Source organism: Parabacteroides sp. Marseille-P3160, from assembly GCF_900162725.1.
GTDB lineage: Bacteria > Bacteroidota > Bacteroidia > Bacteroidales > Tannerellaceae > Marseille-P3160.
This window is the reverse complement of sequence record NZ_LT799418.1, coordinates 1,852,497-1,954,998: the sequence shown is the minus strand read 5'-3', so window position 1 is coordinate 1,954,998 and position 102,502 is coordinate 1,852,497. Positions and strand designations below refer to the sequence as shown.

Genomic DNA, 102,502 nt, shown 5'->3' with positions numbered 1-102,502 from the left:
GCTGACCATGTTTATCAGCAATCCGGCTACCGCCGTACTGGTAGCTCCAATCGCCATGCAGGCGGCGCTATCGATAAATGTCAGTCCCTATGCCTTCCTGATGGCGGTTGCCGTAGGAGCCAGCATGTGTTTTGCTTCTCCTTTCTCCACGCCGCCCAACGCCTTGGTGATGGCGGCCGGTAAATACACATTCATGGATTACATAAAAGTCGGATTGCCGCTACAAATCATTATGGGTGTGATTATGGTCTTACTATTACCCTTTTTGTTTCCTTTTTGAACAAAAGAAGACGAAATTTAGTTTTATAGGTGCATGAACCCAATAATAAAAGAGAAATATTTTTATGTTATCATTTAAACCGATCGAAGTAAAGGACAGGGACATCATTACGTCTTTTACGATCCCGAGCGAATATAAAAACTGTGACTTTTCTTTTGCGAATATGTGTAGCTGGCGTTTCTTTTATGATAGCGAATACGCTATTGTAGACGGATTTCTGGTGATCCGGTTTTGGATAGAAGATAAAGGACGCATCGCTTACATGTTTCCGGTAGGAAACGGCAACCTATCCAAAGTGATCGACCTGATGGAAGCGGACTCTTATGCTAACGGGCATCCGCTCTGCATCCTGGGTGTTACACCGGACTCTAAGCAAACATTGGAAAAGTATCTTCCCGGAGATTTCATTTATATACCGGAACGCGATTATTTTGATTATATCTATCTGCGGGAGGACCTGGCCTTCCTTAAAGGTAAAAAGTTCCAGTCCAAACGAAACCATATCAATAAATTTAAGAACCGTTATCCCTACGAATATATTCCGCTGACCGAAGAGATTATCCCCCAGTGCCTGGAGTTGGAAAGCAAATGGTACCACGCCAACCGGACGAAGGAAGATGTGGAAGATCTGCAACACGAAAACCGGTCGCTCGTTTTTGCCTTGCAACACTTCAAGGAGTTAGGCATTCTGGGCGGAGCAATTGCCATAGAGGGACAGATCGCGGCCTTTACATTCGGTTCTCCCATTAATCATAATACTTTCGGCGTACATGTGGAAAAAGCGGATATCAATTATGACGGAGTCTTCAGCCTCATCAACCAGGAATTTGCATCCCGTATCCCCGAACAATACATCTATGTCAACCGGGAAGAAGATTTAGGCCTTCCGGGCTTGCGGCAGGCCAAACTATCCTATAACCCGGCAATCTTACTGGAGAAAAGCGCCGTAGTCAAACGCCGGGATAATGAATTAAAGGAGACAGCAGATGAGAAAGCAACAGATCATCAACCTATGGCAAAATGTGTTCAATGATCCGCCGGAATTCGTCCGGCTTTTTTTCGATCGTGTATACAAAGAGGAAAACGCCTTAACCCTCCAAAAAGAAGGCCGGATCGTTTCGGCGCTGCAGATGCTTCCTTATCCGATGACATTCGAAAGAGAAGTGATTCCCGTTTCTTATATCTACGGGGCCTGCACAATAGAACCGGAAAGAGGAAAAGGGCACATGGCGGAACTTCTGGAAAGATCATTCGAGACGATGAAAACCCGCGGCATTGCCCTGACCGTGATAATCCCCGCCGAGTCCTGGCTGTTCAACTACTATGACCGGTTCGGATATGCTACTTGTTTCGATTTTTCCATAGAGAGTTTCGACAGAGAGACCCTTCCCTCCCATTCCCTGATTCAGGTAACGATCGAGGGGCCGGAAGAGACGGAGGAAGTAGACTTTTACCTGGACCGGAAACAACGCCAGCGGCCTTGTTATGTTTTGCATACGAAAGAAGATTGGAAAGTCAACCGGATCGATTTACGGGCAAGCGACGGACGGCTACTGGTCGCCCGTCTCGGCGGAAAGATCTGCGGCGCCGCTTTTGCGCTTCCTTCAATCGAAGGCGAAGTCTTTGTACAGGAGATCTTCTATGACGGGGAAGAAGCAAAGGAGGCCTTGTTGCATAAAGCATCGATCCTTTTTCATGCGGAAAAGGCGATTTGCCGCGTCCCGCCCAAGGCGGAAGAATCCACTCCCTTCGGAATGGCCCGGATCATCGACCGCGAGCGGATGATCCGTTTATGGACGGCACGGCATCCGCTGGATGATCCCGCACAGCTACATCAGATGGATACCCCTTCCCTCACCCAGTATTTATTGCAATATCCGCAAAAGAAAGCTTATATGAGCTTGATGATGGACTAATCGAAAAAAACAAACCACAAGCCATCACTACAGGCCGTCCCTTCCGCCGACTTTTGCTTATATAGAGAAAATAGGTAATCTTTTTTGTATTGTGTACTGTAATGTAGGATTTTCATTCCTCACAGGATCTGATAAAAGCAAACCGTGGAAGTCTATTTATTAATTCTTTGCATGCAACATTCCGACCTCTTTTTGCATCTCTATTTTATAAATGCAATCTTATCCGATATCGGCTTTACCTATGGCTTACCGGAGATGGTATGCAAGCAAGGAATAATAAACAACTTTAAAACGGAATATTATGAAATTAATGAATTTATTTTGGGTTTTATGTTTGGCCGTCATTGCGACCGGTTGCGACGATGATAATGACAATGAAGAGAATGTGAATCTTCTGAGAGGGACGACTTGGGAGTGTGTGAAAATAATGGATATCGAAGCGGATACGATTATTCCATTTGCACCCATAAAAGCGGCGGATTCCTATATTCTGAAGTTTGTTGCAGACAGCAGTCAATTTTTCACAAAGGGTGCGGCAAACACTATTGCCGGCAAATACGAATTGGATAAAGAAAATATCCGGCTATCTATTAATACTTTCATGACAACGATAGGAATAATCGGAGGAGATCCTTTTGAGGAGGGGTTCCGGGCTGTTGATTCATACGCCTTAAAAGACGACGGGTTGCAATTGTTTTTCAATAATAAAAAAGGCTGTTTGTACTTTGAGAAGCACTGATTCGTAATACTGCCGTCTATATTACCCGCAAAAAATGGCTTCTCAGAAACATTATGTTTGGGTCGATTACGCTAAGTTTTTAAGTATATTCTTAGTCGTATACTTCCATGCTGCACCCCGGTTGGAGGGATTAGGCGGAGCCTCCTTGCATTTACTAAGGATGCCCTGCTTCTTTTTCCTTGCAGGTTTGCTGTTCCGAGCCGATAAATATCCGACTTTCAGACAATACGTTACCCACCGAAGCAAACAAATTATCCTTCCCTATTTCTGCTTTTTTATCTTATTCTATGCGTGCTGGCTGGTCATCGGCAAAACAATGGGAACACCCGAGTACTTGGCCGTTCCCTTTTATCAACCGGTATTGGAATATCTCAGGGGCGTTCCCCGGTTGATTTGCCTCCCTTTGTGGTTTATCCCTTGCCTATTTGCCATACAATGCACTTTTTATCTGGTTTTTAGGCGGATGAAGCGCCTGCCGGCTACTTTTATTTTACTATTGTTCCCCTTCGTCAACCTGTTTGTCGATTTAGTCGATACCCCTTGTTCGTTGGACATGCTATGTAAGGATATGCCGTTTTACGGGATTGCTTCTTTATACAGAAAAGAAATTTTCCAATTTATGGAGAAAGGGAATCACTTGTTTATCGGCCTGGTCTCTTTAGGCGTTCACCTTCTCCTTTCTTACGTTTTCATCGGCCAACCGACTCACCTCCAGGCGGTATTGGTCGAATTGTTCGGCAGTTTCCTCATTTTACTTCCTGTGTTTATTCTGGTAAAATGGATATCGGATTTCTTCGGGAAGGTAAACATTATTGAGTATATGGCGAATAATACAATTGTGATACTGGCTTTCCATACTTACAGCATTGCAATTATTATGAGAGTGATTATGTGGCATTACAATGTATCAGCCGATTTCTTTGAAGGGAAATACCTATTGAAACTGATCGTCGGCGCCATCGCTATGGCCAGCATGATTATTCCCATCTGGTTTATTAATAAATATACGCCGTTTGTCTTAGGGAAAAAACGTGCATAAGAAGAAAAGAACAGAAGAACTGCAGAAAAACCTCCTTCGACTTCATTAAAGTCATGTAAATAAATTGCTTATGTGTAATTTATATTCCCACTGGAATCATTCGGCGAATTCAATTCTGTATTTTCACGTACTCAATGTATTATTTTATCATGGTGGGCCTGGTGGCTCACCGTGATGGGCCACCAGGCTCACCTTGGTGTGTCTGCAGGCCCACCATGGTAAAATAAAAAAACGAGTACGATGAAAGGGAAAACGCATTATAATATTAAAATAAATTAAAGGCGTATTAAAAGCCCTTCGTTTATTGTTTTCCATTGATTCTAAAAGGCTTACATTTATACGTCAAAAGACAGATTGTCTGTAATAAAAAAAACAGTTTACAATGGCAAATAAAATTCCCCCATTTCTTTTATCCAGGATCGAAACTTTTCTTCAAAACCTTCCGGGGATAATGACGAAAAAAAAACGATCATTAAATTAATTGAAATCAGTTGTTCATTGCTGGCCTTCTAAACGTTCGTTTGTTATAAACCAGCTTTCCATTCAAAACATAAAACGGAATCCTTTTTTACGAAAGCGATCATACTTTTCTATCTCTAAGGATAAAGACTTCTTTAGCTGCATAGACATAAAATCAAGAAAAGGAATGTTATTTCCCTCTTCTTGTGCTTGTTGTAAAGAAAGAATATACTCAGCTCTATCTTCCTTAAAAATCTTGGCTGGAAATAAACCCTGATAGAATTGCAGATAATTCATCAGCAGACGGGAAACTCTGCCATTACCATCTACCCATGGATGGATAGTAACAAGATTAAGATGTGCATTAAAACTTAACTCATACTGTTCATGAAATGAGGCAACCGATTTTAATCTCTCACGGATGATAGAACAGAGTTCTTCTGTTTTAGCCGGAATCTTCAGGTAGTTCATATAAGAATAACCTCCTGTCCCCGCTGTTACGCCGCATAAGCGGTATTCACCTTTTGAAGAATCGAACGACCCCGCCATCGTATGATGTACAGATCCTGTGCTCCTCATAAGCATAGCATTCAGTTCTTGCAAAAACTGTGGCGTAATAGGCACTTTCTTTTTCGCTTCTTCCATTGCAAAATCGTACGTTTTTTTTAAGTCCTCATTCATCAAATGATGAATGAGCGGCTTGTCTTTAGCCGTTACGCCTTCATCAAAAAGAAGTTGAGTCTCCATCTCAGTCAAAGTAGAGCCTTCGATAGCCGTGGAATGGGCAATAAGCGAGTAGAGGTAGTACTTTTCATAGTCTACCGATTGATCAATACCAAGCTTATTAAATTCCCGGTTTAGTTTTTCTATTTCTTTCCATATCCCTTTTTCCATAACTAATAAGCTAAGGCTGATTCCTATTATTACTGTTTACTACAAATGTAATGCTTTTATTTTATGACTGTTTATCTGATTATCAATTCTCCCTTTTCTTTTTTGTTCTATACATAGTATTACTATGTATTTTTTATTATGATTTGCATCATGAATGAAGATTTTTTAAATAAGTGGAAATCTCAAGTAAAAAAAGGTACTTTGGCCTTAATCCTTTTGACTCTACTAAAGGAGCGGGAGAAGTATGGGTATGAATTAATGGAAGAAATCTCTTTTTAGAATATCTGTAGTACGAAAAAATATTTTTGTGTAATACGGATTTTCATAAACATCAGTCCCAATTATTATATTTATTATTTTATCCAATTGTAATGGACTTATATTTGCTGCTCCTATAAAATTGATTTCAGAAGATTGATCTGGCATTATTAGTTTGCCCTGGTACGGTGAAAAACGGATTTCAATACGGTGTAAAACAATTTTCACACCGCCGGCCTTTTATATTCAGCATCTTAGAGATTTAAAGGATCAGAATTGGAAGTAGATGAAGGGCTGGACTCCCGCGCTTTTCATCTGGACGACAATAAATATAACGACTACCAGGTAAAGTGCCTGCATGACTAAAGGCGAACGGATCACTGCATTCTGCACGCCCGCTTCCAGGCGCTTAGGAGTATAATGGAGCAGGTATCCGACCAGCATCAGGATCGTCACGCCTTTATAACCGGTTATAAACTGCACGAATACTTCAGGATGAAAGTTCGTAAAGATTTGTGTCAGCACCTCGCCCGCCGCCTGCATCGTATCCGCACGGAAAAAGATCCAACCGAAACAAACGACATGGAATGTGATAAAGATCCCGAAAAAACGGCGGAAAGGCGTCATCTCGCTTCCCATTTTCTTAAAACCGGAAAAACGTTCCATCACGAATTTATGGATGGCCAGCGAAACGCCGTGGATGGCGCCCCACAGGATAAAACTAATCGAAGCTCCATGCCACAGGCCTCCCAACAGCATGGTAAGGATCAAATTAACGTAAGTACGTACGCGTCCTTTCCGGTTTCCTCCCAGGGATATGTATAAATAGTCTTTCAACCAGGAAGAAAGTGAAATATGCCAACGCCTCCAGAATTCGGTAATGGTCGCCGACTGGTAGGGCGAATCGAAATTGATATGAAAACGGATACCCAGCAGCAAAGCGATTCCGATCGCCATATCCGAATATCCGGAAAAGTCGCAATAAATTTGCAAGGCGTATCCGTAGACGCCCAACAGGTTTTCCAAACCGGTGTAAAGCAAGGGTGCATCGAACACGCGGTCTACAAAATTGAGGCTAATATAATCCGATATGACACATTTCTTGAATAAGCCGCAAATAATCAGGAATAGCCCTTCCCCCAGTTGGGCGCGGGTCAGTACCGGATGGCGATGCATCTGGGGAATAAAGTCGCGGGCGCGTACAATCGGCCCGGCCACCAGCCCGGGAAAGAAGGAAACATAAAACAGATAGTCCACCCAACGGTTCAGCGGTTCTATCTTTTTACGGTAAACATCCACAATATAGCTGATGGATTGAAATGTAAAGAACGAAATGCCGACCGGAAGGAAAATATCCAGTTTCTCATAGTTTAGGCCGGACAGAGCCGGGTTGCCAAATAACTCGCCGAACCCCTGGGCAATCTGGACGATCGATTGGTACAGGAAATTGGTATATTTGAAATAAGCCAGCATTCCCAGATTGATGCACAGGCTCAGGAAAACCAGCCCCCGCCGTTTCCAACGGACATCGGATAAAAAGATGCCGCGGGCAATGAAGAAGTCCAGTGTCCCGACGATGATCAGAAGCACCAACCAAAGTCCGCTGCTTTTATAATAAAAGAAAAGGGAAAAGAGAATGACATAGATAAAACGGGCCAGCGTATGCTTACGCAGAGGAATGTAAATCATCAGAAATGCAATAAACAGGAAAAAGAACAGGCCGCTGCTGAATAACATCGGAGCAGCCGGTTGATAATGCAACAATTCCCACAAGTTATCCAGGGAAAACTGTGTGGAAAGAGATTCAAATAGATTCCTGAAAAATGTAATCATACAGGTATTTAATTAGTTATGGCGTCCTCCTTTTTTTCCTCTTTTTTTAAACGAACAAGCGCTTTATACAACAATTTCCCCTGTTCCTTATATCCTTCCTGCGTAAAATGGATATGATCCGCACGGAAAAGGCCTGCATTCAGCCAAAGTTTGCAGGATTGTTTCCCTCCGGTGGCGGCAAACAAATCCCAGCAGGCGATTCCTTCCGATTGGGCATACCGGGCTATCGCGCCGGCCATCCTCGCCATTGATTCGTTACGCACATACCGGCGGCGCTTTTTGATCCTTATCCGCTTGTAACATTCTGCGGGAGTCGTCAGGAGAAAGACCGTGTTCGGCATTTCTTTCCTCGCCAGGCGAAGAAAAGCATCTATCTGCCCGGTAAATTCCTCCTCGGTAAAGTTGCGCCCGAAAGCCTCATTCGTTCCCAAGGAAATAATCAGCAAAGCCGGCTTCAGGACGGCTAACTGTTTCACATAAGTTTCACTCGTATAGTTCACGTACATGGCTCCGTTCACGCCAATCGTATGGTACAGGAGCCCCGGTTTTCCATTGCTTAGGGAAAAACCGTAATAGCGGTTTGTGAACAACTCGGCCGGAAGCAAGCTGTCGGTGCCCTGTTTGCGGCGGGTGCTTTCCAGGGAGAGGGAAGCCGTGAGGGAAGAAAGGCGGAACGTATCGGCGAGAATATCAGGCGCACAAAGTGTGTCGGCGCGAAAAACCCGGACGGAATCTTTATCGGTACCGTACGGCACCATCGGCATCGATTTTTCCGCCCGGTAAAGTATAGCTTCCTTAAAATCGTAGCCTGCGCCTTTTTCCGGCGTAACTCCGAAGGTGAAGGTTGCCGACGGGGACATGGTTTCGATGCCGATCCCTCCGATGCCCCATGGGCAGGCGGGACTGTTCTGGATGCAGCGCCCGGCTTTCCATTCCTTCACAACGGATCGGATGAAATAGTCCTCAGGCTCATTGCTCCGGGATAACTTAAAGGGAGCGATCCAGCCGCGCCCGGCATTACCGAATTGTTCTTGCAACAACCGCATGGCCTCCCCACTGTAATATCCGGCCTGCAAATGGGAATCTCCCAGATGGACAATCCGGACAACGGTATCCTTCCCGGCCAAAAGCGAATCCAGTTGTGCAAGGAAAGGATCCAGCGTATGCTTCTCGTCCTGAATGTAACAGAGCGAATCGATCGCAAAAGGAAGATGCGTCTTTATCGAATCCATTTTCCGCCAGGAATGGAGAAGAGCGTCGGTTTCCACCTTATCATTGCTTCTTTCCGATGCCAACAGGTTCAATCCCAATAAAAAGACCATCAGCAGGGGCATGGCAGGCATGAGGTATTTATCAATCGGTTGTTTTTTCCATTTCATCTATGATCTCCTTTTCGTGTAAGATTGCTTTAACTAATTTATTTGCAATTTCCCGGCCTCCGCGGAAACTCAAATGGGTATAATCCTTACTCGCCCAATTATTATTTACATAATGGACCATGGAGTTTTCGCCACCCATCGCCCCGAACACATTCCAGAACGGCACTCCGCTTTGTTTGGCCAATTGTCTCTGCGCATGCAAGAGGGAAAGTACCGCCGGCATGGTTTTAAATTCGCCGTCCGCCTGCCAACTCCGGTCGGAAACGCCCAACAGCAGTATATCCGCATTCGGAAAGCACTCTTGTACATGTTGGATCACTTTGAGCATCTTCTGGCGATACCAGTTATAGGACAGCGTTTCTTCATTCACGACATTCAAGCCATATTGCAGGATAATCAAGTCATACGGCCGGACCTTGGCAAAATCATGGCTTGCCTTCACATCCAAGCTTCCGAGTATGGCGCCGGAATTTCCCCGAAGTGAAAAGTTGTCGACCACAACTCCCCGGTTGTCTTCCAATACGAATCCCATGGCCTGAAAGCCTTCCGTGTGGGTAAACGTAAAGCTGCCGCTTGTAAAGGAGCCGTTCATTTGATATTGCATAACCGTTTCTGCCGGGGGAAGCGTCTCGCGGATCGTATCTGCGCCTCCGTTTACAACGAGCGACATCACGGTCGCCTGGTTTTTCGTATAAATAAATTTCAGTTGGGAGGCCTTCGCCAGGCCGGAATATCGCTTAACCGTTTTGAATGAGACCGTCGCCCCCTCCTCCACGGGTTCAAACAGAAGGCAGGGAAGCGTATAAGCGTGGGAATGGTCGGTCAACTTCGACCAGGTTTTCCAACCGTTTGCCTTTTGCTCGATCGTCGGGCGGAACTTAGCCACTTCCGAGGTGACCGGGACGAATCCGATCCCCTCCCCTCCAAACCGGCTTTGTAGCTGCGAACGAAAGTCCGCTACCACAATATCGCCTTCGATAAAAGAATCCCCGAGAAAAGCTACGCGGACCGGACGGTTCAGCGTATTGATCTTATTTAATGCAGCATAAAAACGTTTCAAGCCGGTGTGCCCGGGAGAGAAATCCTCTATACACGTTCCGGCGGAATCCGCCTTACTATCCGAGGCTAATAACGCATAGAGGGAATCGCGCATGGCCAAGCCGGTAGAATCGATCCCTTTTGCCATCATTAATGAATCCCGGATAGCCGCGGAATCCACCTGCAGGGAATCCACTTCATCCAATTGTTTCCGTAACGAATCCAGCGACAAAGCATCGGGCTTCACCCGTAAATCAGACAGGAAATCAACCTTTTTAATCCTAAATCCTCCTACCTCATCAGGCAAATAATAAAGGCCCAGGCAAATGGCTAAAGCGATCAGTAAGATGGCGCGTAAACGGCCAAAATTATTCTTTGCGTCCATTGAACTTTTTCATCCAGGCGACAAAGATAGAGATAATATTCGAATCACTCCAATAATCGGATCATCTCGTTCCAATAAGAAGTATAGACTTTACGGGGAAAGCAATTCCTTTTTATACAGATAGAAGCAGCCATACCAACCACCTCGCCCATCATGCCGGTGCAATGTTGTACGCGTACCGTACCTAAGGCAATATGGGTAACGCTGATATTACGTCCCGCCATAAACAAATTATCGATATTCCGGGAGTATAGGCAGCGGTAGGGAAAGGTATAGACATCATTTAATTTGTCAGGATGAACGGCATAGGCCACAAATTCTTGTTTGGGAAACCTTTTCGAGTTCTCCGGATCGGGATAATGCAAATCAATCCCCCAGGTTGTTGTTATAACGGCATCAGGATATTCCTTTTTCCCGACAACATCCTGCTGAGATAAAATAAGATCCCCCAAGATGCGGTTTGATTCCCGTTTCCCGGCATTATGGGCCAGGTAATCCAACTTGTAGGTTCCATATTGTTCCGGTTTATGAGTTTTTAAATAGGCCCAGTTCCCATAGATTGCCCTGAAATTATGATCTCTGATCTCTTCCGCATGGCGAATGGTATGAAAATTTCCAAATCCCGTTTCCCAATTCCACTCGGAATGGGTTATATCAAAGTGATAATCATCCGTAAATGGCAGCATCCAATCCTCTATCGGAAAAGAACTGAATTCGTTTATATTTGTCGCATACCATTGATTGGAAGTTCCCATCGTTAAAGAATCCGGTTTTTCAGGAGCGTCCGCTTCACCGGTTTCCGCTTTACTTTCACGTCCATAACGATAATCCGCACCCGCCAAGACACCCACCATTCCATCCCCGGTACAATCTGAAAACAAACGGGCGGAAAAAGAGTGTTCTTCCAATGTGTTTAGATTAAGTGCAATAACGGATTTTATCCGGGTTCCTTCACAAATGACCCGGTTAACATGCATATTACTGAAAAGACTTATATTTTTTTCTTTTAATACTAATTCCAATTTCTGTTGATCCCCGTATTCTTTTTCATTCCGGCCCCCTAATCCGGCGATAGAATTATCTAACAAACGAACGATCTGCCCTAATTTCGGATACTTGTTTTGAGTCATATCGCCTACTGTCCCGACTCTGATTTCCGAGCTGCTGTTTCCTCCCAATACAGGACGATTATTGATCAATGCCACCCTGACGCCTAACCGGGCCGCTTGTATAGCAGCGCAGATCCCCGCAACTCCTCCACCGACAACAACCAAATCATAAGTCCCTTCGTTACGGGGAGTTTGGGAAAGAGACAAGGCCGTTTTCCGGAATTTATCCAAATTGCAGTCATCCGGTAATGTCACATCCGGATCTTTACTGAAATAAATGGCATCGCAACGCCCTTCAAAGCCGGTTAAATCATGCAGTCGGATTTCAATCTCTCTCTTCGAAACATGAATCGTTCCTCCTTCGTACCAACGCCAGCCTTTTTCTCCGTTAGCTCCGAAAACAGGCTTAAGCGGTTTCCCATCGATAATTACTTTGAATTTTCCGGGACCAACAGGAAACGGAGCCCAATCTTTTGTGCGCACCCAAACCTTATAATGTCCTTTCTCAGGAAAAATGACTTGCGTTACCGCATCGTCCACCGGTTCACCCAAGCCATGTGCAAGTAAATAAGGGGAACCCATTTGATCGACAAACTGGGCGTCGACCAACCATCCGCCTTTTTCTTGAAACTGCTCTGTCTCGATTAACAGGCCCTGACCTTTCGAGCCTAGCGCAACACCAATCAAAAATAGGACAAATAAGATTATCTTTCCTTTCATAGTTTATCTAATTCTATTCAACTTAACAAAACAAAGGACTGTCCAAAATGATTTTGGACAGCCTTTGCATAAAATATTCAATAATGGTCCAGCCTGTTATTTTTTAATAATTAGGATTTTGAACTAAAGCTTTATTTGTTTCCATCTCAATCCGGGGAATAGGATATAAATAATCCCGTGCGGGATCAAATAACCGGTTTTCTATAACCCGCATCTCAGATTTATTAGAAACATTACGATAATCAGGAGTTCCCCATTGATCTATTGCCGGAGCATTGGAAAGAAGTCCTTTCGGGATACGTCCTAATAATTCGCCCGGCATAACCTTCTCTGCAATCTTCCAACGGCGTATATCAAATAATCGATGCCCTTCCAGTGCCAATTCATATTTACGTTCTTTCCGAACGGCACTCCGTAATTCCGCCTGGCTTAATCCTTGCTTTAAAGCGGGCATTTGCGCACGGGTCCGCACCTGATTTATAGCGTCGTAAACACTATTATCAATTTGATTAGCCTCTATCTTTGATTCTGCATACATCAAAAGGACTTCCGCATAACGAAGCATAATAAAACTAACCGTACTTCGGTTCAAGGCGTCTGCATCTTCCATATAAGTATACTTTTTCCAAATATATCCGGTGAAAGAAGCATACGCATTCAAAGCATCTTGGTTATCCACCCGCGTCGCCGGATTCGTATTATAATTCCAACATTTTATACTATCCCGATGCGTTTCAAACTGATATCCGCCATAGACTTCTCCCGGGACCAGGATCGTTACTTTTAAGCGGGAATCCCTATTGTCAAATGGTTTTAAAGGATCATATAAAGGAGATTTATCAATGGATAACCCATCCGTACATTCATATGAATCAACCATCGCCTGTGTAGGTACTTTGCTGCTATATCCTCTGGTCATCCGGGAATTACAGCCCAAAGCAATATTATGATACCAAACGGTTTTATCTAATTGAAGAGAAAAGATTATTTCTTTGGAGGCAGCTTGTCCCGGATTTGTAAATAAATCCTCATAGTTCTTGTCCAACTGATAAACACCTAACTTCATACATTTTTCAGCCGCATCCGCTGCGACCTCCCATCGTTCGTTATACAAGGCAATCTTAGCCTTGAGGGCTAAAACGGCCCCCTTGGAGATCCTCCCTTTGACCGAAACTTCCGCAGGTAAAATCTCAGACTCGGTTAAATCCTGAAGCATTTGATCCACGACCTGAGATTTAGGAGTGCGGGCAACTTCGGCTTCAGTTAAAGTTTGGGGTTCCAGAATTAAAGGAACATCTCCGTATAATTCGGTTAATAGCATATACCAATAAGCTCTAAGAAACCTTGCTTCCGCCGCAATACGATTATAAACATCCGGATTTGTCACGTCTTTCGCACGAGACATATTTGTTAATAGGAAATTCGATCGTCCGATCGCTTTATAAGCTTGAGTCCATATGGCTAAACTCTGCGTATTATCCGGATCGGCTATTCCTGATCCAAGCTGTTGGACACTCGCTACTGCCCTCTCCCAGGCAATATCGGTATATACATCCATAATAGGATAAAGAGTTATATTATAAGCTGCTTCCGTCCCAAAATAAAGTTGATTGTAACATCCGGTAAGAGCCATTTCCAATTCGTTCTCCGTCGCTAAAAATGTTTGATCGGAGGGTGCATCCAATGGATATCGATCCAAACTACAAGAAAATACACCTACAATAGTCAAACAGATACTTATATATTTTATTATCGTTTTCATTGCCTTTCGTATTTAAAATTTAATATCCACTCCGATTGTATATAATTTAACTTGAGGATAGAAACTTCCACGCCCTATAGGAGCCTCCACATCATATCCATCCCAGAAATGGTCAAAAGTCAAAAGATTCTGTCCGCTTACATAAAATCGCAAATACTTCAAATGCATCTTCTTTATAATAGAAACAGGTAATGTATATCCGATTTGCATATTCTTTAAACGCAAATAAGAAGCATCTTTCAACCAAAAGGTGGAATTCTGTTCATTATTCGTCTGGTTAAAAGCAAAACGGGGAAAAGCGGCATTCTGATTTGTCGGAGTCCAATGATCTTTATGCATTTCCATAGCGGTACCTCCCCAATAAAAAGGCATAGTAGCCTGTTGATTCAGATATCCATCCGCCTTGCCAACTCCTTGCCAAAACATCGACAGATCAAAACCTTTATATTCCATTCCGAGATTAACGCCATACGTGTATCGCGGAATTGTACTTCCTATGATTTCCTGATCTTCCGCATTAATCACATTATCCCCATTAAGATTTAAATATTTTATATCTCCTGGAGCTATTTTCCCGAACTGCGCCGGTCCTGTATAGGTTCCATTAGCGTCAAAGTCATCTTCAGTAATATATCCTATCGCCCTGTAACCATATAACGAATTGATGGAATATCCCTCATTGTTCACTGTAAGACCCGTCTTCTTCACGCCTTTCATGTCCAATATTTTATTTTTCACATCGGACAAGGTGAATCCGACATTATATCTAAAATCAGCAATATGATCCTGAAACGAAGCACTCAGTTCCCATCCTTTGTTTTCTACTTCGCCGGCATTCTGTACTGGAGCAACCAATCCTACCGTTTTGGGGATATCTAATGTCATCAAAATATCAGACGTTTTTTTAATATAGTAATCAGCCGTTACATTCAATCTATTCTGAAGAAAAGTCAGATCCAACCCCAGATCAAAAGTGCGTGTCGTTTCCCAGGAAATAAGAGAATTTCCCATATTATCAATAGCCGCTCCCGATGTAGCAACACCACCTAATGCATATGTATTGTAACTTACAAAAGAAGCAAAAGGATAATTACCAATCAAATTGAACTGATTGCCCAGTTCTCCCCAAGATGCTCTCACTTTCAAGTTCTGTACGGATTCACGTAAATTATCCCAAAAAGCCTCTTCTGAGATCCTCCATCCGGCTGAAAAAGAGGGGAAAATTCCCCATCGATGTCCTTTCGCAAAACGGGAAGATCCATCGTAACGAACATTTGCTTCAAAAAGATACTTAGAAGCAAAATCATAATTAACACGTCCAAAATAGGATTGCAATATCCATTGCGTTCCGGATCCGGATGCTTTTTGATTCTCCTTAGATCCGGCATTCAACACCGTATATTGAGGAAAAGTAAAGTTATCTCTATAGCCTGATATCGCATCATCTCCATAATCTTCCTGGGAGAAACCGGCTAAAGCGACTAAATTATGCCTGCCCCATGTCTTATTAAAGTTCAAAAGTAATTTAAGGTCCTTATTCAACGTAGAAGTTCTCGTTTCCGTCAAGGAAGCAATATTCGGTTTTTCATAAGCCAACGTCGAATTCGGGTAATAAGTCTTTATAATAGGATTAAAAACGGAATTCAGTATTTGGACATAATGCAGAGAATAATTGACATCAAAATTTAAAAAATCAGTGATTTTAAAATTCAATCCGCCTGTTGCGGCCACAGAAGGCTTTTGTTCCTTCCGAAAACCTCCCTCTTCAGCCATTGCCGACGGATTGTCGCCATCCCAGCCAATACCTCTTAAGCCTGTACTCAATCTGTTTGGTTGTGTCGCCGGCATACGATTTGCCCAATAAATAATTTCGTCAATTCCGGCACCCGGTTCCTTCGTCTCCATATGTCGCAAATAGATATCAAACTTCATAGACAGTCGATCCGAAAGAGTCATATCCGTATTGAATCGTGCAGTATAACGCTTATAGTCCGTATTTTCGATCAAGCCATCCTGGCTATAATAACCTAAACCGGCCAATACTCTCATCTTCTGTGTACCTCCATTGATTGTCAAAAAATGATTATTTTGAAAGCCACTTCCCGTATACAGTTCATCCTGCCAATTCAAATTAGGATAATTATCCGGATCAGTCACCATATTCTGTTTATACGTTTCAATATATTCTTCACTGTATAAAGGTTGAGAACCCACATTCGTATAAGCTTCGTTTAACATCGTCATATGTTCGATGGCATTTACCGGTTTACGTACATTCGTCCGCTCTTGCCAACCGGCATAACTATTGAGAGAGACAGAGAACTCTCCTTCTTTTGCACGTTTGGTCGTTACCAGAACAACTCCATTGGCTGCTCTGGATCCATAGATGGCAGAAGAAGCCGCATCTTTCAGCACGGAAATAGATTCAATCAAATTCGGATCGACATTGTCAATACTCATTTCGACTCCATCCACTAAGATCAATGGATTGGCGTTGTTCAATGTTCCTACGCCACGGACGCGGATGCTTCCTCCGTCTTTTCCCGGCTGCCCGGACGATTGAGTGACCGTCACCCCTGGTGCAATCCCTTGCAACAACATAGAAGATTGTCCGACTTGGCGTTTGATAAGATCTTGGGAACTAATAGAAGAAACCGAACCTGTTAAATTCACTTTCTTCTGAACTCCATATCCGACAACCACTACATCATCCAAAACCTGAGTGTCTTCTTTTAATGTAATCTCAAAATTCCATTTTTGAGATAATACAAACTGTTGTGATAAATAACCGACGAAAGAAACAATCATTATATCTCCTTCCGAGGCATCTAAAGAAAATTTTCCATCCAAGCCGGTAATTGTCCCTTGTGTCGTTCCTTTTATCTGGACATTAGCGCCAAGAACCGGTTCTCCGAACGCATCCACTACAACTCCGGTTACTTTCCTTTTGCTCTGTTCGATACCAGAAATTACCGCTCTTTCCGGCGAAACTTTTTCTCTCATTTGGCCTGACAAAATGATATGCCGATCTTTAATCGTATACTTTAATCCGGTATCATCGGATATTTCATTCAATATTTCTTCAATCGAACAATTATGTTTGTTTATTGAGATCTGCCGATGATTATCAACATCATCCAAACCGTAAAAGAAAAGAAATTCCGACTGGTCTTCAATCTGCTTAATAACATTTTCTAATGTTCCGTTTTTAACATGAACATTCAGCATCGTTTTTTGTGCATAAGTTGAAGCAACAATTTGAGAAAAGCTGATAATCAGCAATAGCGTAGCTATTTTCATAATTTTTATAGTTCTTTTTAGGTCATCAAAAGCAACTATATGATATTTTTCCATATATTTGATAAGTTTAAGATTAAACATTGTTCCTCTATCAGGAAGTTTAATTGAAGCAACTTCAGAAGAGAAAATCGGGGCGGATTTTCTCTTCTTTTTTTTCTAACTTGTGTTTTTCTTCATAGGCTTTTTCGTTTAAAGTACATGACAATAGACTTATCGTTTTTCATTGATAGTAATCTTTTGTTCTTCTATTTTATAATTTATTGGAATTGACACGTTAATTATTTCCAGAATTTCATGAATGGTTTGTCCCCGATAAAAAGTGCCGGTAAACAAACGATCCGCCAATCGATTTGACTGAAAAGAAAATGAGACATCGTACATTTGCCCTATCCTTTTTAATATTTTCCCCAAACTCTCTCCTGAAAAACTATAGTATCCCTGTGTCCAAGAGGTTACCATAGCCGTATTGACTTGATCACTTATTACCATGGACCTTTCATCCGTCTTATAGGACAATTGTTGCCCGGGAGACAAGACCGGCTTTGTTTCTACCCCGTCGAGCGTAAGGCGTATGCTTCCCTCTAATAAGGTGGTTTCGTTTACATTCTCTTGTGAATAGGCCAATACATTAAACCGTGTGCCTAATGCTTCGATCTCCTGTCCTTTCACCTTGACAATAAAAGGTTTTTCTTTCTGTTTGGCTACTTCAAAATAAGCTTCTCCATCCAAAGAAACAATGCGTTTCTTCTTTCCGTAATCGGAATTGTAGGAAAGGCTCGTCTGATAACCCAATTTGACGCTTGTTCCGTCTGGTAATATCAAAGAGTTCACCATCCGCTCATTTCCCGAAACAAAACAAACGGATTGGGAATTGTCTTCTTTATCCATAAAAAGTAAAAAACAGGTAGAGGTAACCAATACAGCAAAAATCGCCACCCCTGCATAGCGCAAGAACCTATAATACAAATTAATAGGATGAACAGAAAGCTGTCGGCGTTTACAAAGCAATCGCTCCCAACCGGAATGCATATCCGTTACCGGTAAAGGAAGGCAAGCTTCATATATGGCTTTGATCTCAAAAAACAATTCTTTATTGGCTTCGTCTGCATCCACCCATTCAAGAAATGCCTCTCTCTCTTCGAGAGATAAACTTCCTTGCAAATAACCGATAATTCTATTTTCTTCTTTTTCTTGCATTAACAAAGTATAATAAACAGCATAACATTTACGCTTGTTATTATTATAACGAATGAGAATAAAAAGCTACTCACTCGAATCAGAAAAAAAATAAAAGAAAAAAAGGAGAACAATTTTTTCGAAGATATTGGAGAGCCCGATAAAGTAAATTTTCCACCGTACGGACGGAAATAGCCAATTTTTCCGCAATTTCGGCCGTCTTTAGTTCTTCCAAATAAAATAATTTAAAAACCTCTTGTGTCCGTGGAGGAAGTTCCTCTATCTTCCCTATTAAAACAGCCAATAAGTCATTGCGCATAAAAACTTCATCCGAGGCTTCAAAGTAGTCTAATTCATCTAATTTCAGTTGAAGAACCCGTTTATCTATCAATTCCTGTTCCAATGATAACCGCCGAAGATAATCAATGCAAGCATTACGTGTCGCCGTATATAAAATCCGTTTCAAATCTACCTCAGCCAGTTTAAAGAGTTGTTTGTCCCAAAGTTTAAGAAAAACATCATGTACAATATCTTCCGCATGATAAGAGGAAACAAACTTAGCTGCAAAACGAAGAAGCATGGGTGCATATTCCTCATATATATGCTGATACTGTTTTGTTTCGATATGGAATGATTCTCTCATTAGTTAAAAACGGGCAATCTTTTACGTACAAATTAAAGCTTTTTCCTTGAATGATGATGATTAACTTCAGATGAATTTGATTTTTCCAATAAAGAATCCGTCCTTGATATAAAGGAAAGCCGGATTAAATAACTGTTTAAAATAAAATCACCTTTCCACAAAATAATGTAGAAAGGTGATCCACATTTAATATCTCTTTTGAAAGAATCCGATCACAAGATCAAAAAACTTCCGATCGGATTAAGAGCTTGTCTTACTTTTACAAATAAATTATCGAGCCAAATCAAAACGGTCAAGATTCATCACTTTATTCCATGCTGCAACAAAATCCTTGACAAACTTCTCATGGGCATCTGCACTTCCGTAAACTTCTGCAACAGCCCTAAGTTCAGAATCTGCTCCAAAGACAAGATCTACGCGGGTACCCGTCCATTTCAGTTCGCCGGTCTTACGGTCATGACCCTCAAATAAGTCCTTAGAATCCGAAACCGGTTTCCATTCCGTACGCATATCAAGCAAATTGACAAAGAAATCATTGGTAAGAACACCGGGACGATCCGTGAATACGCCATGCTTGGAGTGATCGAAATTAGTTTCCAAGACACGCAGACCTCCAATGAGGACGGTTAATTCAGGAATTGTTAGCGTCAGCAGTTGGGCTTTATCAATCAACAGAGTCTCCGGCAATACACTGTATTTGCCTTTCACATAGTTGCGGAAACCGTCGGCAATCGGCTCAAGCACTTTGAAAGAATTTACATCCGTTTGTTCCTGCAAGGCATCTACACGACCCGGAGCGAAAGGAACGGCGATGTCGTAACCGGCCTCTCCCACTGCCTTTTCCACAGCGACATTACCAGCCAAGACAATAAGATCGGCAAGGGAAACTTTTTTACCATTGAACTGAGCATTGTCGAATTCTTGTCGGATACCTTCAAGGGTTTTCAAAACCTTCGCCAATTGTTCGGGATTGTTAACTTCCCAGTCCTTTTGAGGAAGCAGGCGGATCCGTGCTCCATTGGCGCCGCCACGTTTGTCGGAACCACGGAATGTGGAAGCAGAAGACCAAGCCGTATATATCAATTCGGAAACCGATAACCCGGATCCTGCAATTTTCGCCTTCAATGCGGCAATATCTTTCTCATCAATCAATTCATAATCGGCCGCCGGAAGCGGATCTTGCCAGATTAAATCTTCATTAGGAACTTCAGGACCCACATAGCGGGACTTCGGACCCATATCCCGATGGGTCAACTTAAACCATGCACGGGAAAAAGCCTCTGCAAAGATATCCGGATTTTCATAAAAACGCCGGGAGATCTTTTCGTAAACAGGATCGAAACGCAGGGCGAGGTCGGTAGTGAACATGGCCGGTGCATGACGTTTGGATGGATCATGAGCATCCGGAATAGAGCCGGCACCCGCATTATGTTTCGGCCTCCACTGATGTGCGCCGCCCGGGCTCTTTGTCAGTTCCCAATCATAGCCGAACAGGTTCCAAAAGAAGTTACTACTCCATTTCGTCGGAGTACTGGACCATGTTATTTCCAAACCACTCGTAATCGCATCGCCACCTTTACCTGTACCGAAGTCACTTTTCCAGCCGAGACCTTGATTCTCCAGGCCGGCAGCTTCCGGTTCAGCTCCCAGATGAGTTTGGGGAGCCGCGCCATGGGTCTTACCAAAGGTATGACCGCCGGCAATCAATGCAACCGTTTCTTCGTCATTCATACCCATACGGCCGAAAGTTTCACGTATGTCCCTCGCTGCTAAAAGAGGGTTGGGATTGCCTCCGGGGCCTTCCGGATTGACATAAATCAGTCCCAGTTCGGTAGCGCCGAATGGCTCTTCAAGGCTTCCCTCTTCATCCCGTCTGTCACCTAACCAAACCTTCGCGGTTCCCCAGTTGACATCCTCGTCCGGTTCCCAGACATCCTTACGTCCTCCGGAAAAACCAAAGGTCTTGAAGCCCATCGATTCCAAGGCCACATTTCCTGCCAGGATCATGAGATCGGCCCATGAGATCTTCCGGCCATATTTCTGCTTAACCGGCCAAAGCAATCTGCGGGCTTTGTCGAGGTTGATGTTGTCAGGCCAGCTGTTAAGAGGCGCAAAACGTTGCTGGCCGGAACCGGCTCCGCCGCGACCATCGAAGATACGATAGGTTCCGGCACTATGCCAGGCCATACGGATAATGAGAGGTCCGTAATGTCCGAAATCCGCCGGCCACCAGTCTTGCGAGTCGGTCATCAATTTCCTAAGATCCTCTTTCAGTCCTTCATAATCAATTGTCTTAAATTCTTCCACGTAGTTATAGTCTTTATCCTGAGGATCGGATAAAGAAGAATGTTGCCGAAGGATGTTCAAATGTAACCGATTTGGCCACCAGTCGTTGTTTTTTGATCCACCGCCACCGACAGCAACTTTTTTTGCACCCCCGTGAAACGGGCATTTGCTAATGTTGTCAGATTCTGTTTCCATTTTAATTCGCTTAATGTGTTATACTAATTATATCAGGTAAAAATTAAATCATAATAATATTCTGTTTACAGAAACCTTAACTTCGTAGAGTCGCGCAGTCTTTCCATTTAAAGATCAGCAAATTCACCCTATGGCTCCATAATATCAATAAAAACAGCTTTGATTTCCGAAAACAGGTAAATTCTTTTTCAGAGAATCATTTCCCACAAACCTAATTAATAAAAGCGGGATAAAAAACTCCGAATCATAAAAAAAACTGATAAGAATAAAGAATTTCACTATAATGGAACAAGGAAACAACGGTAGCTGCAAACAAGGAAACGGAAATAGGTTGTCAGTTGAAAGAAGCTACAAATAGAGATGGTAAGAAGAGAATAAATTACTATTTTTGTTCACTCATATTGGAAGCGCAGATCAGTACAAATAGCTAATGAATTAAGGAGAAAATGCAACAAAGAAAAAAATCCGCCCTGAAACACGTATGCCTATGGGCAGTAACCGCAACCCTGTTTGTCGCCGGGAACCATCAGGTTCAAGCGTCTTGCCTGACTTTACAGAGAGACAACACAACCATTGCGGCGGCTAATTACAACAAGACCAACCGTCCGCTTAAAGGGGAACGCCTCTTCACTTCAAAGGCGGTCGAAAAAGAGATCGCGCGCATAAAAAAGATGTTGAAGAATCCCAAATTGGCCTGGATGTTCGAGAACTGTTTCCCGAACACATTGGACACGACCGTCCATTACCGTAAGGTAGACGGCAAAGATGATACGTTCATCTATACCGGAGACATCCATGCCATGTGGCTGAGGGACTCGGCCGGACAAGTCTTCCCTTACGTGCAATTCGCCAACGGCGATCCCGAACTGAAAGCGATGATCAAAGGGGTACTGAGCAATTATGTCAAGCTGATCCGTATCGACCCCTATGCCAACGCCTTCAACGACGGGCCGGGCAAAAGCGAGTGGATGTCTGACATTACGGATATGAAGCCGGAACTGCATGAACGCAAGTGGGAAATCGATTCGCTCTGCTATCCGATCCGCCTGGCTTATGAGTATTGGAAGGTAACGGGCGACGCCAGTGCCTTCAACGAAGACTTTGCCGATATGATCGAGATCATTGTGAAGACTTTTAAGGAGCAACAAAGAAAAGAAGGCAAGGGGCCTTACCACTTTTTACGCAAGACAGACCGCCAACTGGATACGGTAAACAATGACGGATATGGGAATCCGGTAAAACCCGTCGGCCTGATCGTTTCCACTTTCCGTCCTTCGGACGACGCTACCACCTTCCAGTTTTTGATTCCGTCGAACTTCTTTGCCGTAACGTCTTTGCGTGAAGCGGCCGAAATATTAACGAAAGTGAACCGCAACGTCAGCCTGGCGCAGGATTGTACCGACCTGGCACAGGAAGTGGAAGAGGCGCTGAAGAAATATGCAATCTACGATCATCCGAAATACGGTAAAATTTACGCCTATGAGGTAGATGGATTTGGCAATCAATACCTGATGGACGATGCCAACATGCCGAGTCTGCTTTCTCTGCCCTTCATGAGAGCCATGGGGGCAAACGATCCCATTTATCAAAACACCCGCCGTTTTGTCTGGAGCCAAGACAACCCGTACTTTTTCAAGGGAAAAGCCGGCGAAGGGATCGGCGGCCCGCATATCGGCTATGATATGCCTTGGCCGATGAGTATCCTCTCCAAGGCATTCACCAGCCAGGATGATGAGGAAATCAAAGCCTGCGTTAAGATGCTGATGGATACCGACGCTGATACCGGCTTTATCCACGAATCGTTCCACAAGGACGATCCGGCTAAATTCACCCGCGCCTGGTTTGCCTGGCAAAATTCCCTTTTCGGCCAACTGATCGTCGAGCTGGTCAATGAAGGCAAAGTCGACTTGCTCAATAGCATTGAATGATTGATTCTCCATATTGTTTGGAAAAAAGAAATAAATGAGTGAGAATTTAAGGAAAAAACTTACCATTGAACTAAAGAACCTGTCCATCGGATATATTTCCGGAAATAAAAGAAAGGTTGTGTCGGAAGGAATTACGTCGGGAATCTACCAGGGGGAACTGACCTGCCTGCTGGGAGCAAATGGTACCGGCAAGTCGACTTTACTCCGCACCTTGTCCGCTTTCCAACCTAAACTCTCCGGGACGATTTGCATTCTGGGCAGGGACAATTCATCATATTCCGAAAAAGAATTGGCGAAATTGATCAGTGTGGTATTGACAGAGAAGTTAGATATAAAAAATATGGAAGTCCGGGAAGTCGTGGGATTGGGAAGAAGTCCCTATACCGGCTTCTGGGGAAAACTGGAACAAAAGGACGAGCAGGTAGTAGACAGAGCCATTGCTCTGGTGAAGATCGAATCGCTGGGCAAGCGCATGATCGATACACTAAGTGATGGGGAACGGCAGAAAGTCATGATTGCTAAAGCGCTTGCCCAGGAAACTCCGATCGTATTGCTGGATGAACCGACAGCCTTTCTCGATTTCCCCAGCAAAGTGGAGATCATGCAGTTGCTGCATCAATTGTCACGGCAGACGGACAAAACGATCTTCCTCTCCACACATGATCTGGAACTGGCCCTACAGATAGCAGACAAAATCTGGTTGATGGATTCACAGGCAGGCTTGCGGATCGGAACGCCGGAGGATTTGTCGCTGGATGGCAGCCTGAGCAATTTTTTTACACGGAAAGGCATTTCTTTCGACCAGGAAACAGGCCTCTTCAAAATCGAAAACCAATACGACCGACAAATCAAATTGTCCGGACATGGCCAACGTTATCTGATGGCACGAAAGGCCCTGCTCAGAAATGGCATCAACGCGTCCCGGCAAGCCGACTCACCTCTCTCGATTAAAGCCGTAGACAATGGTTTTCTCATCTCCCAAGAAGACAAAGTCTTAGCGACCGCTGTTACGATTGAAGAACTTTTAGCTGAAATTGTTACCCGGTAAACGCTTCCGGGAAGAGGCTACAGCAAAGAAAAACAATATCCCTATAACATATCCTCCCGGTCTGCCGGGAAGACGACACCTAACTGACGGCGCACCTCATCGAGGATCTCCAACGTGATGAGGGAATTTTGCAGGCTGTTGACCGCCGACTCCTTGCGACCGGATAAGATCAGATCGATAAACTCGGCCACTTCGTAATAATATTCGTTCAGGGAATGTCCCGGCGTCAGGTCTTCTTCCCCGCCCCCAAGGCGCGGCGTCCAGGTAATGCGGCTGATGATATTGATACGATCCAAAGTCAGGTTTCCTTCTTCCCCTTGGATTTCGGTCGGCAAGGCCGAGTTGGCGATCTTGCTGTAGAGGACCGTAGCATTCATAGATTCGTATTCAAAATTGACGCCTCCCTGACCGTCAACTCCTGTATACAGGCGGATGCCGGAGGCATGGATCGCTTTCGGCCGGCCGAAAAGGACGACCATCGGATAGATGGTATAGACCCCGATATCCATGATGGCGCCATTGCTTAGTTCGGGCTTAAAGGCATTCAGCACAATTCCTTCTTTCAGCTTGTCATACCGGGAAGAATACTGGCAATAAGAAGAGAAATAACGGCGTATCGCGCCGAGGCGGGACAAATTCTCCTGAACGGCGCGGAAACCGGGAGTCAGGGTCGGTTTCATTGCTTCCATCAGAACGACCCCGTTGGCTTGGGCGGCTTCAATCATCCGCCGGGCTTCGCGTGCATTCGAGGCAAGAGGTTTCTCACACAGGACATGCTTGCCATGCTCCATCATCAGGATGCTTTGCCTGGCATGAAGGAAGTTCGGCGAAGCGATATAGGCCGCGTCGATTAACGAGCTTTCGGCCATTGCTTCCAAAGAAGTAAAGGTATGCGGAATACGATGCTTTGCAGCAAAGGCCCGGGCCGTTTCTTCCGTGCGGGAATACACGGCTGCCAATTCGAACCGGGCGTCTTCCCGTCCACCCGCAATCACCCAGTCGGTGATAAAATTGGTTCCGATCACTCCGAATCGTATTTTATCTGTCTTATTCATTTCTTATGTAAAATCAGCGTTTCGCTTTCGATTGCCAACTCCGGGACGACTGGAGCAAGATTAAGGGTCAGGCAGTACGGCACGCTGTCGGCCAGGCCGTTCCTGCGCAACCGTTCAATATGCTCGGTACGTCCGATATAGGCAAGTAAATCCGCCCGGTTCTGCCGCCACATGTCCAAGGCAATCACGGCGCTGTCTCCGCCCAAACGATAGCCTTTCGACAATAGAGCCTCCGCCAAGGCTCCGCCGAAAAGGGTATCTTCGATATTCACCTTATCTTCCCAACCGGAACAGACGACTACCACATCCCGCTGCGCACGGAGACAATAATCAGCCACCGCCTCCAAGTTGGTAAACGCCCCGGTTATCACGCGGTAGGCTCCGCGCGCTACCGTAATCGTCTTCGTTCCGTTCGTTGTCGTGAAGACGAGATCCTCGCCCGCCACCTTTTCCTGCGTATAGTCAAAAGGGGAATTGCCGAAGTCGGCAAAGTCACATTTCCGTACATTTCGCTCCGCACCGACCAACCAGCCCTGTTCTTTATAAGCCATCGCTTCTTCCAACGTGGCAACCGGACGGATCGTACGCGCTCCGTTCCGAAAAGCCGCCGCCATGGTGGTGGTCGCCCGGAACACATCGACAACAACGGCTATCGCCTCCGGCCGATGATAGACAGGATATAATACCGGTGAAAAACAAACATCTACAATCATTCCGTCTCTCCCGTTTTTACAATCGTAATTGTGATTTTCAATCCTTTTTCCAAGCTCTCCCCCAGGAGGGTTTTCAACGTGGTTGCCAGAAGCTCGTTCTTCGCCTTGAGCAACTCCAGCATGGCTTTGATTTCCAACGAGGAGATATTCCGCACCAAGGTCATCTCTTGCGAAGAGTAAGACGGGACATCGAAAGCATTCACCGGCAGCCCTCCGATCTCCTCGATCGTAAAGGCAAGTTGTTCCCCGTTGAAATTGTAGCGGGTTTCTTTTTCCAATGCCCCCTCGGCGGTAGGTACGGAAACCTTCGCCTTGAATTCCGGATTAAACTGAATTATCGTTCCCGGAAGATTCACTCCGGCCTGCGACAGGATAACGGGCAGGAGTCCGTTTAAATTGTCATTATCCGTCATAAAAGCGCTGACCTTCCAGCTTCCGAGTATTTCGTCGTTTTTACTTGATTCCTTCTCGTCTTCGCAGGATGCGAGCAAAATAGCCGAACACAAGATTGCCGCAAGCGCACTTAACAAATACTTTATTTTTTTCATTTTTACCTAAAATAAAACCTGTTATAATTCCCGGCCGCCATACATCTGCTCATAGTAATGCATATAGCCGCCGCTAGTAATTTCATCCACCCAATCTTGATGTTCCAGATACCAGCGTACGGTCTTGACAATTCCCGTTTCAAAGTCCGTCTCCGGTCGCCAGCCCAACTCGCGGGTGATTTTAGCCGGATCGATGGCATAACGTTGATCGTGCCCCAGGCGATCCTTGACAAAAGTAATTAAATCCTCATTAATCCAATCGATCGACCAGAGACCATCGGAGCCGGGCACTTTCTTTTTCAGTGCCTGACGGTACGCCGGTTCTTCGGTCATCAACCGGCGCATCGTTGTAATCACCGTCCGGACAATCTCTATGTTCTTCCGTTCGTTATGTCCCCCGACATTATAGACCTCACCGGAACGTCCGTGGTGTATCACCTTATCGATCGCCTTGCAATGGTCTTCCACGTAGAGCCAGTCCCGTATATTGCTCCCGTCTCCATAGACCGGCAATGACTTACCTTCCAATATATTTTTAATAATCAGGGGGATCAATTTCTCCGGAAAATGATACGGCCCGTAATTGTTTGAGCAACGGGTGATGCTGACCGGCATCTTGTAGGTCTCATGGTAAGCCTTGACAAACAGGTCGGCGCTGGTCTTGGAAGCGCTGTACGGACTGCGCGGATCCAACGGAGTCTCTTCCGTAAAATACCCTTCGGCACCGAGGCTACCGTACACTTCATCGGTGGAAACCTGATGAAAGCGAACGCCTTCCTTCCAGGTGGGATATCCATTGGCATCCTTGCCGGTAGTCCAGGCGCTGCGGGCGGCATCCAACAGGTTTTGCGTTCCCAGAATATTCGTAACAAGAAAGAGTTGCGGATTTTCGATGCTACGGTCCACATGGCTTTCCGCCGCAAAATTCACAACACAATCGATTGCATATTGTGCGAATAGGGAATCCGCCAGTACACGGTTGCCGATATCTCCCTTCACGAAAGTACAGCGATTGTCTTCCATATCCTTCTCGATAGTCTTCAGATTACCGGCATACGTCAACAAGTCCAATGCGATCACCCGGCAATCGGGATAGGTAGCCAAAAGATACTTCAGGAAATTAGCTCCGATAAAGCCGGCTGCTCCGGTCACTAAATAATTCTTCATAACATACTATTTAGAATAGGTAAAATTATTTTCCGCCTCTCTGAAAAGCGGCGCTTCTCTGTCTTTCCCGGAAAGAATGATTCCGGAAGGATCGGCAATCCGCCAGTCGATACCCAGTTCGGGATCATCGAAACGGATCCCCCGCTCATGCGACGGCGTATAAGGGTTATCCACTTTGTAAATAAAGACCGCCTCGTCGCTCAGTACCTGAAAGCCGTGTGCAAAGCCTTGCGGCATGTATAACTGCCGTTTATTCGTTTCAGACAACTCGACGCTGATATATTTCCCATAGGTAGGAGAACCGACACGCATATCGACCGCCACGTCCAGCACGCAGCCTTTGATCACCCGTACTAATTTTGCTTGTGAGAAAGGGGCCAGTTGATAGTGCAACCCTCGAAGGACTCCTTTAGTAGAGCAAGACTCATTATCCTGAATAAAGGCCACCTTACCGATGGCTCCGTCAAATTCGGCTTGCTTGAAGGCCTCCATAAAATAGCCTCGTGCATCACTGAATACTTTCGGCTCAATAATCCATACTCCCGGAAGCTTTGTTTCGATATATTCCATTGTTCTTAAATTATTCGCAAAAGAATACCGGGCGATCCATCCGCCCGCTGCATCCTTCCTCTGCTTTAAGTTAGCGCAAAGCTATAAATTTAATTGCTTACGGCCTATTTTAAGGTTACCGTTTTTCGATATTTCTCGGCCTTCGCCCGGCAACCGGAAAAGAAAAAGGTCACCTGCGCAAGAAAATTCTTTTCCGCAGGTGACCTTCGGGCGATTTTCAGAATAAATCACTATTCCTCAATCGCTGCTTGTGCGGCCGCAATCCGGGCAATAGGTACCCGGAATGGCGAACAAGAAACATAGTTCAGCCCGACTCTATGGCAGAACTTCACGGAAGAAGGCTCCCCGCCATGTTCTCCACAAATACCGCACTTCAGATTCGGCCGGATGGCACGACCCTTTTCGGTCGCCATTTGAATCAACTGCCCGACCCCTTTCTGATCTAATACCTGGAAAGGATCGACTTTCAAAATTTTCTTTTCCAAATAGATCGGAAGGAAAGAAGCGATGTCGTCCCTTGAATATCCGAATGTCATTTGCGTCAGATCATTGGTTCCAAACGAAAAGAATTCGGCTGAAGAAGCGATCCGATCGGCTGTCAGGGCAGCCCGAGGCACTTCGATCATCGTGCCTACACTGTAATCGATCCGGTCGTTCATTTCCTTAAACAATTGCTCTGCCGTCTCCCTAATCACCTTTTCCTGTTCCAGAAACTCATAAAGGATACCGATCAGCGGAACCATAATTTCCGGGAAGACATGGATCCCCTCTTTCTTCAATTCGAGAGCCGCCCCCAGGATTGCCCGGGTTTGCATTTCCGTAATTTCGGGATAAGTATTCCCCAAACGGCATCCCCGGTGCCCCAGCATCGGATTTTGTTCGCTGAGGGCTTCCACCCTTTCGTGGATATATTCCACCGAGACCCCCATCGCATTTGCCATCTCTTCCTGCCCCTTGAGGTCATGGGGAACGAACTCATGCAAGGGAGGATCGAGCAAGCGGACTGTCACCGGCAGATCGTGCATCGCCCGGAAAATGCCCTTAAAATCGGCCAGTTGATAGGGAAGTATCTTGGCCAGCGCCTTTTTCCGTCCTTCCTGCGTTTCCGAAAGGATCATCTCACGCATCGCCTTTATCTTATCCCCTTCGAAAAACATGTGTTCGGTACGGCAAAGCCCGATTCCCACAGCGCCGAAAGCGCGTGCTACCTCGGCATCGTGCGGAGTATCCGCATTGGTGCGCACCTGTAGTTTTGTATATTTATCCGCCAGCTTCATCAAGTCGGAAAAATCGCCGGACAATTCCGCTGCACTGGTCGCCACTTTCCCTTCATACACTTCTCCGGTCGTTCCGTTGAGAGAAATGAAGTCGCCCTCATGAAGCGTTGTCGAACCTACCTGTAGCGTCTTTTTCTTATAATCTATCTTCAACTCTCCGGCCCCGGAGACGCAACATTTCCCCATTCCCCGGGCGACAACCGCCGCATGGGAGGTCATTCCGCCGCGCGCCGTCAGGATTCCTTCGGCCACAGCCATCCCGGCCAAATCCTCCGGAGAAGTTTCTATCCGTACCAAAACGACCTTTTTTCCATCGTTATACCATCCTGCCGCATCCTCGGCCAGGAAAACGATCTGCCCTGTCGCCGCTCCGGGAGATGCAGGCAAGCCTTTCGCCAGGACTTTGGTCTTGGCCAGCGCCTTCTTGTCAAAAACCGGATGGAGCAACTCGTCCAGCTTATTGGGATCGATCCGCGACAAAACCGTCTTTTCATCAATGACTCCCTGCCTCAGCAGGTCCATGGCGATCTTGACCATCGCCGCACCGGTACGTTTCCCGTTACGGGTTTGCAGGAACCAGAGTTTTCCTTCCTGAACGGTAAATTCCATATCCTGCATATCCCGGTAATGATCCTCCAACTTGGTCTGTATGGCGTCCAACTCTTTATAAATCTCCGGCATGGCTTCTTCCATGGACGGATAATTCTGCCGACGGACGTCCTCCGGAATTCCGGCTAACTGCGCCCATCGTTGGGAACCTATTTTGGTGATTTGCTGTGGAGTCCGTATGCCGGCCACCACATCTTCCCCCTGCGCATTGATGAGGTATTCGCCGTTGAACAAGTCTTCGCCGTTGCCCGCATCGCGGGAGAAGCAAACGCCGGTAGCCGACGTATCGCCCATATTACCGAATACCATTGCCTGCACAGTTACCGCCGTTCCCCATTCCGCCGGAATGCCTTCCATCTTGCGATACAGGATGGCGCGTTCGTTCATCCAGGAATCAAAGACGGCGCAAATGGCGCCCCATAACTGTTCGTAGGAAGAGTTAGGAAAGTCGGAACCGGTCTGTCTTTTCACCGCTTCCTTAAACCGGGCGACCATCTTTTTCAGATCGTCGACATCCAATTCATTATCTAATGCTACGCCTTTAGCGGCCTTGATTTCTTCTATAATCGCCTCGAACGGGTCGATCTCGTCTTTGCCCGTATGTTTCACACCCATTACGACATCCCCGTACATCTGAATAAACCTGCGGTAAGAATCCCATGCAAAGCGTTGGTTTCCCGTCTTCTTCGCCAATCCCTCCACTACATCGTCATTCAATCCGAGATTAAGGATCGTGTCCATCATTCCCGGCATTGAAGCGCGCGCTCCGGAACGGACCGAAACCAACAAAGGGTTCGCCACATCCCCAAACTTAGCGCTCATCAACCCTTCGATTCTGGCGATAGCCTTTTCAACCTCGGTTTTCAACAATTCAATTACCTTTTCTTTCCCCAAGGTATAGTACTCCGAACAAACTTCTGTTGTAATAGTAAATCCCGGGGGCACCGGGATTCCGATCAAATTCATCTCCGCTAGATTCGCTCCTTTTCCTCCCAACAGGTTTTTCATATCGGCCCGACCTTCAGCCTGTCCATTTCCAAAAGTGTAAACTCTTTTATGACTCATAATAATATATTGTAATTTAGGTTTTAGACAATTCTAACGGCACAAAGTTAAATTTTCCGTACATATAAAAAAGCACTTTCCATATGTTTTACAACCAATACGATAAAATAATCTTTAGAAGAAAAATATGGAGAATTTAATAACTGTTTAAAACAGGCTCCGAGGCCTGGCAGATAAAAACAGGAGAAATTTTATAGGGTATCGGGGCGTTGAACGATCTTATTAATAAAGGCATCTGATATGAACCTATTAATATAAATTCTTATGAAAACGACAGTAAATTCAATCATCCGCCTACTACTGATCATTACATTGGTAGCAAGCGTAGGTCCTTCCCTTTCCGCTCAAAAGGAAAACGGCAATGGAAACGGATTTTTCATCATCAGCGGGGTGGTAAAAGACACAAAGAATAAGAAGAAACTGAGCTATGCCAGCATCTCCATCCCCGGCAGCCATGTGGGAACGATTACCAACGAGGACGGCGAATTCACATTAAAGCTACAGGAATGGCCTCCATCGAAAAGAATCGAAGTTTCCCATCTGGGATATTACAACCTGCTCTATCCCATCCAGGAAAATAATCCTGAAAAACAAACGATTCTTCTGACCCCCAATGACAATGTTCTGGAGGAAATCTTAGTCTTGGGCGGGAATGCCCAGGAACTGGTCAACCAGGCCATCGGGAAAATCGCGACAAATTATAGCGGACAGGATAACCTGTTGACCGGCTTTTACCGGGAAACAATCAAGAAAAGGCGTACCTATATTAATGTAGCGGAAGCCGTGATCCAAGTCTATAAGACTTCCTACGAAAAGGGAATCGAAAAGGATCGCGTGCAGGTATTGAAAGGACGCCAGTTGCTAAGCCAAAAGCCTAAAGATACGCTGATCGTCAAACTGCAGGGCGGGCCGAACCTTTCCGTCTTCACGGACGTGGTAAAGAACAGGGATATGCTTTTCGATCCGCTGACGCTCCCCTACTATTCTTTCACATTCAACGAAATCACGATGATCGACGACCGCCTGAATTATGTCATCGACTTCAAATCACAGGCGATCCTACCTTTCGCGCCTTACTACGGCAAGCTATATATCGATAAAGAGAATCTGACCTTTGCACGGGCGGAGATATTCCTCAGCATGAACGACCGCAACAAGGCAACGCAGGCGATTCTCCGGAAGAAGCCGTTCGGCCTGCGCTTCAAACCCGAAGTCGTTTCTTTTATCATCACCTACAAGCAAAGGGACGGAAAATCCTACCTGAACTACGTCCGCAACGAGGTAGAATTCAAATGCGACTGGAAACGCCGGCTGTTCGCTACCGGTTATACCATCCTGGCGGAGATGGTGGTCACAGACCTGGCTGGCCGCCCGGCCACCGAAATTCCAAGGCAAGATGCTTTCAAACCGACGCTCTCGCTTTCGGATCGGGTCAGTAATTTTGCAGACGCAGACTTTTGGGAGAACTACAATATTATCGAGCCGACGGAATCTCTGGAGAATGCAGTAAATAAATTGAAAAAGCAATACCGGTAATTGTTCTCTTTCGTATCTTTGGATAGTACCTGTAAGAGATAATCTTATGCTAATGCTAACAGATGTGACGGTTCTACACAAGATAAAAGAAGGAGACATCCGAACGTTCGAACAAGTCTTCCGTCNCAAAGTTAAATTTTCCGTACATATAAAAAAGCACTTTCCATATGTTTTACAACCAATACGATAAAATAATCTTTAGAAGAAAAATATGGAGAATTTAATAACTGTTTAAAACAGGCTCCGAGGCCTGGCAGATAAAAACAGGAGAAATTTTATAGGGTATCGGGGCGTTGAACGATCTTATTAATAAAGGCATCTGATATGAACCTATTAATATAAATTCTTATGAAAACGACAGTAAATTCAATCATCCGCCTACTACTGATCATTACATTGGTAGCAAGCGTAGGTCCTTCCCTTTCCGCTCAAAAGGAAAACGGCAATGGAAACGGATTTTTCATCATCAGCGGGGTGGTAAAAGACACAAAGAATAAGAAGAAACTGAGCTATGCCAGCATCTCCATCCCCGGCAGCCATGTGGGAACGATTACCAACGAGGACGGCGAATTCACATTAAAGCTACAGGAATGGCCTCCATCGAAAAGAATCGAAGTTTCCCATCTGGGATATTACAACCTGCTCTATCCCATCCAGGAAAATAATCCTGAAAAACAAACGATTCTTCTGACCCCCAATGACAATGTTCTGGAGGAAATCTTAGTCTTGGGCGGGAATGCCCAGGAACTGGTCAACCAGGCCATCGGGAAAATCGCGACAAATTATAGCGGACAGGATAACCTGTTGACCGGCTTTTACCGGGAAACAATCAAGAAAAGGCGTACCTATATTAATGTAGCGGAAGCCGTGATCCAAGTCTATAAGACTTCCTACGAAAAGGGAATCGAAAAGGATCGCGTGCAGGTATTGAAAGGACGCCAGTTGCTAAGCCAAAAGCCTAAAGATACGCTGATCGTCAAACTGCAGGGCGGGCCGAACCTTTCCGTCTTCACGGACGTGGTAAAGAACAGGGATATGCTTTTCGATCCGCTGACGCTCCCCTACTATTCTTTCACATTCAACGAAATCACGATGATCGACGACCGCCTGAATTATGTCATCGACTTCAAATCACAGGCGATCCTACCTTTCGCGCCTTACTACGGCAAGCTATATATCGATAAAGAGAATCTGACCTTTGCACGGGCGGAGATATTCCTCAGCATGAACGACCGCAACAAGGCAACGCAGGCGATTCTCCGGAAGAAGCCGTTCGGCCTGCGCTTCAAACCCGAAGTCGTTTCTTTTATCATCACCTACAAGCAAAGGGACGGAAAATCCTACCTGAACTACGTCCGCAACGAGGTAGAATTCAAATGCGACTGGAAACGCCGGCTGTTCGCTACCGGTTATACCATCCTGGCGGAGATGGTGGTCACAGACCTGGCTGGCCGCCCGGCCACCGAAATTCCAAGGCAAGATGCTTTCAAACCGACGCTCTCGCTTTCGGATCGGGTCAGTAATTTTGCAGACGCAGACTTTTGGGAGAACTACAATATTATCGAGCCGACGGAATCTCTGGAGAATGCAGTAAATAAATTGAAAAAGCAATACCGGTAATTGTTCTCTTTCGTATCTTTGGATAGTACCTGTAAGAGATAATCTTATGCTAATGCTAACAGATGTGACGGTTCTACACAAGATAAAAGAAGGAGACATCCGAACGTTCGAACAAGTCTTCCGTCTTTACTATTCCCCGCTCTGCCTTTATGCGGCCGGCATCACCGGTCGCATGGCTGTTGCGGAAGAGGTGGTACAAGAGGTATTCTATTGTTTATGGCGGGATCGGCAAACGATACAAATTTTCCATTCGATCAAATCTTATCTCTATGTTGCCGTGAGGAACGGTTCCCTGCAATACGTCGAACATTGCGAGGTACGCGAGCGCCATCAGGACGCAATTGCCGCCAAAGAACAGGAACAGGCCTTGTCCACGCCGGAGGAGGTATTGGAATATAAGGAACTGGAGTCGGTGATCTGCCGCGCAATGACCAAGCTGCCCGAACGCCGCCAACGCATCTTCCGAATGCACCGCGATGAAGGACGCAAATATAATGAGATCGCCACCTTGTTGTCCATTTCCATCAAGACCGTAGAAGCGGAAATGAGCAAGGCTTTACAGACATTGAGAAAAGAAATAGACGAATATATTTATATCTTATGATAACAAACAAAAAGACAGATCAGGCATGGGGAACGCTATTTGCCCGTTTGGAAGCGGACGGTCTGCTGGAAACAAAAAAGGAAAGCCGGAGCCGGACATTCAATCGCGTAGGATTGCGGGTAGCCGTTGCCGTCGTTCTTCTTTGCCTCTGCGGTGGAATCGCTTTCCTATATAACCGGAAAGCGGCTAAGGGAACGGACACCTTGTTGGTTCTGTCGAATGAAAATAAGGAAGCGACACTGGTATCTACATTGGAAGACGGCTCCACAATCTATTTGTCGGAAGCGGCTTCCCTCCGGTATCCGAAGCATTTTCCAAAGGAAAAACGGGAGGTCTTTCTGGAAGGGGATGCGTTTTTTGACATTCATCAAAACCGGCAATCGCCGTTCTTCATCGAAACGGAGGACGTGCGGGTCGAAGTCCTGGGTACGGCTTTCAGTATCCGGAACCTCAAAGACAAACCGTTCCGTATCGCCGTCGAACGGGGTACCGTATGCATTACTCGCAAAAAAGACGCTAGGAGCATGCAGGTAGAGGCCGGGCAGACCGTGATCGTCGATCCGGACCGTATCCGGAAACAAGCGAACGAAGCACATATCTTCTTTCGCTATAAAGACCGGCTTTATTTCAAAGACGAAAAGCTGCCCGATCTGATCCGGGTGATCAACCAATATGCCGACGGCCCGGAAATATGCTTGGGGAAAGGGTTGGAGGAACGCCGCCTGAACTATGCCTACGTCGACGATTCTTCGATGGAAGTGACAAAAGTGATTTGCCTCGCACTGGACCTCCGCTATGAACGGAAAGGGGATGAAATATGGATTTTACCGCAGTAACCGAAAGTATTTGCCATGAAACGCTCGATCTATCCTCTATTGACTGTTTGCCTGCTCGGAATCCTGTTGGGCTTCCCGGCAGTGCAGAGGGGATATGCGCAGGAACAGGATCCGCTGAATCAAAAGATCGGGCTGAAGAAGACAAAAGGCTCTGTATACGAACTATTAAAGCAAATCAGCGATCAAACCGGCTATCTGTTTGTCTATGACAGCCGGATCGTGGAAAACGACAAATCCGCCCGGATTCCGAAGGGCGTCTATACGCTTCAGGAAGCCATCCTGACGATTGCCGGAAAAGACATCGCTATCCATATCGAAGGCAAACACATTCTATTATCACACAGCGGGAAGAAGGAACCTGCTCCCGAAAAAACGCTTCTTCCCGAAGAACTCGCCCCCCAAATGCCGGTGGAAGGAAAGCTGATAGACCGGCATACCGATGAGCCGATTGCCTATGCTTCGGTTAGTGTCGATTCGACCTCCATAGGGACAATCACTAACCAGAATGGAGAGTTCCGGCTCCTGCTTCCGGATTCGGTACAGGCGAAACCGACCCTCCTTTTTTCCCATTTGGGTTATATCAGCCGGCGAATCAGCCTTTCTGTCCTGACGGGGCAAAAGACAGTCGTTCCTTTGGACCAAATGGTCATTCCGATACAGGAAGTCGTGATACGGTTCGTCAATCCGTTGCAATTGCTGCATCAGATGATCGAAAAAAGAGAAAAAAACTACGCACACGCACCGGTTTATTTCACCTCCTTCTACAGGGAAGGCATAGAACACAGCCAACGTTTCGTACAACTGACCGAAGCGGTTTTCCAAATTTACAAATCCGATTTCAATTCCAATAGGAAAGATCAGGTCAAGATCCTAAAGATGCGGAAAATAACCAATGAACGGGAAAAGGATACGCTTGTCGCCAAGATGAAGTCCGGCGTCAGCTCCTGCCTGCTGCTGGATTTGATGAAGAACCTTCCGGATTTTATCCAGCCGGCGTTTGAGGCGAACTATAACTACCAGAATACGGACATGACGGAAATAGACAACCGCCTGGTCAACGTCCTCTCTTTCGAGCAGAAAGAGAGCCTTACCGAACCTTTATACCGGGGAAGCCTGTATATAGATGCAACAAACCAAGCGCTTCTGAAAGCCGTTTTCGAAATCCATCCGAAATATATTAAAGAGGCAGCGCAGATGTTGATTGAAAAAAGAAACCGGAATCTTACGATTACGCCGTACAAAGTATCCTATATCATTAGTTATAAGGAATGGAACGGAACTTACTATGTGAATCATATTCGAGGAGACCTGATTTTTAAAATAAAGAAAAAACATTTTCTCTCTTTTCCGTCCACCCTGCATACCTGGTTCGAAATGGCAACCTGTAAAATTGATACGATGGATGTCAACCGCTTCCCACGCAACGAGCAATTGCGTACCAATACGATTTTCTCCGATATTAATTTCACCTATGACGACCGGTTCTGGGGAGATTTCAATATCATCCGGCCGGAAGAGCAACTGAATGATCTTCTCGAAAAAGTCTCTGCTAAAATCGAAGAAATAAGTTATTAATAAGTTGAATTACAATTAATAACAAGGTAAGCATACGAAATATAAAGACGGCCTTTTCACAAAGGCCGTCTTTATAGGTTTTAATAGGTATTAGTCTTTAAGGCAAAAAGATTGTTTAGGTTATCTGATGCAAATATGATGCATTTCTTGATCTCTAACAAAAAAAAATAGATATTATAAAACATATTTGTATGGATTTATACACTTTTTTCGAGAAAAGCCCCTTTTATCTTTTTTTTGTTTATTTTTAATTAAAAGCAACAGAAAAGCAAGCAAAATAAGAGCAGATCATTACCGGAGATAAGTGACTTCCATTCCATGATGACCTTCTGTTATTATCCTGTTCCGGTAAACAGGGAATCCGTTAACAAAAGTCGTTTCGACGGTATGATGGAAAAGCTGTCCTTCAAACGGAGACCAGCCACATTTATAGAACAGATTGTCTTTGCTTACCACCCATTCTTTATGCGGATCGACCAGCACCAAGTCTGCATAATAGCCCGGACGGATATATCCCCGTTCCTTGATCTTAAAAAGTTCGGCCGGCTGATGCGCCATTTTCTGTACGACCTTCTCCGGAGTAAATTCACCCTGCCGCACCAATTCCAGCATGGCAACCAAGGAATGTTGTACAAGCGGTCCGCCGGAGGCGGCTTTCAGGCAGCTTCCCTCCTTTTCGGCCGGCAGATGGGGCGCATGGTCGGTCGCAATGATATCGATCAGATTCAAACGGACGGCCTCGCGCAAGGCATCCCGGTCGGCTTGTGTCTTGACGGCGGGATTCCATTTGATCAGGTTTCCGAAAGCGGCATAATCCCGGTCGTCAAACCAAAGATGGTGAATGCACGCCTCCGCCGTGATCTTTTTTTCGCTCAGCGGGCGCTTGTTATCAAGCAAAGATAATTCCTTGGCCGTCGATAAGTGCAAGATATGCAAATGTGTACCTAAGCGCGTAGCCAGTTCCACTGCCTCGGAAGAGGAGGCGTAGCAGGCTTCCTCACTCCGTATCTTGGGATGGAAGGTAATATCCAGATCCTCTCCGTAAAGACCGACGTAGTAGGCTTTATTCCGCCGGATGATTTCTTCTTTTTCGGCATGGATGGCAATCAACAAGTCCGGTATACCGAAAAAGAGAGACAACGTCTCCGGATTATCCACCAGCATATTGCCGGTAGAAGAGCCGAGAAAGAGTTTCAGTCCGGGGATACGTTTCAAATCCAACTTCCCGATCTCCTCGAAATTCGTATTCGTTCCTCCGAAGAAAAAGGAATAGTTTGCCGCCGAAGTTTCGGCTGCCCGTTGCAGTTTCCATTCCAGATCAGGTAGTGTCGTTGTTTGTGGTTTCGTATTCGGCATATCCATAAAAGTGGTAACTCCTCCGGCCACAGCGGCACGGCTTTCGCTTCCGATGTCTCCCTTCTGCGTCAGTCCGGGTTCACGAAAATGCACCTGATCATCGATACAGCCGGGAAGCAGCCATTTTCCGGTGGCATCCACCACTTCCGCCCGGGTGGCTTCCCCATCGGGAAGTTCTCCCCGCCAAACTTGTTCAATCCGTTCCCCGTTGATAAGGACGGAGCCGGAAAAAGATTCTCCTTCATTAATAATCCGTGCATTGCGGATGATTATTCTGCTCATGCTCTTTGTTTCTTTTGAGGATATTTACGAAAAAAGCTATTCCATTTCAACTCCAATACGCCAAACAAAGCTTCTCCGAAGATGGAAGAGTTCATTTTGGAAACTCCCAGCACACGGTTAATAAAGATAATCGGTACTTCCACAATCCGGAAGCCGCATTTATATGCAGTAAACTTCATTTCGATCTGAAAGGCATAGCCTTTGAAATGAATCTTATCCAATTCAATCGTTTCCAATACTTCCCGCCGGTAACACTTGAATCCCGCTGTTGTATCATGGATATTCATTCCGGTTACCAGCCGCACGTACATGGAGGCATAATATGACATCAGCACACGCCCCAAAGGCCAGTTCACCACATTAACGCCGTTGCAGTACCGGGAGCCGACGGCTACATCCGCTCCTCCGGCGGTACAAGCTTCATACAAACGCGGCAGATCGTTCGGGTTATGGCTAAAGTCGGCATCCATCTCAAAAATGAAGTCATACCGATGTTCTATCGACCAAGAGAAGCCCTTCAGGTAGGCTGTTCCCAAGCCCTGTTTACCGGCTCTTTCGATCAGAAAAAGGCGTTCGGGAAATTCATTCTGTAATGTTTTGACGATACCGGCTGTTCCGTCGGGCGAACCGTCATCGATGATTAGAACGTGGAACTCTTTTTCAAGGGCGAAAACCGCCCGGATAATGTTTTCCACATTCTCCTTTTCATTGTAAGTCGGGATAATTACGATACTATCTGGCATATAAGTGTTAATTTGAAGCGAATGTACAGATTTTTTGCAAATCTCCTTTCCCCGGCCCCACTTCTTTTGCATATTAACCGGAAAGAAAAAGAAATCTCCTGTTTTTGTCCGGTAAATAAATGTTTGCTATCGTTGAAACATTGCAATTAAAATGATCGGGAATGTTAAATAAAAGAGAGCGAAAAGTTTAGTACGAAAAACATCAACCGCTATGAAAACTTATAAATACGAAGCAAGTTGCTTCATATATGCGGCCACAGCTTCTTCATTCCCCGGTTCCGGGCTCCAGGGAGCGAAGTTTTCAGGCAAAAGCGGAGCAAAAGGCCCATTTTTCACCTCATAGATAACCGATCCGGATTCCAGCACCAGTAAGCCATGCCAGATACCGGCCTCGATTTCTCCCCCATATTCCCCCTGATCCGGATCAAGAATCACCGATTCAAGTACTTTCCCCTCGTCATCGAAGATAAAAAGGGCGACTCGTCCGCGCAGCAAAAGGAAGATTTCATTTTTATCGGGATTGCAATGCCGATGCGGACGGATATATGTCCCCGGCTCCATTGCATTCAGCAGGCGATTGACAGGATCATCCAACTTCTCATGAAAGTTGTAGTTCATTCGAAGGCGAGGGGAAACTTTTGCCCTCGCTGTCGTTTCATCCAAAAGAGTGCGATCGATATGTTTCATTTTCAAAAGATTTTGTTTTTAATTCATGGTTTATAACGGGATTTAGCGAGGATATCCTGCGCATCCGCGTTTGCCATCAACGCAGACGGCGCCGCCCCGGTCCGCTCCATGTACAGCGAAACGATCCTCCAACCGAGCCATCGCCCCAGATTGCCCGGCGCATCCTCCGAAAGGAAACGGGCCGGCGCTTCTTCAAAATACTTTGCCGTCGTCAGCAAATCAGGAGTATAGAGCTGCTTTCGCTCGAGGATCGTCCTCCAGAGCGCCCGTTCGTTCTTCGTACACCATTCGCTTTCCGCCGGAGCATAGCCGAAAAGCACATCGGGAGAAGTTTCAGGCAACGCCTGTTGAAGCAGATAAATTATTTTTCCTTCGTATATCATCCGTTCCAGCAATACCGTTTCCTTTCCCTCGAAGGGAAACTCCGAAAGAAGCCATGCCCTCAGATAATCGGGAGCAACATAATCCGGTTTCATTTTACGAAGTTGGTAGTCATAAAAGAATTCCTGATACAAAGGATAAGCCGAGCCGAGATATTTATCAATGGAAAGCGAAAGCAGGCTGTCACCCACCAATACATTCTGATTCAGTCCCGAAACATGCATATAAACGGCTGGGACCTGCAAGGCGGGCCATTCGGCTTTTAGATAGGCAAAAGCGGCGCCCAGCGCCTTTTCAATCGAAGATACATCGGCAAATTTCTCCACAGCCTCCCGGTATAATCCATGAAGATGCGGCTCCGAATAGTAGGAAGCCAACCGGGCATAAGAACCTGCCGAATCGCGTCCGCCCGCCTTAAAGAGGGATTGCTCCAACAGTTGCAGAAGCAAGGAATATTGTCCGGCGAAAGAAGAGTCCTTCGCTATCGAGTCTCCCTGTTCCAGTCGTTGCAACAGTTCCTTGTCAAAACGATGGATCACTACCGGTCCGGCGGAAGCATAGCGGTTCGCATTATTCTCCTGCCCCCGGCAGCCAAACAGACTGAAAAGCAGGAGTGAAACCGTTGCCATCAGCGAAACGCCGGCTTTCAGGATAAAACTTTCCCTTCCCATTTCTTTCCTTTTCAATTGCATATTCTTATCGCTTCAATAAAACTGTCATTCGCAAAGAAAGGTCGAAAAAAACCATCTTCGCATTTACATTCTGCGTAATATGGCGTTCGGCAACCGCCAGCTCGTCCATCAGGTCAAATACATTCCGTTCGTTCACAAAAGGAGAAAATTTCACCGAAAAACCGGCTTCTTCCCTGTTCATATAATTCAGCTCCGGCGCCTGGAAACGGTAGACGAAATTCTCCCGGACCAGCCGCTGGCAATAGGACAGGAAATTCTTCTGGCGCTCCCGCCCGATACTGGCCAGCGTATCCGCCATAGCCTTCATTGCCTTGACATTCCTTGTCCAGGAATTCCGCATCATGCCGATGAACTGCTCCAGGAAAAAGGCATTCTCTTCTCCCGTGCTGATGGCCTCAACGGCTTTCAGGTAATTCCCTTCGGAGAGATGGGCAACTTGCATGGCATCCTCTTTCGTCAGATGAAACCGTTCCTGCATGGCTGCAGCCATCTCCGGAGCAGGAACCGGACGTATATTCAGGCGTTGCGCCCTTGAAAGGATCGTTCCCAGGATGGCGTCCGGCTCGCAGGAAACCATCAGGATTACGGTATGCTCCGGCGGTTCCTCTATAATTTTCAATAACTTATTGGCACATACCTGATGCATTTTTTCCGGCAACCAGATCAGGAGAATGCGATACTCGGCCTCATAGATGCGAAGGCTGACTTTTTTCAGTATCTGGTCGCTTTCCTTCGCATAGATCAACGCCTGCGAATTGCCCGCATCCATGGCGTTCAACCAGTCATCGAGATTGAAGTAGATATGTTGTTGCAGGAATTCACGCCATTCGGGCAGGTAATCATCGCAGACCTCCTTCTTCTTTTCCTTCTTGGCAACAATCGGAAAAACAAAATGCAAATCGGGATGCGCCATCACGTCAAACATCTTGCAGGACGGACATTGGCCGCATGCATCGGTATCCGAACGATGGGCGCAGTTCAGGTAGCGGGCATAGGCAAAGGCCAACGGAAAGGCCCCCGCCCCTTCCTTTTCACAGAAAAGCTGTGCGTGAGGCACGATCCCGCTCTGCGCCGATTCGATCAAACGGCGTTTTATCTCTTCCTGTCCGATGCAATCTTTAAAGTACATACCGGATCAATAAATTTGCCTGGCTATCCGATAGACGCTTTCGGAAGCAAGCAGTGTATAGAAGTGCAAGCTGGGAACGCCATGCGCTATCAGGTCCTTGCATTGCTGGATCCCCCACTCGATCCCTACGTTTTTGGCCTCTTCGTCCGTTTTGCATTTGCGCAATTCGGCTGCCAGCGGCTCCGGAATCTCCGAACGGAATATTTTAGGAAGGACGGTCAGTTGATTTTGCAGGACAATCGGCTTAATACCCGGAATGATCGGCACCGTAATCCCTTCCGCCCGGCAACGCTCCACAAAAGCGTAATATTTGGAGTTATCGAAGAACATCTGCGTGACCAGGTAGCCGGCTCCGTTTTTCACCTTCTCTTTTGCATAATAAATGTCGGATTCCAGAGTGGGCGCCTCCTCGTGTTTTTCCGGATAGCAGGCCATCCCATAGGAAAAAGGCGTCTCGTTCGCTTCGAATAGGGAACTGTCCAAAGCGATACCCTTGTTGAAATTATTCACCTGCTGCTGCAGATCGGTTGCATGGGCATGGAAGAGGGAAGGATCCTGTGAAGAATCGAGATTCTTGGTGTCACCTCTCAACAGCAACAGGTTATAGACCCGGAGAAAATTCAGGTCGATCAAAGCATATTCGGTTTCTTCTTTGGTAAAGCCTTTGCAGATGATGTGCGGCACGGCCAGTATTTTATATTTATTCTGGATAGCGGAAGCAATAGCGACCGAACCGGGGCGCTTGCGAACCTTTACCAATTGCTGTGTTCCGTCGGGCAAGGTCTTATAAGAAGGTTCGCTATGATGCGACGTGATATTAATATATTTCGGGTCGAATTCGATCAACCGGTCGATCACATCATACACCCGCTGGATATTATTTCCTTTCAGCGGAGGAAGGATTTCGAAAGAGAACGCCGTGCGTTTGCTGTTTTTTATCAATTCTGCTACTGTCATAGGGTTTATTCATTCTTTTTTATCAAACGGCCTATTCCTGTCGGAAATTTTGCCGGATAGATCCTCCTGCAAAGATAAAGAAATATCATTGCGTTTTAAAATCGGTGCAAAGACAGTAAGAATATAATTGCTCCCTTTATGGAGGCCAACCCTTTCCCCGCACTCACTATTTATTACATGGGGCTGTCTCCAAAAGTCGCGAATTATACGGAAAAAAGGAGTATACTCGATTTTATCAATGAGTATACTCGATTTTATCAATGAGTCCCTATGTTTGTCAAGTGAATAGCGAAGCTTGTTAAAAAAAGCATAAGCCAAGAGTATTATTATATTTGAGAAATCAAACAACAAACAATAAATACTCAAAGCTTATGCAAGAACAAAGAAAAGAATTAAGTTTTAAAGGAGAAAGCATTTACGTTGGAATAGATGTCCATTTGAAGAGTTGGTCAGTAACAATTTTAACGGAGCATAGTCACCATAAGACATTCAGTCAACCAGCGGAAGCAGCAAAGCTGTGGTCGTATCTGAAAACGTTTTTCCCGGGAGCTACCTATTATTCAGCCTATGAGGCTGGCTTTAGCGGTTGGTGGACCCATTATCAATTAGAGTCTTTGGGGTTGAAAAACCAGGTGATCAATGCAGCCGATGTTCCGACGACGGGAAAGGATCGTTTACAGAAAACAGACTCTGTGGATTCTCGAAAGATAGCCCGTTCGCTCAGGGCAAAAGAATTAAAAGGCATCCATGTACCTTCTCCCGTGACATTGAAGGATCGTTCGGTGGTACGTATGCGCGACTCGGTTGTCAAAGCTCAAAGCCGTTTGAAGCAACAGATAAAGATGATGTTACATTTTTATGGAGTTAAAATACCGTCCTCATTCTCAAAGAATACCAACCTAACCAAACGTTATCTCCACTGGTTACGCACCGAAGCCTCACGGGCAGAAGGGATGAGTACCCAAGCGTTCCTTTTTCTTTTAGATGAATATGAGTCCAAGCGAAAATCATTACTTAGCATTACACGAGTCATCAAGCAATTAAGCAAAGAGGAGCGATATGGTAAAAATATGGAATTGATTCGCAGCGTACCGGGTATCGGCTTGATAACAGGCATCACTTTCCTGGTTGAAATAGAGGATATAGCCCGTTTCAGCAGTAATGACAAATTTGCGGGATTTATAGGCATTATTCCCAGTTGTCATTCCAGTGGAGAAAATGAGAACAAAGGAGAAATGACTCCCCGCAGACAGGCTAGTCTAAGAGCTAATTTAATAGAAAGTTCCTGGGTTGCCGTTCGTAGGGATCCGGCCCTGGCCCTGGCATTTAAACGCTATTGCAGAAGGATGGAAACAAATAAAGCCATAGTAAGAATTGCCAGACGGTTGGCCAATAGAATATATTTTGTACTTTTGAAACAAACGAAATATGCTTATGGTGTATTACAGTAAGGGTAAAGATAAAGATATGAATCTCTGTAAAGACTGCCTCTATGAAAAAAGCGATCACTATAGTATACCTGCGGCTTTTGTCCGCTTATTGAGTCTGTGACGCTTATATCCTGAGAACTGAAAGAGGAAAATGCAGCGAAGATCATTTGTCTGCTGATAGAAGGTTGTTTTTACAGGATTCACATCACTGCCAAGTTGACCCAGCGTGAGTTTTCTTTGCCATAAAGCGATATCTGTAACAAAGAAAGAGGATAACCGAAGTCATCCTCCCAACAAAGTGTTACAGCGTAACGCGGGAAGTTTATTGCTGACAAGTTGCTCCACGGAAGAGCCTGTTTTCTTTTCAACTTCCTGTAAATAAACTACTCAATATAGATTGAGAAAAAAAATAATACTCGAAAAATTTGGATTACAACATAGAAGTATACTCGATATCAAAAAGGAATATACTCAATGAATTGATTGAGTACACTCGATTTTCAGGGCGGCGCAATGCTCTTTTTAGACTCGCAAAATATTTATTAAATACGCAAAAAATAGAATTGAATCCGCCGAATATTCCAAAGAATAGGAAAACTTACGGATTTGTAAATCATATTTTTTGTTTATTTGTATTAAAGTTACGCATATGATAAAAAAAAGTCATAATCATTCTGCACAAACACATCTCATTCCATATTAATAAAGCAATGGAAAAAGAAGACAAAAAAGTGAATCAAAGGAACTGGACGATTGTATTTGTCCTTGTCGCTTTCGCCTTTTTCTACGCATGCACCGGTTCATACAGCCATAAAGAGGCATTGCACCGTATTTTGATGTTAAAGGACGAAGATCCTTTAAGGGCATTGGAACTGATTGATTCGACGCTGGCTGCAGGTTCGCTGCCGGAAGAAGATTTTGCCGGATATTGCATGGCGGGTTGCCTTCTTCGGGATTCCTTAGGACAAACGATCTACCCGGACAGCCTATTAAAGAAAGCAGAGTCCTATTTCAAGAAAACTTCCCAAAAAGGAAAAGAAGCGGAGATCCGGTATTATCAGGGCCGGTATTACGCCGATCAGGGAGAAAATGAAGCAGCGATCAAGCAGTATCTGGAAGCCTTGCCTTTGGCAGACGAAGTAAAGAAATACAATCTCGGCGGCTATATCAGCAGTTATCTAGCAGACCTGTACCAAACGGAACTTGCGACCGAACCGGCGCGTAATTATTACGTCCAGGCGGAAAACTACTTTAACAAGGCTGGCAATCGCCGTAGCCGACTGATCACCATCCGTGACCAGGGGGATACCTATACACTCGAACGGAACTACCAGAAGGCTATAGAATTCTATATGCGCGTGGACTCCATGTTGGATAGCGCCCCGGACGACTCGATCCTCAAGTCATCTGTTGCCAACCATATCGGCATCGTATATCAAGAAATGAAAGACTTCACCCGTGCCCGGAATTATTTTAAAAAAGCCATCCGGTATGATCCTTCTAACAGTTCCGCCTATTTTTCCCTGGCCCATATCAGCCTAGAAATAAAAGATCGGGATGAAGCGAAAAGAGAATTAGCGGTGGCACTCGACAGCCTTCCACTTCCGGAGGATCAGGAAATACTTTACAACCGGATCTATGAGGTGGAAAAAGAGGCGGGAAATTACCAATCGGCATTGCATTACCTGGAACAATCGAGACTTCTATTCGATTCCCTTGCTTCAAACAAACATGCCCATCAACTATATGAAATCGAACAGAAATATAACCAGGAGCAAATGGCAAATGCCAATATGCGTCTGAGTTTACAAAGAAACCAGATCCTGCTGTTTGCCTGCATCTTATTATTCCTGCTACTCCTTTCGTTTGTTTTCTATCAGATGGAAATCAACAAACGAAAAAGGAAAAATCTCGAACTACTCAGAATCTCCGAAGCGCAGGGCGCCATTATCCGGGAAAAGCAGTTGATCAACGAACGAAACGAGATAGAGCTAAAAGCGAAGGAACAGAAAATAACACAAGTCCGTCGTTTTGCGGAACTCATCAAAGCGTCGTTATTTAGAAATTCAGTATTATACCGGAAGATCGAATTAATTTCCAATCTTCCGCTGCAAGAGAGGAAAAAGCAAAGCGAATACAAAAGCGCCATCGAAAAGATATTCGGCGGTCCTTTTCTCTCGGAGGAAGATAAAGTAAACCTGAAAGGAATAGCCGATGAACTATACCCCTCTTTTACCGATAAACTTCAAGAGGCTATACCTCACCTTTCGGAAGAAGAGATACTGTTTTGTTGCCTGCTGATGTTCGATCTTTCCATCAGCGATCTTGCCATCATCCTCAACAAGACAGTCAACACGATTAAATCCAAACGCCACCGGATCATGAAAAAAGTCGGCATGACCAACCAAAACCTGAAAATAGAAGATTATTTAAAACACCTTACAGGTCCGGAATCACCCCAACCGGAAGACTGAACGGTTACCTGCATACCATATTTTACAACTGCTGAAATAGTATTTATTTGTTTTACAAGCAAATATATCATATTTCCCTTGTCCGGTCTGCATACCGGAATTCGGTGAGAAAATGTGGTGAGAAAGGAAAACAGGTTCTATTTTTATCCTATGTTTAACTCTTTAAATAATGACATCATGGATAAATTATTCTACTACTTTTTATTATGCGGGGCATTACTTTCCCTGTTTCCCTTTTCTGTTTTTTCAAACAATAAAAAGGCGGCTATACAAGTATTAACCCTGCTCCAGAAGGAACGCAAGTTGAAATCAAGTTTGGTCATACCCTACGAGGTATACGTCCAGAACGAGACGACTCTTCTCTTTTACAACAATGACATAGAGCCCCGGGAAGTTCTGATTCAGATTTCCGACGGCCAAGGAAACCTGCTCTTTGAGATGTATGCTACCTTGACGGAAGAGGAACCGGTAAGCCTTCCACTTCCGGACGGCTATACGGATTTTGTCATTACTTTAGGTGATGATACCCATCTGTTCGAAGCTTATTATTCCAAATAAACATTTTATCCAACGACATGAAACTATTTTTTACATTCATCATCCTAACGATCCCCTTTTTATCTGTCTGGGGGCAAAGCAAGGTGAAGTATTCGTACGACAATGCCGGCAATCGCATTAAAAGGAAAATTATCGTCAGTACGAAATCGGCACCCGAATCCTCTACGGAGCCGGAATATTACTCCGAGATCCTTTCGGAAAAAGAGTTCCGTATCTATCCGAATCCGACCACAGGCTACCTGAAGGTCGAGGTAAACGGATGGGAAGAAACGGATAAAGGTACGATCACTCTATATACTCTCTCCGGACAACAGATTTTACGAGGCCTATAGTTATGCCAACGGAACTTTAACGGAGATAGACGGGAGTGCCTCCGTCTTCTTCGGTGAGCTTGAAGACGGAGGCGGGCGCCCAACGAAAATCTGGACGGGATTTATTCACCGATACTATGATTATAATAGTTACGGCTTGCCGACGGGCAGGAGAGCCATGAATCCGTCGGACGATTTTATAAACTTCCGTTATGTCTTTGATGCGGCGACTTCCAACCTGAGCAGCCGCACCGACGTAAGGCATTCGAAAACGGAGAATTTCGGTTATGACAACCTGAACCACCTGACCTCCTACGCCGGGAAGACGGTGATATTCGACCCGAAAGGGAACCTGACGAGCCGTAGCGACGCGGGAACATTTACCTATGGAGGCAACTCGAAACCGTATGCTTTAACGGAAGCGACGATCATCGGCGGCAGCATTCCTGTTCGTTTACAGGATATTGATTACACTTCCTTCCGGCGTCCGGCGGCAATTGTAGAAAACGGGATTACAGCCTCTTTCGTTTATAACGGAGAGTATATGACCGTGTAAAGATGAGTATAACCAAAGGAGGCGCGAATCAATTGACGCGTTACTACCTGGGAGGTTGCTACGAGATCGACGAGACACCCTCGGGAACGAAGGAAAAGTTATATCTGGGAGGCGATTATTATTCCGCACCGGCAGTTTTAGTCAAAGAAAATGCAAGTGACTGGGATCTTTATTATATTTACAGGGATTACCAGGGCAGCATTACGCATATTGCGAATAGGCCGAGGGAGTAACCGAAGAGTTGAGTTACGATGCTTGGGGCCGTTTGCGTAATCTGTCCACATAGGAGGTATATGCTCCCGGAAGCGAGCCCACCTTGTTTTTAGGCAGGGGCTATACGGGGCATGAACACCTGCCATGGTTTGGCAATATGAATGCCCGGCTGTACGACCCGGCAGTAGGGCGCTTCCTGGCTCCCGACCCGTATGTACAGTTGATCGATTTCAGCCAGAATTACAACCGGTATTCTTACTGTTTGAATAATCCGTTGCGTTATACGGATGAAACGGGTGAATACTTACTGATCGATGATCTGATAGCCGGTTTGATTGGTGGAACCATTAACCTGACGATAAATATTGTCCAAGGGAATGTGACCAGTTTCGGGCATGGAGCGGCTCTGTTCGAGAGCGGATTTGCCGGAGGAGTTCTCACGATCTATGTAGGGCCGGTAGGAGGAGCGGCCGTCACGTCTTTTGCCAACAGCGCGCTGAACCAAGGTTTCACGAATGGTTGGAGCAATATAGATTGGGGACAATAGGCGATGGACGGAATAATGGGCGGTGCGAGCGCTTTCCTCGGAGGCCAGTTGGGTAACCTGTTGGCCAAGCCGATAAGCAGTTTAACATCCGATATAGCCAGCCCGGTTTTACGTGAAGCCCTTAGGCAAGGGGCACTCAATGCGACCACGAGTTTCGGTTTAACGACAGGTATGGCCAAACTGAACGGCGCAAGCTGGAAAGATGCCTTATCTGCAGGAGGAAAAGCCGCGCTTATGAATGGCGGCATCGGAATGATGACCGGAGCCGCTACCGGAATAAAGTCTGCAAGGGAGAATAACCAGAATCCTTGGACAGGGGAAAACAAAATCGATGTAACGGCTAAGGATTTAGGTTTATCCGGAACAATGGAAAGAATTGGGAATGGGGAATCATATCCTCATAGGAATGACGGTAGTGTGTTCGATAATAATAAAAACATACTTCCTGTTCACAAGGGAGGTTATTATAAAGAATATGTACATCCAACTCCTGGAATAAAGGGAGTAGGCCCTCAAAGGATCGTAACAGGGGGAAAAGGAGAATTTTACTATACCCCAGATCACTATAAAACATTCATTAGATTTAAGTATTAAATAAATAAGAATGAAAAAGGGAAGGTTTTATTTTATTGATAATTTTGATAAAAAAAAGAATGATCATTTTTTCTTAGTAATAATAGAAGATGAAAATTTTTCCGAGGAAGAAATATTAAATGAATATTATAGAAAATTGAAACTCCCAGACTATTTTGGATTTAACTGGGATGCCTTGCAGGACTGTCTGCGCGATTTAGATTGGATAGAACAAAGAGATGTTGTTATTTATCATCAACAATTGCCTCGGTTAAATGAAAAGGATCTAAAGATTTATTTAAGAATTCTGGATGATATAGTTGGACATTGGGATAAATTTGAAGAACATAACTTTTATGTTTATTTTAATATAAGCGACTATGATACAATTTGTAAATATATAGGTAATTTCTGATGTTCATTGATTTTAATTGAAATTGTAGAGGGTGTGTCATAAGTTATCGCATATCGACTTAAGAAATTGATCGCTATGAATGAATCCAGTCACAACTATGAATGAACGCGATCATAACTATGAATGTGCGCAGTCATAATTACCAATTTTTACGGGATTCCCTTTTAGCACATCCTCCTTAAAAAGAGAAAGGAGGACAGAAATGAAATAAAAAAATAGCATAAACAGCGAAGATCAGCCCAACCGTTAACATCATTCAGGGGAATATAGCCTTTTTTTGCTCAGGGAGCGGCCGCTACATCTTTTGCCAACAGCGCGTTGAACCAAGGTTTCACGAATGGTTGGAGCAATATAGACTGCAACTCGTTACAAAGCTTTTCAGAGAGGAAGTTCTTTCAGTATCCGGTCGGTCGCCCCGCTGTTTTGCAGAACATAGGAACCAGCCGCTTCGCCGACTGCTTTCCGTATGGAAGGGTTTGTTATCAATTCATCCATTTTCGCAATAAAAGTTTTTTCATCGGCCAGCGAGAAGGCCCCTCCGGTTTCGATCAACGCTTTGGCTTCTTTAAACTTATGGTATTTGGGGCCGAATAAAACCGGAATTCCGTAGACGGCCGCTTCCAAGGTATTATGAATACCTTTGCCGAATCCTCCCCCTATATAGGCGATATTTCCGTACCGATAGATGGAGGAAAGCATCCCGAAACTATCGATAATCAGGCAGTCTTTGTTCTGAACATTGTAATCGTTCGTTTCCGATAAACGGATGAAAGGGCGCCTCAAAAGCGATTCGATATACATCAGATGATCCCGGTGGATCTCATGAGGCGCTATGATCAGTTTTATTTCAGGATGTTCGTTGAAGTAATGAAAGATAAATTCCTCATCTGAGGGCCAACTGCTTCCAACCACAAAGGTGATGCTACTGTCATCCGACTTTCTTCCTACCATCTTCTCTATAACGGGAAATAAACGTGCCTGTTTTTGTACTTCTATCACCCGGTCAAAACGAGTATCTCCGGCAACCGTGACATTGTTAATCCCGAATTCCGCCAATAGTTCCCTGGAACTCTCATCTTGTACGAATAAACGGTCATAGCAATACAAGATTTTCCTGTAAAAGCCCCCGTACCATTTAAAAAAGGTCTGGTCCTTACGAAAAATAGCCGAAATAATATAAACCGGGATGTTCCGGCTTTTTAACTCGCTGATGTAGTTCATCCAAAATTCATACTTGATGAAGATGGCCATTGCAGGGTTCGCCAAATTAATAAATTTATGGACTTTAAAAGGCGTATCAAAAGGCAGGTAGCAGATTACATCCGCACCGCTATAACTTTTCCGCACTTCATAACCGGAAGGCGAAAAGAAAGTGAGTAGTATTTTATATTCGGGATATTCCGCTTTAATCTTTTCCATCATCGGCCGGCCTTGCTCGAATTCTCCTAACGAAGCGGCATGAAACCAGATATATTTCGCATTCCGGTCGATCTTCTCCCGTAATATCCCGTTCGTTTTCCATTGCCCAAAGCGAGTCATACGCGCTTTGCGATGGAATGGAGACAAGAGTTCCACCATCAAAGCATAGAGATGTATCCCTAAAGAGTATAGAGCCCTCATATTTTATTTCAACAAATCAATCGCCCGCTGGATCCGGCGGATCGTCTCTTCCTTACCGATGGCTTCGGTAATGTCGAAGATATGCGGTCCTTTTCCTTCTCCTACCAATGCGAGGCGAACTGCATTCATAATATTTCCCAAATGATATCCATTTTGTTCAATCCAAGCCTTCACTTCAGCTTCCGTACCTTCCAGGTCAAACGGCGTACGAGAGCGAAGGACCTCTATCAATTCGCCCAACTGGGCAGCGCTATCCTCTTTCCAGCGTTTCTTCCGTGTCTTTTCATCGTATTCGGCAGGCGCCACGAAAAAGAAAGAACATTGTTCCCAAAGCTCCCCGACAAAGCTGACGCGTTCCTTTATCATGCCGACCACTTTCTCCACGTATGCGGGATCGGCCTTTATGCCGTGGCTTTCCAGGATGGGAATAAACAAGGAGGCAATTTCCGCATTGCTCTTCAATTGAATATATTGGTGATTAAACCATTTTCCTTTCTCAAAATCAAACTTGGCGCCGCTCTTGCTGCAACGGGACAAATCAAACCGTTCGACCAGTTCTTTCATACTCATGATCTCCTGATTATCGCCCGGATTCCAACCCAAGAGGGCCAAAAAGTTGACAACCGCTTCGGGCAGATAGCCGCTTTCCCGGTAACCGGAAGAGACCTCCCCGCTTTTCGGATCTTTCCACTCCAGCGGAAAAACCGGAAATCCCAAACGATCCCCGTCCCGCTTGCTTAGCTTGCCACCGCCTTCAGGCTTCAGCAACAACGGCAGATGGGCAAACTGCGGCATGGTATCCTCCCATCCGAAAGCGCGGTATAGCAGGACATGCAGCGGAGCGCTGGGCAGCCATTCTTCTCCCCGGATCACATGGGTGATCTCCATCAGATGGTCGTCTACGATGTTTGCCAGATGATAAGTCGGCAATTCATCGGCCGATTTATACAGCACCTTATCGTCAAGGACGGAAGAATTGATCACCACATCCCCGCGTATCAAGTCGTGCACGTGCACTTCCTCATTTGGTTCGATCCTGATACGCACGACATAATGAGTTCCGGCATCGATCAACCGCCGCACCTCATCCACCGGCAGCGTCAACGAATTACGCATCTGCATCCGTGTAGAAGCGTCGTATTGGAAATTGGCGGTCTCTTTTCTTTTGGCGTCCAGCTCGGCCGGCGTATCGAAGGCAATATAGGCCGCCCCCTTATCCAATAACAGCCGGACATATTCTTTATATATCTCCTTTCGTTCGCTCTGGCGGTAAGGGCCGAAAGGACCTCCTATGCCGACGCCTTCGTCAAACGGGATATTCAACCATTTGAACGCTTCAATAATATATTCCTCCGCGCCCGGTACGAAACGTTGGGAATCGGTATCCTCAATACGGAGTATCAATTTACCGCCTGATTGCTTTGCAAAAAGATAATTATATAAAGCCGTGCGCACCCCGCCGATATGTAAGGGTCCGGTAGGACTTGGAGCGAAACGAACACGTATTTGATGACAATTCATAGGTTCTATTTATGATCGTGCCGCAAAAGTAGAGCTTTTTTTTCTGATAGTAAACTTTTTTATGTACATTTCGCCTGCAAATGAAAGAAGGGATGAAGTTTAAAAAACTAAATATTAGGGTTGAAACCCTTATCTATTTTATAATAACGGCTTTTCTGATCGGATGGTTCTTCCCCCGAGACGGAAAATTCCGGTATGTGTTCTACGAAGGAAAGCCTTGGCGGTACGGCTTGCTTACTGCCCCGAGCGACTTTCCCATCTATAAAACGGAAGGTGAAATCAAGACGGAGAAGGACAGTGTGACCCGCTTCTTCGAACCTTATTACCGCATCAACCCGGAGATAAAAACCAATGCCATAAAGAAACTGCGGGAAAACTACAAGGCAAATTTAAGCCAGAAGGTTCCTCCTGCCTACCTGCAATACATCGAAAGGCGGCTGGCCGAAGTATACGAAAAGGGTATTCTTTTGGCTATAGACCAGGACAAGCTGTTGAGGGAACAGCATACCCGCATCAATCTCCTGGAAGAAAACATCTCCCAGCCCAAGGAAATACAGGGTTTCTATACGGTAAAGACAGCCTATGAATTTATTATCGACAAAATACCTTCCTATCTGGACAAAACAATCCTGCAATCGTGCGATATCAACCTATACCTGAAGGAAAATATTTCCTACGACAAAGAGATGTCGGAAAAAGTCCTGGCTGATAAAATACAAAACATACCGCAGTCGACCGGAATGGTACAGGCAGGTGAAAGGATCGTAGACCGTGGGGAAATCATAGATATGCATACCTACAATATCCTGCGGTCGTTGAAGATCGTCTATGAATCCAAAGCCGGCGGTTCGCAACGGCAGGGAATCGTGCTATTGGGACAATTCATTCTGGTATTCGGAATTATGTTTTGTTTCTGGCAGTACCTTTCCTCCTTTAATCCACGGATATTAACAAATAGGAGAAACTCCATTTTTGTATTGCTGTGCATCCTCGTTTCGTGTATCCTTACGGAAATTGCCGTCCGGTTCGAGCTATCCAACATTTATATCCTGCCTTATGCGATCGTTCCGATTGTGACCCGAACCTTTTTCAGCTCGCATACCGCCTTGTTTACGCATCTGACGACCGTACTTCTCTGTTCGTTGATGGCCCCGTTCCCGCACGAGTTTTTACTGATGCAGACGATTATCGGTTTGATTGTCCTGGTTAACCTGAAAGACTTATCGCAACGATCCCAGTTGATCAGTTGCGCCTTCTTCATCTTCCTGGCGTATGTGATCACCTATCTGAGCATCACCCTCTACCAGGGAGGGGACTACAACAAGATACGCTGGATCATGCTTCTCTACTTCGGTATCAATTTTATCCTGTTGATGTTCTCTTACATCCTGATTTATATGATGGAGAAAACGTTCGGCTATGTGTCCCCGATTACTTTGGTAGAACTCTCGAACATCAATAATCCGATACTTAAACGGCTGTCTGAAACCTGTCCGGGAACATTCCAACACTCCCTGCAAGTATCCATACTGGCTTCGGAGGCTGCTTCGCGAATCGGAGCCGATACGCAGTTAATTCGGACCGGCGCCCTCTATCATGACATAGGGAAGATGGTCAACCCGGTTTTCTTTACGGAAAACCAGAAAGGGGTCAACCCTCACAACCAACTGAGTTTCGAGGAAAGTGCGCAAATTATCATCAGCCACGTCCCCGAAGGCGTCAAGATGGCAGAGAAAGCGCAACTGCCCCAGGCAGTCATCGACTTCATCCGTACGCATCATGGATGCGGCAAGACAAAGTACTTTTATAATTCCTTTAAGAATAAATATCCTGACAAAGAAATCGATGAGGAATTATTCACTTATCCGGGGCCAAACCCGTTCACCAAGGAAACGGCGATCCTGATGATGGCCGACTCCGTGGAGGCCGCTTCACGCAGTTTGAAAGAATACACGGACGAAAGCATTATGGAACTGATAAATAGAATCATCGACAGCCAGATCGAGGACGGCTTATTGAAAGACGCCCCCGTCACTTTCCGTGATGTGGAGACGATTAAAAAAGTATTTATGGAGAAACTGAAAACGATGTATCACACACGGATCAGCTATCCCGAGTTGAAGAAATAATAAGTAAACCCACCGCCCCTCCGTATTGTAACCGGGGAGGCCGGAGTCAGAGCGGATCCACATCATAATGAACCAGCAATTGCCTGAAGCCGGGCGTGTCCTGCATCTCCCGGTAAATCCGCCCCAGGATTTCGCGGACCGATGCGACATTGGCCGTGATCTCTATCTTCAGAAATAACTTACGCACAAAGAACGTCTGAACCCGATTCACGACCGGAGTAACCGGTCCTAAGACGCGATCGCCGAATGGCGTCCTCAGTTTTTCGCCATACAACCGGGACATTTCCTGGAGAAGCGTCTCGTCCCTGCTCCGCATCACGATAACGATCAGCCGGTAGTAAGGGGGATAGCGGAAAAGTTTACGCTCCGCCAACTGGCCTTCAGCCATCCTTTTATAATCAAAACTACGGATCATTTGCAGCAGCGGATGATCCGGCTGCGAGGTCTGTATGACCACCTTACCCCGTTTGTCCCTTCGCCCGGCGCGGCCGCTTACCTGCACCATCAGTTGGAAAGCCCGTTCATGCGCCCGGAAATCGGGAAAATTCATTAAGGCATCCGCATTCAAGACGCCAACTACACCAACCCGGCTGAAATCCAATCCCTTCGAAAGCATCTGCGTTCCTATCAGGATACGGCTTTTGCCGGCCTCAAAATCAGAGAGGATGCGCTCGTACGCCCGCTTTGTACGCGCCGTGTCCATATCCATCCGTTCTGCCTTTACAGAAGGAAACAAAGAAGCAACCTCCTCTTCCACTTTTTCCGTACCGAAACCCATCATGCGAAGTTCCGGTTGGTGGCATTCCGGGCATTTCCCAGGCATTGGAATCGAATAGCCGCAATAGTGGCAAACCAACCGGTTTTGATATTTATGATATGTCAGGCTCACATCGCAATTGACGCAATGCGGCACCCAACCGCAAGCCTTGCATTCGACAACCGGCGCAAAGCCCCGCCGGTTCTGAAACAGGATTACCTGATCCCCCTCTGCCAGCACTTCCTCGATCGACTGCTTCAACAAAGGGGAAAAGAGAGTATCCTTCATTATTTTTTTCCGGCGTAACTCTTTTATATCCACTAGTTGCACCTCCGGAGGTTCTCCCCCGCCGTAGCGGGTTGCCAGTTCTACATGCCCGTATTTCCCCGTGAGCGCATTATAATAGGTATCGATCGATGGCGTCGCCGAACCTAACAAGGTTTTTGCCCCGTGCATCCGGGCCAGGACAATCGCCGCATTCCGCGCATGATAACGGGGCGCCGTATCTTGTTGTTTATAAGACGTCTCCTGCTCTTCATCCACGATAATCAAACCCAGATCACGGAAAGGAAGGAAAAGGGAAGAACGGACACCCAGGATCACGCCCGCGTCTTTCGACTGTAAAAGGCGGTTCCAGACCTCAACACGCTCGTTATCGGAAAAGCCGGAATGATAGACCAGCAATTTTTCTCCGAAATAATTCGCCAACCGTTCCGTAATCTGCGTCGTGATGGCAATCTCCGGCAATAAATATAAGACCTGCCGCCCCAGGCTCAACGCATCTTCGATCAGATGGATATAAATTTCGGTTTTCCCGCTTGAAGCGACTCCCTGCAGGAGGCAAACTTCTTTTTCCTTAAATGAATCGTGGATGCCGTCATAGGCCTGTTGCTGTTCCGAAGTCAAGCGCTCCGGAGGGCGCAGGCGGCAAACCGGCACTTGCAGGCGGCTAGTCTCCCGGTCATAATATTCCAGGATGCCCCGCTCTACGAGACTGTCCAATGACCGGACGGAGATGCCGGTCGACTCCCGGATTTCTTTCTTGGAAATTTCCTTCGCATAATGTTCATTCAAAGCATGGCTCCGGTCTAAAAACGCAAGAAGCAGCTTTTCCTGCAACTTAGCCCTCTTCAACGAAGCAAAGGCCTCCGACAAATGCGATTCATCCCGGTAAGCGGGAGCAAGGCGGACAAATGTGACGGTTTTCGGGGCAAATCCCGGTTTAATTACTTCATGAATCCAGACGGCTCCCATATTCAATAAGGAAGTAAGGGCGGGAATCACGTTCCGAATGCCGGCTTTGCGTTCCAGTTCGGCAACAGTCAGCTTTCCACCCGGAGGGAAAGCATCCAAAATGGCCTGCTCCGTAGCTTTCAAAGGTACCTTTCCCTCAAAGCCCGGCACACAGGTCACCGTCGTCTCGCTCTCCAACTTCAAACCCGCGGGCAGCGCCGCCTTATAAACTTCACCTAATTTGCAGAGATAATAAGAGGTAATCCACTGCCAAAAGCGTAGTTGCGGGCGGCGAAGCACCGGGAAAGGATCCAGAAGGGCAAAAATCTCCTTTATCTCATAATTCACATGCGGAGGTTCGTGGTCGTATACCGTCATCACAAGTCCCGTGTAATACTTCCTTTTCCCAAAATGGACAATCACCCGGCAACCGGGCTTCACCTTACCGTTAAAATCCGGAGGAATGCGATATAAATAACTATCTTCTAATGGTAAAGGAAGTATTACATCAACATATTCCATATGAAATCAGAACAAAATAGCGGCAGTAATGGACCAGGTGCGGCTTTTGCCCTTGCCATTCAGGACGTCCCCCAGATTTCCTTTCGATACCGAATAGTTATCCGTTAATCCCCAGCTATGTGTCAATCCGACGCGCAAATGGTTCAGCAGTTCCACACCACCCCCGACATTGACGCCGGCGGCAAAATTTTTGGAGCGGATCTGATCCGTTATGCCACCATACGTAACCTCCCAATCCTGATCCCCTCCGATACGGAAACTGACATAAGGCCCGGCAGCCAGATAAGGCTTTACGACGGGTAAATCCAGCTTCCATTTCAAATTGAAAGGAACTTCCAAAAAATCATTTACAATCCCCTCGTCCCTATGCTCAAATCCTTTCTGCGAATATAACAGAGCTAAATCAAATCCCACTCCGGTGAAAGGGAACATGACTTCCAGTACGGGGCCGATTTGGAAGCCGGTTACATTGTCTGCATCCAATATCTCCTTATCGAAAGAAGCGGTTGCAATATTGACTCCTCCCTGTATTCCCAAACCGACCTGTCCGTTTGCGGGAGAGAGCATTAAACTGAATAGGGCGACAAAAGCCCAAATTATTTTCTTCATTTTCAAGATATCTTCCGATTAATAAATTCGTTACGATATTAAAACAAGAAGCAGAACTAAATTCTGATGTACCACACCACAAATATAGTTTTTTTATTTTATATCAAAGTTTCGCAAATAAAAAAATCAGGCAAGGCGTTAAACTGTTATTTATTTGATAATCAATGCATAGATGCACTTTTCGCTGACTATTGACCGATCTCGGTAGATTTTATGCGCCGCTTCTTCTATCATCCGTCAAAAGCTGCGTCGGATCTAAACGAGGGTGCGCCAAAAGTCATTGCTTATTAACTGAAAAAATGATAGTAGTGAATAAGTGCAGTCATAACTATGAACGAGCGGATTCATAGTTATGAATGCGCGCATTGACAGTTATGAATTTTTTACAGGATTTTCTCTTGACACAGCCCCCATATCCATCTTTTTAATGTGTACGTGATTTAAATGAGAGGTTGTATTTATATTAATGTATAACGCCAGTCCCCCCAAAAAACAGTCTTATTAATCAGAATTTTTTCAATAAAACGGAAGGGTTAAAGCGAAGATAGGCTCCAAAAGAGAAGCTACCTTCGGGTGAATCTCCCGAAGGTTGTCCGTCGGTGGTATAGAGGTCGCCGGAAAAATGATTCAGGAATTCCACGTCTGCACCGAAGGAACAGCCTTTCCCCAACGAACGTGCATACTCAATTCCAAAAATCAGCGTTTTGGGGTTATCCATAAGCAAGTCGGGCGATTTATAGGTGGACACACCATAGAGAGGACTGCCGAGGATGGGGAAAAAGTCATGGGCTTGCCAGTAAGCGGCCCTGAAACGGAAATTGGACAGATCGGCCGAAAGGTTGGCATATAGGCCGTATCCCCGGTCCTTCGGCCAGAGATTTCCCGACTCCTGATAGTAGCCTGTATAATTAACGGAGGCGTTGACCTTACGCAAAGCTCCATGCCGGACGTTCCACACGGCGCCGAGGCCAATCGCCCCATTCAACTCCGTCTGCACAGAATTGACCGTAATCGTGTCGATTTCACCTCCGTGATGTTGTGCCAGCACTTGGATAGGCGCATAGAAATGTAGCGGAGCTTCCGGATCATTCAATTTCCAACGGGAAGCAAGGCCGACGGTAAAGGCTTCCTGATGGGTATCCGTCTGGAAAATGAAGCTCTGCCAATTCACCCAAAGGTCAGCCGTCCAATGCTCCGAATCAAAAAGAAGCTGCAAGCCGGTTTCGGGATCGGCCGTCATCACCAGTTCTGGATTATAAAGCGGTGTTATCAAACCGTGGTTCGTCCCTCCGTAAAGATGGCCGAAGACGAGATCGAAATGTTCGTTGAGCGAAAGATGAGCGCGCAAAAGAGGAAGCCAATGGACTTTCCCGGAATGCCCTTTGCCCTGCCACGTAGGAAGACTCTGAAAGGTTGCCTCCGGATAGCGTACCGCTCCCCAATACCAAAGATTATGCAAACCGCCTTCTATCTTCAGATTCGGCAGGGGATAGTAGACCGCCTTAGCCTGTAGCCAGAAGCCGGGCAGGGTGTATCCCCGCAACATCTTCGTCGAATATTCGTTATCCCGGAAAAAATTCAGGTTATCCAATTCGAGGAAAAGTTGTTTCTCCTTTCCAGGTTCGATTTTATAACCGGCTAAACCGGAATAAACCTTATCGGCCAGTTGGGCATTCGCTACGTTAGAGCCGGCGAGGCAACCAAAGGAGACCAGGAAAACAAATCCGAGCAGTTGTTTGGAAAGAAGGAACTTCATATCATCAATTTTTGAATGCAAACTTAGAAAAATAAGACTGTATTTATCGAAATCCGCTTTACTTTTCATCAATTTCCTATATTTGGAATAGAAAGAAACTATTTTATGCTTTATAACATCTTTTTTATCCAACCATAGTTCTGAAGAAGGAAGTAAATTTACACGCAATTACAATTAATACCATTAATAATGGAAAGTAAAGACGCACTTTCCGGGTTATATTTTGCGGACTTTCGCAAAAACATAGACGGAAAAGAAACAGAACTCTGCATACTCAAAAACGATAAAGGAGCAGAAGTAGCTATTACTAATTATGGTGCTAAAATAGTATCGATCATAGTCCCCGACCGAAACGGAAAACCGACGGATATCGTGACCGGTCATCCTTCTATTGACGCATATCTATCATCGGAAGAACCATACTTCGGAGCTATTTGCGGACGCTATGGAAACCGGATTGCCAAAGGGCGCTTCACAATCGACGGCATACTTTATGACAAATTGCCGATCAATAACGGGCCTAACTGCCTGCACGGAGGGATCAAGGGTTTTAATGCAGTCGTTTGGGATCTGAAGAAAAAAGACGGACAGACGGTTGAATTAAATTATGTTTCGGCGGACGGGGAAGAAGGCTTTCCCGGTACGTTATGCACCACCGTAACTTATCATCTGACCAATGAAAACGAAGTCGTAATCCATTATCAGGCGACGACCGACAAACCCACGGTACTGAATCTTACAAACCATTCTTATTTCAATCTTTCGGGAGCCGGTGATCCATCTATCGATGATCATCTGCTTACAATCCATGCCGATTATTACCTCCCGACTGACGAAACCGCCATTCCTTACGGTCCGAAGGAAAAAGTAGCCGAAACCCCCATGGATTTCCGTACACCCCATACCGTAGGCGAACGGATCGACGAACCATTCCAACAGTTGATCTTCGGAAAAGGCTACGACCATACGTTCATATTAAATAAGGAAGGAAACGAATTATCCTTCTGCGCACGTTGCATCTCACCCAAAACCGGCATTGTTATGGAAGCCTACACAACAGAACCGGGTGTCCAGCTCTATACGGGCAATTGGATGACGGGCGATTTCGAAGGAAAGAACGGCCGACGCTATCCGGCACGAGCAGCTCTTTGCCTTGAAACACAACACTTTCCCAATAGTCCGAACGAACCGGGTTATCCGTCTACGATTCTCCGTCCGGGAGAGGAGTTTATTAGCGAAACTATCTATAAATTCACAATTCAATAATCAGGATCTATTAACCAACTAAACAAATAAATAAAAAAATGACACAACAGAACAAACAAAACTATTTGTTACCCATTATTATAATGGTTTTTCTGTTTGGTATGATTTCATTCGTTACCAACCTCGCAGCCCCAATGGGCAAAATATTAATCACTCAATTTGACGTATCGCCTGCAATGGGACTGTTGGGTAACTTGGCTAACTTTATCGCTTATGCCGTCATGGGTATTCCCGGCGGTATCATGCTGGAAAGATTGGGTTACAAGAAAACAGCCTTGATAGCGATAGCTATCGGTATCGTCGGTGTTTTCATCCAGTATCTATCCGGTGGTCAACAAAGCTTTGTTATCTATTTGATTGGCGCTTTCGTTGCAGGCTTCTCGATGTGTCTGCTCAACATGGTAGTTAACCCTATGCTGAATACACTTGGCGGCGGCGGTAACAAAGGCAATCAGTTGATTCAGGTTGGTGGTTCATTCAACTCCGTTATGGGAACAATAACTCCTATGCTGGTGGGCGTGCTTGTAGGCGAAATAACAAAATCAACAAGTATTACGGATGTCTATCCCGTACTCTTCATTGCTATGGGTGTATTCGCATTTGCATTCATCGTATTAGGGCTTTCAACCTTACCTGAACCACACGCTGAAAAAGTAAAAGAACCGCTTAGTTCTTTAATGTTAGGCGCTTTAAAATTCCGTCACTTCGTACTTGGCGCTATTGCTATTTTCGTTTATGTAGGTGTTGAAGTAGGTACACCGGGTGTACTTGACCTTTGGCTTGTGAAAGAGATTGGAATCGCACCTACTATCTCCGGATTCGTTTGCGGAACGTATTGGTTCTTGATGCTTATCGGACGTTTGGTGGGCGCTTCCATCGGCGATAAGGTTTCCAGCAAATTGATGCTTACAATCACCTCGATCGTAGGATTGATACTTGTTGCACTTGCCATGTTATTACCTGTTTCCACATTAATAAATGTACCCGTTTTGCAGACCAATGCTGTCGGCGCACTGGGATTTGGCCTGGCTGAAGTGCCTATCAATGCCCTTCTCCTTTTACTTGTAGGTCTATGTACCTCTATCATGTGGGGTGGTATTTTCAATCTTGCAGTAGAGGGCTTAGGTAAATACTTGGCTGCAGCTTCCGGTATCTTTATGGTACTTGTCTGCGGTGGTGGAATTTTACCTTGGATACAGGGTTTAATCGTAAGCATAGCAGGTTATCAAATTTCTTATTTGGTCATCTTCCTCGGTCTCGCCTATTTATTATACTATGCAGTCGTTGGAAGCAAGAATGTAAATAAAGACATACCTGTTGAATAAAAGAGAGAATTATAATTTATAAACAGATGAGATTGTCTAATCTACTACAATGGATTCAGACAATCTCTTTTTATTCCAATTAATCATCTATTAATCGTATTTATCATGGATATAGAACATGTAAGAAGTCGTTTTAAAAAACATTTTGATGGATCTGAAGGCTCAGTATACGCCTCACCAGGACGCATTAACTTAATCGGCGAGCATACCGATTATAACGGCGGCTTCGTTTTTCCCGGAGCGATCGATAAGGGAATGGTTGCCGAAATCAAACTGAACGGTACAAATAAAGTACGCGCCTACTCCATCGATTTGAAAGATTTCGTAGAATTCGGCCTCAACGAAGAGGATGCGCCCAAAGCCAGTTGGGCAAAATACATCTTCGGTGTCTGCCGGGAGATTATCAAACGGGGTGGAAAGATCAGCGGATTTGATACGGCCTTCTCAGGAGACGTACCTTTGGGAGCCGGCATGTCGTCTTCTGCAGCCTTGGAAAGCACTTATGCTTTTGCATTAAACGACTTATTCGACCTGGGTATCGACAAGTTCGAATTGGCTAAAATAGGACAGTCCACTGAACATAATTACGTGGGAGTAAATTGCGGTATCATGGATCAGTTTGCATCCATATTCGGAAAAGCCGGAAGTCTGATCCGTCTGGATTGCCGTTCGCTGGAATATCAATATTATCCGTTCAACCCTACGGGTTACAAACTCGTTCTGTTGGATTCCGTAGTTAAACATGAATTGGCTTCTTCAGCATATAACCAGCGCCGCAAAAGTTGTGAAAATGTAGTGGCTTCCCTGCAAAAAACGCATCCGCATGTCGAATTTTTACGGGATGTAAGCCTGGATATGCTCAAGGAAGTAAAAAGCATTGTCAGCGCTGAAGATTACATGCGCGCGGAATATGTGATAGAAGAAATCCAACGTGTATTAGATGTCTGTGATGCGCTGGAAATCGGAGATTACGAAACCGTAGGTAAAAAGATGTATGAAACACACCACGGAATGAGTAAACTTTACGAAGTAAGCTGTGAAGAATTGGATTTCCTGAACGACATTGCAAAAGAAGAAGGAGTTACCGGTTCCCGTGTCATGGGCGGCGGTTTTGGCGGTTGTACAATCAACATGGTAAAAGAAGACAAATACGATGCCTTTATAGAGAAAGCAATTTCCTCGTATAAAGCGAAATATAACAAGAATCTGAAAGTTTACGATGTTGTAATTAGTGACGGAGCCCGGAAGATTTGCTAAAAGAGAGGGAGGAGAAGTCAGAAAGAATCTCTATTTTTGCAGCAAATGACAAGAGAATAAGTATAATGAATGATATCAAGACTTTAAACAGAGCAGCCGACAACATCCGTGTGTTGGCTGCTTCCATGGTAGAAAAAGCAAAGTCCGGCCATCCGGGGGGAGCTATGGGAGGAGCGGATTTTATAAATGTACTCTTCGCAGAGTTTTTAGTATACGATCCGGGAAACCCGGCATGGGAAGGGCGTGACCGTTTCTTCTTAGACCCAGGGCACATGTCACCTATGCTTTACTCCGTCTTGGCATTGACAGGGAAGTATACAATGGATGAATTAGCTCAATTCCGCCAATGGGGAAGTGTAACTCCGGGACATCCGGAAGTGAATATCCACCGGGGAGTCGAAAACACATCCGGTCCGCTCGGCCAAGGCCATACGTATGCTGTAGGGGCTGCCATCACGGCAAAATTCCTGAAAGCGCGCTTTGGAGAAGAAGTCATGGGGCAAACGATTTATACTTTCATCTCCGACGGAGGAATACAAGAAGAAATTTCCCAGGGAGCCGGACGGATTGCCGGTTCATTAGGCCTCGATAACCTTATCATGTTCTACGATTCGAACAATATACAGCTATCGACCAAAGTGGAAGAAGTCTCGCATGAGAACGTCGGCCAGAAATATGAGGCATGGGGCTGGAAAGTTATCACGATTCATGGAAATGATGCTTCCGAAATCAGAAAAGCGCTAACCGAAGCTAAAGCCGAAACGGAACGCCCGACCTTAATAATAGGGAAGACCATAATGGGTAAAGGAGTTGTCGCACCGGACGGGAGCAATTATGAAGTTAAAGTGTCCACCCACGGCCAACCTCTTTCTGCAGCCGGGGCTTCCTTCGAAAAGACAATTATAAATATAGGTGGCGACCCGGAACATCCTTTTACCATATTCCCTGAAGTGGCAGAGTTGTATGCCAAACGTGCCAAAGAACTGGAGGCCATCATAGCCGAACGCTATGCAGCCAAAGCGACATGGGCAAAGGCTCATCCGGACTTAGCACAAAAATTGGAGAACTGGTTTTCCGGCGCAGCGCCCAAAATAGATTGGGAAGGCATCGAACAGAAACCGGGACAAGCTACCCGCACTGCTTCAGCCACCGTATTAGGCGTTTTAGCAACCCAAGTGGAAAATATGATCTGCGCTTCCGCTGACCTTTCCAATTCCGACAAAACGGATGGGTTCTTGAAAAAGACGCATGCCTTCCAAAAGGGCGACTTTAGCGGATCATTCTTCCAGGCCGGGGTCTCGGAGTTAACAATGGCTTGTATCTGCATTGGCATGGGACTTCACGGAGGAGTAATCCCCGCTTGTGGAACATTCTTCGTCTTCTCCGATTATATGAAGCCGGCAATCCGTATGGCAGCCTTAATGGAAGTCCCCGTCAAATTCATCTGGACACATGATGCTTTCCGCGTAGGCGAAGACGGCCCGACGCATGAGCCGGTGGAACAGGAAGCACAGGTACGTCTGCTGGAGAAATTAAAGAATCATAAAGGACAGAACTCGATGTTGGTGCTTCGTCCGGCGGATGTGATAGAGACAACGGTTGCCTGGAAACTGGCAATAGAAAACACGTCTACACCGACGGCTTTGATTCTTTCCCGCCAAAACGTTACCGATTTGCCTGCCAAAGAATCCCGCTATAAGGAAGCGCTTCAGGCAGCAAAAGGCGCCTATATCGTGGAGGAAGATCCTCATCCGGACGTTATCTTACTCGCCTCAGGATCCGAAGTTTCCACTTTAATGGAAGGGACAGCATTGCTGCGGACAGATGGCATACGGGTACGTATCGTATCCGTACCTTCCGAAGGACTTTTCCGGAGTCAGCCGGAAAACTACCAGGAATCAATTCTTCCCAAGGGAAGCAAGATATTCGGCTTGACCGCCGGATTACCCGTCACATTAGAAGGACTGGTCGGTACAAACGGTTCGGTCTGGGGACTCGAATCATTCGGATTCTCTGCTCCATATAAAGTTTTGGATGAAAAGCTCGGATTTACAGCTCAGAATGTATATCAACAAGTAAAAGCCCTTTTAACAAAATAAAAACTAAATCGAGGTTGTGTCAACAGTCTGTTTGGCACAGCCTCACCTTTATATATGAAAACAATTGGATTAGGAAGCGATCATGCCGGATATGAACTTAAGGAATTCGTAAAAGAATTATTAGATGCCAAAGGTATCCCTTATAAGGATTACGGCTCTTATTCAGTCGAAAGTTGCGATTATGCAGATTATGCACACCCTTTGGCTAAGGCTGTCGAAGCAGGAGAAGTTTATCCGGGAATAGCGATGTGCGGCAGCGGTAACGGCATTGCCATCACTTTAAACAAGCATCAGGGGATCCGTGCCGCCCTCTGCTGGGAAAAAGAGATTGCCCGGTTAGCACGTGCTCACAATGATGCAAATATATTGGTTATGCCCGCGCGCTTTGTCTCGAAAGAAGAGGCTTCAGCCATTGTGGACAACTTCCTCCTGACATCTTTTGAAGGGGGAAGGCACCTTAGACGCATCCAAAAGATACCGGTTAAGGATTAAGATCCGAACGTGTAATCCTGGCAAAAGAGCTGGTCAGGAAAGTTTTACTTCATTCACCAACGGCTTCCCTTGCATGAAATCATCGATATTCTGAAGGGTCGTGAGCGCAATGTTATGCATGGCTTCACTCGTAAAAAAGGCCTGGTGGGAAGTGATGATGACATTGTTAAAAGAAAGAAGACGGGCCAATACGTCATCGTCAATGATCTTATCCGAGGTATCTTCATAGAAGTATTGAGCCTCCTCTTCGTAGACATCCAACCCCGCAGACCCGATTTTCTTGCTTTTCAGCCCTTCGACCAACGCATTGCTTTGGATCAATTGCCCACGTCCGGTATTGACGATCATAACCCCGTCTTTCATTTTTGCAATCGAATCCTCATTGATCAGATACCGCGTTTCAGGTGTCAACGGGCAATGCAACGAAATGATATCGGCCGCGGCATAGACTTCGTCCAGGGTTCCGTAACGGATACCTTCTTCCTCTGCATATTTTACGTCGGGATACAAGTCATAGGCCACAACAGACATCCCCAATCCTTTAAGGATATGGATCAGGATGCGGGCTATTTTGCCGGTACCGATAATGCCGGCCGTTTTACCGTGCATATCGAATCCCTGCAGGCCGTGCAGGGAAAAATTCCCATCCCGCGTCCGCCAATAGGCGCGATGGATTTTCCGGTTCAGGGATAGCATCAAAGCTAATGTATGTTCGGCCACGGCATAGGGCGAATAAGCCGGTACCCGTACGATTTTCAATTTCCCTTTGGCAGCCTCCAGATCCACATTATTGAAGCCGGCACAACGAAGCGCTAATAATCGGACGCCATTCGCCGCCAAAGCGTCAATGATATCCGCATCAGCCGTATCGTTCACGAAAATACAAACAGCATCTGCTCCTTGCGTCAAAACTATATTATTCAGATTTAAATGTCCCTTATAATATTTTATATCGAATCCAAAGGAAGCATTTACCTTCTCAAACGAATCTCTATCATAAGGTTTCGTTCCAAAAAATGCGATTCTACAACTCATTTGTTCTTTTATTAAAATAAGGTAAGTCTATCGAAACTCTCTTCCCTAAGGCCGGGAAGGTGAAGCGGTGCATTCTCCCGAAGAGCTTCCGTATCAAAAAATATACGTTGCGGAACCAACAATCTTAACCACCGTAAATCGACCGGCCCGCAAACCGGTTCCACACGCACCCGGGCAATCCCATGCCGAATGAACCCCAATGTTTCTGCAGCACACTCCGAGACATCGACTACGCGCTTTTTGAGGCGAGGCCCCCGATCGGTCACACAGACAATAACACTCTTCATGTTAGACAGATTAGTCACTCGCAAATACGAACCAAACGGGCAAGTACGATGGGCAGCCGTCAACTCATCCTTATCATGCACTTCACCGCTTGCTGTCATCCGCCCATGGAACCGGGCGTGGTAATACGAAGCCAACCCTTCTTCCTGCGAAAATGCATTGTCGGAAAAAGTTAAAACGGCGAAGAAAACTAATAGAAGGAACCGCCACCGAAGATTATATGAAGCTAATAAATTCAAATCAACTGAATTAGGGATTGCCTACTTTGGCAAATATATAAAAAAAACCGGATAAGCCACTCCTTTTATCATCTTTTAGCAAAACAAACAAGCTAAAAAGAAGGTCTGTTTGTAATAAAAAAAGATATATTTGAGAACAGAATCCATTTATATTAGTTTTTTTTACAAAATCATGCATATGAAACGAACGTACAAAACAGTCTTTGCCTTTTTATTCATTGGCATCAGTTTCAGCTATGGCTAGGAAGATCATGTCGGTGCTTCTTTTAAACATTTAGGTCTCGGCGTCAAACTATCTTTTTTCAGAAGTCAGTCAGGACGGAAGAGAAGTAAACCCCAGGAAGACAGGATCGGATAGCTTCGGAAATGATTTTGATAAAGCTAAAAAATGGCTGAAATGGTGGCCTATGATTAGTTTCCAGATCACATACCGATTTTTTTAAAGACAACCGCATTTTCACCTCTTCAAAAAGAACTCCGCTTTTTCACCGGGAGATTAACCGGATATGCATTTTTTCATTAGTTTTGCTTCCGAAATAAACACAATATTAAGTATATACATTATGTTTAAGAGCAAAGGTATTTGGGTGTTAATCATCCTTGTAATCCTCGCAATAGGATTATTCATGTGGGCAAAAGGAGTTTATAACACAATGGTAGTACAAGATGAAGGAGTAAAGACAGCTTGGAGCCAGGTAGAGAATCAATATCAACGCCGGTTGGACTTAATACCTAACCTAGTCAATACGGTCAAAGGATATGCCTCCCACGAACAGGAAACGTTGGAAGGAGTCGTTAAAGCCCGTGCAGCCGCCACTCAAACCAGCATTGATCCCTCACATATTACGGAAGAGTCATTACAAAAGTTTCAGTCTACGCAAACGGAATTAAGCAGTGCTTTATCCCGTCTGATGGTGGTAGTGGAACGTTATCCGGAGTTAAAGGCCAATCAGAACTTTCTTGAACTTCAGGCGCAACTGGAAGGTACCGAAAACCGGATCGCAGTAGAACGGAAACGATTCAATGAAGTTGCACAACAATACAATACGACCGTACGCAGCTTTCCCAATAACCTCTTTGCCGGTATCTTCGGATTCCAGCAAAAAGCTTATTTCACTGCAGATGCAAACGCGGGGAAAGCACCGGAAGTTGTGTTTTAAGTAACTGGAGATGTATAGGATAACGTTTGTTAAACAAGTCTTTCTTTCCTGCCTTTTTGCACTCTACGGCCTATTAAACCTTACTGCCGCCGCAAAGGATTATACGATTCAGACGATTCCCAACGTACGGTTAACGGACCGGGAAGATCATGTCAGCAACCCGGATTCCATTCTGTCGGAAGATCACATAAAACAGATCAATGCGCTTCTCAATGAATTGGAAGATAGCCTAAGTATCGAAGTCGCAGTCGTGGCGGTGAAAAGCATCGGAGATCAGGATGCGCGGGAATTCGCAACCGAATTGTTTAATTATTGGGGATTGGGTAAGAAGAATAAAGACAATGGGTTATTAATCCAATTAGTGACCGAACCTTCCCAGCGTTCGGTAGTGTTTGAAACAGGTTATGGCATCGAGGCTGTATTACCGGATGCCATTTGTTTTCGGCTGCAACAGACCTATATGATCCCAGGGATGAAAGCCGGTGACTATAGCGGCGGCATGCTTCATGGCGTTTCTGCCGTACGCGATTATCTGTTGGCCAGCGACTATGAACGTGCCGAAATGATAGGAGACAGTGGAAAGGAAACGTCTATGGATGATTCGTTCCTTCCGTTTTTATTTATTTTTCTCGCACCGATGCTGTTCATTATTGGCATAGTCATCGCCCGGCTGGTACCCAGACGTTGTCCCAGATGCAATAAGAGAGGATTGATCGCTGTGAATCATGTCATATTGAGACGACCTACCTACTATTCATCCGGTTTACAGGAAGTCACTTACCGTTGCAAATTTTGCGGTTATACGGAGAAAAGAACGCAGAGAATCAGCCAACTACAACGTTCGGGAGGTGGAGGTTTCGGCAGAGGCGGAGGTTTCAACGGAGGTCACTCCGGTGGCGGATCCTGGGGGGGTGGACGCTCCGGTGGCGGCGGTTCTATCAGCCGCTTCTAAAAACAAAAACAGCCGTTAACAAATGATGCTAACGGCTGTTTTCTATATAATTCACATTCCGGATTCAACCTCCGAATGATAAAGTCACCATCCCGGATTCTGAACCAATCCAGGAGTACGTTTCAGCTCATCCTGCATGATCGGGAATAAATAAGATTTAGGCGTTTCAAAAACACGTTGATCGGCAACTTCGATACGTTGCATCTTGTATTTCTTACCATTCACCTCTATTTTTCCATTCGGATCTTCTACCGGCTTCATTCCATGTGACCAACGCTGTGTCTTAGGATAAGGCCAGCTATTTACACCGGCATAGGACTTTTCTTTTGCCAGCTCCGTTGCATCATCCGCTTCGAGATACAAACGAGTATGCCAAATCCGATGGTTCTCATAAAATAACTCTACTCTACGCTCACGTTGGATATAGTCGTTCATAACTGCCTTATCGGTTTTAGCTGCCGGTGGAATCGGCACCATAAAAGAGCGGGCACGAACCGTATTCAGAAGATCATAAATTTCCTGGTTAGGACCGGTTGTTTCGTTAACAGCTTCACAATACATATAGATAAACTCCGGAAGTCTCCAGATGGCCGGAGCGTTAATTACATGCGATCCGTTCCCCTTTACCCAACCATCTTTGTAAAATTTGCGCAGATAGTAACCGGTATGGGAAGAAGTGCTTAAATAGCTGGCTCCTAATGCATCATTTCCCTCTGCCGTATTTAATACGGCATTATTGTAAACAGACCCATGATAACGGATATCGCGATAAAAGCGAGGATCCCGTTTAACGCTTTCATACGGATTTTCATCATCGTATCCATCCGACTTCGACCGGCTGGAATAAACCGGGTAACCATATCCGTCAGGAGCAATATATTCATATTCGTCTACCTGTTCCTGTAAAGGTCGTTGACGGGCATGGCCACCTTGAGTAGGAGGTAATACATCTCCTGACCATCCGGTATCCTTATCTCTCGTCACAAACCAGACCCATTCTTGTTGGATCGCTTGCATATCATAAGCCATATTCCACAGGCGTTTGTAAACCTTACTTTTACTTGTGTTATTCCCGTTAAGGTCACCGAAGTCATTCGCATCTGAGGTCGTATAAAGGCTGTAACGCAAAGCACCGGAATTGTCTCTAGCCTCCAAGACTGCTTTAGCCGCTGTTTTTACAGCTTCCCAACGGGCGGCATTGTAACCATATTCATCTTTAAACATACGTGTATCATTAGGAAAATTACCGCCATTCCACATCGGAGTAGCAGCAATCCAACGTGCCATTGCTTTCAATCCTAAACAAGCCCCTTTGTCTACACGTCCAAAGCGACTCCCTCCATTAAATGCATCTACACGTGCATAAGCTTCATCCGCATCCTGACAAATACGTTCTACAACTTCATGAGCAGAAAGCTTAGAAAAATTCATTTCATCATTCGGTTGGACAACATAATCCACATAAGGAACTTCTCCATAAGCTCGCAATAATAGAAAATGTAAATAGCCTCTTAAAAAATAAGTTTCTCCGACACGGCGATTAATATCTCCTTCACCTCCGGATTCGGGATTATCAGGTGTATTATATTTAGCCACCCCTTCAATAATAATGTTCGCTTTTCTTATTTTGGTATACAAATCCCACCAATACTGCCCCACACTGCTTCCTGTCGGCATTCCTTGTGAAGGCCCATAGTTTCCAATATTAAATTGGTGAGGAATAGAGTTTTCATGGCTACTGGCACTACATTCATCGGTAATAGCAGAAGCTGAAAAGTGATTAAAAAATAATAAGGGTCTATTTGCACTCTTAGCATTTGCATACAAATCAGTCACTAAGTTATCCACATATCCATATCGAGTAAATATATCTTCTTCATTTTTCTTATCGTCCGGCGTCCGATCCAGATAATCGTCACAAGATATTATAAATAAAGAGCTTAACAAAAGCATTACTAATAAATATATCTTATTCATTTCTTTTAGATTTAATCGTTAATAGGTAATATCAATTCCGAAATTTACAACACGCTGAACAGGGAACCAATCGCCTACACCTTCTTTGATTTCAGGGTCAACATCCAGATCGTCCAATTTATCGAAAGTCAGCAGATTCAATCCCTGAATATACAACCTTACATTCTGAAGACCTGCAAAACGAATCGTGTTTTTAGGCAAAGAATATCCAATTTCTATATTTTTTACTCGAATATAAGAAGCATCGTATAATGCTAAGCTACTATATTGATTCTTATTGTTATCGTTTGTTCCATAAGTTAATCTCGGATAAGCTGCCACATCTTTGGTTGCTTCCGTCCAGCGATTCAGATGCCATTTTTTCACTTTACCGATCTGATCCTGATAGTAGGAAGGAAAATCGTATACAGCCGCACCATACAATAAAATGCTGGCATTCGTGGCGCCTTGGAACAAGACGGTAAAATCTAATCCTTTGTAAGATAAACTAATCGGCAATCCGAATTGTATTTCCGGGTTTCTCGGAAAACCACTGTAGGTTCGATCATGTAAGTCATCAATAACGCCGTCTCCGTTTAAGTCTTTATATACCACATCTCCCGGATACAACTTTCCCCATGGCTGAAATCCACTGCCTTCATTCATTGCATTCAGCTTGTCAGCTTCCGCCTGGTCATAAACAAAGTGATCGACTTTATAGACAAAGTGCTCTCCAATGCGCCTCCCTGTATTTTGTCTCCATTCGTCATCATAAAAAATCTCATTCATGAATTTAATTTTGTTACGGGCAAACGTAAAGTTCGGTTTAATAGAATAACGGAAATCATTTCCAATACGTCCATACCATCCAATCTCAAAATCAATACCGCGGTTATCCACAATACCGGAATTAATAAAAGGAGCATCTTTTCCAACAATATCAGGGAAACCTAACTTATCGCCGCCGCTCAGGCTGGTAATAATATCATACCGATGTTCGTAAAAGAAATCGGCGGATAAAGTCAACCGATTGTTAAAGAAGGACGCATCCACTCCAATGTCCAATTTACGGGCTTTCTCCCATGTTAAATCAGGGTTAGCGAAATTCCCTTCCGATAAGCCAGTATAAGCATTACCAAACTGGTCTATGCCAAAACTATAACCACTTCCACTCTGGTAAAATTGCAAATAAGCAAAACGATCGTCATTATTATCCGAGATTTTATCGCTACCGACCAATCCATACGATGCCCTTAATTTCAAATGATCCAACCATCTTTTGCTATCTTCCATAAATTTCTCCTCTGTAAGCACCCAACCAATGGAACCGGCAGGGAAGAAACCATATCGTTTCCCGGGAGCAAAGTTTTCAGAGCCATTATAACCGACATTAAACTCGGCCAAATATTTGCTGTCATACGCATAGGTTGCACGACCGGTTACCCCCTGATAACGATATTCCACCCGGTTATCATAGGTACGGGTAGAGCGGTTAAACAATATTAAACCGGAGACGTCATGCTTGTCGCCGAATGTACGAAGATAATCCAGTTTCAATTGGTAGTAGGTTTTACTTTCAGTTGCATTATGTGAAAATCCATTACTGATTGTTTCATCCGTATCGTACCAGGGATTTCCTAATTTATAAGGTCCGTCGTATGTCGTATTATTGATATAATAGGAACCATTTGTCCCGATAGTAGGTTGAAAAGTGGCATATCGTCCATAAACGGCATATCCGTCAGCTCTTGTCTCAAGCATACGCCTAATCCAGCGTCCTTCTTGTGCATCGTAAGAGAAGACGCCTTCTATTTTTAATCCTTCCGTAATAAAGTTCAATTTGTGTGCTAACGCAAATGAACCATTTAAAGAAGTTTTCTTTTCATTCAGATACCCATTTCTTGACAATTCGCCTAAAATATTATAACGGTGTTGCGCATCTCCATACAATAATCCGTATGGATTACTCAACACATACGCTTCATTTGCCGGATTTCCATTATCAGGAAGCGTAATTGGTAAATAAGGAGGTTGTGTATTGGCAATATAAACAAGTTTTGCAGCTGTTGTTCCCGGAGCATTCCGATCCGTAATACGCGCTCCTAAATCCACTCTCATGGTGAAATCTTTTGTTATATCGACATCTACATTGGTACGAAAGTTATATCTTTGAAAAATTGCTTGAGTATCATATTGGGTCAAATCAGTATGTTTATAATTCCCACTTTGTTTATAGTAATTACCCATCACATAATAACGGGCCCTATCGGAACCTCCACGGACAGACAAGCTATAATCTTGCTGCGTCCCTGTTTTAAAAGCGTAATCCGTATAATCCCAATCATAACCTAAACCATCGGAATTATCTCCTTTCGCTTTACGATAATTGGCAATCGACTCTTCACTAAACAAAGTCAGATTAGACGGATTTACTCCCGGATTGCTATTGATCATTGCCTCATTATACAAAGTAGCATAATCCGCAGATCCCAAATAATCCGTAAGGTTTATCGGCTTGTTCAGTCCGAATGAAGCTTTAAAGCTAACGGTTGCCTTTTCCTGAGCTTTTCCCCGTTTCGTTGTTATGATAATAACTCCATTGGCTCCGCGAACCCCATAGGGCGCTGTGGCCGAAGCATCTTTCAGAATCGTAAATGTTTCGATCTCTTCCGGAGCCAGGTAAGACATATCGCGTTCCACTCCATCTACAATAACAATCGGAGAACTATCGCCATAAGTACCCATACCGCGGATTTTAATATCCGAGATATCTACACCGGGTTCTCCACCGTTAAACTGATTTACCATCAAACCCGGCATACGTCCGGCAAGTGCATTATTCAGGTTAGCAGTCGGGCTCTGTTTCAAATCTTTCGTCGTAATGGTCGAAATGGCTCCGGTTATGGTCGCTTTCTTCTGTGTTGTATACCCTACGACAACGACCTCTTCCAGCGCTTTCGTATCTTCTACAAGAACGACATTTAATTCCGTTTGCCCTTCCAGTTTTATGTCTTTCGGTTGAAATCCGACATACGAGAAAACAAGGCTAGCATTAGCATACGGGGCAACTATCTCAAAGTTTCCATTCATATCGGTCATTGTCCCGACAGTACCTCCGCTCCCTTTAACCGTAACATTAACACCCGGTAGCAAGTCTCCGTTTTGATCCCGTACTTTTCCTTTGATCCTTACCTCTGATTGATTCACTGTAGAATTTTTAAAGCTTTGATCTTTCGGATAAACCATCACTTGTCCATTTTCAACTTTAAAATTACAATTTGAATTAGCCAATAAATGATTCAGAGCCTCTTCCAATGTTGAGTTTTTTGCGTCCAAACTCACAATAGCATCTTCATCCAACACATTATTAGAATAAAGGATCCTTACATCGGCCTGCTGTTCGATCAGGTCAAGCGCATGCTTCAAGGTCGTATTATTCACTGATAACGTAATTTGTGATTTTAACAAATTAGCATTTGCAGACAAGGATAGAAAACAATACAACACTAATGCTGCAAGGTATCTCCATCGTCTTCTTTCTTGAGGAAAACTTTTTTTCACTTGATTTTCATTCATAATAATTGATTTAAATTGTTAAATACTAAAAGTGATTTGCTCTGTAATTACATAACGATATTACTTTTTCTCTATCTGATAAAATGTCTGTCTTTGGGGATCATAATGAGAAACTAAAATATGCATCACGACATCTAATGTTTCATCTGCCGAGTTTCTCAGATCTAAACTCCCCGATATCAAATGGTTTTTATATTCCGATTTTAAAAGTTTGATTTTTATATTATATACCTTTTCCAACTTATACAATATCTTAGATAAGGGCTCTCTATTAAATCTCATCACTCCGTTTATCCAGGAAGTATAATAGTTAACATCCACCATTTGCAGATTCTCTTCCCCGGTAGTATTGGAATAAGTATACAATTGAGAAGGCACTAATTCTATCTTTCCTGTGTTTCCATCCAAATTAACTTTACCGGAAACCAATACTGTTTCAAACCGGTTCGTTGTCTTATCGACCCATATATTAAATTGAGTTCCTACTACTTCGACTGACTTATAGACTGTTTTTACGATGAACTTCCGGTTCGGATCTTTCATCACCTCGAAATAGGCCTCCCCTTCCAAATAGACCTCACGTTGCCTGGAAGAAAAGGCGGAAGGATAGACTAAATAGGTTCCGGAGTTAAGATGTATTTTAGAGCCGTCAGACAGAATCAAAATCGAACGCTTTCCGTAAGGAACGTGAATAGTATTCAATTCAGCAGCCACCTCTTCCTGAACAGCTAAAGTATCATTAATCAATACTTGTCCTTTATTTGTGTAGGAGATAACCGCCGAAGAATCCATAAGCTTAATTTGTTCGTCTCCACCGACAGTTAATGTAATCTCTTTTTGATTTGTAATTCCACTTACTATTTTTTCATAATCGATTTTATCTTTTTTAGTAAATGGCAAGAATAGAAATAAACAAATGGCAGCAGCTATTCCACAAGCTATCGAAAAGGAAAGTTGTATACGGTTCGGTTGCTTTTTCCGTATTTTTTTCATGATAAGGCGTACCTGCTTTCGATCTACTTTTTCTTTCTGCATTGCGCGATCAATCTGAACAGATGCCCAAACAGACTGAAGTTCATTCAGATAGCGTCTATACTTCTCATCGGACTCTACAAGTCGAAGTACCTGCCTTTTCTCTTCGATCGAACATTCCTCTAAAATAAATCGTATGAGTAAATCGTCATCCATATTGTTCCTCTTTATTATGAGCATTTAGAAGAGGAACAACTTTTAGAAATTTTACCCTAACGAGAAAATGTTAATTTTAAATGAAATGAAAAAATAATTTTATTAATAACGTAAAGTACAGATTAGAACAACAAGAGACAATTAAGTAATCAGGGCAAACTCCTGTTATGTTATGGTTGTGTTATGTTATGGTTGTGTTATGTTCGGCGGAAGCTCGAGCTTCCGTCGGTGATAAAAGCGAGGCTCCCGCCTCACAATGATTATCCTTTTTTTAAGGATAGGAAAGGTTGCAGCTTTGCTTCCAAATTTAAAAAGAACATTACGCGGATAATCACATTATGCTCCTAAAATCAATTAGTTATTGAAATTATTCTTTATATAAAGTAAAAGCAGCAGATAAAGCAGATGTACAGAATAGTCGGAAGAAAGATCATCCCGAAGTTGTTTTAAGGCTTTATTAATATGAAATTCTACAGTTTTAACCGATAAGTTTTGGCGAATGGCAATTTCCCTGTTTTTAAGTCCTTCATATCGACTCATTAAAAAGATTTCCCTCGTTTTAGCAGGCAAACGGTTGATTGAAGCTTCCAATGCAAGATGCAGCTCTTTCATAATCAGAATCTCAAGCGATTCATCTTCTAATATATTAATATTAGATCGCCGGTAAATGGATGACTCATCTAATACATTAATATCTACGGTTTGCAATTTCAGGCTCTTCAAATAGTTTAGACATTTATTCCTATTTATAATCATTAAATAAGTAATCAAACAGGTATCATCATGTAAGTCTGCCCTTCCGTCCCACAAAGCAATAAATGTGTCTTGCACAATTTCTTTCGCAACTTCCCTTTCTCTTATATAGATAAGAGAAAATTTATACAAACGCACCCAATAAGATTCAACAATCTTACGAAAGACTCTTTCATCTCCATTTTTTAATTGTTTAATAGAAAATTCCATATGCTTCTCTTAAAAACAACGTTACTCTTCTCTCTTAGAGGTTATCGCTTGCAATAGCAAATGATTCAAATTCTATCATCAGATATCTTAAGTTAGCGAAGTTAGCAACTTTCCTCTTACACTAATCAAAGAAACTGTTTAAATTTTATGACTTATTTACTAAGAGCCATTTTAAAATAAATTTTTTACGTTCATCAAGGTTCGTCCCCATCAAAAAGGCGGAGGCGATTCCTTAGGGTTGTGATTTCGTGCTGAAGCTCATCGATCCGGCTCAGTAAGTGATGGATGGCATCGATGCCTTCTATATTGATCGATAAATCATAATACATCCGGGTGTATTTCTCCACCTCGTTGAGTTGGGAAGTCGGTAAGTATTGCTCGCCATCCACTTCGTTTAGTTCAATCAGTCCGTATTCTTCCAATAAAGAAACAAAGGAAGGTTCTATTTCGCTTTGCCGACAATATTCGCTGACAATAATTAAATCCGTTTGCATACTTTTCTCCTTTTAACTTAGACTTCGTAATTCTTCGAATAACTCTTTTTGCCGTTTTGTCAGATTTACAGGCACATCGACCGTATAGGTCACGATTAAGTCGCCAAAACGGCCGTCTTCTTTATAGACGGGGAACCCTTTCCCTCGTAACCGCACTTTCGAATTGCCCTGTATACCCGGCTGTACCGTCAATTTGACCTTTCCATCCAATGTATCTATGATCTTTTCACCACCAAGCACGGCGGTATAAAGATCCAGGGGCGCCGTAACGTATAAATCATCTCCCACCCGTTTAAATACCGGATCTTCCGAGATGATAAAAGTGATATACAAATCCCCGTCCGGTCCACCATTCGTTCCCGCTCCGCCCTGGCCTTTCAGCTTGATTACCTGGCCATCGGCTACCCCTGCGGGAACGGTGATCCTCAGGTTCTTCCCATTCACCGTAAGCACCTGTTTATGCGTCTTCGCCGCCTCTTGCAAAGTCAGGTGCAACTCAGCCGTATAATCTGTCCCCCGAAAACCGGAACGCCCCCGGCTGCTTTTCCTGCCGGAGCCAAACAATGATTCGAAGAAATCAGAATAATCTCCTTCTCCTGATGAAAAATGATAGGAGCCGCCGCCAAAATCAAAGTCGCCAAATCCGGTGCTCCCTCCTCCCTGCTGAGCCTGCTGCCTTTGAGCTTCGAATTCATCCGCATGTTTCCAGTTCTCGCCGTATTGGTCGTATTTTTTTCGTTTTTCCGGGTCGCTCAACACTTCGTTCGCCTCGTTAATTTCCTGGAAACGAAGCTTTGCCTCCGGATTATTCGGATTCAAATCAGGATGATACTTCCGCGCCATCTTCTTATAGGCCTTTTTGACGTCCTCCTGTGAAGCCGATTTGTCTACATTTAAGATTTTATAATAATCTATATATGCCATAAATTTTTATTTGTTTATATTTTTCAGCCTTTCCTTTTCATCTACAAACTCTTTGCCAAAAACGACATTTCAAAGAAATAGTCTATCAGATAAAGGATGTGAACCGTGAAATCCGTATTCCAAAGTAATCTTTGAATTGCCCAACAAACAACCATCTCTCATGGCAAATATAACATTCTTTTCTTAAAATTCAGAAATGCCGACGCATAAATCGCGCTATCACTTGCATCCATCCGTCGCGTCAAACAGGAGGTGCCAGGAACGATGCAATCATCAAACATTCTTTCATCATTTTCAAGCAGATCGATCGAAATTTACAAAAAAAAAGCAGATTGCCGCCTTCGGAGGCCGGCAAGAGAGGACGCACCCACCTCTTTTGAGTATTTATCCTTTTTACTTGCAAAACGTCAATCTTTTATTTATCAGCACTCATTAATAAAAACAATAGACTATTTTATAAATAAAAATGCATATATTTGCTAAGTTCTTCTTGCAGAGACTCGTTATTTGCTATTTTTTATATCACCAAAAAATCATTCGTATGAGAAAACTTTGTTATTTTCTTGCCGGAATGGCAATGGTTATACTCTCCGTCTCCTGCAGCGGATCGAAGTATAAGTATGAATCAGTTCCCAACGATCCGTTGAAAGCCCGTATCTACACACTCGATAACGGATTGAAAGTCTATTTGTCCGTGAACAAGGACAAACCCCGTATCCAGACATTTATAGCCGTCCGCGTCGGCGGGAAAAACGACCCGGCGGAAACAACCGGCCTGTCCCATTACCTGGAACATCTGATGTTCAAAGGGACGACCCATTTCGGCACGACCGACTATGAGGCAGAGAAGCCCCTGCTGGATCAGATTGTACAATTATTTGAAAAACACCGTGCAACGACCGATCCTGCGGAACGAAAAGCCATTTACGCCCAGATCGACAGCATTTCGCAAGCCGCTTCCAAAATCGCCATTCCCAACGAATATGACAAATTGATGTCCGCCATCGGCTCGCAGGGAACCAACGCTTTCACCTCATACGACCTCACCGCCTATACGGAGAACATCCCTTCCAATGAGATCGAAAACTGGGCCAGGATAGAGGCCGACCGTTTCACAAATCCAGTGTTCCGCCTGTTCCATACCGAGCTGGAAACCGTATATGAAGAATACAACATGAGCCTGACAAGGGACGGAAGGAAGGTATATGAAACGATGCTCAGTTCTTTATTTACTCATCATCCTTATGGGAAACAAACCGTGCTGGGCAAGGGAGAACACCTGAAAAATCCTTCGCTCGTCAATATCAAAAAGCATATCGAAACTTACTATGTCCCGAATAACATGGCGGTCTGTATGGCCGGAGATTTCGACCCTGATTCCGTGATCGCGGTGATCGATAAATATTTCGGCTCTATATCGGCAAAGGAAGTACCGGAACTGAAGGCGGAACCGGAGACACCGGTCACGGCTCCGATCGTGAAAGAAGTAGTCGGGCTGGAAGCTGCCAACCTGGCCATCGGTTACCGCACGCCGGCCGCCAATACGAAGGACGCCGCCACGCTGGATCTGATCAGCTCTCTGCTTTATAACGGCAAAGCCGGATTAATCGACCTGAACCTGGTGCAAAAGCAAAAGGTGCTGCGCGCGAACGCTTACATGATGGCTTTCTCCGACTACGGTGTATTCCAATTGTCCGGCACCCCGAAACAGGGACAGAGCCTGGACGAAGTCCGCGATTTATTGCTCGGACAGATCGAAGCGCTGAAGAAGGGCGACTTTAAGGACGACCTGCTGGAAGCCGCTATCAACAATTACAAACTGGACCGCTACTACCAGGCGCAAGAACCGGAATACGCCGCTTACCTGTTTCTGGACGCCTTTATCAACAAACAGGATTGGAAGGATCAGGTGAACAGGATCGATTACCTCTCCAAGCTGACCAAGCAGGACATAGTAGACTTTGCCAACAAGACATTCGGCAACAACTATGCCGTCATCTATAAAAAAGAAGGCAAGGCCGATGAAGAAAAGATAGAGAAGCCGCATATTACGCCGATCGCTGCGAACCGTGACGAGGAAAGCAAGTTCCTGGCGGAAATCAAAACAAGGGAAGTTAAACCCATCGAACCGGTATTCCTTGATTATAACAAAGACCTGGGCAAGCTGAAGATCAAGCAGGAGGTTCCCTTGCTTTACAAAAAGAACGAAACAAATCCGTTGTTCTCGCTTACCTACGTCTTCGAAATGGGAAATAACAACGACAAGGCGCTGGGAACGGCTTTCAATTACTTGAATTACTTGGGAACGTCGACCAAGACAGCCGAAGAGATCAAAAGCGAACTATACAAACTGGCCTGCTCCTTCGGAGTATCGGCTACCGACGACCGCGTTTATGTCTATGTAAACGGACTAAGCGAAAACTTCGACAAGGCGCTTCAATTACTGGAGGAACGGCTCGCCGATGCGAAAGCCGACCCGGAAACCTACGCCAACCTGACGAAAGATATTCTGAAACGGCGAGCGGATGCCAAACTGAACCAACAGTCCAATTTCAGCATGTTGCGGAATTATGCCTTCTGGGGTTCCCAGTCACCGGCGACAAACATCCTCAGCGAAGCAGAACTGACGACCCTGAACCCGGAAGAGTTGGTTACCCGCATCAAAAACCTGAAGAACTACGAACACAAGGTCTTGTATTACGGCCCGCTCTCCGAGAAGGAAATCACCAAGAAGTTAAATGAGAAGCACGCCCTGGCCGCCACCTTGCAACCCGTTCCTCCGGCGACCAAGTTCATCGAACAGGATACCAAAGAAAACCAGGTATTGCTTGCCAACTATGATGCCAAACAGATTTATCTGGCGATGGTGCATAAGGGAGGCGGATTCGACCGTTCGATCGAACCGGTGCGGACACTTTATAATAATTATTTCGGTGGGAACATGAACAGCATCGTCTTCCAGGAAATGCGCGAAGCGCGTGGTTTAGCTTATTCTGCGGGAGCCGGCTACAACCGTCCTTCCAAACCGGATCGCTCCTATTACATGACGAGTTTCATCGCCACCCAAAGCGACAAGATGAAAGAAGCTATCGAAGCATTCAACGGGATACTGAATGAACTGCCGGTATCCGAAAAAGCCTTTGGCATCGCCAAGGAGAGTATCCTGACTGACATCCGCACCGGACGGATCTTGCGGGAAGATGTCCTCTGGAATTACCTGGACGCACAGGAATTCGGTTATGATACCGACTCAAGGATCGAACTGTTTGAGAAAGTGCCGGCGTTGACCCTGGATGGCGTAAAGAAGTTCCAGGAGAGCTATATCAAAAGCAAGCCGTACACCTATTGCATCCTCGGCAATACGAAGAACCTGGATTTGAATGCACTGAAGAAGATTGGCAAAGTAACCACCCTGACCCAGCAAGAGATATTCGGCTATTAAGCCTATTCGTGCGTGGGAAGAAAATTAAAGAAAGCTGCGTTTGGAGATGTCCGGACGCAGCTTTTTTATTATTTTTACCCTCAAATTGCACCGAGATATGGCAGAAAAAGGAATTCTCTTAGTGGTAGATGACAATAAAAGCATACTGACTACCGTACGCCTGTTGTTAACTCCCTATTTCGACGAAATTATCACCAGCCCGAATCCCAACCAAATTCCCATGATTCTTCGCGGTGAAAAGAAGATCGACCTGGTTCTACTCGACATGAATTTCTCGACCGGGATCAATAACGGAAACGAGGGATTATTCTGGTTGTCGGAAATCAAGAAGATCACTCCGGCCGTACAAGTCGTTCTTTTCACCGCTTTTGCCGACATCGACTTGGCGGTAAAGGGAATCAAGGAAGGGGCGGCGGATTTTGTCGTCAAGCCCTGGGATAACGCCAAATTGATCGAGACCATGCAAGCTGCCTACAACCTACGTACCGGGAAAGCGGTAAAGAAGAAAAGGGAGGAGAAAGAAGACCGCGAAAACGGTATGTTCTGGGGCGAAAACAAAGGGATGCAGCAACTACATATCCTAATAGAAAAAGTAGCCCGGACGGATGCAAATATCCTGATTACGGGAGAGAACGGTACAGGAAAAGAGATGCTGGCCCGCGAGATTCACCGCCTGTCCGGCCGCCGGGAAGAGCAGCTGGTATCGGTGGATATGGGCGCCCTGACCGAGACCCTCTTCGAAAGCGAACTTTTCGGACACGTCAAAGGAGCCTTTACGGACGCCCGGACCGACCGGGCCGGAAAGTTTGAAGAGGCGGACAACGGGACGCTCTTTCTCGACGAAATAGGGAATCTCTCCTATCACTTACAGGCGAAGCTCCTGACGGCTATCCAAAACCGCAGTGTCGTCCGTGTAGGAAGCAATACCCCTATCCCGGTATCCATCCGCCTGATCTGCGCGACGAACCGGAACCTGCAGGAGATGGTAAAGCAGGGAACCTTCCGCGAAGACCTTCTCTATCGCATTAACACGATCCATGTGGAAACCCTTCCCCTTCGGAACCGGCCGGAAGACATCATCCCCTTTTCGGAAATCTTCCTTCGGAAGTATTTATCCCGCTACAACAAACCGCCCAAAACGTTTGCAGAAGAGGCCAAAACGCTTTTGCAGGAACAACCTTGGCTGGGAAATATCCGCGAACTGGAACACGCCATCGAAAAGGCAGTGATCATCTCCGAAGGCAGCCGGATCGAAGCCCGTGATTTTGTCTTTCCCAAACGGGAAGAATCGCCTCAATTGCCGGAAGCCACTACACTGGAGGAGATGGAATGCCGGATGATAAAAAATGCACTCGAACAGTGCGAAGGTAACCTTTCCATGGTGGCCAACCGGTTGGGGATCTCGCGACAGACCTTATATAATAAACTTAAAAGATACGAATTATAATGCCGGTTAAATTGACTAACAGCTTTAGCTTCCACCTCCTTCTCGTTCTGGCGCTTACCGCAGGACTCACCTGGTCCGTGTGCGTAAGGGCATGGATACCGGCCGCGATCCTATTCCTTGCGGATCTCTATGCCGTCTTCCGGCTTTTCCGTTTCTACCGGCAATATACCCGGAAAATCTCCTACCTCTTCGATGCTATCGAAAACGGAGATTCGGCATTCCAGTATGCCGTCGATAAGCTGCCGTCCGCTTCCGACCGCATAACGATCCAGTCCCTGAACCGGATCATCCGAATCCTCTCCGACGCCAAAGCGGATATTGTGCAGCGGGAAAAGTATTACGAGCTGATTCTCAACAGTGTGAATACCGGCATCCTGGTGACCGATGACAACGGATACGTTTACCAGGTCAATAATGAGGCCATGCATCTGTTGGGACTGAATATCTTTACGCACGTAAAACAACTTTCGCGCATCGACAAGAAACTGGAGATGTTGATCGAAAACATCCAACCCGGCGAAAAACGCCAGGTTTCGTTTTCACATGAACGGGGAACGGCCAACCTGTCCGTCCGGGCCTCCGGAATGACTCTTCAGCAGAAGCATGTCCGCATTATTGCGATCAACGATATCAACAGGGAACTGGATTATAAGGAAATTGATTCATGGATACGATTGACCCGCGTCCTGACACATGAGATCATGAACTCGATCACGCCGGTCACCTCCCTGAGCGAAACCCTCCTTTTCCGCTATGCGGATGTGAACAGCGAGGTCAGGGAGGGCTTGGAAGTCATTCATTCGACCGGCCAGGGACTGATTTCCTTTGTCGATTCCTACCGCCGGTTTACCCATATTCCGACGCCGGAACCTTCGTTATTCTATGTCCACAAATTGATTGAACAGGCCGTAACGCTTGTCCGGGCCGACCGCAAACATCCGAATATTTCGATTTCAACTGTGATCGAACCGGAAGACCTGATCATCCATGCGGACGAAAAGTTAATTTACCAGGTGATTATCAACTTGCTGAACAATGCAATGCAAGCCATCGGGGACCAACCGGACGGGGCGATCTGCATCCACGCCTATTGCAATGAGGAAGAAACGGTGCTCATCGAAATCAGCAACAACGGCCCGGCCATCTCACCTAAAGAGGCTGAGGAGATTTTCATTCCCTTTTTTACCACCAAAAAGGGAGGCAGCGGAATCGGACTTTCCATATCTCGCCAGATCATGAATCTTTCGGGAGGCAGCCTGACGCTCCAAAACAATAAAGAAGAGCCTCTGACGACTTTCGTTTTGGCTTTTAACGACTGAAAAATCGAGTATACTCGATTTTTGAGGCCATTAAAACAGATTGAGGAAAAATTATGTACTTTTGTTTTCTGATAAGGCAAAACGATTTATTCTATCCTATATTTTAACAATGACAACAAATAAAAATGTAGCCAAGCTACTGCTTCACTGCCCGGACCAACCTGGAATTATTGCTGAAATTACGAATTTTATTCGCGTAAACGGAGGAAACATTGTCTATCTGGACCAATATGTCGACCGGGTGGACAATTTATTTTTCATGCGCCTGGAATGGGATTTGGCCGGATTCATTATTCCCAAAGATAAAATCAAGGATTATTTCGATACGCTTTACGCCCGTAAATATACGATGGAATTCCGTCTCTATTTCGCCAACGACACTCCCCGGATGGCGATTTTCGTTTCCAGGATGTCCCATTGCCTGTTCGATCTGCTGGCACATTATACGGCCGGCGAATGGAATGTGGAAATTCCGTTGATCATCGGTAACCACCCCGACATGCAGGAGACGGCGGATCGTTTCGGCATCCCTTTCCATCTTTTTCCCATTGACAAGGATAATAAATCGGAGCAGGAACAAAAGGAGATGGAACTATTGGAGCAAAACAAAATCAACTTCATAGTCCTTGCGCGCTACATGCAAATCATCTCCGAGCAGATGATCGAAAAATACTCGAACCGGATCATCAATATCCATCACTCTTTCCTCCCGGCCTTCATCGGGGCGAAACCTTATCACGCTGCATTCAGCCGCGGAGTCAAGATTATCGGGGCGACCAGCCACTACGTAACTTCGGAGTTGGACGCCGGCCCGATCATCGAGCAGGACGTCACCCGAATCACGCATAAGGACGCCGTGGATGATTTGGTTAATAAAGGGAAGGAATTGGAGAAGATCGTGCTCTCTCGCGCCGTACAAAAACATATCGAACGGAAAATCCTTGTTTACAAAAACAAGACCATCATTTTTAGCTGAGATTTCCGTCCGATAACGCTTTGCCGAGGCAAATCTTATTTTTTCTCATACTGCCGCACTTCCGGCAGGTGGTTCTGGATATCCCGGATACGGGTGGCATCACTCGGGTGGGTACTCATAAATTCGGGAACGCTGCCGCTACCGGCGGCCGACATCTTCTGCCAGAAACCGACGGCTACATCCGGGTTATAGCCGGCCATCGCCATAAAGACAAGTCCCATATAGTCTGCTTCCGATTCATGTTTCCGGGAGAAAGGCAACATGACCCCATATTGGGCTCCCAAGCCGTAAACCGTTCCGCCCAGGGACTGTACGGCCTGCGACTTATTTCCCAAAGCGCTGCTGACTATCGAAGAACCATATTGGGCAAGCAATTCCTGGCTCATTCGTTCATTGCTATGCTTTGCCACGGCATGCGCCACTTCATGTCCGATGACAACAGCCAACTCGTCGTCCGAGCCGACGATCTTCAGCAATCCCTCATAGACCACAATCTTTCCGCCAGGCATACAAAAAGCGTTGATTTGGTCGTCTTTCACCAGATTAAACTCCCATTTGAAATTTTGGATTTCACTCTCCAGCCCGTTATTCTTGAGATACTGTTCCGTAGCCGCCGCAATTTTTTGGCCCACGCGAACGACCATCGCCTTGCCCTTCGCATCGGTAGACAAAGGAGCCGTCTTGATGTATTCCTGATACTGCGAAAGACTGGATGACAACACGTCCTGATCCGACACGAGCAAGACCTGTCTTCTTCCCGTCAAAGGGACACTGCTGCACGAAGCAAGCAGGAAAGCGCACATAATATATAGTCCTATTTTCTTAATCATAACACAACGTTTTATAATTTCCGCAAATATATATCTTTTTCAACAATCTTTATCGGAATTTCGTTACACTTTCAATAAAGCTATGCCTGTTTTCGCCGAGAAATCCGGAATTCCGTTTCTTGGGTGAAACAGGCATAGCCATTTCGTTTATCAAAAAAACTGAAAGTTATCTGACCGGGATCTTAAATACATGCCTGCTGCTATCGTTCGTAGCAGTAACAACATACACTCCATCCGGTAGGCTCAACTTCTTGCGTTCAATCTCTTGAACGGATTTAAAGACACTCTGCGCGTTTCCGCTTAGTGAATATACAGTAATCGTATATCCCTCCAGACCTTCGACCGTCAATAGGCCGTCGCTATAATAAACGCGCTTCGGAGAAGCCGTCGGATCGTCTGCCGCGGTAGGCGATTCTTTCGTTGTCTTAAATGCGGACTTAAGCGTACTGATAATCTCCACTTTCCCATTCGTTTCTCTGACGACATCAATGTCCGCCTCATAGGAGGTCTCCGCTTTCAATTCACTTAATGACAGATTGATGGTATTCGTAGTCGAGCGCAGGACAATCGCAACCGTTCCATCGGGATTTACCTTCAACGCAACAACAGGAGTACGTGCCGCTCCATTCCTTTCATACAAGTGGATCAGATAATAGGAAGCGCCTGCTAATTTAGGGAATGTCAATATGGCCGAATGGGATGTTATTTCATTAACTTCCGGCTCTACCGCTACATCACGTACGGTAACCATACAAGTAGCTTTGATTGTATCGCCAATAGTAGCCGTTATCAAGGTAGATCCTCCGGCTATACCGATCACTCCCCCGCCTCCCGTTACATCGGCAACGCTACTGTCGGACGATGACCATCGAACGGTCGGCGTAGCAGTTGCGCTTGTCGTTATAGTCACTTGGAGGTCCGCTCTCTCTCCCGCATTAATGATCAATTGGGAGGTGTTCAGGCTGATCGTATAAGTAGGAGGCGTCGGGGGTACCGGGGCAGCCGCTCCAATTCATCACCGGAAAGGCTTTGGGCGGGAATGACAGATTTATACTCAATTAATTCTCTACCCTTTTTCATGCCATGGCATAGGCAAAACAGAAGAGAGGCAGAGCCTTTTCGTTGAACGGGCAGTAAAAAACTGATTTTCCCCGGTTGGCAAAAGATCTTTCACTGGCCGATGAAAGATCTTCGCACGGTCATTAAAAGATCTTCGTACGGCCAGAGAAAATTGAATCGTTAGTGCAATGCAAATAAAATAAGTACGTTGAAACACTCAATAAAGCAGATGCAAAGCATGCTTTCTCTGCATCCATTTGAGAGGATAAACAAGAGAATTGTCCGGCAAGAATTAAACCGCCCCCAATAAAAAATGAAAAAAGCTTTTATTTTGCCTTTCGTGCTAAAGCAGAAAGTGTATCTTTGCGCGTACTCATTCATTATAACAAGAAGGAAAAAACCTGATCTATAGGCGTTATCCTTCGTTTTGTCAATTAAAAAACGATTGTCTATGTGCGGAATAGTAGGTTACATAGGTTTCAGAGAGGCTTACCCTATTTTAATCAAAGGGTTACACCGTCTTGAATACAGAGGCTACGACAGCGCCGGTGTCGCCCTGATTAACCCTCAAAACCGGCTCTCGGTCTATAAAGCGAAAGGCCGCGTCGACGAGCTGGAGAAATCCGTAAAAGAGCTGGACTTAAGCGGAACGATAGGCATCGCACATACCCGCTGGGCCACTCACGGGGAGCCAAGCAACATCAATGCGCACCCGCATTGTTCACAAACGGGCTCCCTGGCGTTGATCCATAACGGGATCATTGAAAATTATGCGGTTATCAAGGCAAACTTAATCCAAAAGGGATATACCTTCCAGAGCAATACGGATACCGAAGTCCTGATCCAATACATTGAATATATCAAAGCGACTCATACCTGCGATCTTTTTAAAGCCGTGCAGATCGCGCTCAATCATGTCGTCGGCGCCTATGCCATTGCCGTGATGGAGAAGGGGAATCCGGATCAACTGATCGTTGCCCGGAAAAGCAGCCCGCTCGTTGTAGGCATCGGGGATAATGAATTTTTCATCGCTTCCGACGCCTCTCCGATCGTAGAATATACACACAAGGTTATCTATCTGGAAGACGAGGAAATCGCGGTACTCCACAGGGACCAGGAACCCAAGATCGTCACGATCTCCAATATCGAGAAAACTCCCGAGATCAAGGAGTTGGAAATGGATCTGAGCCAGTTGGAAAAGGGAGGCTATCCCCATTTTATGTTGAAAGAGATTTTCGAACAACCGGAAACACTGAAGAACTGCATGAGCGGCCGCATTAATGTGGAGGGAACGCATGTGACGCTGTCCGGCATCATCGACCATAAAGATAAATTCATCTACGCCGACAGGATATTGATCATCGCCTGCGGTACTTCCTGGCATGCCGGCTTGATCGGGGAATACCTGTTCGAAGAGTTCTGCCGGATACCGGTCGAAGTGGAGTACGCTTCGGAGTTCCGCTACCGCAAGCCGGTCATCCATGCGAACGATATAGTCATTGCGATCTCCCAGTCGGGCGAAACGGCTGACTCGCTGGCGGCAATCGAACTGGCGCGTGCGTCCGGCGCCTTTGTATACGGCATTTGCAATGTGGTAGGTTCCTCGATTCCGAGAAATACAGATTCGGGCTCTTACACCCATTGCGGCCATGAGATAGGCGTCGCCTCGACGAAAGCGTTTACGGCGCAAGTGACCGTCCTGACCATGATGGCATTGGCTATCGCAGAGGAAAAGGGAACCATTACGAAGGAACACTATCTTGAAACCATCAAGGAATTGCAACACATCCCTTCCAAAATTAAAAAAATCCTGGCAATAGACGGAAAGATCAAAGAACTGTCCGCTATTTTCACCTATGCCCAAAACTTTATTTATTTAGGTCGCGGCTATGATTATCCGATCGCATTGGAAGGCGCCTTGAAATTAAAGGAGATTTCCTATATCCATGCCGAAGGCTATCCGGCGGCAGAGATGAAACACGGTCCGATCGCACTGATCGACAACGAAATGCCGGTAGTCATTATTGCGACGAATAGTACGGTTTACGAAAAAGTACTATCCAATATCCAAGAGATAAAAGCGCGGAAAGGACGTGTGATCGCCATTGTAAACGAAGGCGACGAAGTAATTAAGGCTTTGGCCGATTATTGCATCGAGATCCCTTCGACGATCGAATGCCTGGATCCGTTGCTGTCGGTCATTCCGCTTCAATTGCTGGCTTATCATATTGCCGTCAACAAAAGGCGGGATGTGGACATGCCCCGTAACCTGGCAAAATCGGTTACGGTAGAATAAGTAAACTCTACCGCAACCGCCGGTCCATTTTATCGACCGGTTATTTCCAACTCGTAATTACCGGACATGAGGGTGCCGACGAAAAGGAACGGCTCCCCTTTGACACGACCGGCTTTCACTTCTTGTCCGTTATTCGTCACTTTGAAGTCAGCAAAGGAAGGCAACGGCAGATAGACTTCGGAAGACATATTTGCAGGCAGGTGGAGTCTCAGGGTATAACGCCGATCGGAATCTAACTTGTTTTCAATGGAAAGTCCGATGCTTCCCCTGATCGTCGGGACTTCGATCTTCGCCCATTCGAGGGAAGCGGTCTGAGGCTTTATCCGCACAAGTTCATAACCGGGCTTTACCGGTTCAATTCCCATCAGCTTGCGCGGGATCGTATTTGCCGGAACCGCTCCCCAAGCATGGTTCCAGTCTTGATTCGGTTTGTATTTATCATCCCACGCTTCCAAAGAGATGGTCGAGCCGACGCGGATCATATTATACCAGCTCCGATCGGTCGTATCCGTCAACAGAGAGAGTGCATAATCCGCATCATGAGCTTCATAGACGGCATCCATCAGAAACTGTGCTCCGTAGACACTACAGGCCATCCGGCGGGAACGAATAAAATCAGCAACCGAAGCCCGGTTCTTCTCCGGAGTCAGTCCGAAAGCCAGCGCAAACATATTGGCATGCAACGAAGCATGATCGGTCGTAATGCCATCCTTATAATATCCTTTCCGCTTATCCAGAAACGCCTTATTGTACCGTTCTTTAAAGGTACGGGCCTCTCCGGCGTAAAAAGTTTTATCTTCCGGAAGATTCAGTACACCGGCGATAGCGGACATCAATTTCAAGGCCTCATAATGGTATGCATTGGTCACGGCATTGTAATCGGTAAAAATAAAACCGTCGGCTTCCCCTCCTTCGGCCTTATTCAGCCCGAGAATACCGGTATGAGGCCAGTCCACAATATCTCTGATCTTATCTTTCATCCGGATACCTTGCAGGAACTCGGGAGACTGCAATCCTGTAGTCGTAGAGATCAAATCGTTTTGTCCGCGTAGTTCCAGTAAGGTCCGCTTCTTCAGTATGGCATAACTGTCCTGTAGCGAGCGGTCATCTCCTGTGTATAAATAATCATTCCAGGCAATGAGTACGGCCTGGAGAATCCACTCCGTGGGCCAGGTCGGATGCTTCAACAGATATTCATGGGAACGGCGTGCCATGGAATATTCACGATCGACTCCGTAGTGGGATAATTGATTAATCAGTGCATCCGCTTCATACGGAATCCGCTCCCTGTCTCCATCGACATAGGTACCGAGGAAAGAAGTCGCTTTGATTGAATATTTACAGAGTTCCCAAACCTGATTCAGTACATCGTTGGAAGAGCTGAAAGAGGCGGCGTTATCATCAAAAGGATAATAAACCGATTCCCGTTGGATCGCATGCTCCGGTAGAGAAGCAGCATACCGCTCGATCTCACAATAGCGGAAAGGCAGCACTTCACCAATGTATGCAGGCATCAAAACGGCAGCATCTCCGGTGTTGCGTTTATCTTTTTTAATTTTAATCCGGTAAGTATGCGTTCCCTTCATCAAAGCAAGCGGATACATATGATAACGTACCGTACCACCGGGTTTCCGGTTTATCCTACCCTCCTTCAGTTGTTCTCCCAGATGGATAAAAACCGAATCTCTTCCGGTTTCCGAAGACAAGGTAACCTTCAGTTGTCCGAAAGCCGCTTTTCCGAAATCAGCCAACACCGTTTGTTCGGCCGGAGTAGTGACCTTTACCGGATATTCCGCCGTCTTAGTCAACGGATAACCGGCTTGTGCATATCCCACTAACTCTGCAGCCGTACAAAATCCTTTGATCTCCGACCAGTCGCTCTCCCCCTCCGTATTCGTAATCGTTTTCACGCGCCAATAATAAGTCTGTCCCGGCTTCAGCGGTTCTCCGGCATAACGGACTGCCGTAGATTGCGCACTCTCAGTCTCTCCGCTATCCCAGATACTTCCTATATGGTTCATTGCCTCATCATATGATTGGGAGAGAATAATCCGGTAAGCTGTCTGTCTCGTGCCCTGCTGTTTCCCCGGTACAATCCAACTAAAGGATGGTTTTGCCGAAGCAACCTTCGCGACCTGCATCGTCTCGATCGCATCCGGCATCTGGGATAAAGTGAGCGTAGAAGGATACCCATCCAGATACACCCGATCGGTATACTCCAGCAAATCGGTTAATAATCCCACCGGCCGGTTATCTGCCCAAATCTTACTACCATTATAGACAACAGCCATTAATAACAAAAAATAAAAACAACGTTTGCTTTTTTTCATAATTGACAAAATATTAATCATATATAAGAACAGAGACAGGACCTAATAACCCAGAGGGAAATAATGATACGTCTTTTGTGAATTTTATCACATTTGTTTTAGTGGTTCTCCCTTCTTCCGGCAAAAATTGGTCGCCAATGAGTCGATTAGGCCATAAATTAACTACCTTGATTTGCAATTGATTCTCTCCCGCAACAAGATAGCGTGTGATATCTTTTTTAAAAGGAGGTTGCCACCATACCCCTGCATTAACTCCATTAATCCAGACCTCGGCTATATTATACAACTTTCCTAAGTCCAAATATACATATTTTTTGCTCAACTCATCTTTATCGACCATTATACTATTTTCATAAGTGGCCGTTCCTGAGTAATACTTTATTTGTGGGATCGTTTGTTCATTCCACAACCGCAATGTATCCCATTCGATTTTTTCAGAACGTCCCCATTTATCATTAAATTGAATTTCCCATAAATTCTTAAATTCTTTCTTCTTAGCTGGTGAAACAGAGAGAGAAGGCAAGTTCTGTTTTTTATTTTTTAAAACATAATTCCCCGGATTCATAAATACCAGTTCACCTTGGGAGGTAGTAACAAACGGGATGGTTTCAAATGTATCTTTTGGCAAATACGGAAATAACATTTCCCCATCTTTATACAGAGCATTCAGATAATCTCCGGTCACTTTTTCTCTAAAAACAATAAATGTAGAACCAAAAGGTTCTAAAAACAATGGAATTGAGACTTGACTATCTTGGGATGTATATAAAGTCAACGGAGTGATTTCACCTGTCTCAGGATTCCATCTCTCGGGAACTCTTCCATCTATCCTGAATGTAGCGATTAGATACTCAGGCTGTTCGTTGCGATTAACAACATAATAAATATCTGTTTCTCCTGTTTTCCGATGTATATAATCTATAAATGCATTCTTCTTTTTACTTTTGTATTCAAAATCCGGTAAGATCCCTTTTTCCTGTAAAACCTCACGCACCGCTTTACCCCAGACTACTTTACCTTTACCATATTTATTTTCATAAACTGATATTCCATCCACATTTCCCCATACGGCATCCGCTTTTTGTCTGACAACAAATTCCGCATCTTTTTTATTTCTCAGCCCGACAAAAGTATCGGGCTTAGATCCAATGATTGTTGCGCCATTTAGTACCAGTTCCTCTATTTTAAGTAACACTTCCGGGGTAATACCTTTTCTATCCGGCAAAACTAACACCTCATAGCTCATTCCGTCCGGAAGCCATATCTTCCCATTGTGAGCAGTCATTCGTGTAAGCAAAACTTCCGTATTACAGACATCATAGTCATACCCTTCACCCAACCCATTGACAGTATGTTTCAAAGGGACCTGATTCGGCACATTATCCCCATAATAAAAACAAACATCTCCGACAAATAGCCCTTGTGAAAGCATGAATGAATTACGTGCATTCCACGTAAAGAAAGCAGGTACTTGCTCCCACCAAGTTACATTCTGATTAAAATGTGTACCCGCAAAATATTCATTTCCCGGAATTCCTGCATTTTTAGGTGAATGAGTAAATGTATGTACTACAAATCTATTTAATCCTTCACAATAAACTCTGTCCAGGGTTGGCTTCATATAAGCAAAATCTTCTTCCCAATGTGGTCCTACACTTGTAGGGCCTTCAGCTTGAACAAAGCGCTTTCCATAAATATGTGCGGCTGAAGATGCTTGTTTTACAAAAAGACGGTCTTCTGGTTTTATCCGATGTGTCTTAGATCGAATCCAAAATTCCCCCATGGGAATCTCGCTTAATCCCAAATTCTTCAACGCATCAATAGGCGCCGGATGAGGGCCTCCACTTTCCGGGTGAATAGACAAATTCGATTTATGGGCTAAATCCGAAAACCGCTTATAATGCCTTTCCCAGATCAAATGGGCAATTGTTTTTCTAAAGTCATATAAAAATCGATTAGATTCTTCGCGGTTATCCACAATTCTCCCGGCAAGTATGGGTAAGTAAGGGTGTATTTCATATCCATTTAATTGCTTAAAAGCTGAATCAAAATCATTTGTCCAATTAGACGCTCCTAACTCCCAACTATCATCATGTAAATATTTAAAGCTTTTCCCGCAATTATGGCTTGCGATATCTTTTAATAAAATGCCGGCGACTTTTTCATATTGCAAATCCATCGCCTCCTTACTCATATAGTCTATAGCAAGGCCTCCTCCCCCCGGACTATGAGTTGAAACTTTTATACCCGTTCCTGTATAGCCGAAACGCATAATAAGGTATTTTCCATCCGGAACATTCCATTCGATAAAACCTTCTTCATTTACATATTCTGTGATATCAATCACATCAGACAAACGGGCATGAAAATCGCCCGACGGAGACGGTTCTTCTTTCAGAAAGATATCCCAGTCATAACCTAACTCTTCTATTTTAGGAATTGCATAAATAGAATGTACTGATTTAATCTCACTATTTTCCAATGGAACAATCCGGTCTGATTTTTCATTGAGCTTCAATGCTAAGACAACAATAGGTTTATAATATGCTTTCCCTTTTTCCTCCAATACTCCGGAAGGCATAGGTAATTTTTGCTTTAACAATTTAGAGCCTTGGATCTCAAGCTCACTCCAAATTAACTTTTTTGAAGCAAACTCAGGAGTAACCCATTCACCTCCATCATTCCATCCACTGGTTATATTCAGGCTTATTTCCATATCTAAGCTGTCGGCGACTAAACATGTATAAACGAAAAGTTCCCGCCATTCCGGACTCATAAAAACAGGACCGGCATCAGTCCGGCTTACCTGTTTATAAGAAGAAGAACCGGCGTCAAAAACAATAGCGCCTTTAATGCCTGCATTTTTCATATCTATCAAATCCTGCCGGATTCCTTCTTTTGTTATATTACCTTCTAACCACCACCAGAAAACACGAGGTTTTGCATAATCAGGAGGTGATAAAAAATCAGCCCGGAGATCTGTACTTGGCGAAAACCCGACTTGTCCATCATTAGTTAAAATCAATGATTCTCCTTTTTCAGTACATTCAATATGCTGAATAAGAAAAACAATCGTGAACAATGTATATAAAGCCTTTCCCATTTATTTCTAATTTGTAGTCAAAAGTACTATATGACTAACAGTTTATATAATTAAATCAAATGAAAAATAAAGATATCCCTCCCTATTTGTTGAAATAGGGAGGGATATTTATTAGAATAAATTAGTTCCATCCAGGATTTTGCACCATTGGAACATCTTTGTTCGTATCGATAACCACTTGAGGAATTGGCCACAAATTAAAGTTTTTGGTAAGAGTAGCCCTGGGATCATCCCAATAGGCATACTTTTTAATTCTATCAACGGCCACAGTTCCACCCATTCGGAGGAGTGTATTCCATCGGCATTCCTCATAAACTAACTCACGAGCGCGTTCATCCAGAATCAAATCGACACTCACATCGGAAGCAGTTACTAAATAGCTGCATTTTGCCCGTTTACGTAGTAGATTGATATCGTTTGCGGCTCCCTCTTTATTTCCGGATCGCATTTTAGCTTCAGCACGTAATAAGATTGTTTCCGGTAAACGAATTAAGTATTCATCTCTGAAAAGATTACTTCTGTTTTGTCCGTCCGCTATTCCTGTGTATTTATCTGTCGCAATCTTACAGGAAATAGGGAAACATTGGGTTTTGGCTGCATCAACGGCATCTGTTCCTTGCCCGTCCCGGTAGATAACGCTCCAAGGTACTATTTTCCCATAATACTCGGAAGTTTTTACATTTCCTAAGAAAAGTCTTCTGAAAACGGCTTCTGAATTACGCATATCATCATTCCATTTTCCTTCATAAATAATATCACGAGTATACATGGTAGGCATTACCTGAACTATTCCACGGCCACCGACATCTTCTAATGCACCTCCCAAATGAGCAGACATTGGATCGCGAAATACAGCGCCAAACACACGTGAATATTGTAACATAGATTGATTGTCTTCAGTCTTATAGGCTTCATAATCGATTTGAGCGCACCAGATTGCTTCCTTATTACCCTCTTGATAATTCTGATTTCCCTCCTGAAAAAGATCCCAATATACATTCCCTTGTATGGTATGGCCTGCGACAGAATAAAGTCGGTCTGCTGTTTGTTCCGCTTCCGTATTTGCATAATAAAAATCCGGATTTTCATTTTTCCGGGAGCCAAAACGCTCGGTCATTAATTGATAGACTGATCCGTCAATTAATGCATCTCCATAACTGATCGCTTTCTGATAGGCTGTTTGTGCTTCCGACGCTTTCGATTCTTCTTCCAATGCTACGCCTTTATCGATATAAAGTTGACAAAGGTTGTGTTGGGCAGCGCCTTTGACTAAGCGTCCGGCCGATGAGGTTGTTTCAGGCAGATCATTTAAGATAGCCTCCATTTCATCGATCGCATATTGGTAGGTTTCCACCCGGGTACTACGCTTAAAGTCATATCTTGGTGTCGTTGTAATTTCCGTAACAATCGGAACGCCTCCATATAATTCTCCCAAATTACGATAGCAAAAGGCTCTGAAGAAACGGGCTTGAGCAAGTGCATAGGCTTTGCTTTCTGCCGAAGCCCAGGATATCTGGGGCAGTTCTGCTGCGTAGATGGCGAGATTTGCTTTGGCTATTAATTGATACCAATGGGAATAATTGGTGTAAAAAACGGTATTTGACGCATTTAAAACGCTGTAATCATTAAACTTATTGCTTCTTCGTATGGTGGCGACATCATACATATCTGTTCCATTTCCTCCTCTGAAAGCAAAAGATACGACGCTTTCTTCGATCATACACATCATTACCCTTACGTGAGAATAACATCCTACCAATACCTGATCCACTTGCTCGGATGTGGAAAAAGCATTATCAACCGTGTAGAAAGTCTCTGGGTTTTCAGTTAAAAACGCAGAATCATCGCAACTGCCAAGTGAAAAAGCAAGGCTGGCTGCCAATATACTATTTATTATTATTCTTTTCATAATTTATGTCTTTACATGTTAGAAACTAAGGTTTACGCCAAAAGAAAGAGTGGTTAACACCGGATAGGTATTGTCTCTGACGGCTACACCTACTTCCGGGTCACCTCCGATCCAATTGGTGAAGGTTGCTAAATTCTTTGCTGTAGCAAATACTTTAAAGTTATTGATCGAAAGATTCTTAACCCAGGCTTCACGGAACGTATAAGATAAGGTTATATCTTGTATACGTACAAATCCCCGGTTTTGAAGTCCTAAAAAGCGTCCTCCGTCACCAGCAAAGGTTGCGGCAGGATATTTGTTACTTTGATTTTCTGCTGTCCACCAAGGAATATAAATGCCATTGGAACTGGCAATGCCTGAACCGTTGGTCATGTAGGCAGCTGTATTTGATTTCAGATAATATCCTCCTCCTCCGAACGTTCCGGTCATCATTATGTATAAATCCCAGTTCTTGTAATTGAACGTATTACTCATGTTCAGTTTGAAATTGGGAGACGAGTAGCCCAATATATCCCTATCTGAAGAAGTGATGACACCATCGCCGTCTTTATCTTTGTATTTAGGTACGCCGGCTTTTACTCCGTTCGCTTTGATATAGTCTACATCACTTTCCTGAACAATGCCATCCTGTATATACCCATAGATTGCCCCGAGAGGTTTCCCTATAAAACGACTGTTGGAAATATCATCATCCTCTTTACCGTCACCGTCCAGATCGTCTCCATATAAATGGGTGAGCTTATTCCTATTGAACCAGAAAGTTAAACCTGTGGACCAATTAAAATCATGACTTTCTATATTCGCCGAGCGAAGTGTTACTTCAACCCCCCTGTTATTTACCTGTCCCATGGATGATTTTATGGTTTTAAACCCAGTCATTACGGGAATATCACGCGTAAAAATTTGGTCTGTTGTTTTCGAGAAATAAAGATCTACATCCAAGGACAGGCGATTTTTAAACCAGGAAGATTCGAATCCTGTATTCCATGATTCGGTAGATTCCCATCCCAGGTTTGCATTCCCTAAGGCACTTGTTGTTAACCCATAGAGGATCGTGCTGTTACCGAATTCATACCTTGTTCCGCCCGATGATCCGTTACTGATGGTAGAAAGTGTACCATATGGATCTAATCCCTGATTACCGTTTTTACCCCATGATAATTTTATTTTCAATGATTCCAGGAAGTCAAAGTCAGGTATGAATTTTTCACTGGTAGGTTTCCAGGCCAGACCTACAGCTGTAAAATTACCCCATTTTTGATTAATGCCAAATACTGAAGCACCGTCTCTCCGGATAGAACCGGTAAAGAAATACCGATCATCGAAGGAATAGGATACTCTACCCAAATAGCCGATGTTCGTGCGTTTATAGTTATTCAGCGTTATCTTTTGCACAGTTGCCTTATGGAGTCCATTGATCCCGAGTGTTGTATTCCCGTTTGCCGAAAAATCGGAACCCGTATTGGTCGTTTCGTCATATTGCTTCAGATCTCTTGTAGCAACGGCTGTCAAATCGATGGTATGTTTACCAAATGTATTTTTATAATTTAATATATTATCAATGACCCAACTGTATATGCTTTGAGTAGTTACTGCTCCGTTAGCCGAAGAAAGCAATTTCTGGTAAGCGCTTGGACTATATCTGGATTCATCAGTATAAGCTCCTTCTTTCACATAATAGCTTTCATAATAGAAATTTCCGGATTTATTCTGGCTTAGGTCCCCTGAGTAATTGAACCGGTAGCTAAGTCCTGGTAACCATGGTAGTTTTACCAATGCAAAGGTGTTAGTTCTGAAATTGTTTCTTCTGTCCATATTATATCGAGTTCCACTCGATACATCCCATAACGGATTCCAAGTAGATTGTGTCGACGGATATTTTTCGAGCAACTTGTTTTCTTCGTCACGGTATAAAACGCCATACGGACTCATTATTGTGGCATAGTACAAATTAGCACCTGCTCCGGAGTAATCTGCATTTGTGAAAGATGCGTCAATACCAATTTGTAACCAACTGGTTATATCGGTAGTGATTTTTGCTAAGGCCGTTATACGATCATAAGTATCACCTTCAACAACACCCTTATCACCTGAATAAGCCGTTGATAAGTAATAATTCATCCGGTCGCCTGCTCCGGATACAGAGAGTTGGTAGTCTTGAATACTTCCTGTCCGGGTAGCCACGTCAAGCCAATTTGTCTCTTTCCCCGCTTCCATATTCGCTGTCTCCTGCGCAGTTAACCAAGAGAGGTCTGTACTGTTGTTTCTTGCTTGAACAGATTCCAGCCATTGATCTCCTTTCATTAATTCCGGTCTGTTCTGCCAACTTTGTACACTTCCGGAAGCATTGAACGTGATCATGGGTTTACCTACACGTCCTTTTTTCGTGGTGATAATAATCACACCATTAGCTGAACGTGAACCATAAGCCGCAGCAGAAGTCGCATCTTTTAAAATATCATAGGATGCTATGTCGTTCGGATTTATATTACTTAAGCTTCCCATGAATATGACTCCATCTACCACGATTAAAGGATCATTGGAACCGGAAATGGATTTCTGACCTCTCAGCTGCATCGAAGGTTGGCCTCCGGCTGAATTGGTTGCTCCAATATCCAAACCGGCGACATTACCTTTGATGGATTCGAGTGCATTCAGATTAGATGTTAAAGCTATAGGAGAATTTTCCAGACGGATAGATGAAACCGATCCGGTAAAATCCTGACGTTTGACAGTACCGTAACCGATAACAACCACCTCATCCAAAGCTTTGGAATCTTCTCTCATTTTGATGGATATGTCTTGCTTGGAACCTATCGGCATGTCCTGTGTATCATAGCCTATATAGGATATCTGTAATAAAGCATCCGGATCGATCTGGAGCGAGAACTTTCCTTCAATATCAGTCATGGTACCGTTTGCTGTTCCCTTTTCTACCACATTTGCACCGATAATGGGCTCACCCCGTTCATCTGTTACAGAGCCTGTAATTTGTCTTCTCGGCTTTTTGATTAGTCTTGTAATTAGAATGGAGCGTCCGGAGGTAGAATACTGCAGCCCCCTGGGAGGTAATACCTCTTCTAAAATTGAAGTAACCGGACGTTGGATCGCATGGATTGAAATGTCCGCTTTCCCTTCTACAACTATATCCCGGTACGAGAAAGTATAAGGGGTTTGTTTTTCAATGGCTTCAAAAAATTGCTTTAATGTCGCGTCTTTGACGGAAACTGTGACTGGGTTTGTTTGTGAGAAGATTGAAAATGGCATAAGTAACGCAAAAAGTAACATCATTATAAAGAGATTTGCTTTTTTCTCTTTATCTTTACCTACCAAAGGGTTTTGTTTCTTTTGATAATGGTTAAACATGTTTTTTAGAATATTAGGTTGATACATAAGATTATTTGTTTTACGGAATTCACCGCAAAAAATTAAGAAGTGTTGACCTTTGGAACCGAAGAATGGCCAGATTCTTCGGTTCTTTCAATTTTAATCAGGATGTGTTTGGTTGCATAGTCTTTAATTTAAGGTTATTATTACTACTGCTTCAACCCTTCGCTATCGGCGGGG

At 44.8% G+C, this 102,502-nt stretch carries 76 protein-coding genes; 34 read left to right on the top strand and 42 right to left on the bottom strand.

The genetic code is table 11. The features are described from left to right. The 5 genes from BQ8014_RS07735 to BQ8014_RS07710 all read left to right on the top strand — a co-directional run. Nucleotides 1-280, top strand: a 280-nt coding sequence (locus tag BQ8014_RS07735; RefSeq protein WP_200814368.1) for an SLC13 family permease, incomplete at its 5' end; no start/stop codon positions are given. Nucleotides 281-344: 64 nt separating this feature from the next. Beyond that, a complete protein-coding gene (locus BQ8014_RS07730; protein ID WP_080903872.1) occupies nucleotides 345-1,313 on the top strand; it encodes a DUF2156 domain-containing protein in 969 nt (322 codons plus the stop codon). Further along, nucleotides 1,267-2,196, top strand: coding sequence for a GNAT family N-acetyltransferase (locus BQ8014_RS07725; RefSeq protein ID WP_080903871.1), 930 nt, complete (start codon nucleotides 1,267-1,269; stop codon nucleotides 2,194-2,196). Before BQ8014_RS07730 ends, BQ8014_RS07725 begins: the two co-directional genes overlap by 47 nt. A gap of 301 nt (nucleotides 2,197-2,497) precedes the next feature. Next, a complete protein-coding gene (locus tag BQ8014_RS07715) occupies nucleotides 2,498-2,935 on the top strand; it encodes a hypothetical protein (protein ID WP_139785099.1) in 438 nt (145 codons plus the stop codon). Nucleotides 2,936-2,969: 34 nt separating this feature from the next. Continuing rightward, the gene (locus BQ8014_RS07710; protein WP_080903868.1) at nucleotides 2,970-3,974 is read left to right on the top strand and encodes an acyltransferase family protein; all 1,005 of its coding nucleotides are present in this window, start codon (nucleotides 2,970-2,972) and stop codon (nucleotides 3,972-3,974) included. Nucleotides 3,975-4,517: 543 nt separating this feature from the next. On the opposite strand, the gene BQ8014_RS07705 is transcribed toward BQ8014_RS07710, so the two are convergent. The 11 genes from BQ8014_RS07705 to katG all read right to left on the bottom strand — a co-directional run bounded on the left by BQ8014_RS07705 (nucleotide 4,518) and on the right by katG (nucleotide 21,411). Further along, nucleotides 4,518-5,327, bottom strand: coding sequence for a Fic family protein (locus BQ8014_RS07705; protein ID WP_080903867.1), 810 nt, complete (start codon nucleotides 5,325-5,327; stop codon nucleotides 4,518-4,520). 255 nt (nucleotides 5,328-5,582) lie between these two features. Further along, nucleotides 5,583-5,813: a hypothetical protein gene (locus BQ8014_RS19165; RefSeq protein WP_139785098.1), complete on the bottom strand. Its 231-nt coding sequence runs from the start codon at nucleotides 5,811-5,813 to the stop codon at nucleotides 5,583-5,585. A 42-nt stretch (nucleotides 5,814-5,855) separates the two neighbouring features. After that, nucleotides 5,856-7,418 carry an MBOAT family O-acyltransferase gene (locus BQ8014_RS07700; RefSeq protein ID WP_080903866.1) on the bottom strand — a complete coding sequence of 521 codons (1,563 nt, stop codon included), beginning with the start codon at nucleotides 7,416-7,418 and terminating at the stop codon, nucleotides 5,856-5,858. 8 nt (nucleotides 7,419-7,426) lie between these two features. Next, entirely contained in the window at nucleotides 7,427-8,797 is a 1,371-nt protein-coding gene (locus BQ8014_RS07695; protein WP_234998008.1) for a GDSL-type esterase/lipase family protein, read from the bottom strand. Further along, nucleotides 8,772-10,220, bottom strand: a complete 1,449-nt coding sequence (locus tag BQ8014_RS07690; RefSeq protein ID WP_080903865.1) for an SGNH/GDSL hydrolase family protein — start codon at nucleotides 10,218-10,220, stop codon at nucleotides 8,772-8,774. The genes BQ8014_RS07695 and BQ8014_RS07690 overlap by 26 nt, the downstream gene beginning before the upstream one ends. 44 nt (nucleotides 10,221-10,264) lie before the next feature. Next, on the bottom strand, nucleotides 10,265-12,049 hold the full coding sequence (locus BQ8014_RS07685) for an FAD-dependent oxidoreductase (RefSeq protein ID WP_080903864.1): 1,785 nt from the start codon (nucleotides 12,047-12,049) through the stop codon (nucleotides 10,265-10,267). Nucleotides 12,050-12,152: 103 nt separating this feature from the next. After that, on the bottom strand, nucleotides 12,153-13,811 hold the full coding sequence (locus tag BQ8014_RS07680; RefSeq protein ID WP_080903863.1) for a RagB/SusD family nutrient uptake outer membrane protein: 1,659 nt from the start codon (nucleotides 13,809-13,811) through the stop codon (nucleotides 12,153-12,155). A 12-nt stretch (nucleotides 13,812-13,823) separates the two neighbouring features. Continuing rightward, nucleotides 13,824-17,111 carry a TonB-dependent receptor gene (locus BQ8014_RS07675; RefSeq protein WP_160150053.1) on the bottom strand — a complete coding sequence of 1,096 codons (3,288 nt, stop codon included), beginning with the start codon at nucleotides 17,109-17,111 and terminating at the stop codon, nucleotides 13,824-13,826. 210 nt (nucleotides 17,112-17,321) lie between these two features. Beyond that, nucleotides 17,322-18,308 carry a FecR family protein gene (locus BQ8014_RS07670; protein ID WP_080903861.1) on the bottom strand — a complete coding sequence of 329 codons (987 nt, stop codon included), beginning with the start codon at nucleotides 18,306-18,308 and terminating at the stop codon, nucleotides 17,322-17,324. 79 nt (nucleotides 18,309-18,387) lie between these two features. After that, nucleotides 18,388-18,930 carry an RNA polymerase sigma factor gene (locus BQ8014_RS07665; protein ID WP_080903860.1) on the bottom strand — a complete coding sequence of 181 codons (543 nt, stop codon included), beginning with the start codon at nucleotides 18,928-18,930 and terminating at the stop codon, nucleotides 18,388-18,390. A 270-nt stretch (nucleotides 18,931-19,200) separates the two neighbouring features. After that, the gene (katG, locus tag BQ8014_RS07660; protein ID WP_080903859.1) at nucleotides 19,201-21,411 is read right to left on the bottom strand and encodes a catalase/peroxidase HPI; all 2,211 of its coding nucleotides are present in this window, start codon (nucleotides 21,409-21,411) and stop codon (nucleotides 19,201-19,203) included. 446 nt (nucleotides 21,412-21,857) lie between these two features. Here katG and BQ8014_RS07655 point away from each other — a divergent pair, with 446 nt between their 5' ends. Then, entirely contained in the window at nucleotides 21,858-23,339 is a 1,482-nt protein-coding gene (locus tag BQ8014_RS07655) for a glycoside hydrolase family 125 protein (RefSeq protein WP_080903858.1), read from the top strand. A 34-nt stretch (nucleotides 23,340-23,373) separates the two neighbouring features. Next, nucleotides 23,374-24,387, top strand: a complete 1,014-nt coding sequence (locus BQ8014_RS07650; RefSeq protein ID WP_080903857.1) for an ABC transporter ATP-binding protein — start codon at nucleotides 23,374-23,376, stop codon at nucleotides 24,385-24,387. A 41-nt stretch (nucleotides 24,388-24,428) separates the two neighbouring features. On the opposite strand, the gene BQ8014_RS07645 is transcribed toward BQ8014_RS07650, so the two are convergent. From BQ8014_RS07645 to ppdK, 6 genes are all read right to left on the bottom strand, one after another. Next, a complete protein-coding gene (locus BQ8014_RS07645) occupies nucleotides 24,429-25,442 on the bottom strand; it encodes a Gfo/Idh/MocA family protein (protein ID WP_080903856.1) in 1,014 nt (337 codons plus the stop codon). After that, nucleotides 25,439-26,155, bottom strand: coding sequence for a 2-phosphosulfolactate phosphatase (locus BQ8014_RS07640; RefSeq protein WP_080903855.1), 717 nt, complete (start codon nucleotides 26,153-26,155; stop codon nucleotides 25,439-25,441). Before BQ8014_RS07640 ends, BQ8014_RS07645 begins: the two co-directional genes overlap by 4 nt. Then, nucleotides 26,152-26,703: a hypothetical protein gene (locus BQ8014_RS07635; protein ID WP_080903854.1), complete on the bottom strand. Its 552-nt coding sequence runs from the start codon at nucleotides 26,701-26,703 to the stop codon at nucleotides 26,152-26,154. The genes BQ8014_RS07640 and BQ8014_RS07635 overlap by 4 nt, the downstream gene beginning before the upstream one ends. Nucleotides 26,704-26,724: 21 nt before the next feature. Further along, complete coding sequence (rfbB, locus tag BQ8014_RS07630; RefSeq protein ID WP_080903853.1) at nucleotides 26,725-27,870, bottom strand: dTDP-glucose 4,6-dehydratase; 1,146 nt, start codon at nucleotides 27,868-27,870, stop codon at nucleotides 26,725-26,727. A 6-nt stretch (nucleotides 27,871-27,876) separates the two neighbouring features. Then, nucleotides 27,877-28,440 (bottom strand): dTDP-4-dehydrorhamnose 3,5-epimerase, encoded by a 564-nt coding sequence (rfbC, locus tag BQ8014_RS07625; RefSeq protein ID WP_080903852.1) that lies wholly within the window; start codon nucleotides 28,438-28,440, stop codon nucleotides 27,877-27,879. Nucleotides 28,441-28,670: 230 nt separating this feature from the next. After that, nucleotides 28,671-31,391: a pyruvate, phosphate dikinase gene (ppdK, locus tag BQ8014_RS07620; protein WP_080903851.1), complete on the bottom strand. Its 2,721-nt coding sequence runs from the start codon at nucleotides 31,389-31,391 to the stop codon at nucleotides 28,671-28,673. Nucleotides 31,392-31,655: 264 nt separating this feature from the next. On the opposite strand from ppdK, the gene BQ8014_RS07615 reads away from it, so the two are divergent. The 5 genes from BQ8014_RS07615 (at nucleotide 31,656) to BQ8014_RS07595 (ending at nucleotide 37,562) form a co-directional block, all read left to right on the top strand. Next, nucleotides 31,656-32,927: a carboxypeptidase-like regulatory domain-containing protein gene (locus BQ8014_RS07615; protein WP_080903850.1), complete on the top strand. Its 1,272-nt coding sequence runs from the start codon at nucleotides 31,656-31,658 to the stop codon at nucleotides 32,925-32,927. 348 nt (nucleotides 32,928-33,275) lie between these two features. Further along, a complete protein-coding gene (locus tag BQ8014_RS07610) occupies nucleotides 33,276-34,547 on the top strand; it encodes a carboxypeptidase-like regulatory domain-containing protein (RefSeq protein ID WP_080903850.1) in 1,272 nt (423 codons plus the stop codon). Between the two features lie 52 nt (nucleotides 34,548-34,599). Continuing rightward, nucleotides 34,600-35,151, top strand: coding sequence for an RNA polymerase sigma-70 factor (locus BQ8014_RS07605; RefSeq protein WP_080903849.1), 552 nt, complete (start codon nucleotides 34,600-34,602; stop codon nucleotides 35,149-35,151). Then, nucleotides 35,148-35,987, top strand: coding sequence for a FecR family protein (locus BQ8014_RS07600; RefSeq protein WP_080903848.1), 840 nt, complete (start codon nucleotides 35,148-35,150; stop codon nucleotides 35,985-35,987). Before BQ8014_RS07605 ends, BQ8014_RS07600 begins: the two co-directional genes overlap by 4 nt. 15 nt (nucleotides 35,988-36,002) lie before the next feature. Further along, complete coding sequence (locus BQ8014_RS07595) at nucleotides 36,003-37,562, top strand: carboxypeptidase-like regulatory domain-containing protein (protein ID WP_080903847.1); 1,560 nt, start codon at nucleotides 36,003-36,005, stop codon at nucleotides 37,560-37,562. Nucleotides 37,563-37,853: 291 nt separating this feature from the next. Here BQ8014_RS07595 and BQ8014_RS07590 read toward each other — a convergent pair whose 3' ends face one another. The 6 genes from BQ8014_RS07590 to BQ8014_RS07565 form a co-directional block, all read right to left on the bottom strand. Then, entirely contained in the window at nucleotides 37,854-39,200 is a 1,347-nt protein-coding gene (locus BQ8014_RS07590; protein ID WP_080903846.1) for a dihydroorotase, read from the bottom strand. Continuing rightward, nucleotides 39,197-39,943, bottom strand: coding sequence for a polyprenol monophosphomannose synthase (locus tag BQ8014_RS07585; RefSeq protein ID WP_080905877.1), 747 nt, complete (start codon nucleotides 39,941-39,943; stop codon nucleotides 39,197-39,199). The genes BQ8014_RS07590 and BQ8014_RS07585 overlap by 4 nt, the downstream gene beginning before the upstream one ends. 219 nt (nucleotides 39,944-40,162) lie before the next feature. Further along, entirely contained in the window at nucleotides 40,163-40,630 is a 468-nt protein-coding gene (locus BQ8014_RS07580) for a WbuC family cupin fold metalloprotein (protein ID WP_080903845.1), read from the bottom strand. Between the two features lie 23 nt (nucleotides 40,631-40,653). Further along, nucleotides 40,654-41,682: a gliding motility protein GldB-related protein gene (locus BQ8014_RS07575; protein ID WP_234998007.1), complete on the bottom strand. Its 1,029-nt coding sequence runs from the start codon at nucleotides 41,680-41,682 to the stop codon at nucleotides 40,654-40,656. Nucleotides 41,683-41,707: 25 nt separating this feature from the next. Beyond that, a complete protein-coding gene (locus BQ8014_RS07570; protein ID WP_080903844.1) occupies nucleotides 41,708-42,832 on the bottom strand; it encodes a DNA polymerase III subunit in 1,125 nt (374 codons plus the stop codon). A 6-nt stretch (nucleotides 42,833-42,838) separates the two neighbouring features. After that, a complete protein-coding gene (locus tag BQ8014_RS07565) occupies nucleotides 42,839-43,789 on the bottom strand; it encodes a methylenetetrahydrofolate reductase (RefSeq protein ID WP_080903843.1) in 951 nt (316 codons plus the stop codon). 371 nt (nucleotides 43,790-44,160) lie between these two features. On the opposite strand from BQ8014_RS07565, the gene BQ8014_RS07555 reads away from it, so the two are divergent. From BQ8014_RS07555 to BQ8014_RS07515, 9 genes are all read left to right on the top strand, one after another. Continuing rightward, on the top strand, nucleotides 44,161-45,240 hold the full coding sequence (locus BQ8014_RS07555; RefSeq protein ID WP_080905875.1) for an IS110 family RNA-guided transposase: 1,080 nt from the start codon (nucleotides 44,161-44,163) through the stop codon (nucleotides 45,238-45,240). Nucleotides 45,241-45,929: 689 nt separating this feature from the next. Next, nucleotides 45,930-47,693 (top strand): tetratricopeptide repeat protein, encoded by a 1,764-nt coding sequence (locus tag BQ8014_RS07550; RefSeq protein WP_080903841.1) that lies wholly within the window; start codon nucleotides 45,930-45,932, stop codon nucleotides 47,691-47,693. A gap of 177 nt (nucleotides 47,694-47,870) precedes the next feature. Then, nucleotides 47,871-48,251, top strand: a complete 381-nt coding sequence (locus tag BQ8014_RS07545) for a hypothetical protein (protein WP_139785097.1) — start codon at nucleotides 47,871-47,873, stop codon at nucleotides 48,249-48,251. A 17-nt stretch (nucleotides 48,252-48,268) separates the two neighbouring features. Further along, complete coding sequence (locus tag BQ8014_RS07540) at nucleotides 48,269-48,583, top strand: T9SS type A sorting domain-containing protein (protein WP_080903839.1); 315 nt, start codon at nucleotides 48,269-48,271, stop codon at nucleotides 48,581-48,583. 136 nt (nucleotides 48,584-48,719) lie between these two features. Next, nucleotides 48,720-49,118 carry a hypothetical protein gene (locus BQ8014_RS07535; protein ID WP_139785096.1) on the top strand — a complete coding sequence of 133 codons (399 nt, stop codon included), beginning with the start codon at nucleotides 48,720-48,722 and terminating at the stop codon, nucleotides 49,116-49,118. Between the two features lie 2 nt (nucleotides 49,119-49,120). After that, nucleotides 49,121-49,351 (top strand): hypothetical protein, encoded by a 231-nt coding sequence (locus BQ8014_RS07530; RefSeq protein ID WP_080903837.1) that lies wholly within the window; start codon nucleotides 49,121-49,123, stop codon nucleotides 49,349-49,351. Between the two features lie 83 nt (nucleotides 49,352-49,434). Then, entirely contained in the window at nucleotides 49,435-49,878 is a 444-nt protein-coding gene (locus tag BQ8014_RS07525) for an RHS repeat-associated core domain-containing protein (protein WP_139785095.1), read from the top strand. 3 nt (nucleotides 49,879-49,881) lie between these two features. Further along, complete coding sequence (locus BQ8014_RS19505) at nucleotides 49,882-50,472, top strand: guanyl-specific ribonuclease (RefSeq protein WP_200814367.1); 591 nt, start codon at nucleotides 49,882-49,884, stop codon at nucleotides 50,470-50,472. A 10-nt stretch (nucleotides 50,473-50,482) separates the two neighbouring features. After that, entirely contained in the window at nucleotides 50,483-50,866 is a 384-nt protein-coding gene (locus BQ8014_RS07515) for a barstar family protein (protein WP_080903835.1), read from the top strand. Nucleotides 50,867-51,244: 378 nt separating this feature from the next. Here the strand turns inward: BQ8014_RS07515 and BQ8014_RS07510 are convergent, their stop codons facing one another. Together BQ8014_RS07510 and gltX are read right to left on the bottom strand one after the other, a co-directional pair. Beyond that, nucleotides 51,245-52,486, bottom strand: coding sequence for a 3-deoxy-D-manno-octulosonic acid transferase (locus tag BQ8014_RS07510; RefSeq protein WP_080903834.1), 1,242 nt, complete (start codon nucleotides 52,484-52,486; stop codon nucleotides 51,245-51,247). 3 nt (nucleotides 52,487-52,489) lie between these two features. Continuing rightward, nucleotides 52,490-54,007, bottom strand: coding sequence for a glutamate--tRNA ligase (gltX, locus tag BQ8014_RS07505; protein ID WP_080903833.1), 1,518 nt, complete (start codon nucleotides 54,005-54,007; stop codon nucleotides 52,490-52,492). Nucleotides 54,008-54,099: 92 nt separating this feature from the next. On the opposite strand from gltX, the gene BQ8014_RS07500 reads away from it, so the two are divergent. Further along, nucleotides 54,100-56,136 (top strand): HD family phosphohydrolase, encoded by a 2,037-nt coding sequence (locus tag BQ8014_RS07500; protein ID WP_080905873.1) that lies wholly within the window; start codon nucleotides 54,100-54,102, stop codon nucleotides 56,134-56,136. Between the two features lie 46 nt (nucleotides 56,137-56,182). On the opposite strand, the gene priA is transcribed toward BQ8014_RS07500, so the two are convergent. The 3 genes from priA to BQ8014_RS07485 all read right to left on the bottom strand — a co-directional run bounded on the left by priA (nucleotide 56,183) and on the right by BQ8014_RS07485 (nucleotide 61,082). Beyond that, nucleotides 56,183-58,648, bottom strand: a complete 2,466-nt coding sequence (gene priA / locus BQ8014_RS07495; RefSeq protein ID WP_080903832.1) for a replication restart helicase PriA — start codon at nucleotides 58,646-58,648, stop codon at nucleotides 56,183-56,185. Nucleotides 58,649-58,654: 6 nt separating this feature from the next. Continuing rightward, nucleotides 58,655-59,257, bottom strand: a complete 603-nt coding sequence (locus BQ8014_RS07490) for a porin family protein (protein WP_080903831.1) — start codon at nucleotides 59,255-59,257, stop codon at nucleotides 58,655-58,657. A gap of 505 nt (nucleotides 59,258-59,762) precedes the next feature. Then, nucleotides 59,763-61,082 carry a hypothetical protein gene (locus BQ8014_RS07485; RefSeq protein ID WP_234998006.1) on the bottom strand — a complete coding sequence of 440 codons (1,320 nt, stop codon included), beginning with the start codon at nucleotides 61,080-61,082 and terminating at the stop codon, nucleotides 59,763-59,765. Nucleotides 61,083-61,202: 120 nt separating this feature from the next. On the opposite strand from BQ8014_RS07485, the gene BQ8014_RS07480 reads away from it, so the two are divergent. The 5 genes from BQ8014_RS07480 to rpiB all read left to right on the top strand — a co-directional run bounded on the left by BQ8014_RS07480 (nucleotide 61,203) and on the right by rpiB (nucleotide 67,452). Next, nucleotides 61,203-62,279, top strand: a complete 1,077-nt coding sequence (locus tag BQ8014_RS07480) for an aldose epimerase family protein (RefSeq protein WP_080903830.1) — start codon at nucleotides 61,203-61,205, stop codon at nucleotides 62,277-62,279. A 38-nt stretch (nucleotides 62,280-62,317) separates the two neighbouring features. After that, nucleotides 62,318-63,604 carry an MFS transporter gene (locus BQ8014_RS07475; protein ID WP_080903829.1) on the top strand — a complete coding sequence of 429 codons (1,287 nt, stop codon included), beginning with the start codon at nucleotides 62,318-62,320 and terminating at the stop codon, nucleotides 63,602-63,604. 105 nt (nucleotides 63,605-63,709) lie between these two features. Then, nucleotides 63,710-64,861, top strand: coding sequence for a galactokinase (gene galK / locus BQ8014_RS07470; RefSeq protein WP_080903828.1), 1,152 nt, complete (start codon nucleotides 63,710-63,712; stop codon nucleotides 64,859-64,861). A gap of 65 nt (nucleotides 64,862-64,926) precedes the next feature. Next, nucleotides 64,927-66,960: a transketolase family protein gene (locus tag BQ8014_RS07465; protein ID WP_080903827.1), complete on the top strand. Its 2,034-nt coding sequence runs from the start codon at nucleotides 64,927-64,929 to the stop codon at nucleotides 66,958-66,960. A 54-nt stretch (nucleotides 66,961-67,014) separates the two neighbouring features. After that, complete coding sequence (gene rpiB / locus BQ8014_RS07460; protein ID WP_080903826.1) at nucleotides 67,015-67,452, top strand: ribose 5-phosphate isomerase B; 438 nt, start codon at nucleotides 67,015-67,017, stop codon at nucleotides 67,450-67,452. Nucleotides 67,453-67,485: 33 nt separating this feature from the next. On the opposite strand, the gene BQ8014_RS07455 is transcribed toward rpiB, so the two are convergent. Then, on the bottom strand, nucleotides 67,486-68,487 hold the full coding sequence (locus tag BQ8014_RS07455; RefSeq protein ID WP_080903825.1) for a 2-hydroxyacid dehydrogenase: 1,002 nt from the start codon (nucleotides 68,485-68,487) through the stop codon (nucleotides 67,486-67,488). Nucleotides 68,488-68,498: 11 nt separating this feature from the next. Then, entirely contained in the window at nucleotides 68,499-69,011 is a 513-nt protein-coding gene (locus BQ8014_RS07450; protein WP_080903824.1) for a septal ring lytic transglycosylase RlpA family protein, read from the bottom strand. A 563-nt stretch (nucleotides 69,012-69,574) separates the two neighbouring features. Here BQ8014_RS07450 and BQ8014_RS07445 point away from each other — a divergent pair. Continuing rightward, nucleotides 69,575-70,171 (top strand): LemA family protein, encoded by a 597-nt coding sequence (locus BQ8014_RS07445; protein ID WP_080905871.1) that lies wholly within the window; start codon nucleotides 69,575-69,577, stop codon nucleotides 70,169-70,171. Nucleotides 70,172-70,181: 10 nt separating this feature from the next. Continuing rightward, nucleotides 70,182-71,123, top strand: coding sequence for a TPM domain-containing protein (locus BQ8014_RS07440; RefSeq protein WP_080903823.1), 942 nt, complete (start codon nucleotides 70,182-70,184; stop codon nucleotides 71,121-71,123). A gap of 84 nt (nucleotides 71,124-71,207) precedes the next feature. Here BQ8014_RS07440 and BQ8014_RS07435 read toward each other — a convergent pair whose 3' ends face one another. From BQ8014_RS07435 to BQ8014_RS07410, 6 genes are all read right to left on the bottom strand, one after another. Continuing rightward, the gene (locus BQ8014_RS07435) at nucleotides 71,208-73,100 is read right to left on the bottom strand and encodes a RagB/SusD family nutrient uptake outer membrane protein (RefSeq protein WP_080903822.1); all 1,893 of its coding nucleotides are present in this window, start codon (nucleotides 73,098-73,100) and stop codon (nucleotides 71,208-71,210) included. 18 nt (nucleotides 73,101-73,118) lie between these two features. Beyond that, nucleotides 73,119-76,655, bottom strand: coding sequence for a TonB-dependent receptor (locus tag BQ8014_RS07430; RefSeq protein WP_080903821.1), 3,537 nt, complete (start codon nucleotides 76,653-76,655; stop codon nucleotides 73,119-73,121). 60 nt (nucleotides 76,656-76,715) lie between these two features. Then, complete coding sequence (locus BQ8014_RS07425) at nucleotides 76,716-77,843, bottom strand: FecR family protein (protein WP_080903820.1); 1,128 nt, start codon at nucleotides 77,841-77,843, stop codon at nucleotides 76,716-76,718. A 354-nt stretch (nucleotides 77,844-78,197) separates the two neighbouring features. Continuing rightward, nucleotides 78,198-78,806 (bottom strand): RNA polymerase sigma-70 factor, encoded by a 609-nt coding sequence (locus BQ8014_RS07420; RefSeq protein ID WP_080903819.1) that lies wholly within the window; start codon nucleotides 78,804-78,806, stop codon nucleotides 78,198-78,200. A gap of 194 nt (nucleotides 78,807-79,000) precedes the next feature. Then, the gene (locus BQ8014_RS07415) at nucleotides 79,001-79,300 is read right to left on the bottom strand and encodes a chaperone modulator CbpM (RefSeq protein WP_080903818.1); all 300 of its coding nucleotides are present in this window, start codon (nucleotides 79,298-79,300) and stop codon (nucleotides 79,001-79,003) included. A gap of 12 nt (nucleotides 79,301-79,312) precedes the next feature. Continuing rightward, the gene (locus tag BQ8014_RS07410; protein ID WP_080903817.1) at nucleotides 79,313-80,224 is read right to left on the bottom strand and encodes a DnaJ C-terminal domain-containing protein; all 912 of its coding nucleotides are present in this window, start codon (nucleotides 80,222-80,224) and stop codon (nucleotides 79,313-79,315) included. Nucleotides 80,225-80,765: 541 nt separating this feature from the next. On the opposite strand from BQ8014_RS07410, the gene BQ8014_RS07405 reads away from it, so the two are divergent. The 4 genes from BQ8014_RS07405 to purU all read left to right on the top strand — a co-directional run bounded on the left by BQ8014_RS07405 (nucleotide 80,766) and on the right by purU (nucleotide 87,408). Beyond that, nucleotides 80,766-83,666: a M16 family metallopeptidase gene (locus BQ8014_RS07405; protein ID WP_080903816.1), complete on the top strand. Its 2,901-nt coding sequence runs from the start codon at nucleotides 80,766-80,768 to the stop codon at nucleotides 83,664-83,666. A gap of 97 nt (nucleotides 83,667-83,763) precedes the next feature. Further along, nucleotides 83,764-85,113 carry a sigma-54-dependent transcriptional regulator gene (locus tag BQ8014_RS07400; protein ID WP_080903815.1) on the top strand — a complete coding sequence of 450 codons (1,350 nt, stop codon included), beginning with the start codon at nucleotides 83,764-83,766 and terminating at the stop codon, nucleotides 85,111-85,113. Next, nucleotides 85,113-86,432 (top strand): sensor histidine kinase, encoded by a 1,320-nt coding sequence (locus BQ8014_RS07395; RefSeq protein ID WP_080903814.1) that lies wholly within the window; start codon nucleotides 85,113-85,115, stop codon nucleotides 86,430-86,432. The genes BQ8014_RS07400 and BQ8014_RS07395 overlap by 1 nt, the downstream gene beginning before the upstream one ends. A gap of 109 nt (nucleotides 86,433-86,541) precedes the next feature. Next, nucleotides 86,542-87,408, top strand: a complete 867-nt coding sequence (gene purU / locus BQ8014_RS07390; protein ID WP_080905870.1) for a formyltetrahydrofolate deformylase — start codon at nucleotides 86,542-86,544, stop codon at nucleotides 87,406-87,408. 35 nt (nucleotides 87,409-87,443) lie between these two features. Here the strand turns inward: purU and BQ8014_RS07385 are convergent, their stop codons facing one another. Continuing rightward, complete coding sequence (locus BQ8014_RS07385) at nucleotides 87,444-88,238, bottom strand: M48 family metallopeptidase (RefSeq protein ID WP_087880496.1); 795 nt, start codon at nucleotides 88,236-88,238, stop codon at nucleotides 87,444-87,446. A gap of 166 nt (nucleotides 88,239-88,404) precedes the next feature. Next, the gene (locus BQ8014_RS07380; RefSeq protein ID WP_255376324.1) at nucleotides 88,405-89,199 is read right to left on the bottom strand and encodes a T9SS type A sorting domain-containing protein; all 795 of its coding nucleotides are present in this window, start codon (nucleotides 89,197-89,199) and stop codon (nucleotides 88,405-88,407) included. Nucleotides 89,200-89,748: 549 nt separating this feature from the next. Here BQ8014_RS07380 and glmS point away from each other — a divergent pair. Then, nucleotides 89,749-91,593 (top strand): glutamine--fructose-6-phosphate transaminase (isomerizing), encoded by a 1,845-nt coding sequence (gene glmS / locus BQ8014_RS07375; RefSeq protein WP_080903812.1) that lies wholly within the window; start codon nucleotides 89,749-89,751, stop codon nucleotides 91,591-91,593. Nucleotides 91,594-91,622: 29 nt separating this feature from the next. Here the strand turns inward: glmS and BQ8014_RS07370 are convergent, their stop codons facing one another. The 4 genes from BQ8014_RS07370 to BQ8014_RS07355 all read right to left on the bottom strand — a co-directional run bounded on the left by BQ8014_RS07370 (nucleotide 91,623) and on the right by BQ8014_RS07355 (nucleotide 102,328). Then, a complete protein-coding gene (locus BQ8014_RS07370; protein WP_080905868.1) occupies nucleotides 91,623-93,923 on the bottom strand; it encodes an alpha-L-rhamnosidase-related protein in 2,301 nt (766 codons plus the stop codon). 13 nt (nucleotides 93,924-93,936) lie between these two features. Then, complete coding sequence (locus tag BQ8014_RS07365; protein ID WP_080903811.1) at nucleotides 93,937-97,026, bottom strand: glycosyl hydrolase; 3,090 nt, start codon at nucleotides 97,024-97,026, stop codon at nucleotides 93,937-93,939. Nucleotides 97,027-97,147: 121 nt separating this feature from the next. Continuing rightward, the gene (locus tag BQ8014_RS07360; RefSeq protein WP_080903810.1) at nucleotides 97,148-98,935 is read right to left on the bottom strand and encodes a RagB/SusD family nutrient uptake outer membrane protein; all 1,788 of its coding nucleotides are present in this window, start codon (nucleotides 98,933-98,935) and stop codon (nucleotides 97,148-97,150) included. A gap of 18 nt (nucleotides 98,936-98,953) precedes the next feature. After that, entirely contained in the window at nucleotides 98,954-102,328 is a 3,375-nt protein-coding gene (locus tag BQ8014_RS07355) for a SusC/RagA family TonB-linked outer membrane protein (RefSeq protein WP_234998005.1), read from the bottom strand. Nucleotides 102,329-102,502 lie beyond the last annotated feature (174 nt).

What these genes read in the sequence shown, in the direction of transcription:
- BQ8014_RS07465 (WP_080903827.1), top strand. Translation starts at nt 64,927, where the DNA reads ATGAATGATATCAAGACTTTAAACAGAGCAGCCGACAACATCCGTGTG.
- BQ8014_RS07690 (WP_080903865.1), bottom strand. Translation starts at nt 10,220, where the DNA reads ATGGACGCAAAGAATAATTTTGGCCGTTTACGCGCCATCTTACTGATC.
- BQ8014_RS07400 (WP_080903815.1), top strand. Translation starts at nt 83,764, where the DNA reads ATGGCAGAAAAAGGAATTCTCTTAGTGGTAGATGACAATAAAAGCATA.
- BQ8014_RS07370 (WP_080905868.1), bottom strand. Translation starts at nt 93,923, where the DNA reads ATGAAAAAAAGCAAACGTTGTTTTTATTTTTTGTTATTAATGGCTGTT.
- BQ8014_RS07705 (WP_080903867.1), bottom strand. Translation starts at nt 5,327, where the DNA reads ATGGAAAAAGGGATATGGAAAGAAATAGAAAAACTAAACCGGGAATTT.
- BQ8014_RS07600 (WP_080903848.1), top strand. Translation starts at nt 35,148, where the DNA reads ATGATAACAAACAAAAAGACAGATCAGGCATGGGGAACGCTATTTGCC.
- BQ8014_RS07515 (WP_080903835.1), top strand. Translation starts at nt 50,483, where the DNA reads ATGAAAAAGGGAAGGTTTTATTTTATTGATAATTTTGATAAAAAAAAG.
- BQ8014_RS19505 (WP_200814367.1), top strand. Translation starts at nt 49,882, where the DNA reads ATGGACGGAATAATGGGCGGTGCGAGCGCTTTCCTCGGAGGCCAGTTG.
- BQ8014_RS07405 (WP_080903816.1), top strand. Translation starts at nt 80,766, where the DNA reads ATGAGAAAACTTTGTTATTTTCTTGCCGGAATGGCAATGGTTATACTC.
- BQ8014_RS07445 (WP_080905871.1), top strand. Translation starts at nt 69,575, where the DNA reads ATGTTTAAGAGCAAAGGTATTTGGGTGTTAATCATCCTTGTAATCCTC.
- rfbC (WP_080903852.1), bottom strand. Translation starts at nt 28,440, where the DNA reads ATGGAATATATCGAAACAAAGCTTCCGGGAGTATGGATTATTGAGCCG.
- glmS (WP_080903812.1), top strand. Translation starts at nt 89,749, where the DNA reads ATGTGCGGAATAGTAGGTTACATAGGTTTCAGAGAGGCTTACCCTATT.
- BQ8014_RS07410 (WP_080903817.1), bottom strand. Translation starts at nt 80,224, where the DNA reads ATGGCATATATAGATTATTATAAAATCTTAAATGTAGACAAATCGGCT.
- BQ8014_RS07725 (WP_080903871.1), top strand. Translation starts at nt 1,267, where the DNA reads ATGAGAAAGCAACAGATCATCAACCTATGGCAAAATGTGTTCAATGAT.
- BQ8014_RS07425 (WP_080903820.1), bottom strand. Translation starts at nt 77,843, where the DNA reads ATGGATGACGATTTACTCATACGATTTATTTTAGAGGAATGTTCGATC.
- BQ8014_RS07580 (WP_080903845.1), bottom strand. Translation starts at nt 40,630, where the DNA reads ATGAAACATATCGATCGCACTCTTTTGGATGAAACGACAGCGAGGGCA.
- BQ8014_RS07475 (WP_080903829.1), top strand. Translation starts at nt 62,318, where the DNA reads ATGACACAACAGAACAAACAAAACTATTTGTTACCCATTATTATAATG.
- BQ8014_RS07500 (WP_080905873.1), top strand. Translation starts at nt 54,100, where the DNA reads ATGAAGTTTAAAAAACTAAATATTAGGGTTGAAACCCTTATCTATTTT.
- purU (WP_080905870.1), top strand. Translation starts at nt 86,542, where the DNA reads ATGACAACAAATAAAAATGTAGCCAAGCTACTGCTTCACTGCCCGGAC.
- BQ8014_RS07555 (WP_080905875.1), top strand. Translation starts at nt 44,161, where the DNA reads ATGCAAGAACAAAGAAAAGAATTAAGTTTTAAAGGAGAAAGCATTTAC.
- BQ8014_RS07395 (WP_080903814.1), top strand. Translation starts at nt 85,113, where the DNA reads ATGCCGGTTAAATTGACTAACAGCTTTAGCTTCCACCTCCTTCTCGTT.
- BQ8014_RS07635 (WP_080903854.1), bottom strand. Translation starts at nt 26,703, where the DNA reads ATGAAAAAAATAAAGTATTTGTTAAGTGCGCTTGCGGCAATCTTGTGT.
- BQ8014_RS07715 (WP_139785099.1), top strand. Translation starts at nt 2,498, where the DNA reads ATGAAATTAATGAATTTATTTTGGGTTTTATGTTTGGCCGTCATTGCG.
- BQ8014_RS07540 (WP_080903839.1), top strand. Translation starts at nt 48,269, where the DNA reads ATGAAACTATTTTTTACATTCATCATCCTAACGATCCCCTTTTTATCT.
- BQ8014_RS07365 (WP_080903811.1), bottom strand. Translation starts at nt 97,026, where the DNA reads ATGGGAAAGGCTTTATATACATTGTTCACGATTGTTTTTCTTATTCAG.
- BQ8014_RS07650 (WP_080903857.1), top strand. Translation starts at nt 23,374, where the DNA reads ATGAGTGAGAATTTAAGGAAAAAACTTACCATTGAACTAAAGAACCTG.
- BQ8014_RS07670 (WP_080903861.1), bottom strand. Translation starts at nt 18,308, where the DNA reads ATGCAAGAAAAAGAAGAAAATAGAATTATCGGTTATTTGCAAGGAAGT.
- BQ8014_RS07455 (WP_080903825.1), bottom strand. Translation starts at nt 68,487, where the DNA reads ATGAGTTGTAGAATCGCATTTTTTGGAACGAAACCTTATGATAGAGAT.
- BQ8014_RS07665 (WP_080903860.1), bottom strand. Translation starts at nt 18,930, where the DNA reads ATGAGAGAATCATTCCATATCGAAACAAAACAGTATCAGCATATATAT.
- BQ8014_RS07565 (WP_080903843.1), bottom strand. Translation starts at nt 43,789, where the DNA reads ATGACAGTAGCAGAATTGATAAAAAACAGCAAACGCACGGCGTTCTCT.
- BQ8014_RS07385 (WP_087880496.1), bottom strand. Translation starts at nt 88,238, where the DNA reads ATGATTAAGAAAATAGGACTATATATTATGTGCGCTTTCCTGCTTGCT.
- BQ8014_RS07730 (WP_080903872.1), top strand. Translation starts at nt 345, where the DNA reads ATGTTATCATTTAAACCGATCGAAGTAAAGGACAGGGACATCATTACG.
- BQ8014_RS07550 (WP_080903841.1), top strand. Translation starts at nt 45,930, where the DNA reads ATGGAAAAAGAAGACAAAAAAGTGAATCAAAGGAACTGGACGATTGTA.
- BQ8014_RS07415 (WP_080903818.1), bottom strand. Translation starts at nt 79,300, where the DNA reads ATGCAAACGGATTTAATTATTGTCAGCGAATATTGTCGGCAAAGCGAA.
- BQ8014_RS07595 (WP_080903847.1), top strand. Translation starts at nt 36,003, where the DNA reads ATGAAACGCTCGATCTATCCTCTATTGACTGTTTGCCTGCTCGGAATC.
- BQ8014_RS07615 (WP_080903850.1), top strand. Translation starts at nt 31,656, where the DNA reads ATGAAAACGACAGTAAATTCAATCATCCGCCTACTACTGATCATTACA.
- BQ8014_RS07490 (WP_080903831.1), bottom strand. Translation starts at nt 59,257, where the DNA reads ATGAAGAAAATAATTTGGGCTTTTGTCGCCCTATTCAGTTTAATGCTC.
- gltX (WP_080903833.1), bottom strand. Translation starts at nt 54,007, where the DNA reads ATGAATTGTCATCAAATACGTGTTCGTTTCGCTCCAAGTCCTACCGGA.
- BQ8014_RS07355 (WP_234998005.1), bottom strand. Translation starts at nt 102,328, where the DNA reads ATGTATCAACCTAATATTCTAAAAAACATGTTTAACCATTATCAAAAG.
- BQ8014_RS07695 (WP_234998008.1), bottom strand. Translation starts at nt 8,797, where the DNA reads ATGAAATGGAAAAAACAACCGATTGATAAATACCTCATGCCTGCCATG.
- priA (WP_080903832.1), bottom strand. Translation starts at nt 58,648, where the DNA reads ATGGAATATGTTGATGTAATACTTCCTTTACCATTAGAAGATAGTTAT.
- BQ8014_RS07440 (WP_080903823.1), top strand. Translation starts at nt 70,182, where the DNA reads ATGTATAGGATAACGTTTGTTAAACAAGTCTTTCTTTCCTGCCTTTTT.
- BQ8014_RS07585 (WP_080905877.1), bottom strand. Translation starts at nt 39,943, where the DNA reads ATGCCAGATAGTATCGTAATTATCCCGACTTACAATGAAAAGGAGAAT.
- BQ8014_RS07570 (WP_080903844.1), bottom strand. Translation starts at nt 42,832, where the DNA reads ATGTACTTTAAAGATTGCATCGGACAGGAAGAGATAAAACGCCGTTTG.
- katG (WP_080903859.1), bottom strand. Translation starts at nt 21,411, where the DNA reads ATGGAAACAGAATCTGACAACATTAGCAAATGCCCGTTTCACGGGGGT.
- BQ8014_RS07640 (WP_080903855.1), bottom strand. Translation starts at nt 26,155, where the DNA reads ATGATTGTAGATGTTTGTTTTTCACCGGTATTATATCCTGTCTATCAT.
- BQ8014_RS07590 (WP_080903846.1), bottom strand. Translation starts at nt 39,200, where the DNA reads ATGAGCAGAATAATCATCCGCAATGCACGGATTATTAATGAAGGAGAA.
- BQ8014_RS07645 (WP_080903856.1), bottom strand. Translation starts at nt 25,442, where the DNA reads ATGAATAAGACAGATAAAATACGATTCGGAGTGATCGGAACCAATTTT.
- BQ8014_RS07610 (WP_080903850.1), top strand. Translation starts at nt 33,276, where the DNA reads ATGAAAACGACAGTAAATTCAATCATCCGCCTACTACTGATCATTACA.
- ppdK (WP_080903851.1), bottom strand. Translation starts at nt 31,391, where the DNA reads ATGAGTCATAAAAGAGTTTACACTTTTGGAAATGGACAGGCTGAAGGT.
- BQ8014_RS07675 (WP_160150053.1), bottom strand. Translation starts at nt 17,111, where the DNA reads ATGAAAATAGCTACGCTATTGCTGATTATCAGCTTTTCTCAAATTGTT.
- BQ8014_RS07685 (WP_080903864.1), bottom strand. Translation starts at nt 12,049, where the DNA reads ATGAAAGGAAAGATAATCTTATTTGTCCTATTTTTGATTGGTGTTGCG.
- BQ8014_RS07655 (WP_080903858.1), top strand. Translation starts at nt 21,858, where the DNA reads ATGCAACAAAGAAAAAAATCCGCCCTGAAACACGTATGCCTATGGGCA.
- BQ8014_RS07545 (WP_139785097.1), top strand. Translation starts at nt 47,871, where the DNA reads ATGGATAAATTATTCTACTACTTTTTATTATGCGGGGCATTACTTTCC.
- galK (WP_080903828.1), top strand. Translation starts at nt 63,710, where the DNA reads ATGGATATAGAACATGTAAGAAGTCGTTTTAAAAAACATTTTGATGGA.
- BQ8014_RS07360 (WP_080903810.1), bottom strand. Translation starts at nt 98,935, where the DNA reads ATGAAAAGAATAATAATAAATAGTATATTGGCAGCCAGCCTTGCTTTT.
- BQ8014_RS07530 (WP_080903837.1), top strand. Translation starts at nt 49,121, where the DNA reads ATGAGTATAACCAAAGGAGGCGCGAATCAATTGACGCGTTACTACCTG.
- BQ8014_RS07605 (WP_080903849.1), top strand. Translation starts at nt 34,600, where the DNA reads ATGCTAACAGATGTGACGGTTCTACACAAGATAAAAGAAGGAGACATC.
- BQ8014_RS07485 (WP_234998006.1), bottom strand. Translation starts at nt 61,082, where the DNA reads ATGAAAAGTAAAGCGGATTTCGATAAATACAGTCTTATTTTTCTAAGT.
- rpiB (WP_080903826.1), top strand. Translation starts at nt 67,015, where the DNA reads ATGAAAACAATTGGATTAGGAAGCGATCATGCCGGATATGAACTTAAG.
- BQ8014_RS07480 (WP_080903830.1), top strand. Translation starts at nt 61,203, where the DNA reads ATGGAAAGTAAAGACGCACTTTCCGGGTTATATTTTGCGGACTTTCGC.
- BQ8014_RS07680 (WP_080903863.1), bottom strand. Translation starts at nt 13,811, where the DNA reads ATGAAAACGATAATAAAATATATAAGTATCTGTTTGACTATTGTAGGT.
- rfbB (WP_080903853.1), bottom strand. Translation starts at nt 27,870, where the DNA reads ATGAAGAATTATTTAGTGACCGGAGCAGCCGGCTTTATCGGAGCTAAT.
- BQ8014_RS07420 (WP_080903819.1), bottom strand. Translation starts at nt 78,806, where the DNA reads ATGGAATTTTCTATTAAACAATTAAAAAATGGAGATGAAAGAGTCTTT.
- BQ8014_RS07575 (WP_234998007.1), bottom strand. Translation starts at nt 41,682, where the DNA reads ATGGGAAGGGAAAGTTTTATCCTGAAAGCCGGCGTTTCGCTGATGGCA.
- BQ8014_RS07430 (WP_080903821.1), bottom strand. Translation starts at nt 76,655, where the DNA reads ATGAATGAAAATCAAGTGAAAAAAAGTTTTCCTCAAGAAAGAAGACGA.
- BQ8014_RS07710 (WP_080903868.1), top strand. Translation starts at nt 2,970, where the DNA reads ATGGCTTCTCAGAAACATTATGTTTGGGTCGATTACGCTAAGTTTTTA.
- BQ8014_RS07510 (WP_080903834.1), bottom strand. Translation starts at nt 52,486, where the DNA reads ATGAGGGCTCTATACTCTTTAGGGATACATCTCTATGCTTTGATGGTG.
- BQ8014_RS07700 (WP_080903866.1), bottom strand. Translation starts at nt 7,418, where the DNA reads ATGATTACATTTTTCAGGAATCTATTTGAATCTCTTTCCACACAGTTT.
- BQ8014_RS07435 (WP_080903822.1), bottom strand. Translation starts at nt 73,100, where the DNA reads ATGAATAAGATATATTTATTAGTAATGCTTTTGTTAAGCTCTTTATTT.